The sequence below is a fragment of the Halomonas bluephagenesis genome, from assembly GCF_054790765.1.
In genome coordinates, this window is the sequence record NZ_CP133631.1 from 1,440,672 (window position 1) to 1,556,014 (window position 115,343).

At 52.1% G+C, this 115,343-nt stretch carries 99 protein-coding genes, 2 pseudogenes and 1 riboswitch (1 of these 102 only partly in view); of the genes and pseudogenes, 41 read left to right on the plus strand and 60 right to left on the minus strand.

The window, feature by feature from the left end:
* The 18 genes from ileS to fliD (REH51_RS06430) all read right to left on the minus strand — a co-directional run.
* Positions 1-551: the start of an isoleucine--tRNA ligase gene (gene ileS / locus REH51_RS06345; RefSeq protein WP_498937221.1), read on the minus strand. It extends 2,281 nt beyond the left edge of the window; only the first 551 of its 2,832 coding nucleotides appear in the window; it begins with the start codon at positions 549-551; its stop codon lies off the left edge, out of view.
* Between the two features lie 7 nt (positions 552-558).
* Positions 559-1,596, minus strand: coding sequence for a bifunctional riboflavin kinase/FAD synthetase (gene ribF / locus REH51_RS06350; RefSeq protein ID WP_009722793.1), 1,038 nt, complete (start codon positions 1,594-1,596; stop codon positions 559-561).
* A gap of 128 nt (positions 1,597-1,724) precedes the next feature.
* Entirely contained in the window at positions 1,725-3,302 is a 1,578-nt protein-coding gene (gene murJ, locus REH51_RS06355) for a murein biosynthesis integral membrane protein MurJ (RefSeq protein ID WP_009722794.1), read from the minus strand.
* Between the two features lie 109 nt (positions 3,303-3,411).
* Positions 3,412-3,678, minus strand: a complete 267-nt coding sequence (rpsT, locus tag REH51_RS06360; RefSeq protein ID WP_009722795.1) for a 30S ribosomal protein S20 — start codon at positions 3,676-3,678, stop codon at positions 3,412-3,414.
* 278 nt (positions 3,679-3,956) lie between these two features.
* Positions 3,957-4,712, minus strand: a complete 756-nt coding sequence (locus REH51_RS06365; RefSeq protein WP_009722796.1) for an amino acid ABC transporter ATP-binding protein — start codon at positions 4,710-4,712, stop codon at positions 3,957-3,959.
* A complete protein-coding gene (locus tag REH51_RS06370; protein WP_009722797.1) occupies positions 4,709-5,377 on the minus strand; it encodes an amino acid ABC transporter permease in 669 nt (222 codons plus the stop codon). The genes REH51_RS06365 and REH51_RS06370 overlap by 4 nt, the downstream gene beginning before the upstream one ends.
* Positions 5,378-5,473: 96 nt before the next feature.
* Positions 5,474-6,244, minus strand: coding sequence for an amino acid ABC transporter substrate-binding protein (locus REH51_RS06375; RefSeq protein WP_498937223.1), 771 nt, complete (start codon positions 6,242-6,244; stop codon positions 5,474-5,476).
* 671 nt (positions 6,245-6,915) lie between these two features.
* Complete coding sequence (locus REH51_RS06380; protein ID WP_039868808.1) at positions 6,916-7,710, minus strand: cephalosporin hydroxylase family protein; 795 nt, start codon at positions 7,708-7,710, stop codon at positions 6,916-6,918.
* 131 nt (positions 7,711-7,841) lie between these two features.
* Positions 7,842-8,489, minus strand: coding sequence for a GNAT family N-acetyltransferase (locus tag REH51_RS06385; protein WP_009722800.1), 648 nt, complete (start codon positions 8,487-8,489; stop codon positions 7,842-7,844).
* Positions 8,490-8,491: 2 nt separating this feature from the next.
* On the minus strand, positions 8,492-9,682 hold the full coding sequence (locus REH51_RS06390; RefSeq protein WP_498937225.1) for a DegT/DnrJ/EryC1/StrS family aminotransferase: 1,191 nt from the start codon (positions 9,680-9,682) through the stop codon (positions 8,492-8,494).
* On the minus strand, positions 9,645-10,871 hold the full coding sequence (locus tag REH51_RS06395; protein ID WP_498937227.1) for a methyltransferase domain-containing protein: 1,227 nt from the start codon (positions 10,869-10,871) through the stop codon (positions 9,645-9,647). The genes REH51_RS06390 and REH51_RS06395 overlap by 38 nt, the downstream gene beginning before the upstream one ends.
* A complete protein-coding gene (locus tag REH51_RS06400) occupies positions 10,868-11,428 on the minus strand; it encodes a dTDP-4-dehydrorhamnose 3,5-epimerase family protein (protein WP_009722803.1) in 561 nt (186 codons plus the stop codon). Before REH51_RS06400 ends, REH51_RS06395 begins: the two co-directional genes overlap by 4 nt.
* 11 nt (positions 11,429-11,439) lie before the next feature.
* Complete coding sequence (gene rfbG, locus REH51_RS06405) at positions 11,440-12,498, minus strand: CDP-glucose 4,6-dehydratase (protein ID WP_009722804.1); 1,059 nt, start codon at positions 12,496-12,498, stop codon at positions 11,440-11,442.
* Positions 12,495-13,268, minus strand: a complete 774-nt coding sequence (gene rfbF / locus REH51_RS06410; protein ID WP_498937229.1) for a glucose-1-phosphate cytidylyltransferase — start codon at positions 13,266-13,268, stop codon at positions 12,495-12,497. Before rfbF ends, rfbG begins: the two co-directional genes overlap by 4 nt.
* Before the next feature lie 14 nt (positions 13,269-13,282).
* Entirely contained in the window at positions 13,283-16,999 is a 3,717-nt protein-coding gene (locus tag REH51_RS06415) for an O-linked N-acetylglucosamine transferase family protein (RefSeq protein ID WP_498937231.1), read from the minus strand.
* Between the two features lie 118 nt (positions 17,000-17,117).
* Positions 17,118-18,041, minus strand: a complete 924-nt coding sequence (locus REH51_RS06420; protein ID WP_009722807.1) for a flagellin N-terminal helical domain-containing protein — start codon at positions 18,039-18,041, stop codon at positions 17,118-17,120.
* 435 nt (positions 18,042-18,476) lie between these two features.
* A complete protein-coding gene (locus REH51_RS06425; protein ID WP_498937233.1) occupies positions 18,477-19,373 on the minus strand; it encodes a flagellin N-terminal helical domain-containing protein in 897 nt (298 codons plus the stop codon).
* A 264-nt stretch (positions 19,374-19,637) separates the two neighbouring features.
* Positions 19,638-21,044 carry a flagellar filament capping protein FliD gene (fliD, locus tag REH51_RS06430; protein WP_498937235.1) on the minus strand — a complete coding sequence of 469 codons (1,407 nt, stop codon included), beginning with the start codon at positions 21,042-21,044 and terminating at the stop codon, positions 19,638-19,640.
* A gap of 138 nt (positions 21,045-21,182) precedes the next feature.
* Between fliD (REH51_RS06430) and REH51_RS06435 the strand changes: the two genes are divergently transcribed.
* On the plus strand, positions 21,183-22,199 hold the full coding sequence (locus REH51_RS06435; RefSeq protein WP_234667734.1) for an IS30 family transposase: 1,017 nt from the start codon (positions 21,183-21,185) through the stop codon (positions 22,197-22,199).
* Between the two features lie 112 nt (positions 22,200-22,311).
* On the opposite strand, the gene fliD (REH51_RS06440) is transcribed toward REH51_RS06435, so the two are convergent.
* A complete protein-coding gene (fliD, locus tag REH51_RS06440; RefSeq protein ID WP_498937237.1) occupies positions 22,312-23,670 on the minus strand; it encodes a flagellar filament capping protein FliD in 1,359 nt (452 codons plus the stop codon).
* A gap of 447 nt (positions 23,671-24,117) precedes the next feature.
* Here fliD (REH51_RS06440) and REH51_RS06445 point away from each other — a divergent pair, with 447 nt between their 5' ends.
* Both REH51_RS06445 and REH51_RS06450 read left to right on the plus strand, forming a co-directional pair.
* Positions 24,118-24,447 (plus strand): hypothetical protein, encoded by a 330-nt coding sequence (locus REH51_RS06445; protein ID WP_498937239.1) that lies wholly within the window; start codon positions 24,118-24,120, stop codon positions 24,445-24,447.
* A 450-nt stretch (positions 24,448-24,897) separates the two neighbouring features.
* Positions 24,898-25,899 (plus strand): serine hydrolase domain-containing protein, encoded by a 1,002-nt coding sequence (locus REH51_RS06450; protein ID WP_498937241.1) that lies wholly within the window; start codon positions 24,898-24,900, stop codon positions 25,897-25,899.
* Between the two features lie 53 nt (positions 25,900-25,952).
* On the opposite strand, the gene REH51_RS06455 is transcribed toward REH51_RS06450, so the two are convergent.
* From REH51_RS06455 to REH51_RS06500, 10 genes are all read right to left on the minus strand, one after another.
* Positions 25,953-26,588, minus strand: a complete 636-nt coding sequence (locus REH51_RS06455) for a YqhA family protein (RefSeq protein ID WP_083817051.1) — start codon at positions 26,586-26,588, stop codon at positions 25,953-25,955.
* A 64-nt stretch (positions 26,589-26,652) separates the two neighbouring features.
* Positions 26,653-27,246: an exopolysaccharide biosynthesis protein gene (locus tag REH51_RS06460; RefSeq protein WP_498937243.1), complete on the minus strand. Its 594-nt coding sequence runs from the start codon at positions 27,244-27,246 to the stop codon at positions 26,653-26,655.
* Between the two features lie 101 nt (positions 27,247-27,347).
* The gene (locus tag REH51_RS06465; RefSeq protein ID WP_498937245.1) at positions 27,348-27,800 is read right to left on the minus strand and encodes a tellurite resistance TerB family protein; all 453 of its coding nucleotides are present in this window, start codon (positions 27,798-27,800) and stop codon (positions 27,348-27,350) included.
* Between the two features lie 109 nt (positions 27,801-27,909).
* The gene (yejK, locus tag REH51_RS06470; RefSeq protein ID WP_009722818.1) at positions 27,910-28,923 is read right to left on the minus strand and encodes a nucleoid-associated protein YejK; all 1,014 of its coding nucleotides are present in this window, start codon (positions 28,921-28,923) and stop codon (positions 27,910-27,912) included.
* 113 nt (positions 28,924-29,036) lie between these two features.
* The gene (locus tag REH51_RS06475; protein WP_009722819.1) at positions 29,037-29,798 is read right to left on the minus strand and encodes an ABC transporter permease; all 762 of its coding nucleotides are present in this window, start codon (positions 29,796-29,798) and stop codon (positions 29,037-29,039) included.
* A complete protein-coding gene (locus tag REH51_RS06480; protein WP_009722820.1) occupies positions 29,795-30,730 on the minus strand; it encodes an ABC transporter ATP-binding protein in 936 nt (311 codons plus the stop codon). The genes REH51_RS06475 and REH51_RS06480 overlap by 4 nt, the downstream gene beginning before the upstream one ends.
* A gap of 58 nt (positions 30,731-30,788) precedes the next feature.
* Complete coding sequence (locus REH51_RS06485; protein ID WP_498937247.1) at positions 30,789-31,067, minus strand: peptidylprolyl isomerase; 279 nt, start codon at positions 31,065-31,067, stop codon at positions 30,789-30,791.
* Positions 31,068-31,347: 280 nt separating this feature from the next.
* Positions 31,348-32,412 (minus strand): serine hydrolase, encoded by a 1,065-nt coding sequence (locus REH51_RS06490; RefSeq protein WP_039868822.1) that lies wholly within the window; start codon positions 32,410-32,412, stop codon positions 31,348-31,350.
* Positions 32,413-32,473: 61 nt separating this feature from the next.
* Entirely contained in the window at positions 32,474-33,580 is a 1,107-nt protein-coding gene (locus REH51_RS06495) for a heparan-alpha-glucosaminide N-acetyltransferase domain-containing protein (RefSeq protein WP_498937249.1), read from the minus strand.
* A 169-nt stretch (positions 33,581-33,749) separates the two neighbouring features.
* Complete coding sequence (locus tag REH51_RS06500) at positions 33,750-34,064, minus strand: hypothetical protein (protein WP_009722824.1); 315 nt, start codon at positions 34,062-34,064, stop codon at positions 33,750-33,752.
* 381 nt (positions 34,065-34,445) lie between these two features.
* On the opposite strand from REH51_RS06500, the gene REH51_RS06505 reads away from it, so the two are divergent.
* Positions 34,446-35,651, plus strand: coding sequence for a CaiB/BaiF CoA transferase family protein (locus tag REH51_RS06505; RefSeq protein WP_009722825.1), 1,206 nt, complete (start codon positions 34,446-34,448; stop codon positions 35,649-35,651).
* 2 nt (positions 35,652-35,653) lie between these two features.
* On the opposite strand, the gene REH51_RS06510 is transcribed toward REH51_RS06505, so the two are convergent.
* The 4 genes and pseudogenes from REH51_RS06510 to speB form a co-directional block, all read right to left on the minus strand.
* Positions 35,654-37,114, minus strand: a complete 1,461-nt coding sequence (locus tag REH51_RS06510; protein WP_498937251.1) for an aldehyde dehydrogenase family protein — start codon at positions 37,112-37,114, stop codon at positions 35,654-35,656.
* Positions 37,115-38,767 (minus strand): annotated as a pseudogene (locus tag REH51_RS06515) (5-guanidino-2-oxopentanoate decarboxylase).
* 11 nt (positions 38,768-38,778) lie between these two features.
* Complete coding sequence (locus REH51_RS06520) at positions 38,779-40,161, minus strand: YjiH family protein (protein ID WP_009722828.1); 1,383 nt, start codon at positions 40,159-40,161, stop codon at positions 38,779-38,781.
* 133 nt (positions 40,162-40,294) lie between these two features.
* A complete protein-coding gene (speB, locus tag REH51_RS06525) occupies positions 40,295-41,245 on the minus strand; it encodes an agmatinase (RefSeq protein WP_009722829.1) in 951 nt (316 codons plus the stop codon).
* Positions 41,246-41,456: 211 nt separating this feature from the next.
* Here speB and REH51_RS06530 point away from each other — a divergent pair, with 211 nt between their 5' ends.
* From REH51_RS06530 to REH51_RS06550, 5 genes are all read left to right on the plus strand, one after another.
* Positions 41,457-42,875, plus strand: a complete 1,419-nt coding sequence (locus REH51_RS06530; RefSeq protein ID WP_009722830.1) for a sigma-54 interaction domain-containing protein — start codon at positions 41,457-41,459, stop codon at positions 42,873-42,875.
* A gap of 98 nt (positions 42,876-42,973) precedes the next feature.
* Positions 42,974-44,101, plus strand: coding sequence for an ABC transporter ATP-binding protein (locus REH51_RS06535; protein ID WP_009722831.1), 1,128 nt, complete (start codon positions 42,974-42,976; stop codon positions 44,099-44,101).
* Positions 44,102-44,118: 17 nt separating this feature from the next.
* Positions 44,119-45,399, plus strand: a complete 1,281-nt coding sequence (locus REH51_RS06540; RefSeq protein WP_498937253.1) for an ABC transporter substrate-binding protein — start codon at positions 44,119-44,121, stop codon at positions 45,397-45,399.
* Between the two features lie 77 nt (positions 45,400-45,476).
* A complete protein-coding gene (locus REH51_RS06545) occupies positions 45,477-46,361 on the plus strand; it encodes a carbohydrate ABC transporter permease (protein WP_009722833.1) in 885 nt (294 codons plus the stop codon).
* The gene (locus tag REH51_RS06550; protein WP_498937255.1) at positions 46,358-47,215 is read left to right on the plus strand and encodes a carbohydrate ABC transporter permease; all 858 of its coding nucleotides are present in this window, start codon (positions 46,358-46,360) and stop codon (positions 47,213-47,215) included. The genes REH51_RS06545 and REH51_RS06550 overlap by 4 nt, the downstream gene beginning before the upstream one ends.
* 102 nt (positions 47,216-47,317) lie before the next feature.
* Here the strand turns inward: REH51_RS06550 and REH51_RS06555 are convergent, their stop codons facing one another.
* The 6 genes from REH51_RS06555 to mtnA all read right to left on the minus strand — a co-directional run bounded on the left by REH51_RS06555 (position 47,318) and on the right by mtnA (position 53,690).
* On the minus strand, positions 47,318-48,742 hold the full coding sequence (locus REH51_RS06555; RefSeq protein WP_498937257.1) for a glycosyltransferase family 2 protein: 1,425 nt from the start codon (positions 48,740-48,742) through the stop codon (positions 47,318-47,320).
* Positions 48,742-49,875 carry a HEAT repeat domain-containing protein gene (locus tag REH51_RS06560; protein WP_498937259.1) on the minus strand — a complete coding sequence of 378 codons (1,134 nt, stop codon included), beginning with the start codon at positions 49,873-49,875 and terminating at the stop codon, positions 48,742-48,744. Before REH51_RS06560 ends, REH51_RS06555 begins: the two co-directional genes overlap by 1 nt.
* A complete protein-coding gene (locus REH51_RS06565; RefSeq protein ID WP_498937261.1) occupies positions 49,865-50,662 on the minus strand; it encodes a YaiO family outer membrane beta-barrel protein in 798 nt (265 codons plus the stop codon). Before REH51_RS06565 ends, REH51_RS06560 begins: the two co-directional genes overlap by 11 nt.
* 12 nt (positions 50,663-50,674) lie before the next feature.
* Complete coding sequence (locus tag REH51_RS06570; RefSeq protein WP_009722838.1) at positions 50,675-51,070, minus strand: response regulator; 396 nt, start codon at positions 51,068-51,070, stop codon at positions 50,675-50,677.
* Positions 51,071-51,120: 50 nt separating this feature from the next.
* Complete coding sequence (locus REH51_RS06575; RefSeq protein ID WP_498937263.1) at positions 51,121-52,518, minus strand: sensor histidine kinase; 1,398 nt, start codon at positions 52,516-52,518, stop codon at positions 51,121-51,123.
* Between the two features lie 143 nt (positions 52,519-52,661).
* Positions 52,662-53,690: an S-methyl-5-thioribose-1-phosphate isomerase gene (mtnA, locus tag REH51_RS06580; protein WP_009722840.1), complete on the minus strand. Its 1,029-nt coding sequence runs from the start codon at positions 53,688-53,690 to the stop codon at positions 52,662-52,664.
* Between the two features lie 75 nt (positions 53,691-53,765).
* Between mtnA and mtnB the strand changes: the two genes are divergently transcribed.
* From mtnB to REH51_RS06595, 3 genes are read left to right on the plus strand one after another with little or no spacing between them, the layout of a single operon-like run.
* A complete protein-coding gene (mtnB, locus tag REH51_RS06585) occupies positions 53,766-54,356 on the plus strand; it encodes a methylthioribulose 1-phosphate dehydratase (protein WP_009722841.1) in 591 nt (196 codons plus the stop codon).
* Positions 54,353-55,039, plus strand: a complete 687-nt coding sequence (mtnC, locus tag REH51_RS06590) for an acireductone synthase (protein WP_009722842.1) — start codon at positions 54,353-54,355, stop codon at positions 55,037-55,039. The genes mtnB and mtnC overlap by 4 nt, the downstream gene beginning before the upstream one ends.
* A 35-nt stretch (positions 55,040-55,074) precedes the next feature.
* Positions 55,075-55,623: a 1,2-dihydroxy-3-keto-5-methylthiopentene dioxygenase gene (locus tag REH51_RS06595; protein WP_009722843.1), complete on the plus strand. Its 549-nt coding sequence runs from the start codon at positions 55,075-55,077 to the stop codon at positions 55,621-55,623.
* Positions 55,624-55,990: 367 nt separating this feature from the next.
* Here REH51_RS06595 and mtnK read toward each other — a convergent pair whose 3' ends face one another.
* From mtnK to REH51_RS06610, 3 genes are all read right to left on the minus strand, one after another.
* On the minus strand, positions 55,991-57,253 hold the full coding sequence (mtnK, locus tag REH51_RS06600; protein WP_498937265.1) for an S-methyl-5-thioribose kinase: 1,263 nt from the start codon (positions 57,251-57,253) through the stop codon (positions 55,991-55,993).
* A gap of 94 nt (positions 57,254-57,347) precedes the next feature.
* Complete coding sequence (locus REH51_RS06605) at positions 57,348-58,544, minus strand: GGDEF domain-containing protein (RefSeq protein WP_009722845.1); 1,197 nt, start codon at positions 58,542-58,544, stop codon at positions 57,348-57,350.
* 274 nt (positions 58,545-58,818) lie between these two features.
* Positions 58,819-59,571 carry a DeoR/GlpR family DNA-binding transcription regulator gene (locus REH51_RS06610; protein ID WP_009722846.1) on the minus strand — a complete coding sequence of 251 codons (753 nt, stop codon included), beginning with the start codon at positions 59,569-59,571 and terminating at the stop codon, positions 58,819-58,821.
* A gap of 148 nt (positions 59,572-59,719) precedes the next feature.
* Between REH51_RS06610 and REH51_RS06615 the strand changes: the two genes are divergently transcribed.
* The 5 genes from REH51_RS06615 to REH51_RS06635 are packed head-to-tail and all read left to right on the plus strand — an operon-like array spanning position 59,720 to position 64,985.
* Positions 59,720-60,700: an ABC transporter substrate-binding protein gene (locus tag REH51_RS06615; RefSeq protein WP_498937267.1), complete on the plus strand. Its 981-nt coding sequence runs from the start codon at positions 59,720-59,722 to the stop codon at positions 60,698-60,700.
* Positions 60,701-60,702: 2 nt separating this feature from the next.
* Positions 60,703-62,403, plus strand: a complete 1,701-nt coding sequence (locus tag REH51_RS06620) for an ABC transporter permease (protein ID WP_498937269.1) — start codon at positions 60,703-60,705, stop codon at positions 62,401-62,403.
* The gene (locus REH51_RS06625) at positions 62,391-63,449 is read left to right on the plus strand and encodes an ABC transporter ATP-binding protein (RefSeq protein WP_009722849.1); all 1,059 of its coding nucleotides are present in this window, start codon (positions 62,391-62,393) and stop codon (positions 63,447-63,449) included. Before REH51_RS06620 ends, REH51_RS06625 begins: the two co-directional genes overlap by 13 nt.
* Positions 63,446-64,528 carry an MBL fold metallo-hydrolase gene (locus REH51_RS06630; protein WP_498937271.1) on the plus strand — a complete coding sequence of 361 codons (1,083 nt, stop codon included), beginning with the start codon at positions 63,446-63,448 and terminating at the stop codon, positions 64,526-64,528. The genes REH51_RS06625 and REH51_RS06630 overlap by 4 nt, the downstream gene beginning before the upstream one ends.
* Before the next feature lie 10 nt (positions 64,529-64,538).
* On the plus strand, positions 64,539-64,985 hold the full coding sequence (locus tag REH51_RS06635) for a phosphatase domain-containing protein (protein WP_009722851.1): 447 nt from the start codon (positions 64,539-64,541) through the stop codon (positions 64,983-64,985).
* Here REH51_RS06635 and REH51_RS06640 read toward each other — a convergent pair.
* Positions 64,951-65,520: a PadR family transcriptional regulator gene (locus REH51_RS06640; protein ID WP_009722852.1), complete on the minus strand. Its 570-nt coding sequence runs from the start codon at positions 65,518-65,520 to the stop codon at positions 64,951-64,953. The two genes, REH51_RS06635 and REH51_RS06640, sit on opposite strands and share 35 nt — an antisense overlap.
* A gap of 120 nt (positions 65,521-65,640) precedes the next feature.
* Between REH51_RS06640 and REH51_RS06645 the strand changes: the two genes are divergently transcribed.
* Positions 65,641-66,009, plus strand: a complete 369-nt coding sequence (locus REH51_RS06645) for a DUF2306 domain-containing protein (RefSeq protein WP_009722853.1) — start codon at positions 65,641-65,643, stop codon at positions 66,007-66,009.
* A gap of 70 nt (positions 66,010-66,079) precedes the next feature.
* Here REH51_RS06645 and REH51_RS06650 read toward each other — a convergent pair whose 3' ends face one another.
* Positions 66,080-67,675, minus strand: coding sequence for a solute:sodium symporter family transporter (locus tag REH51_RS06650; protein WP_009722854.1), 1,596 nt, complete (start codon positions 67,673-67,675; stop codon positions 66,080-66,082).
* 480 nt (positions 67,676-68,155) lie between these two features.
* Here REH51_RS06650 and REH51_RS06655 point away from each other — a divergent pair, with 480 nt between their 5' ends.
* Genes REH51_RS06655 through REH51_RS06690 form a run of 8 tightly spaced genes read left to right on the plus strand, consistent with a single transcriptional unit; the run spans position 68,156 to position 77,962 of the window.
* On the plus strand, positions 68,156-70,183 hold the full coding sequence (locus tag REH51_RS06655) for a methyl-accepting chemotaxis protein (RefSeq protein WP_498937273.1): 2,028 nt from the start codon (positions 68,156-68,158) through the stop codon (positions 70,181-70,183).
* Positions 70,184-70,193: 10 nt separating this feature from the next.
* A complete protein-coding gene (cheB, locus tag REH51_RS06660; protein ID WP_498937275.1) occupies positions 70,194-71,261 on the plus strand; it encodes a chemotaxis-specific protein-glutamate methyltransferase CheB in 1,068 nt (355 codons plus the stop codon).
* The gene (locus tag REH51_RS06665; protein WP_498937277.1) at positions 71,258-72,610 is read left to right on the plus strand and encodes a CheR family methyltransferase; all 1,353 of its coding nucleotides are present in this window, start codon (positions 71,258-71,260) and stop codon (positions 72,608-72,610) included. Before cheB ends, REH51_RS06665 begins: the two co-directional genes overlap by 4 nt.
* Positions 72,610-74,751 carry a hybrid sensor histidine kinase/response regulator gene (locus REH51_RS06670; RefSeq protein WP_009722858.1) on the plus strand — a complete coding sequence of 714 codons (2,142 nt, stop codon included), beginning with the start codon at positions 72,610-72,612 and terminating at the stop codon, positions 74,749-74,751. The genes REH51_RS06665 and REH51_RS06670 overlap by 1 nt, the downstream gene beginning before the upstream one ends.
* Positions 74,752-74,776: 25 nt before the next feature.
* Positions 74,777-75,133, plus strand: coding sequence for a response regulator (locus REH51_RS06675; RefSeq protein ID WP_009722859.1), 357 nt, complete (start codon positions 74,777-74,779; stop codon positions 75,131-75,133).
* A 54-nt stretch (positions 75,134-75,187) separates the two neighbouring features.
* Positions 75,188-76,957 carry a diguanylate cyclase gene (locus tag REH51_RS06680; RefSeq protein ID WP_498937279.1) on the plus strand — a complete coding sequence of 590 codons (1,770 nt, stop codon included), beginning with the start codon at positions 75,188-75,190 and terminating at the stop codon, positions 76,955-76,957.
* On the plus strand, positions 76,954-77,541 hold the full coding sequence (locus tag REH51_RS06685; protein WP_009722861.1) for a chemotaxis protein CheW: 588 nt from the start codon (positions 76,954-76,956) through the stop codon (positions 77,539-77,541). The genes REH51_RS06680 and REH51_RS06685 overlap by 4 nt, the downstream gene beginning before the upstream one ends.
* 4 nt (positions 77,542-77,545) lie before the next feature.
* On the plus strand, positions 77,546-77,962 hold the full coding sequence (locus tag REH51_RS06690; protein WP_498937281.1) for a hypothetical protein: 417 nt from the start codon (positions 77,546-77,548) through the stop codon (positions 77,960-77,962).
* Here REH51_RS06690 and REH51_RS06695 read toward each other — a convergent pair.
* The 11 genes from REH51_RS06695 to REH51_RS06745 all read right to left on the minus strand — a co-directional run bounded on the left by REH51_RS06695 (position 77,945) and on the right by REH51_RS06745 (position 88,674).
* Positions 77,945-79,150: a molybdopterin molybdotransferase MoeA gene (locus REH51_RS06695; RefSeq protein WP_234668008.1), complete on the minus strand. Its 1,206-nt coding sequence runs from the start codon at positions 79,148-79,150 to the stop codon at positions 77,945-77,947. The two genes, REH51_RS06690 and REH51_RS06695, sit on opposite strands and share 18 nt — an antisense overlap.
* A complete protein-coding gene (gene moaB, locus REH51_RS06700; protein WP_009722864.1) occupies positions 79,143-79,664 on the minus strand; it encodes a molybdenum cofactor biosynthesis protein B in 522 nt (173 codons plus the stop codon). The genes REH51_RS06695 and moaB overlap by 8 nt, the downstream gene beginning before the upstream one ends.
* An 11-nt stretch (positions 79,665-79,675) precedes the next feature.
* Positions 79,676-80,002, minus strand: coding sequence for a DUF1244 domain-containing protein (locus REH51_RS06705; RefSeq protein WP_009722865.1), 327 nt, complete (start codon positions 80,000-80,002; stop codon positions 79,676-79,678).
* A gap of 87 nt (positions 80,003-80,089) precedes the next feature.
* Complete coding sequence (locus tag REH51_RS06710) at positions 80,090-81,202, minus strand: formate dehydrogenase subunit gamma (RefSeq protein ID WP_009722866.1); 1,113 nt, start codon at positions 81,200-81,202, stop codon at positions 80,090-80,092.
* 11 nt (positions 81,203-81,213) lie between these two features.
* Positions 81,214-81,828 (minus strand): formate dehydrogenase FDH3 subunit beta, encoded by a 615-nt coding sequence (gene fdh3B, locus REH51_RS06715; protein ID WP_498937283.1) that lies wholly within the window; start codon positions 81,826-81,828, stop codon positions 81,214-81,216.
* Between the two features lie 73 nt (positions 81,829-81,901).
* Complete coding sequence (locus REH51_RS06720) at positions 81,902-84,754, minus strand: molybdopterin-dependent oxidoreductase (RefSeq protein WP_498937285.1); 2,853 nt, start codon at positions 84,752-84,754, stop codon at positions 81,902-81,904.
* 24 nt (positions 84,755-84,778) lie between these two features.
* On the minus strand, positions 84,779-84,982 hold the full coding sequence (locus REH51_RS06725; protein WP_498937287.1) for a twin-arginine translocation signal domain-containing protein: 204 nt from the start codon (positions 84,980-84,982) through the stop codon (positions 84,779-84,781).
* Positions 84,983-85,061: 79 nt separating this feature from the next.
* On the minus strand, positions 85,062-85,715 hold the full coding sequence (locus tag REH51_RS06730; protein ID WP_009722870.1) for a TorD/DmsD family molecular chaperone: 654 nt from the start codon (positions 85,713-85,715) through the stop codon (positions 85,062-85,064).
* A 4-nt stretch (positions 85,716-85,719) separates the two neighbouring features.
* Entirely contained in the window at positions 85,720-87,438 is a 1,719-nt protein-coding gene (locus REH51_RS06735; RefSeq protein WP_498937289.1) for a 4Fe-4S binding protein, read from the minus strand.
* 187 nt (positions 87,439-87,625) lie between these two features.
* Positions 87,626-88,237 carry a DUF3306 domain-containing protein gene (locus tag REH51_RS06740; protein WP_498937291.1) on the minus strand — a complete coding sequence of 204 codons (612 nt, stop codon included), beginning with the start codon at positions 88,235-88,237 and terminating at the stop codon, positions 87,626-87,628.
* The gene (locus REH51_RS06745; protein WP_009722873.1) at positions 88,234-88,674 is read right to left on the minus strand and encodes a DUF3305 domain-containing protein; all 441 of its coding nucleotides are present in this window, start codon (positions 88,672-88,674) and stop codon (positions 88,234-88,236) included. Before REH51_RS06745 ends, REH51_RS06740 begins: the two co-directional genes overlap by 4 nt.
* A gap of 146 nt (positions 88,675-88,820) precedes the next feature.
* Between REH51_RS06745 and REH51_RS06750 the strand changes: the two genes are divergently transcribed.
* From REH51_RS06750 to REH51_RS06770, 5 genes are read left to right on the plus strand one after another with little or no spacing between them, the layout of a single operon-like run.
* The gene (locus tag REH51_RS06750; protein WP_009722874.1) at positions 88,821-89,678 is read left to right on the plus strand and encodes a formate dehydrogenase accessory sulfurtransferase FdhD; all 858 of its coding nucleotides are present in this window, start codon (positions 88,821-88,823) and stop codon (positions 89,676-89,678) included.
* Positions 89,675-90,310: a molybdenum cofactor guanylyltransferase MobA gene (gene mobA / locus REH51_RS06755; protein ID WP_009722875.1), complete on the plus strand. Its 636-nt coding sequence runs from the start codon at positions 89,675-89,677 to the stop codon at positions 90,308-90,310. Before REH51_RS06750 ends, mobA begins: the two co-directional genes overlap by 4 nt.
* Positions 90,307-91,560 (plus strand): molybdopterin molybdotransferase MoeA, encoded by a 1,254-nt coding sequence (moeA, locus tag REH51_RS06760; protein ID WP_498937293.1) that lies wholly within the window; start codon positions 90,307-90,309, stop codon positions 91,558-91,560. Before mobA ends, moeA begins: the two co-directional genes overlap by 4 nt.
* The gene (moaA, locus tag REH51_RS06765) at positions 91,557-92,564 is read left to right on the plus strand and encodes a GTP 3',8-cyclase MoaA (protein WP_009722877.1); all 1,008 of its coding nucleotides are present in this window, start codon (positions 91,557-91,559) and stop codon (positions 92,562-92,564) included. The genes moeA and moaA overlap by 4 nt, the downstream gene beginning before the upstream one ends.
* Before the next feature lie 3 nt (positions 92,565-92,567).
* The gene (locus tag REH51_RS06770; RefSeq protein WP_498937295.1) at positions 92,568-93,587 is read left to right on the plus strand and encodes a CobW family GTP-binding protein; all 1,020 of its coding nucleotides are present in this window, start codon (positions 92,568-92,570) and stop codon (positions 93,585-93,587) included.
* A 13-nt stretch (positions 93,588-93,600) separates the two neighbouring features.
* Here the strand turns inward: REH51_RS06770 and REH51_RS06775 are convergent, their stop codons facing one another.
* A complete protein-coding gene (locus REH51_RS06775; protein WP_498937297.1) occupies positions 93,601-96,711 on the minus strand; it encodes a bifunctional diguanylate cyclase/phosphodiesterase in 3,111 nt (1,036 codons plus the stop codon).
* Positions 96,712-96,896: 185 nt separating this feature from the next.
* Between REH51_RS06775 and REH51_RS06780 the strand changes: the two genes are divergently transcribed.
* On the plus strand, positions 96,897-97,802 hold the full coding sequence (locus REH51_RS06780) for a LysR family transcriptional regulator (RefSeq protein WP_498937299.1): 906 nt from the start codon (positions 96,897-96,899) through the stop codon (positions 97,800-97,802).
* An 85-nt stretch (positions 97,803-97,887) separates the two neighbouring features.
* Here REH51_RS06780 and REH51_RS06785 read toward each other — a convergent pair whose 3' ends face one another.
* Complete coding sequence (locus REH51_RS06785; RefSeq protein ID WP_009722881.1) at positions 97,888-99,405, minus strand: NCS1 family nucleobase:cation symporter-1; 1,518 nt, start codon at positions 99,403-99,405, stop codon at positions 97,888-97,890.
* A gap of 659 nt (positions 99,406-100,064) precedes the next feature.
* On the opposite strand from REH51_RS06785, the gene REH51_RS06790 reads away from it, so the two are divergent.
* Genes REH51_RS06790 through preA form a run of 4 tightly spaced genes read left to right on the plus strand, consistent with a single transcriptional unit; the run spans position 100,065 to position 105,156 of the window.
* The gene (locus tag REH51_RS06790) at positions 100,065-100,931 is read left to right on the plus strand and encodes a nitrilase-related carbon-nitrogen hydrolase (RefSeq protein ID WP_498937301.1); all 867 of its coding nucleotides are present in this window, start codon (positions 100,065-100,067) and stop codon (positions 100,929-100,931) included.
* 31 nt (positions 100,932-100,962) lie between these two features.
* The gene (hydA, locus tag REH51_RS06795) at positions 100,963-102,402 is read left to right on the plus strand and encodes a dihydropyrimidinase (RefSeq protein WP_498937303.1); all 1,440 of its coding nucleotides are present in this window, start codon (positions 100,963-100,965) and stop codon (positions 102,400-102,402) included.
* A gap of 37 nt (positions 102,403-102,439) precedes the next feature.
* Positions 102,440-103,825 carry an NAD(P)-dependent oxidoreductase gene (locus REH51_RS06800; protein ID WP_009722884.1) on the plus strand — a complete coding sequence of 462 codons (1,386 nt, stop codon included), beginning with the start codon at positions 102,440-102,442 and terminating at the stop codon, positions 103,823-103,825.
* Entirely contained in the window at positions 103,822-105,156 is a 1,335-nt protein-coding gene (preA, locus tag REH51_RS06805; protein ID WP_009722885.1) for an NAD-dependent dihydropyrimidine dehydrogenase subunit PreA, read from the plus strand. Before REH51_RS06800 ends, preA begins: the two co-directional genes overlap by 4 nt.
* 95 nt (positions 105,157-105,251) lie before the next feature.
* Here the strand turns inward: preA and REH51_RS06810 are convergent, their stop codons facing one another.
* Both REH51_RS06810 and REH51_RS06815 read right to left on the minus strand, forming a co-directional pair.
* A complete protein-coding gene (locus REH51_RS06810; RefSeq protein ID WP_498937305.1) occupies positions 105,252-108,296 on the minus strand; it encodes an efflux RND transporter permease subunit in 3,045 nt (1,014 codons plus the stop codon).
* 1 nt (position 108,297) lies between these two features.
* Positions 108,298-109,395 carry an efflux RND transporter periplasmic adaptor subunit gene (locus REH51_RS06815; protein WP_009722887.1) on the minus strand — a complete coding sequence of 366 codons (1,098 nt, stop codon included), beginning with the start codon at positions 109,393-109,395 and terminating at the stop codon, positions 108,298-108,300.
* Positions 109,396-109,544: 149 nt separating this feature from the next.
* Here REH51_RS06815 and REH51_RS06820 point away from each other — a divergent pair, with 149 nt between their 5' ends.
* The 3 genes from REH51_RS06820 (at position 109,545) to REH51_RS06830 (ending at position 112,312) form a co-directional block, all read left to right on the plus strand.
* Positions 109,545-110,168 carry a TetR family transcriptional regulator gene (locus tag REH51_RS06820; protein ID WP_009722888.1) on the plus strand — a complete coding sequence of 208 codons (624 nt, stop codon included), beginning with the start codon at positions 109,545-109,547 and terminating at the stop codon, positions 110,166-110,168.
* Positions 110,169-110,251: 83 nt separating this feature from the next.
* Positions 110,252-111,508, plus strand: a complete 1,257-nt coding sequence (gene codA / locus REH51_RS06825) for a cytosine deaminase (protein ID WP_498937307.1) — start codon at positions 110,252-110,254, stop codon at positions 111,506-111,508.
* A 32-nt stretch (positions 111,509-111,540) separates the two neighbouring features.
* Positions 111,541-111,709: riboswitch (FMN riboswitch) on the plus strand.
* Positions 111,710-111,814: 105 nt separating this feature from the next.
* The gene (locus REH51_RS06830) at positions 111,815-112,312 is read left to right on the plus strand and encodes a 6,7-dimethyl-8-ribityllumazine synthase (RefSeq protein ID WP_009722890.1); all 498 of its coding nucleotides are present in this window, start codon (positions 111,815-111,817) and stop codon (positions 112,310-112,312) included.
* 234 nt (positions 112,313-112,546) lie between these two features.
* Here the strand turns inward: REH51_RS06830 and REH51_RS06835 are convergent, their stop codons facing one another.
* Positions 112,547-112,996: a GNAT family N-acetyltransferase gene (locus REH51_RS06835; RefSeq protein WP_009722891.1), complete on the minus strand. Its 450-nt coding sequence runs from the start codon at positions 112,994-112,996 to the stop codon at positions 112,547-112,549.
* Between the two features lie 92 nt (positions 112,997-113,088).
* Between REH51_RS06835 and pdxR the strand changes: the two genes are divergently transcribed.
* Positions 113,089-114,561 carry a MocR-like pyridoxine biosynthesis transcription factor PdxR gene (gene pdxR / locus REH51_RS06840; RefSeq protein ID WP_498937309.1) on the plus strand — a complete coding sequence of 491 codons (1,473 nt, stop codon included), beginning with the start codon at positions 113,089-113,091 and terminating at the stop codon, positions 114,559-114,561.
* Between the two features lie 24 nt (positions 114,562-114,585).
* Positions 114,586-115,184, plus strand: a pseudogene (locus REH51_RS06845) (DNA-3-methyladenine glycosylase I).
* Positions 115,185-115,343: the final 159 nt, after the last annotated feature.

The following is a 115,343-nucleotide window of genomic DNA, read 5'->3' on the forward strand; positions in this document are numbered from 1 at the left end:
CACCAGTTAACCGGCTTTAAGCCTTTGAACACGTAACCCGCATCCACCATTTCCGCCAAGGCACGGATTTCGCCTGCTTCATTGGCATAATCCATTGTGCGGTAAGGGTGGTCCCAATCACCGATGATCCCCAGGCGAACAAAGTCAGCTAGCTGCGTTTCAATCTGCGCGCCAGCATATTCACGGCAAAGCTCGCGGGCTTTATCCGCGGCCAAATGTTTGCCGTGGGTGGTTTCTACCTTGTGCTCAATAGGCAGACCGTGGCAATCCCAGCCTGGCACGTAAGGGGCATCAAAGCCCGCCAGGTTCTTCGCCTTAACAATAATGTCTTTAAGGATTTTATTGAGAGCGTGACCGATATGGATACTGCCGTTGGCGTAGGGAGGGCCATCGTGCAGAACAAACAGCGGTGCCCCCGCGCGGGCATCGCGCAGGCGCTGGTATAGGTTCATATCCTGCCATTTAGAAACGCGCCCTGGCTCCTGCTTCGGCAGCATGCCGCGCATGGGAAAGTCGGTTTCTGGCAAGTTTAGCGTGTGCTTATAATCCATAGTCCGGTCAGCCGTCGTTAGCATCGGCGGCGTTATCCGCCGAAGAGAAATCAGAAGAAGCGGTCTCACGCCCAAGCGGGGCCGAGGCCAGCGGAAGAGAATTCATGCAGCCAGCGCCCGCTGCTGCAAAGTAGCGGCGCGCTCTGGCTTGATCGTGTTCAATTTGCGTTTTTAGCGCATCAAAGTCGTCAAATTTCACTTCCCCACGCAGACGCGCGCAGGGGTAAACCGTCAGCCGCTGACCATATAGGTCGCCTGAGAAATCCAACAGATGAACTTCTAGCGTGGGGCGTTTAGAGCCCACCGTTGGCCGAAAGCCAACATTCGCCACTGCGGGGTAACGCTGCCCGTTAGCCAACTCGGCCACCACAGCAAAAACGCCGCGCAGCGTTAATGGTTGAGGCAACAGCGGCAGATTAGCAGTGGGCACACCAATGGTGCGCCCTAGCTGCTGGTCACGTACCACACGGCCATGCAGTGAATATGACCTGCCAAGCAGGCGTGCAGCCACGTCAAAGTTACCGCTCGCCAGCAAAGTACGCACCCGCGTACTGGATACCCGTTCATCATCAACTTTAAAGGTGCGTGTGTGCTCTACACCAAACCCTTCCACCTGCCCGACAGTTTCAAGCAAGGTGAAGTCGCCACGGCGGTCGCAACCAAAGCGGAAGTCGTCGCCCACCACCAGATGCTTCACCCCCAAGCCCTTAATTAGCACTTGATCGATAAACTCGCGCCCGGTCAGGCTACGCAGCGCATCATTGAAAGGTAGGCACAGTACCTGTTCGGCACCATGATCGCGCAGCAGACGCACTTTTTCGCGCAGGCGAGTAAGTCGCGGCGGCGCTTGATCACCGGCAAAAAACTCCCGCGGCTGAGGCTCAAACACCACCACGGTCAACGGCACATTCAAGCGTGCCGAATGCTCACGGCATTGCTGCAAGATCGCCTGATGGCCGCGATGCACACCATCAAAATTACCGATGGTGGCAACGCAGCCACGATGAGCCGCTGTCAGGTTGTGCAGACCTCGAATGACGTGCATGGCACCTCTTTTTTAAAAGCCTTTTTTAAAAGCGTTTGATTATAACGAACGCGCTGATCAGGTGCAGGGGAAGATTACTTTCGCCCTGACCTCACCTTTTTTTCACCCTAACGCTGCATTTTTGCGCATTAGCTATTCATCTTAAAGTGACGCAGCCGCAGGCCAAGCGCGGTCAGCCAGACAAAATAAAGCCCGCCACCCAGCACCACTAACCCTGCTACCCAGCGAATGCGCTGCCACAGCTCAAAATCAAGCCATGCCTGCCAGTCGGGAGCAGCCAGATAAAGCGCAATACTCATCAACGCGCTGCCACCCACCAGCTGAACTGCGAAGCGCCCCCACCCTGGCTGAAAGATCAACACCTTCTGGCGGTAAAGCAAGTAACCCAGCAGCCCGGCATTTAAAAATGCCGACAGCGCGGTCGCCAGCGCCAATCCTGCGTGAGCCAGCGGCCAAATTAACAACAGGTTGAGCACCATGTTAGCCACCATGGCGATAATGCCCACTTTCACCGGCGTTTTGGTATCCTGCCGGGCAAAGAAGCCCGGTGCCAATACTTTGATCAGCATAAAGGCTACCAGCCCAAATGCGTAAGCACGTAGGCTCATGGCCGCCATTTGAATGTCAGTATCGGTCATCGCCCCGTAGTGGAACAAAGTAATCAAAAACGGTTCCGCCAGCACTGCCAGTGCCAGCGCGGCGGGCACACCTAACAACAGCACCACGCGAATGGCCCAGTCTAGCATCGCTGAAAAGTGTTCGGTGGACTGCTCCGCATGGCGTTTGGAAAGCGCAGGCAAGATAATCGTGCCAATCGCCACACCAAACACCCCAAGCGGCAGTTCGACCAACCTATCCGAATAGTACAGCCAAGACACGCTACCCGCCGTCAACAACGAGGCCAACACCGTATCCAGTAGCAAGTTAATTTGCGATACCGACACCCCAAACAGCGCGGGGGCCATTAGCTTCAGGATGCGCTTCACCCCTTCGTGGGCAAAATTTGGCCACGGGGTCGGCAGCAACCCAAGACGCAGCAAAAACGGCACCTGAAACGCTAACTGGGCAGCACCAGCAATCAGCACCCCCCAGGCCAGCGCCATGGCGGGTTCTTCCATTAACGGCATTAGCAGTAGCGCCGCGCCAATCAGCGAAATGTTCAGCAGCACAGGGGTAAACGCGGGCACCGCAAAGCGGTTCCAAGTATTCAGTATGCTACCCGAAAAGGCGGTTAACGAGATCAGCAGCAAATAGGGAAACGTCAGGCGCAGCATATCAGCGGTCATGGCCAGCTTTTCGGGGTCTCGCCCAAAACCGGGGGCAAATATCCACACCAACCAAGGAGCCCCTAGCATGGCAAATGCCGTAATTAACGCCAAAATGGCCGTCAGGCTGCCCGCTACCGCATTCAGTAGCTCGCGAATCTCCTGCTTACTGCGCTGGGTTGAGTACTCTGAAAGCACCGGCACAAAGGCTTGGTTAAACGCCCCTTCGGCAAACAAACGGCGCAGAAAGTTAGGGATTTTAAACGCAACGAAGAACGCATCCGAGCCGTTACCTGCCCCCAAGAAGGTGGCCACCACCACATCGCGTACCAACCCCATCACACGCGACAACATGGTCATGGCACTGACCACTAACCCAGAGCGCATCAGCCCGCGGCGCGGGGGCGACATGTTTGCTTGCGGTGGCGTGTTGGTGGTCATCACTCAATCCATAGCGACTAAAACAAGAGATCCAACGTCGCCGCGGGCAACGCGACGTATAGACACAAAAAAACCGGCCGCAGCCGGTTTTTTTATGGCGCCTGCCGGCTTACGCCGCCAGAGCCTTAATGCGCTTGTTCAAGCGGCTTTTCAGACGAGCAGCTTTCTTCTTAGAAAGAACGTCTTTATCAGCGATGCGGTCGACAACCGGCTGCATTGCCCGGAACTCTTCCATCGCTTTGCCATGATCGCCGGTGCTGATCGCTTTGATCACACGCTTGATGTAGGTGCGGACCATGCTGCGCTGGCTGGCTTTCAGGACGCGACGAGTCTCGGCCTGGCGGGCGCGCTTGCGTGCTTGCTTGCTGTTCGCCACAGGTATCTCCTTGGAGAATAAAGGTTGCCAATAAACGGCAACGGATTAACTATGTGTTTGTCGGTTTGCGTAGGCAATAACACGACATTTCCGTCAGAATCTTTCCACAACAACCAATTGATTTGGAAGCAATTAAAATGCTGCCAAATGGTGAAACGAGCAGTTCAAAACCTGCCCGTCCACGGGTCTTGTCTGAGAGGATGGCGTAGTCTATCACGCGTTAAGCGGGCTTGCCAGCGCTTGTCAATGCTTTTCCCGCGCGGATCACCACTCAACCGTTAAGGCAATGCCTGTCCCGTTGGCGCAAGAATTTTGCGCAGAAAATGCCGTGTCCGTTCATCCTGAGGATTGGTGAACAGCTGTTCTGGCGGGGCCTGCTCGACAATCTGCCCTTCATCCATAAACACCACACGGTCGGCGACGTCTCTGGCGAACTGCATTTCATGGGTCACCACAATCATGGTTTGCTGCTCGGCGGCGAGCTGCTTCATTAAGCTCAGCACCTCTTCCACCCATTGCGGGTCCAGCGATGAGGTTGGCTCGTCGAATAGAATTACATCGGCATTCGCGGCCATCGCACGCCCAATGCCTACCCGCTGTTGTTGGCCACCGGAAAGCGATGCAGGGTAAGCATCCGCCTTATCGGCCAAGCCAATGCGCTCTAAAATTTCCCTTGCCCGAGCGTGCGCCTGAGCCTTAGGCAGTTTATCAACAACAATCATGCCCTCGCTGATGTTCTCTAACGCCGTTTTGTTGGCAAACAGCCCATAGTTCTGAAACACGAAAGCGGTTCGTCGGCGTAGTGCCAGAATATCGGCACGGCTGGCACGCCGGGCATCTACTCTTAAATCGCCTACCGTGATGTGTCCCGCCTCTGGGCGTTCCAAAAAATTAATACAGCGCAACAGGGTTGATTTACCGGTACCCGATGGACCAATAATGACGATGATTTCACCCTGCTCCAGGTGCAAATCAACGTCGGTAAATACCGGCTGCTGGCCAAAACGCTTGCTGACGGATTCGAGGGTGATCATCGCTGGTACGCCTTATTCAGATACGTTTCCAGACGGCGCTGGCCCCAGGAAAGCGCTTCCACCACCACCCAGTAAATAATCGCCACCAGCAAAAATGCTTCCAGATAGAGAAAGCTGCCCGAGGCTTCTTTTTGGGTAGCGCCCATCATTTCGGTCACCCCCAGGGTAAACGCCAGGGAGGTCGCTTTAATCATATCGATGAAGTAGTTCATCAGCGTCGGCGTTGCCACGCGGGTTGCTTGAGGCAGAATAATCCGCCGCATCAATTGAGACTGGGTCATGCCGATGGACAGGGCAGCTTCGGTCTGGCTACGGTCAATACCCACAATCGCCGCGCGAATGGATTCCGCCATATACGCCGAAAAGTGCAGCGTCAGGCCAAGCACCGCGGCGGTCACCCCGTTGATGGAAATGAGCGCGTTAATCAGTTGGGGCAAACCGTAATAGAACAAAAATAGCTGCACCAATAGCGGCGTTCCGCGAAAAAACGAGATAAACAGCAGCGCCGCGCCGTTCAATACTGGCACCCGCGACACCCGAATGACCGCCAAGAGGCAGGCAATGATCAGCGCAAACACCATGGCGATACTCGCCATCTGTAGCGTTAACGGTAAATAGCTCAGTAGGACCGGCAACAGGCCCCACATATACTCCACATTCAGCATGGTTATTCCAACATTAGCTTAATCGCAATAAGCAAAACGGCCGTGGCATTGCCACGGCCGCAATCTAAAGATAGCCGTCACGAGGTAAAGCCGCGATTATGGCTGAGTGATATCAGTATCGAACCATTTTTGCGATATTTCACCTAACGTGCCGTTTTCACGCAGCTCTTCCAGAGCGGCGCCTACGCGGTCACGCTGAGCACGGCCCTCTTCATCATCACGGAACGGCAGCGCGTTTTCGATGGTTGTGAACGGCTGCCCAGCCAATGAAAGCGGCAAACCGCGCTCGCTGATCACTTGGCTTGCGCTAACGCGATCCATCACAAACGCATCGATACGGCCAAGCGCCACATCCTGCTCGACGTTAGATTCGTAGGTACGAATATCGATCTCATCGGCATTAGGCTGCTCACGCAGCAACTGCTCGTAGTTAGAACCGAGATTCACCGCAACGCTTTTGCCGGATAAATCTTCACCCCCCTGAATAGTGTCATTACCTGCCCGCACAACAACCTGGGCACCATCGTAAACATACGGCGCGGTGAAGGCGTACTTCGCTTTGCGCTCATCGGTAATGGTGATTTGGTTAGCAATGGTATCAATGCGCCCCGATTCCAGCATGCCCGCCAAGCCAGAGAAGCTTGCTGTCACGAACTCAATTTCATCGCCAGTTACATTACCAACGGCGTTCATTACATCCACTTCAAAGCCTTTCAGCTCATCACGCTCAACGTATGTAAAGGGGAAATCCCCCCCAGACATGCCGACTCGCAGCGTATCCGCATAAGCAGCGGCAGACAGCACACCACCCACAACACTAAGCGAAAGAACGGCAACGGCTTTTTTCCAACGGCTCACATTCGCCATATTTTTTTTCCTCTTTGGGGCACTTAAGCACCCTGCTTTAAACGTGGGCGCCGGTTGCGACGTTCGTCGAACATTTACCAGCGCAATAGAGCCAAGATACCAGCAAAAAAGAAATAATAAACAGCTTTCTTAGTGTTTTTTGGAATTTAGGATCAATCGGCGGTGCTATGGGGTGCTTGTCTTCACACCTCAAGAGTTTCTATCTCCCGACACCATCTGGTGCTGCCCCTAGGAGAACCCGACGTCCACCAAGTAACCTGCTTGTTACCTAGCGCTTATAATGTGCCAGGTAAAACCTTTAGGAATGCGGAAAATCAATGTCACTTTTAAGACAGCATCCCCTTCGTATACTTCCGTTACTGCTTAATGGCATCAGCCAGAATACTCAGCTGCTTGTTATAATTATCGGCCATCCATATATCTATGCCTTCATTCTAAAACGGGCAAGCATGATCTAATGTGTCGTCAATTCGCAATTGAAACTGTCAACAATGAGGTGGTATTGGCTATTACTGCCGCTTTCTCTCTTGCCCATAATAATTGGCCGTCAGCTTAATCCTGACGGCCATATAAAACCATTTAGCACTGACCACAAAACCACTCACTGCAGCCAAAAATTCACTCTACCGCCCACTTCACTTTGCATCTTTTCTCTGGCGAGTAAATCTTTATCAACTAACTCTTTTTAAGTAACCATCTGGCGCAACTGTAATCAAAAGTTTATTGTGAATATTCTTGTCAATTTCAAATTCGCTGTGCATTCCTAAGTACTTCCATACAGCCGTTTTTGGATTGTTTCCCGGCCCCCAGGGACGATCAGGAAACATATCAGCTGGCATGTCTTCTACAATGGTGTCGAATACTACACAATAGCTTCCAACACTCGTCAACGGCGCATAGGCTTCCAGCTCGGCCAGTACGTGGTCGTGGGTATGGTTAGAATCCAGACAGACCAGCACGCGTTCGTAACCCTCGGCTATTTGTTGAACCTGCTCAATTACTTCAGGCGCAATGCTGGAGCCTTGAATCATTTCGATACGTGAGGCCATAGGGTGAGCTTCAATAGCCTCCCTGTTGTGTGCGCGAATATCAATATCGATACCCAGTACTTTTCGTTTAGACTGTTTGGGATCAAGCACTGCGCCTGTCTCGATGGCTTCGCACATATCTAACAACGCGAGCATAGATGCACTTAGCATCAGTGAACCACCGTGAGCGATGCCTGTTTCGATGATCAAATCCGGCTTTATTTGCCAGATCAGCTCCTGAATGGCTGCCATGTCAACTGGCGTTTGGATAATCGGCCTACCCATCCACTGAAAATTGTACATGTATCGTTTGTCAAAGGCTCTCACTAACCACTCATTTGACTGACGATTCCATTCAGTTTCAGAAGAATAACTGCTTATTGAATCATGACTTTCTCGTAAAAACTGTGCAAATGGATTGTCGTCACTACTTTTCATATTTATCTCCAAAATCATAGCAGAAATTTCTTTCACCCTATAAACGAAACTATTTTTGACCTCCCTGTCCATAACTAATTAACTCAATAATCTTTCAGTAAATTAGCCTAAGCAAGCTTTTCCCATCAACTTTAACAGTGGTACTTCATATGGAAAAGTGAATCAGCTGATACTATAGCATGGTCTTTTAGAGGGGTTTCGCTAAGCTCCTCAAGCTCACCGCGAGATCCGTTTACTTCATACAGCGGCGCATCAAACTCTACTGAAAAACCACACTGATTATAAAACGTAACAGCTGGATTACTTGATCGAACCCTAACCCACACTTCCTTGATACCTATATCGACCATTACCCACTCAACTAAGCTGAGAAATGCCGCACGCATCAAGCCAGGACGACCTGTGTCGCTGAAACGAACAATCGCATCCCCTTCAATACGGGTTCCTCTAGCATCACCATAGGCTAGTCCCATGTAGCCATAAAGCTCTTTTGTTCCAATATCCCTAAGTGCAAACAAGATTCTCGTACTATCCTTGGCAACGGAACTTACAATCCACTGGAATGTCCGTTCAGGAGTAGCTTCGAAATATGTTAAAAATGAATCACGATTTCTATTTCGAGCCTCTGTCAACATACTAACAACAACTTTATCGACACAACCAGGATTACAGTTAATCGGATATAATGCGAAGCCTGTTTCAGCCACAGGTAACACTAGGGAAGATAAGTCTATATCACCAACCCCTTTAAGCGCTTGAAAGATATCTTGATATTTCATTTTCAACCACGGAAAGATGCTATAGATTGAATGATTCGATTTTGGTCCTTCTCGCTCATATAACTATGAAGGGGGAGCGATAAAATTTGATCGACAATTTTTTCAGTTACATCCAGATCACCTTTTCGGCAACCCTTAAAATATGTAAATTTATGCCCTGCCTGCCAATGAATGCCTGTATCGACGCCCTGTGACTTCATATGCTCACGAAGCTCATCACGATTACCATTAAGAACCCTAATATAGTAAAGGAAAGGACTAACTTCCTCAAAGTCACCCTTAGGGGCTTCTAACCACGTAATTGAAGAGAGTTCATCATAATATTTTTTACATGCTATTTGTCGAGTACTCCGTATCTTATCAAGCTTTGAGATTTGGGAAAGGCCTATTGCAGCATGCAAGTTAGCCATGTGATACCTAAACCCTAGCCCTTCAATATCATATGTCCATGCTCTTGAATTTGTATACATCTGTTCCGCAGACTGCGTCATACCAATCAAACGCATTGCCTGTAGTCGCTTTACATTTTCCGCCCCTTTAACGACAACAGCCCCACCATCAATACAAGTTACTGTCTTAACAGGATCAAAACTAAACATAGTGTATTCATGCTGATTTCCAGTTGGTCGCCCCTTATAATAAGAGCCAAAAGAGTGCGCAGCATCATGGAGAATTGGTATGTTGTATTTTTTTGATATTTTTCGCAATGCATTATGATCGCAAAGAAAAATATCATAATCCATACAGATAATACATTTGGTCTTATCTGTTATCAGGCTCTCCACCTTATCAACATCAATGCAAAGTGTTTCTTCTTTTATATCAACAAAAACAGGCTCGGCTCCCCAAGCACGAATTGCTTGAAAATCAGCAGCATTATTAAATGATGGTGTAATAACCTCATCGCCAGAACCCACACCTATCATCAACAACGAGAGATGAAGTGCTGCATGCCCTGTACTCACAGCAACAACATGGCGGTCTTCGCCGGAGGCAAAATCACAGACCCGGGTTAATTCAGCTTCAAAATCTTTTACGTAGCTACCCATACCAAGCCAACCCAACTCCAGCGACTCAACTGCTGCAGCGATTTCGCTCTCTTCAATCAGGGGCTTGAAAACAGGTATCTGTGGCTTAATTATATTTTCCATTTTTTCACTCAAAAATACGAAGTTCTGGAACAGCAATAACAAATGCCGTTCCTCTTTCTTGGATCTCACTATTTTGCTGCTGCACTTCCTCTAAAATATTCCAGGGCAAGACCAGTAAATAGTCTAGCTGGCTACCCACAAGCTGATCTGGTGAAAAGATGGGTATGTGGCTTCCTGGCATAAATTTTCCCTGTTTGGCAGGCGCTGCATCACATACAAATGGAAGTAAATCTGGCTTTATTCCAGCGTAGTTAAGCAAGGTATTGCCTTTAGCAGCAGCTCCATAGGCAGCAATTTTTTTTTCTGCACGCTTTTGCTTAATAAGAAAATATAGCAGATCATCCTTTATTTTATTTGCGCGGGACTGAAAGTCGAGATAGGTTCCCAATCGTTGCAGGCCGCGGCTATACTCCACATGCAGCATTGCCGCAACTGATTCATAATTTTCCCTATCATCCTCATCATGACAGCAAAATATACGCAAACTTCCTCCATGTGTATTCAGCTCTTCCACTTGCCAAATGCGCAGGCCTACAGACTGGAAGATACGACTTACCGCGGAGAGCGATAAATAAGAGTAGTGCTCATGATAGATAGTGTCGAACTGGAAGTGCTCAAGCAAACGCATCAGGTGGGGAAATTCTAGAGTAATCGTGCCACTTGGCTTAAGTACCGCCTTAAGCCCGCGGGTAAAGTCGTTAATATTAGGCACATGGGCGTAAACATTATTACCGATAATTAGATCTGCTTTTTTACCCTCGCGGGCTAGTTGCTTACCCAACGCTTCGCCAAAGAACTCACGTAGAACAGGAACCCCTTTCGCTTCCGCGGCCGTCGCGGTGCTGTCGGTTGGCTCAATACCAAGGCATGGGATCCCCATGGCAACAAAGTTTTTAAGCAAATACCCATCATTAGATGCCACTTCAATAACTAGGCTATCTGAATTAAGACTCAGCTCACTAGATACCTGTTCAACATAATGTTTAGCGTGGGCCACCCAGCCACTAGACGTGCTCGAAAAGTAAGCATAGTCAGGGCTGAAGAGTTCATTTGCCTGAGCATAATCCTCCGTCTGCACTAACCAACATTGATCGCAGACTTTAACTCTTAGCGGGTAATGCTTTTCCGGTTTAGCGAGTTCAGCAGCCGTAAGATACGCGTTAGAAGGGGGGGCAAAACCTAAGTCAAGAAACGTATGACTTAACGGTGTTGCACAATGCCGACAGTTCAAAGCACGACTCCTGCAAAGTTATTATCAATCAGCTTATGAGAAGCATCTCGATCCGACAATGTATTGATGGGGAGTGGCCAAGTAATCGCTAGGCTGGGGTCTTGCGGGTGCAATCCTCCTTCCATAGTCGGTTCGTAGCTTTGAGAATGACAATAGAGCATTTCAACGTCATCACTTAAGGCTTGGAAACCATGTGCAAACCCTTCAGGTATCAGCAAAGATCGCTGATTCTCTGCGCTCAGCTCTTCCGCGTACCAGTGGAGAAACGTAGGGGTACCGGGACGTAAATCTACTGCCAAATCCCATACCGCACCTTTCAAACAAGTCACCAGCTTCATTTCTGCATAAGGCGCATGTTGAAAATGAAGACCACGCACAGTGCCTCTGTGCCGTGTAAAAGTATGATTGATTTGCGCAATAGGAGTATGCCAACCAGCTTGCTTTAAAAAATCAGCACAAAAAAGTCGCTGAAGAAAACCACGGTGATCTCCAACTTGCTCTCTTTGCACAAGCATCAGTCCATTTAACGGGGTATCGCTCACGGTCAGTAGGCCCATTATTATGCTTCCTATAGTGACTCGTAGGCTGTGATATCTTCTAAACACAGCGCTTGAGCTGATTCCCCTGCAAGCTGACGTCGATACCAATTCATTGTGCGAGATACAGATTGCACCAACTGCCAATGCGGCTCAACGCCCAATACAGTCCGCGCCTTGGCAGTCTCTAACGCCAACCAATTTGCTTCATGTGGCCCTGCATGACCACCGCCCCACTCAATCTCACCACTCCCGAATGATTTGCACGCCTGTGTAATAACATCTTCCACTGTGGCTGCATCATGAGGGCGAGGACCAAAGTTATAGGCTCCTGCTTTTTTGGGGTTCTCATATAGCTGTTCTGCCAAGCACAGATAAGCAAAAAGAGGTTCTAGCACATGTTGCCAAGGGCGTACTGCTCCCGGGTGTCGAATATACACAGACTGTTCAGTACTCCAGGCGCGCACAGCGTCAGGCAATAAGCGATCTTCAGCCCAGTCTCCGCCGCCAATAACGTTACCAGCTCGAGCAGTCGCCACAGCAACCCCTTGCTCCGCCAAGAAAGCATCACGGTAACTGGCAACCACCAACTCAGCGGCTGCTTTACTGGCACTGTAGGGATCATGCCCACCAAGATGATCGGTCTCGCGATACGGATATGGCTGTTCGAGATTTCGGTATACCTTATCGGTTGTAATCGCCACAACTACACGCGCGTGTTCCAACCCTCGCAGGCTCTCCAACACATTGGCCGTACCTTGAACATTAGTAGCATAGGTAGCCAAAGGATCTCGATAGCTGGCACGCACCAAAGATTGAGCAGCCAAGTGAAACACTATTTCTGGTTTAGCTTCGTGTATGGTACGCGAAACTTTATATGTATCGCGGATATCACACTCATAGCTCTTCAAGCTGTTATCTACCTTGGCAAGCATAAACAAGCTGGGGTGTGTATTGGGCGCCAAAGCAACTCCTGTTACTTCCGCCCCCAAGCGCTGTAACCACAGGGACAACCAACACCCCTTAAAACCTGTGTGGCCGGTCACCAATACTCGCTTACCCTGCCAAAACGATAGCGAAGCTTTATTCATGACCATAACTTCCAAGGGGCTTGTCCTGAATCCCAAAGATGCTCTAGATGATTTTTTTCACGCAGGTTATCCATAGGTTGCCAGAATCCAAGATGCTCAAAAGCTTCTAGCTGTCCATTATTGGCGATGCTCTCCAATGGACGGCCTTCCCATGAACTTTGATCCCCATCAATAAAGTCCAGAACTTGCGGGTTTAGGACAAAAAAGCCACCATTGATCCATGCGCCATCGCCAGGTGGCTTTTCCTGGAAACCACTTACGGCAGTTCCGTCACGAAGCAGTGCCCCATATCGACCTGGAGGCTGTACTGCCGTTACAGTAGCGAGCTTTCCATGCTGCTGATGAAAAGCAAGCTGAGCACCGATATCTATATCGGCCACTCCATCACCGTAGGTAAAGCAGAAAGATGACTCATCGCGGACATAGTTAGCGACTCGCTTGAGACGCCCACCTGTCAGAGTTTCTTCCCCAGTATCGACCAATGTAACTCGCCATGGCTCTGCATGCTTTTCATGTACCTGCATCGAATTGCTTGACATATCAAAAGTCACATCAGACATATGCAAGAAGTAGTTAGCAAAATATTCTTTAATCACATAGCCTTTGTAACCGCAACAAATAATAAAGTCATTTACACCATAAAAAGAGTAAAGCTTCATTATATGCCAGAGTATTGGTTTACCTCCGATCTCAATCATCGGCTTTGGCTTCAGGTGAGTTTCTTCAGAAATTCTAGTACCCAGACCGCCCGCCAGTATGACGCATTTCATATAACTTATCCTATCTAGAAAAACCTAGCATTGAGAATTTCATTTGTTTTTTTAATAATTCTTTCAGACTTAGAAGAACTTAAGCTAACTAAAAGCTCTTTTAAATCATCGAGGTAATACTCAATAAAACCATTCCTATCCAATCTAACATTATTACCAGCAATTCTTTCCTCTTGACTCTCAGTCCTTGTATGAAAGTATCGCCTAAAATAGCTTTCACCATCTATATTTCTTAGCACCCCAAACCACAATAGATGACTTATCAAAACATGATCAGCAGAAATAGTAGCTCTGAATTCAAATTTATCTAGAGCTTTTCGAAGGAAGACCGAGTGTAACACGGTACAGTTTGAAAGCTCTGCAACCGATTTCAGATAACGCGCTTCTTTTTTATCATGTGAAAAGTCATAAATAGCGTTCTCCAAAAAGCCTTTCACATTAGATTCTTCATCAATGGCCACCGGCGTCCCCATTACCATCGAAGTGTCAGAATGTTTCTTTATTTCATCAACAGCAAGTGATAAATAAGATTTTGACAAAACATCATGAGCCCCTAACCACATAAAATATTTTGATCTACTATTCTTAAAAACAAATTCAAAATTTTTCGACGCGCCGATATTTGCAGGCTGTTTAAATACTTCAAAACGCTCATCACCTGCCGTTTCTTCGCAAATAATATCCAGCGTTCTATCCGTTGAGCAGTTATCAGAAATCAGGAACTTAACATCTTTGAAATCTTGATCTTTCAATGACCTAATAGTTTCTAGAATATATTTCTCTTCATTATAAACAGGCACACCAACACACAAGGTAAATTCACGCTGGTTGCTCTCAAGCTGACAAGTAGAGTGAATCACTTCTCGCTTTAACGGTACTCTCAATTTTTTTTCATTCAAAACTTCTTTATCTAAATATTTATTTGCCTTTTCACTATCCACTGCCTTCAATAACGCATATGTCATGTCTTTAATGTCGTACATTGAATGCAACAAATATGCGAGTTTAGTGCATTGACTCTCACTCAACTCAACCACCCGCTTATAGGTGGGCAGAAAAATTGCATTAACATTGACTAGCTCTGTGGCTTGAAGCCGGTTCACTGGCACGCTTTCCGAGAAATGACTTTGGTATTCCTCGTTATTGAAACAGTAAAAACGAAAACCATGGCGAGCCATCCAGTGCTGTAATTCAGCTAAATTCGGCTGGGGCTCATAGCTTGGCTGAAAAGCCACTCTAACCTGAATTAATAGCGTATTTTTTAGCGATCTCTCGCCATTTTCTAGCACTTTCATAGCATCATGCAGGTCATCTAACACCAGCATATCTACGCTGGGTAAGCCTTCGATGCTATCTAGTGCTACTGTAGTAATCGGCAGTTCAGCTAACACTTTAAGCTTTTCACGCAAGTGTTTCAGTTGTTGAGCTTCTTTTAGAGGCTTCAGCGTACTCCCTTTTTCTGCATCTAAAGTGGCGTAAAGAGTAGTAGGTTGGCCATCACCTAATAAGGCGTGAGGATAATGATGAAACTCTCCGTATTCTTTAAGCTTTTCCACTTTTTTAGTAAGCAAACTAGCTGGGTCAAAACTAATAATCGCTAGGTGTCCGCTCGACATCCACTTTGCATAATCAGGGTTTCGAGGTAGGACAGCAGCGTTATCTATGATGGTGATAGGTTTATCAATTTGCCATTCAAAAAAATCAACGTCAGATATTTCTTCACCTGAGCACTCGGGCAACTCTACTAACGCGTCTTCATCAGCAAACCACATTTCACCTTCTTTGTTGAAAGTTAGCGCTTCGGGCGCTTTACCTTCGCAATAGCGTACCCAAATAGCGCGTAAGGCGTTATTAAAATGATTCGCAAACCTTGGTGCATCACACACAGGAGAGTAATGCAAAATGGTGCGCAGCCCCGCACGAATAACCGCAAGGTTAGGTAAATCATTTGCAAGCTCTATCACACGCTGGCGGTACTCACCCCAGCTATTGGCGACCAACTCCTGCAAACCTGCATTAATTAAGTGAGTGGCACTGTGGCGACCGGCAAAAGTTGGCCCCGGCAGGGTAACAACAGGCACCCCCATTAATAAAGCTTCACAGGTAGTTAAACCACCAGAATAGGGCCAAGTATCTAACGCAATATCGATACGCTGGTAGGTGCCTATAAAGTCCTTATGATTGATAGGACCTTCTAATAAAATGCGCTCCTGCTCTATGCCGTGCTGGGCCATTTCATTCCATATACGCTGGCAATAGTCTTGGCTCTCGTACAAAGGTCCTCGCAAAAGTAGGCGGCTTTTCGGCAGTTGGTGCATTAAAATAGCCCACTCTCCGAGAAGCTGTGCACTAATTTTTGCAGCATTATTTAAACAGCCCAACGTAATATAGCGATTTTTAAGTGCAGGTAGTGACGTTGTGTTCGGTGCATACTCACAGGGAGAGTAACAAATATAGTCATCCGGCAATCGAATCAATTTCTCTGTGTATTGATCGTCGACACCTTCGGGCGTTTCGATACTATCTGACAGTAGATAGTCAATAGACTCTAGACCCATCGTATTTACCAGCCCACCTACCCACTTAATGCATAAAGGTGCTGGCCGCATGGAGATAGCTTGCAAGCAGCTACCATCACCATGCCCCGAAAGGTCAATAAGGATATCTATTTCATCATTCCGAATTTGCTCAGCTATCGCCTTTTGGCTCAAATGACGAACTTGCCGCCACTGCTTGCAAACATTACTAATTTTTTTTGTAAACTGATCATTAATATCACTGGTAGAGTAAGCATAAAAATTTATATCAGACCGACTTCGCTCCAGGGCGGCAGTAATCATTTGACCAACTGGGTGTGTTCTAAACCCGGAGGATATCAAGCCTACTTTTAGTGACTTATCTAATTTCTTAACATTCTCAGGAGAACTAAGCTTAAATAAAGAAAATCTTTCATCCCAACCTTTCGCAAAATCGATTATTTCTTCTTGAGTAACAGATGGATCATAGTGTTTAGAAAAGAAAATATTTGAATAAGCCATTACAAAATCAGGCCTTTTAGCCAAAGCTTTCTGATAGTAGCTTTCGGCTCTTTTGTACTCCCCCATATCTTTGTATAAATTACCTAAATTATTATAAACAGAATGATTTCCGGGAAATTCATTTTCCAACAGCAGATAATTTTCAAGGGCTCTACTAAAGTACTTGGTCTGGTACTGCAAAGAACCTATAAGTAAGCGTGCTTTTAATTCATCATAACCTAGCTCCAGAGATTTTTGGGCATATTCAAGCGCTGCAGCATGCTGCCCAGAACTCTGTAGCATTTCTGCCAGCCGGTACTGCGCAGGAGCGTATTGGGGTTGAAGTGCTACGGCTTTCATTTGATGCTTAATTGCTTGCTGTGCTTCTCCTTGTCGGTAGTAGACAGCTGCCAGGCTAGTGAGCATTAATGCGTCCTCAGCATTAAACTCGTAGGATCTCAATAGAGGAGCCAAAGCGGCCGAAAAATCACCTGCCTCTAACAACGTCGTACCGAGCGCTTTCCATGCAAATGCACTATCAGGGTAGTTCTCAGTCATTCGCTGTGCCGCCTGTTGAGCTTGTGACAGCTGCTTGGCGTTATAGAGCGCCATAAAAGCACCCACCTCTTTTTTAGGCACACCTAAATCAAGGCTGTTGTTTTTTATTGACTGAGGAGAAATAGTTTTTTTCTGACGTGTTTTTTTCTTAGCCATGGTGCGCTTTGCCCGAACGAAATTTATGAGTAGTTGCGTACTACTATACTCACTTCATGCTTTCTACAAACGATAAAAACCCGAGCCTAAGCTCGGGTTCTTTAGGTTTAAAACTGACTTACTGAAGCAAAGAAAGAACGCTCTGAGGGCTCTGGTTCGCCTGGGCCAGGATAGAGGTCCCCGCCTGTTCAAGAATCTGCGCGCGAGTCAGGTTGGAGACTTCAACGGCATAGTCAGCATCCTCGATCCGCGAACGGGCAGCCTGCAAGTTCGTAGAAGTCGTCTGAATATTATCAAGGGCGGTTTCAAAACGGTTCTGCACGGCACCTAAGTTACTACGCTGCTTATCAACTTCTGACAAACGTGCATCCAAAATTGCCAGCGCGTCGCTATCTCCACCGGCATCGGTGGACATCACGTCAAAACCATTCGCATCAACCGAACGTGCTACGCCACCAACGCTTGCAAGTGTTCCTGCCGCAACAAAACCACCGCCAGCAGTCGCTTGCATATTCCAACCACCGCCCGTCGCAATGCTACCATCTGCTTCAGCACTGCCGATCGTAATGGAAATAGTTTCGCCGTCTTTAGCGCCCACCTGAATACTGAATGTAGTATCTGCATCCGCATCAAACAAATTTCGTCCGTTAAACTGAGTCTGCTCGGTTACCCGATCAATTTCAGCTAGGCGCTCGTTGACCTCCTCCTGAATGGAGTCGATGTCCTGCGCGGTGTTGGTATCATTTTGTGCTTGAACGGTCAGCTCACGAATACGCTGTAAGTTATCGTTGATTTGGTCCAGTGAACCTTCAGCGGTTTGCGCCAGTGAAATACCGTCGTTAGAGTTACGAGCAGCTTGGTTCAGGCCAGTTACAGTGCTGGTCATCCGATTGGCAATGGCCTGGCCAGCGGCATCGTCAGCAGCGCTGTTGATACGCAGGCCTGAAGAAAGACGCTCTTGTGCTTGCTGTAGCGAGCTTTGCGCACCCTTCAAGTTGTTTTGGCCAATCAACGCTGTAATGTTGGTATTAATAACAGACATGTGCTTCTCCTACATATGATTACTGGCCTAATCGGCCTGCCTTACGGCTTGCTGCCGTTGTATTAATTAACGGCAGACTGAGGAGATACTTAAATTTTTACGCTCTTTATTTGTAGAAATAATGTACCAGCCTTAATTTTCAACCTAGATCTCATTTCCTTGCATGACAGACCGAACATAGACCAACCCTCATCTCCCTTCTGTGAACTATGTGTATCCAAGGAGTAAACCTACCCTCGACATGTATATCAGCTGCAGGAAACCTAAATTTATAGATTAATTGCGGCCTTTTAGATCAGACGACAGCATCCCCAACAACTTGATTGTCCAATAAAAATTCCGGCATCAGTGGGCACTGATGCCGGAACATTGGCTTACCGGATAATCGACGTAAATATTAATTATCGGGCGTTATGACATTAACCTAAATTTGGCTTACTGGAGCAGAGAAAGAACGCTCTGCGGGCTCTGGTTCGCCTGGGCAAGGATAGAGGTCCCTGCCTGTTCGAGAATCTGCGCGCGAGTCAGGTTGGAACCCTCAACCGCGTAGTCAGCATCTTCAATACGTGAACGAGCTGCCTGTAAGTTCGTAGAAGTCGTCTGGATGTTGTCTAGCGCAGTTTCAAAGCGGTTCTGCATGGCACCCAAATTGCTACGTTCTTTATCAACAGTTGATAAGCGCTCGTCCAGAATCGCCAAAGAATTGGCTTGCAGAACATCAAAACCAGCAGCGCTAACGCCGCGGGTATCGCCAGTTGCGAGATTACCCTGCGTGCCTGCGGCCAACGCGGAGAGCATGTTCCAGCCACCAGCAGCAGTAGAATCGCCGGCACCACTCGCTCCGCCAATGCTAATTGAAATAGTTTCGCCGTCTTTAGCGCCAACTTGAATAGAAAAGCTAGTACCTGAGGCAGATGCATCAAACAAATCGCGCCCGTTAAACTGAGTTTGTTCAGTAACACGATCAATTTCAGCTAGACGCTCGTTAACTTCTTCCTGGATAGAGTCGATGTCTTGGGCAGTGTTGGTGTCATTCTGCGCCTGAACCGTCAACTCACGAATACGCTGCAAGTTGTCGTTAACTTGATCCAGCGCGCCTTCAGCTGTCTGTGCCAGCGAAATACCGTCGTTAGCATTACGTGATGCTTGGTTCAGACCAGTCACTGTGCTGGTCATGCGGTTAGCAATAGCCTGGCCAGCGGCATCGTCAGCAGCACTGTTGATACGCAGACCTGAAGAAAGGCGCTCTTGTGCTTGCTGTAGCGAGCTTTGTGCGCCTTTCAGGTTGTTTTGGCCAATCAACGCGGTGATGTTGGTATTGATAACAGACATGTGCTTCTCCTACATATAGTTACTGGCCTGATCGGCCTGCCTTACGGCTTTCTGCCGTTATATTAATTAACGGCAGCTAGGGGAAATACTTGAATTTTTTACGCTCTTTTTTGTAAAAAAGTATCAACCACTAACGTCTGCCACTACTTGCCCCTTTCAATAGCACAGCCTGTCGCTAATTTCATTCATACTGGCCACTTCGGCGCCATTAAAAAACCCCAACCTTTCGGGCTGGGGCTAAAAGAAAACTGAACTCGAAAGACGCTATCTACGATTTGCCATTTGCGAATTCATCATATCCAGCTGCTGGAACAAATAGCCGCTGGGGGAGTTCATTTGCGACATCATCATATCTAACTGAGTAAACTGCTTACGATAGCGCTCAACCGTGCGCTCAATAGACGTTTCCATTCGCTCAAAGCGGCTATCCAACGACTCCACTCGCCCCTCCGCACTACGCTGGGCACTGCCCAATGCGCCATTTTCGCTTAGCACCCTATCCAATACCGCACTTACCTGCCCCCCCATACCAGCGTCATCACTGTCGCTGGCAAAAAATGCCGCCACGGCATCTTGATTGTTCGCCACAGCATCACTCATTTTGGTTGAATCAAGCTCAAGGGTGCCATCTTTTTTAAGCTCAATACCGATGTCGGATAGGCGAGAGATATCACCGCCGGGCACATTACCTACCAGCGCAGAGCGCAACTGGGATTCAATAGAACGCACTGCACGATCACCAATCAAATCGCCTGCTGCATCGCCACCGCCATTGAAAGCCGTTAGCTCACCGATTTTGGCTTTCAGATCATTATAACCTTTTACAAAGCCTTCGACGGCTTCACGCACAGCCAACGTGTTTCGCGCGACGACTACGGTATTCGGGCTATCCGCTTCGGTCACCTTTTCTACATTTAGTGTCACACCAGCGATGGCACCTTGGACGCTATTAGTTTCACTGGTAATTGCAATCCCGTTTACTTTCAAATTGGCGTTACGACCTTCGTAAGCTGTGTTCGCATCAGAGGCAAGTACGACTCCACCCGCCAGCCCCGAGAAGGCCATACCATTGATAGACCCTTCTTCTCCGGTCTTCGCGGAGTTAAGCGCCAGCCGATACCCGCTACCATCGTTGACGATAGAAGCATTAACTTTTGGACCCTCTTCAAAATCAAAATCGTTAATCTGGTCGCGGATATCTTCGAGAGAACTACCTTCCGTCAGCGCGATAGTTCGCGTAATGTCATTATTATCAGCATCTTTTCCGAAGGTTAATGTCAGGCTTGCACCGGCCTCTGTTAGGCCCTGAGTAAGCGCATCATCCCCTTGAATGCTATTAGTGGCTAAGCTACCTGCACGGGCAAGCTGTGTTACCTCCACATCATAACGCCCTGCAGTTGCCTCACTACTAGCTGTTGCCTTTATAGCGGTGCCGCCACGTATTTCGGTAGACAAACTTTGATAAAGCTTGGGATCGTTCAGCTTGTTGACCGAGGTCTGAAACTGAGACATCGCACTTTTCAACTGACCGTACCCGGATATCTTTGCTTCTTGCTGCGTTTTTTGCTGAGTGATTGGTACCAACTTTTGGCGCTCTGCGCCGCGTAGCTGTTCCAATAGGCCAGTAAGATCCAGCCCTGATCCAACGCCAAGAGAGGTGATCTTAGCCATTGGCTCAGTTCCTTGTATATTTAGTTAATGATGCTTGTATTGAGCATATCGGCAAAAAAGGCAGCAACTTTAGCGCTTATTCTCCTTGGCCGCAGAAACTGAGTGCAACACCTGAGCATTTCGCTAAGGTGTTGTCCCATGTCTTACCTCGAACTCAGTATTGAAGAACGTGCCAGCATCCAAGTGGGTCAAGCCCAAGGGATGAGCCTTCGGCATATTGCCCAGCTCCTGGGGCGAGCTCCTTCAACCATCTCTCGTGAAATACGCCGTAACCAAATGGCCCAGAACGGTTACTGCGCCCGGTACGCCCAACGTCAGCGAGAAAAGCGTCGAGAGGTCTGTCGTCCTGCGCGTAAGCTTTTGCCAGGCACCGAGCGGTTTGATCTCATCGTGCATATGTTGCGGCGACGCTTGTCTCCCGAACAAATTAGCGGCAAGCTCAAGACGATGAAACTACCTGATTTGCGCGATGCCTACGTCTGCCGAGAGACCATCTACACGGCCATTTATGCCTTGCCTGTTGGCCACCTTCGCAAGGAACTGATTCACTGCTTGCGACAAGGTAAAACCACACGCAAGCCTCGCCGTGGCGAAGTGGATCGACGTGGCCAGATCCCTGACATGGTCAGCATTCACTTACGTCCGCCCGAGGTCAGTAAGCGTGAAATGCCCGGCCACTGGGAAGGCGATCTGATCAAAGGTAAGAATAACGCGTCCGCGGTAGGCACCTTGGTAGAGCTTAGTAGTGGCTATCTGATCCTCGCAAAAATGGACGACGCCACCGCCACCTCCGCCGTAGCAGGCTTTAGTGCTGCTCTGAATCGAATGCCGACCACCGCTCGAAAAAGCATGACCTATGATCAGGGGCGTGAAATGGCACAACATGCAAAAATCACTCAAGAAACCGGCGTTGCGATTTACTTTTGCGATCCCCATAGCCCCTGGCAACGTGGGGCCAATGAGAATATCAATGGCCTTATCCGTCAATATTTACCGAAAGGAACGGACCTTTCAGTACATAGCCAGGAAGAGCTGGACGCCATTGCCTTTGAGCTGAATATGCGACCTCGAAAACGCTTTGGATTTAAATGTCCGATAGAAGTGATGAGCGAGCTGATGGCCAAGTACCATGAAAGCCCATCAACCATCCAATGAGTGTGTTGCACTCAGAGTCTGCATCCGCCCTCCCTATCAGACATAAAAAAAGCCAAGTTAGTGAAACTTGGCTTCTTTTAAACGCTAAGCCAACTGTATGGTTTTGTTTTTATTAGCTTTGTGTTTGCTGCTGATTCAAGCCTGCCAGCTGCTGTGTCAAATAATTACTGGTGGAGTTCATTTGGGACATCATCGTATCCAATTGAGCGAACTGAGTACGATACCGCTCCACCGTCTCTTCAATACGAACCTCAGTGCGGGAGAGTCGATCATCAAAAGACTCAACTCGACGCTCTGACCCACTGATAGCGTTTTGCACGGCTCCTGAATCATTCAACATCTGTCCAATAGCCTCATTAACCTGCCCCGCCATACCGCTTTTGCTATCAGGCCCTGCAAAGAAATTCGCCAAAGCATCAGGCTGATTGGCAATTGCGCTGTTTAACACGCTTTCATCAAGTTCCAAAGTCCCATCTACTTGTAGAGAAATACCCACATCAGAGAGAACTCGTAAACCCTCCCCATCCACCATGCCGCTAAGTACACTACGTAGCGTAGATTCAACAGCACGAGTAGCACTATCGCCATTAAGTTGGCCCGCTTGGCCACTTGCGGCATCAAAGGCTGTCAAATCACCGATGGTGCCTTTCAGCGTATTAAACGCCTCAACAAAAGCCTTCACTTCTTCATTAATGGCCTGGCTGTCCTGGGCGACGGTAATGGTATTGGATGTATTCGCTTCATTTAGATTTAATGTTACTCCTTGGATGGCTTCTTCTATCTGGTTCGACGAGCTGACAATATCGATACCATTCACGTTAACGAGCGCATCTAAGCCTTCTTGCACTACCTGAGAATCACTGGTGGCAACATCATCGGCTAAAATATCGCTAAAATTGGTGCTTTGAATACTGGCATTCGCCCCTGTTTCTGTTGCATTAACCGACAACCGATACCCTTCGCCATCGTTGATAATAGAGGCATTCAAGCGACCATCACTTTCAGTGTTAATCGCATCACGAATATTTTCGAGAGAACTCCCATCTGCAATAGTGATGAGGCTCATATCACTATCTGAAAATGCAAATGCCAGTTCAGTATCACCGTCGATAATCGCTTCATCTGGCGCTGCTAAGCGTTCAGTTGCAAGGCTGCCTGCTGTGGCTAGCTGCTCTACGGCAACCTCATATTGGCCAGGCTGGGCATCATCACTGGTAACCGCACGAACTCCATCTCCCTCAACAGAGGTGGTTAAGCTTTCATAAAGATCAGCGTTATTAAGTGCTAAAGCCGCTGTTTGCAACTGCGATAGTCCACCTTTCAATTGCCCAAATGCAGATATTTTTGCTTGCTCAGATTCAACCTGCTGTCGAATTGGCACTAGCTTTTGCTGCTCTGCTTCACGAAGTTTATCTAACAAGCCGGTGAGATCCAATCCAGAGCCAATACCAAGTGATGTAATCAAAGCCATAAAACACATGCCTTTTCTAAAATGCTGCTACGCTTACTACCTACTATAAATACCGTTTGTGTATGAATTATTGCGTAGCACTATTTGTTGATTTCTTCACCCTGAAGTCTCGACAAGGTTAGCTATAGCTTGAACATAACACTCTTTGCTCACCATTTACGTAACGCAAAGTAACAATTGGTAGCGAAAATATTTTAACCGAATAAATTCAATTAATTAAACTCAACTATTAATCAAACACCACCCTTAACTTTATTCATCTTTACCTTCTGAATAGGCATTGGCATAAGAGTTCACTAATAAACCGTAGTATCTACTACCATGTAGCACCCTAATAGGGACAGAGGAACTACAACCCTCTAAATATAGACCTTGGTCTAACATCTGTATTGCTTTATAATGCACTGCAACAAGCCCATTTTAGGGCCGTTTGCAGGAGAACGACTTATGCCTTCCGAGGTGTCACACCCCGCATCCACCGTAGCGTCTGCCGCTTATCATGTGCAGCGCAGCCTACGCCACTGTCTTTCTACCGTTGCTGAGCTTCTTTACGATAACGGCCATGTGCTCGAAACTATTACCTTGCCGCAGCGCGGTCTTTCCCGGCGCGAGCTGGCTCATTTGAATGGTCATTGCGCTAGTTGGAAAACATGCCAACGGGTACTTGAAGAAAGCGGTGCCGCTGAATTTAATGATTATGACCGCTTCGTGCTGACCACGATGGGCCGTGAACTGATGTTTGATATGTTTGGTCAGGGTGCTGCCGACTGCGCTTAATCGCGCTCGTTTTGCTCTGAAAGCCACGGCATTGAGAACTGATCAGTACTGCTCTATAAACCAAAGCGCCCGCAAGACCTGCAGAAGGGGCCGCGGGCGCTTTTTTATTGGCGTGGTGTGCTTAGCGCAGTCCGAGCAACGATAAAATAAACAGCACAACAACGATTAGACCAATAATGTAGATAATGTTACGCATAACGGCACTCCTTGCTTTTTGCGTTTTGGGATTTGCTTTTCGTTTCAAAAAAGGCAGCCGGGTGCTTACCTTTGAAATAACACCCCAAGCCTAGCAGTGATTGGTTATGTTTGCGTAATTTACTCTTGATGGGGTTAACCTGCCTTTTATTGAACCTCCTGTCGCTTATCGCCTCGAACCTTGTACGATACTTATTTATCAAGACCCCCAGTTCGTATAATGATGAGTTAACTTTTATCTTAGAAGGTCCATTAATGCGCAGCCCTGCTCTCCCTCTACTGCTTACACTCACCGTGTCGTGGTTTCTTCCTACGTTTGCCTTAGCAAGCCAACCTTCGGCTGAGGCGCTGCAAACGCTTGATAAAAAAGCAGGAGCGCTCAGCCGTGTGCATACGGTGGTGGTCGCTTACCGAGGCGATATTGTTCACGAACGTCATCAAGGCGGCCCTGGACCGGCTAAACCCGCCAACATCAAGTCGCTTTCTAAAACCGTGCTAGCCGCTATTACTGGTGCGGCCATTGAAGACGGCATTATTGCGTCTACCGAGCAGCCCTTAGCAGACCTGTTAGGCCAACTACCTAGCGGCATAGACCCACGGGTAAACGATATTACTGTGGCGCATCTGCTTTCCTTACAGGCAGGCCTAGAACGTACATCGGGTAGCAACTATGGCGCCTGGGTCGCCAGCAGCAACTGGGTGAACGATGCGCTTACCCGCCCGTTTGTCGATGAACCCGGTGGTCGCATGCTCTACTCCACTGGCACTAGCCATTTACTCTCTGCGGCGCTAACCCAGGCAAGTGGTGAAAGTACTCATGCCCTTGCCCAGCGCCTGCTTGGCGAACCACTGGACATTACGATTCCTGCCTGGCCGCAAGACCCCCCAGGTATTTACTTTGGGGGCAACGATATGCAGCTTTCCCCAAGAGCGCTTGTGGAAGTAGGCGAACTTTATCGCAATGACGGCATGGTCGATGGCAAGCGAGTATTACCAGAAGGCTGGGTAGAGGCGTCGTGGACGCCGAGAGGTCAATCGCCCTGGACAGGCGATGGTTACGGCTACGGATGGTTTATCACCACTTTGGCGCAGGAGCCTGTTATGTACGGGCGTGGATACGGCGGCCAAGCACTTTATGTGATTCCCGAGCGGGAGATGACCCTGGTGATCACCTCCGACCCAACACCGCCTTCGCCCGGCGGTCAGTTTCAGCAGCAGCTAAACCAGTTAGTGGTTGGCTTGCTAGAAGATGAATAGCCAAAAAGTGAGTAGCGGCTCGTTTCTACCCATTCTTATTTACTTATCCTTATTTACTCATCTTTATGGCCAAGACTCATAAGATAAAGCGCTGCGGCAAGCGCCAGCACCGAAAGCGCGAGGTAGATGGCTTCCAGTGGCGTCGTGAAACGGATATCCACCACAGCGCGGAAAAACTCAATAATTACCGCAAGAATCACCACACGGGCAATTTTGTCCTTGAGCTGATCCAGCGAGCCTACGTTAAACGGGTGCTTGGGATAGCTCACTTCCGCCTGATCGATACGGGAAACAAACAGTCGATAGATACCTAGCCCGAAGATTAGCAGCACTATCGCAATCAAATAAACATCAACGGCGATAATAATGTCTGGCACCAAGGTGTCGTGAATATCTTGAGAGCTATCAATCAAGTAGTAACGCAGTACGTCACCCACCACAGTTAAGATATCTAGCGTTCCAACAATAAACAGCATCAGTGAGCCTAATAGGCTTGGCACTACCGCCAGCATTACCAGAAAGCGCGAATTCCAAAGCGCTGTTTCAATTCGCCGCTCCCAAGGCGATTGTTCGTGCGGCGTCTTGGGTGCGGGTGGCGGCGCTGAATGTGTCTGGGATGAATGTGGCGATGATGAGCTTGGTGACGACGAGCTTGATGATAACGAACTAGGCGGTACTGGATCAGACATGGTGCGAATTTTCTCCTTTAAAAAGTCGCCGATTTTGGCGGCGCTAGGATGATCGTACGCGGGTTTATAGCACGTTAATCAGCACAACGGTAAAGGTGACCCCGGTGAGTAGAAAACCCAGCGAGAGCATTATGCCGTCTCTGGCAACTAATCCTAAACCGAACAGTGTCAGCGCTAAACCCGCGCCGTTGGCGCTAAACGGAATAAACTCCATCGGCGGCATGGCTAACGCGATGAGTAAGCACATCACGGCAGTGACGCGTATCCCGATATAGCCGGTCATCCACGCTAGGCGCACCCCTAGCAAACCATCGACCCACTTGGCGGGCTTCTTCATATACTGGATGGCTTTATCGAATTTGGTTCGGGAGATCGAGCGTTTTCCCAGCCATTTAGGTAACCAGAAAGTTTCCCTGCCGATTAATAACTGAACGGACGTGAGCACTACCAGCATCGCCATTAGAGTTGGCATACCGGGAATATCACCAATGATGGGCGCGAGCGTAATTAGCCCGGCGACCAGCAACAGTGGCCCAAACGAACGCCTGCCTACCGCGTGAACCACGTCGTCTACGCTTACCTTGGCTTTTTCACGCTCCATTCGTTCCATGGTGTTAATCAGTTCGGTTAAGTTCGATGCATCCTGCATATCACTCATTGGCGTTTTGGCGCTCCATGTCCTGTTTCAATAGCTATAACAATGGCTATGTCGACGGCTCGGGGTTACTGCTTAGGTTTACTGTTTGTTGGAGCTTGCTGTTAAACCTGCGGCGTATTAGCAAGCTTGCTGCGAATAAAGTCGCTATGGCTGACGTGCAGGAGGTCTGCCAGCCGCCGGATACGGTGCTCTTCAAGCGGGTCGATGCTGCCGTCTGCCCAGGCAAGCTGCCACATTAATGCCACTAACTCGCAGCGCTGCTCATAAACGTAGTGCTCTTTTATCAGGCTGACAAACTGGTAATGATCGACGGCGTCATCCACTTCTGCTTCCGCCAACGTCATTAACTCGTTAACGTCGCTTTCACTTAGGTGGTAGCGATTGATTAACATCTGCTTCAGTGCGGCGCGTTCAGCATCGCTTTTATCGTAATCGGCGCGCATGACTTCACAAAGCACCGCCGCCGTTGCGAGTTCTAGCGTCAGGGTTTGATTATCGCGCTGTTCAGGTTCTGCCAGCGCGCGTTGGAAAAAATTGCTAATGGCATCCAGCACGTTAAGCTCTCCTGTTATTGAATCTTGCTATTCGACTGCAGTTACCGTACTAAGTGCCTAGACACTGCCTGAAAACTGGAAGCACACCTTACACCTCACAGTTGCTCCCTCACTCCTTGCGCTTCGCCAACTGCTCTTTTAGCTGTTTGGGCACTTGCTTGATAATCAGACGATCCTGGTTTTCATCGTACTCAATGCTGGACCCAAGCAGGTGAGAGTCAAAACTAATCGATACGCCCCCAGCGCGCCCGGTAAATCGGCGAAACTGACTGATGGTGCGCTTGTCCGGCGGGATCTCTGGAGAAAGACCGTAGTCAGCATTACGGATATGGTCGTAAAACGCTTTGGGCTGCTTTTCGTCCACCAGCCCCGAAAGTTCTTCTAACGTCATTGGCTCGCCACGGCGCAGCTGTTCATTGGCGTAGTCGACCAAAGTGTCGGTTTTTTCTCGGCTGGCTTCGTCGTCGTAGTCCTCTTTTTCGACGTAATCACTGAAGGCTTTCAGCAGCGTGCGGGTCTCGGCGGGAGCATCAATGCCCTCCTCCATTCCCAACAGCGCTACCAAACCATCGGCGAGCTTTTTGCCGCCGCGATCTTTTAAAAATGACACATATTGTGCGCTTTCAGAATCGCTCTGCCACTGGGTAAGGTTTACCCGTGCTGCCAGGGTGAGCTGGCTGGTATTAAGCTGCGCAGCGGGCACCGCTTGGTGTTCTGCGTTAATGCCAATACCTTCCCGTTGATGGACTAAGCCTAGAAACAGCGTCTCGGTATCGCCCTGTCGCAGATGTGCGAACACTAAGTAGCCGCTAACAGAGAGCTGCTCTTGCAGTGTTTGCGCCAAGCGTTCTGCAATAGCAATAGAAAGCTGGGTGAAATCCTGCTCTTCTGCCATATATGCCCGCAGCCAGGCGACCAGCGGCCCAGCCTGCTCGCCCTGCTCAGCAAATCGCCCCCACCCTTTGGCTTTGGTGTTGTAGGTGTCATTTAGCGAATTCACCAAGCTTGCCATCACTGGGTCGTCGTTGGCCGCGAGTGTTGACGCGGGTGCCGCCGTGACGGTCAAGCGTTCACCATCTAGCGATGGGTCAAGGCGGTGCACAATACTTTGCAGTAGCGGCATAAGCGGGAGTTACCTTTTATTTAAGAGCGGTTTAGCTAAGAACGATTGATTAAAAAACAAGTCATCATAAGAGCGGTGTTGGCAAAGAACCGCTCAACAGGCAATCAGCGCGTTTAGGGCTTTAAGCGATAACCGGTGCGGAAAATCCAGGCAATGGTGGCAAGGCTAGCGGCCAGGAAGAGCAGAATCATCGCCACGCTGGCCGCTAGGCTGACATCGCTAATGCCGTAGAAGCTCCAACGGAACCCACTGACCAAGTAGACCACAGGGTTGGCCAGAGTGACGGTTTGCCAAAACGGCGGCAGCATATCAATGGAATAGAAGCTGCCCCCCAAAAACGTTAGCGGCGTGATTACCAGCAAAGGCACCAACTGCAGCTTGTCGAAACCATCCGCCCAAATGCCGATAATAAAGCCCAGCAGGCTGAAAGTGACGGCGGTCAGCACCAGGAAGGTCAGCATCCAAATCGGATGAGCAATTTCCAGTGGCACAAATAAGCTGGACGTTGCCAGGATAATCAGCCCCAGAATAATCGATTTCGAGGCAGCAGCGCCTACGTAGCCAACCACCACTTCTAAATAAGAGATGGGCGCTGAGAGAATTTCATAAATGCTGCCGGAGAACTTCGGGAAGAAAATTCCAAACGAGGCATTAGAGACACTCTGGGTAAGTAGCATCAGCATAATCAGCCCAGGCACAATAAAGGCACCGTAGCTGACCCCGTTAATCTCGCTGATGCGTGAACCAATCGCCGCGCCAAACACCACAAAGTAAAGCGAGGTTGAAATCACTGGCGACACAATGCTTTGCAGCAACGTGCGGCGAGTACGCGCCATTTCCGCCATATAAATGGCACGAACGGGGTAGAGATTCATGGGCGCTCCTTTACCAAGTCGACGAAAATATCTTCCAACGAGCTTTGCCGGGTGTGCAGGTCTTTAAAGCCAATGCCCGCCTTTTCCAACTGCGTGAGCAGCGCAGAAATACCGCGGCCTTCCTCTTCCTGACGGCCATCGTAGGTGTACACCAATTCATAGCCATCTGCTGCCAGGCTCAGCTCGTCTTGATCAAGGGACGCAGGCAACGCAGAAAGTGGCGCGTGCAGCTGAAGCGTCAGTTGCTTGCTGCCAAGCTTGTTCATTAGCGCTGCTTTCTCTTCCACCAATACAATCTCACCGCGATTGATAACGCCAATGCGATCGGCCATTTCTTCGGCTTCTTCAATATAATGGGTGGTGAGAATGATCGTGACACCATTATCCCGCAGCCCGCGTACCACTTCCCACATATCACGGCGTAACTCGACGTCTACCCCGGCGGTGGGTTCATCTAGAAATAGAATGCGCGGTTCATGGGAGAGCGCTTTGGCGATCAATACGCGGCGCTTCATGCCACCCGAAAGAGTCATCAAACGATTGTTGCGTTTGTCCCACAAGGCCAGCGACTTAAGCACCTTCTCGATATGCGCTGGATTGGGCGGCTTTCCAAACAAGCCACGGCTAAAACTGACCGTGTTCCATACCGTTTCAAAGGCTTCGTTGGTCAGTTCTTGAGGCACAAGACCAATACGTTCGCGGGCCTGACGATAGTGGCTAACGCTATCATAGCCATCCACTAACACGTGGCCCTGGGTTGGGTTCACCAGCCCACACACCACGCTGATTAGCGTTGTTTTGCCCGCCCCATTGGGGCCAAGCAAGGCAAAAATCTCGCCGCGCTGAATGGTTAAATCCACACGGCTAAGGGCTTGAAAGCCACCTTCATAGGTTTTGTTCAAGCCTTCAATAGTAATAATGGGATCGTTCAAGGCGTGCTCCTCACACCGCGACAGCATTGCCGCGGTGCTTGACGGATGTTCGGCGCCATTAACTGCGGCTGGTGATTTCCAACAGGTGGTAGCCAAACTGGGTTTTGACCGGGCCGTGTACCTTGTTCAGGTCACCGCTGAAAACGACTTTGTCGAATTCCGGTACCATTTGGCCGGGGCCAAAGCTACCCAGATCACCGCCTTGACGGCCAGAAGGGCAGCTAGAGTGCTGCTTAGCCACTTCTGCGAAATCACGACCGTTTTCGATCTCTTGTTTCAGTGTGTTGCACTGCTCTTCACTGCTTACCAAAATATGACGGGGGCTGGCGCGTGCCATAACAAACTCCTAAGTAATAAAAAAAGAACCTACATAACCTGTTGCTGTTTCATTTTGCCATAACCGTCATCGCGGGTGCGCTTCGCTTACCACGCGCTACAAAACCTATGGCACCTACCGTAGCGCGGTGTAACGAATCTCGCGAGGTACGAGCGAATGAGGCACCCGCGTCGTTAGCCACCAAGCGCTACAACTTTCCAACGGCAGGCCGTGAAACATCAACAGAGCATTGGCTCAGTTTATCATGCTGGTACGGCGTTAGGTGCTAGCGTTAGCTGGATTAAAGGTCAGCTAACGCACCACTAAAACGTAGCGCATCACCAACACTTGCCAAGGCGCGTTCGTGGGCGCTTACCGGAAGCGGGCCTCGGCTACAGGCGACAATTACCCACGGCCCCTGCGCTGAAGAAATACGCGAGGCAATACCTGCATCGCAACTGCGACGGTGCTGGGTACCGGTTTTATGGGCAAAATGGATGTCACTGCCCAACCCTTGTTTCAAGCGGCGCTCGCCAGAGGAGGTGCGGCTCATTACCGCCAGCAGCATTTGGCGTTGTTCCGCCTTTAAGTCCGTCATGCCCCCATGGTGAAGCGAGGCCAGCACATCCCCGTAGGCACGCAGCGTGCCTACGTTCTCACCCGTGGCTTCATAGGCATCAAAGGCGCGGTCGTAGTCAGGTTGTTCGAAGGCATCTTGGCGCACGCTAAGGGCGTGGGCTAGCGCTACCGGCCGCTGGCTAACACCATGCTTGCGCAGTGCCATAAAATCTAAACCACCTAAGCCTTGAGCATCTGCATGAAGCTGGCCATAAACGCCTTGGCGAACTCCAACGAGCTTGCTAATCGGCCCTATATCGCCGGGCCTTCCACCGCTCGCTGTCACCATGGCCTTTGCTCGTTCATTCACTGCCTCAAGCCCTACACGGTCAATCAGCATATCTGAGGCGGTGTTATCGCTAACGGTGATCATCTGTTCCAACAAATAACGAATAGAAATAGGCGTGCCTGGATCATGCCAGTTTACCGGGCCTGCGCCATCCACATAGTCACTTCGCGCCAGGGTAATCCGCTCATCAAGCGATAGCCTGCCAGCTTGGCGTTCGGCCAACACCTGAGCAGCCACCGGCACTTTTATCAGCGATGCCAAATACCACGGTTCATCAGCTTGCCAGGAATAGGCTTCACCACTAGCCAAATTCTGCACATACACGCCCAACTGTCCGCTAAACTCCTCTTCAATGGCGGCCATGCGGGCATTTAAATCGCCCTGCCAGCGGCTCTGTTTATCGACTTCATAGTACCAATCTGCATGAACGGGCAGTGCTATTAAAAGCGCTACTACCATCAGCCCGCGCTGTATCCAGTGTCGCAAATCGTGAACTCCCGTCAGTTTAATCGCGCTTATTTTAACGATGAGCCGCCATCCAGCGGGTCAACCAAATCCACAGCGCGGCACCGAGTATTAATAAGCCACCAACGCCAAGCGCCTGCGGATAGCTGTAGGATCCTTCACCTTCCAATAAAAAACGCAATACCAGAAAAATCATCACGATATGGAAAATAAAGGCTTTGAGCGCATCACTGCCAACGAGGGTGATCGGCAACAGTACTTTCGCAGCGGCTGCTCCACCCGCTAAGGCAAGCCCAAGCAGCACCAACGCGCCACCCACGCTAAACAGCATAAAGTTTATCCCTGGCGGGTGTTTTCCCACATTACGAGCCACCGCCATCATCGCACCATGAACATCGCCCCCGGCGATGGCTATGCCATAAAAGGCAGCTACCATCAGCACCCCCGCCACTACCAGCCAACGAATTAAGCGGCGGCGTAAAGTGGCATCGAAATAGCAACGTAACAGCGCTTCGCCGATCAATAATCCAGACAATATTAGCGGGGCGCGGCTAAGCTGCCCCCAGGCATAGTGCTCTTCATGGTCTACCAGAAACGCTTTTAAGAGCTCGTAGCCCCCAAAGGAAAAGCCTTGTAACCACGCTGAAAGCGCCGTTAACCCTGCAATGGTCGCCAAACGCCCCCACAGTGGCGTTCGCGCCCACAGCGGCAATATTAACGGCACCCATAGCAAGGCAATGGCATAAAAACCTAGAATCTCTACCCAGATAGCAAATCGCCCGTAGAGCAGCGTATCAACGATATCGCCAGGCGAACTAAAGGGGAGCATTTCTATAATAATCAGTGCTTTATACCAAAACCAAACCTCAATGGCCCTTACCCACAGCTTTACCCGCCGCTTGGGCCAATCGTCACCTTGCGTGTGAGACAAGAAGGCCACCGCCAACGCGATGCCAAATACTAAAATAAACAGCGAGGACGAGAATTTAGTCAACAAGTGGATAGGCACCATGCCCCAGTCGGGTACATGACGTATGCCAACTAAACCGCTAACGGCATGGCTGATAATCATCAGCCCAATGGCGATACCGCGAGCGAGATCAATCGCCTCAATACGGCCTTGCGCTTTAGGAAGCTGTGGTACCTCCTTCCAATTCAACACGTCGGCAACGTCCTTGTGGCTGATAGTAATAATAGGACTCTAACCATAGCCTATTCACTCCCTGCGCCCTACTTAACATCTTTTAACGCAAAAATGCCCCGCAACTGGCGGGGCATTTCATGGTTCATCCGTGAACCGGAATAGAAGTTAATCCTTTAGCAGTCATGGATTACCAACCGGAGTCATCTTCCTCTTCAGTTTCCCATGTGTCTTGCTCTTCTTCTTCCTCTTCATAAGTGAATTCTTGCTCTTCCTCTTCGTACTCGGTCGTTACACCTTCATTAGTAGCGCCTTCAGTGGTGGCACCTTGCTCTTGATCAGAGTCGAAAGAGTTGTAAGCGCCTTGCTCATCCTGAGTCGTTTCTTCCTGCGGAGCAGGCTCGTAATCATCGTTGCCTTCCATGCCGGCAAAGGCCAGCGGGCTAGCGATTAAACCAAACGATACGCCTAAAATGCCAAGTTTCTTGAGAGCTTCCTTTTTCATAGTCATGCCTCCTGATATGGCTTTGCTTTCACTTCAGTTTTCGGTAATCAAAAAATTCGATAGCTTGAAAACGTTGGTTAGTGGCAAGAACGTCGTGTCTTCCTAACACTGCGCTCTTGCCCAACACATTGCAGCCGCCATACCAGGAAATGCCAAAAAAATAAAAAACACTATAAATACAATTACTTGAATAAAAATCGTGCATGCCAATCTAATGCCGCAGCGATCTTTAATTAGTGATTTATTGTTTATCAATGACACATGAGCCCCGCTGCAGCATGACAGCAAGGCCATAAACTTGCTTTCAACTACTAGACAATATCGGCCATGCGCCTTAAACGTAATGAACATAATATTAACGACACGACCAGGAGGGCCTTAATGCATGCTCCCGAAGCGCGCCAGCTTCCTTTAAAAGGCGTGAAAGTTCTTGAACTTGGCCAGCTCATTGCAGGCCCTTTTGCGACCAAGCTACTAGGTGAGTTTGGCGCCGATGTGATTAAAGTTGAGCCGCCTGGCACCGGCGACCCCCTTCGCAAATGGCGAATGCTTGAGGAAGGCACCTCGCTTTGGTGGCACGTACAGAGCCGCAACAAGCGATCCGTGGCGCTGGACTTGCGCAGTGAAGAGGGCCAAGCGCTGGTGCGCAAGCTCGCTGCCGAGGCTGATGTGGTGGTGGAAAACTTCCGCCCAGGCACATTAGATAACTGGGGGCTAGGCTGGGAGGCGCTATCAAAACTCAACCCAAAGCTGATCATGGTGCATATTTCCGGCTACGGACAAACGGGGCCTTACCGTGACAAGCCCGGCTTTGGTGTGGTGGGCGAAGCCATGGGAGGGCTGCGTTATCTCACCGGCCAGCCAGGAGAGCCCTCTGTGCGCGTGGGTGTGAGCATTGGTGATTCGCTTTCCGCGCTTTACGCTGTCATTGGTACCTTGCTGGCACTGCAAGAACGCAATCGCAGCGGCCTGGGGCAAGAAATCGACGTGGCGCTGTATGAATCAGTATTTGCCATGATGGAGAGCTTGCTGCCGGAATTCGATGCCAGCGGCCAAGTGCGCGAACCTAGCGGCAGTGCTCTCCCCGGCATTACGCCGTCTAACGCCTACCGCTGCCAGGGCGGCGATTACGTACTCATTGCCGGTAACGGCGACAGCATTTTCAAACGTTTGATGGGCGTCATTGGCCGTGATGATCTGGCCAACGACCCCACGCTGGCCCACAACGATGGCCGTAGCCAGCAGGCTGAAAAGATCGACGCTGCTATACAAGCGTGGTCTGAAGAGCGCCCAAAAGAGGCGATTCTTAAAGCGCTGGATGAGGCACGCGTGCCAGCAGGCTATCCGTACACCGCTGAAGATATTGCCTTTGACCCCCATTACTTGGCGCGGGAAATGATTCAGACCTTCACCCGCCCCAACGGAAAACCCTTAAAAGTCCCTGGAGTACTGCCCAAACTGAGCGCTACGCCAGGGCGACTCGGCGATGGCGGCCCTGCGCTTGGCCAGCATACCGATGACGTGCTGGATGAGCTGGGTATTGACCAAGAAACCCGTGCCAAGCTGCGTCAAGCGGGCATTATTTAGAGCTATTTAGGCCCAATCACATGCTTCACTTCCAGGTAGGCACTTAGCCCCCAGGGGCCGAGTTCACGCCCAATGCCGCTGCGCTTGAAGCCGCCCCAGGCGGTTTCAGGCAGCACCAGCTGCTCACTGTTGTACCAAATGCTACCGGCTTTTAGCTGGCGACCAATGCGCTTTGCCCGCTCAGGGTCACCGCTAATCACCGTCGCAGCTAATCCATAAGCGCTATCGTTGGCGAGTTTAATCGCCTCTTCTTCGCTGGTAATGCTGCGTGCGCAGAGCACTGGGCCGAAAATCTCCTCTTGCCACAAGCGGCTTTCCAGCGGAACATCGCGGTAAAGCGTCGGCGCTAAAAAGTAGCCCTGCGTGGGTAACGTGCGATGGGTAATATCGCGCACTGCCGTTAGGCCTTCTTGTTCTGCCAAGTCTAAATAGCGCTGTACCGCATCGCGCTGCTTAGCGCTGGTCAACGGCCCTAAGTCGGTACCTTCGGCGAGTGGGTCACCTAAGGTTAGCGCATCCATCCGCTCAGCTAGGGCGAGATAGAGTGCTTCTGCCACGCTTTCATGCACCAGTAAACGCGAAGTCGCTGAACAGATTTGCCCGGCATTGAAGTAGATACCCGCCATTACCCAGTCGGCGGCTTGAGATGGGTCGGCGTCTTCCATTACCAGGATCGGCGATTTTCCACCTAGCTCTAGGGAGACACTGGCAGTGCGAACGGCAGCAGCTTGCATGACGGCTTCGCCGACTCGGTTACTGCCCGTAAAAGAGATTTTATCTACACCTGGGTGATTGGTTAGCGGTGCGCCAATGCCCTCGCCATCGCCGTTAAGCAGGTTCAGTACACCGGCTGGCAGACCAATTTCCAGGGCAATTTCTGCCAGTGCCAACTCGGGGAGCGGCGTCACCTCTGACGGTTTGAGCACTGCGGTACAGCCTGCCGCCAACGCGGGCGCCAGTTTCCAGGCGCTTGTCACCAGCGGGAAGTTCCAGGGCGCAATCAGCCCAACGACACCCACCGGGTCATGATACGTACGTGCCTCAACGCCCTCCATTTCCACACTAATCAACTCGCCTTGGCGGCCATCCAGTGCTTTGGCCTGCTTAGCGTAATAGCGATAACAGGCAATCGCATCGTCCAGGTCTATGCCTGCTTCAGCTAGCGGTTTGCCGTTATTAGTGGCTGGCAGAGTGATTAGCGCTTCTCGGCGAGCCTCCAACGCATCGGCAAAACTATCTAGGTACTTTGCACGCGCAGCTCCACCCAGCGCTTGCCAAGCAGGTTGTGCTTGCTGAGCGGCTTTAACGGCAGCGTCGACATCTGCCGCGTCCCCCGCCGTGACCTGAGCAATGCGCTCTTCGCGATAAGGGTTCATCACATCGAGCATGCGCGTGCCTGCTGAGGCAACCCATTGATTGCTGATGAACTGCTGATTGATAAATTGCTGGTTGATTAACGGCATCTACGTATCCTGGTCAGAAATTCTGCACGCACGCTGCCAAGCAGCCGCGCCTATTTCAATGAGTAACGGGCCATTTGAAACGCGCTTAGCGAGTGAGTTTGCAAGCTCCTCAGGGCTTTCAACCCGCACGCTTGGGCAACCAAACCCTTCGGCCAAAGTAAGAAAGTTGGGGGCTTGAATATCCACGCCCAAACGCGCCACACCGTTGGCATCCATATAGCGGCGAATTTCTTCATAGCCTGCGTTGTGCCACAGCACAATCACCACCGGCAGGCGTTCCTCCACCGCGGTAGCAAGCTCAGAAAGGGTGAACATCACCCCGCCATCACCAACAAGCGCCACCACGGGTAGATCAGCGCGAGCTAACTGCGCACCTAACGCTGCTGGCAGTCCATAGCCCAAAGTGCCTTAGCCAGTAGAAGCATTGAAGTAGCGTCTTGGCGCTGGCTGGCTGACTAGGTGGTTGCCCGCATACACCGGCGCGGTGGAGTCGCCTACTAAAATCGCCTCGGGCAAGTAGTCTGCTAGGGTTTTATAAAGCGGTACAAAGTCGCTAAAAGCCGGATCGTTAACCAGATTCAGTGCGCCCAACGTCGTGGTAGTTCGTTCACTACCTTGGCGCTGCAAGGGGTCGGGGAAATGAGCGAGTAAAAGTTCTAGGCTACGCCCGGCATCGCCAACTAACCCTAGCGTTACACGCTGGTTGCGCACCAATTGTTCGGGGTCGAGATCAATACGAATCAGCGTGCCATTAAGGTGAAACCCACCGTCAAACACGACGTCGTAGTCGGTCTCGCCGAGTTCGGTGCCCACCGCCAAAATCACATCGGCATTGGCCGCCAGTTCGCGCACCGCTGGCAGCGCGGCATTCGCGCCCAAATCCAGCGGGTGTTCGCGGCCTAGTAGCCCTTTAGCGTTGATGGTCGTCACCGTGGGGGCATCAAGCTTCTCCACCAATGCCCGAGCAGCGACTGGCGCTGCCACGCAGCCCCCTCCCAGAAGCACCAACGGCTGGTTGGCCGCTTTTAATAAACGAGCCGCTTCAGCAAGCCCCTGCGGGTCAGGCGCTGCTCGGTAAAGCGTTGGCGCTTGCCAACTGGTCGGCACCTTCACCGGCGCATTGAACAGGTCAATCGGAATTTCAATATGCACTGGGCCTGGGCGCGCACCATTGAAGATCGCAAAGGCGCGGGCCAGCACATCTGGTAGCGTATTGGCATCCAATAGCGTATGGCTAAACCGCGCTACGCCGCTAATCATCTGCTGTTGGCTGGGCAGCTCATGCAGCCGACCTTGGCCTAGCCCCAACGTATCTCGACGACTCACACTAGAGATCACCAGCATGGGGATAGAGTCTGCTAATGCTTGGCCCATGGCAGTGGCAATATTGGTCATCCCTGGGCCAGTGATAATCAGGCATACCCCAGGCTGGCCGCTAGCGCGGGCATAGCCGTCAGCCATAAACCCTGCGCCCTGCTCATGGCGCGGGGTTATATGCTTCACGTCGCTGCCTTCCAGCCCACGGTAAAGCTCTACCGTGTGCACGCCTGGAATGCCAAACAGAGTTCGAACCCCATAGGTTTCGCGCAGCAGGCGGATCAACAGCTCGGCACAGGTCATGGTTGAGTGATTGCGCGTTGCGTCAGCGTTCATAACAGGCCCTCTCAGAAGAAAAATGTGTGGGCCATAAAGGCAATAATCGGCAGTGTAATCGCGGTACGCAGTAAGAAAACCACTGCCAGTTCCCAAAACTTGATGGGAATTTTCGATTTGAGTAGCAGCGCACCGATTTCAGACATGTACACAAGCTGCGTCATGGAGAGACAGGCAATGACAAAACGGGTCAGCTCACTTTCAATATTCGTCGCTAGCACCGCTGGCAAGAACATATCGGCAAACCCGACCAGCGTGGCAGGGGCCGCCGCTTGTGCTTCAGGGATACGCAGCAATTCAAGCACCGGCACCATTGGGTAAGAGAGCCAGGTAAACAGCGGAGTAAACTCGGCTAAGATCAGCGCGACAGTGCCGATCGCAAACACCAGCGGCAGCAGTGTCAGGAAGATATCAATCACGTTGAGTAGCGCTATGCGTCCCAACTCGCGCGGCCCCGGCGCACTGCCTGCTCGACGAGTGGCCTGTAAAAGGCTGTAGCGAAACAGTCCCACTTTTTCAGTGCGCTCTTCGCTAAGCTGGCATCCGACGGGCTCATAGTAGTCATCAGATTTGCGCGAAAGTGGCGGAATCCGCGACACGATGACCGCAGCGATCAAACCAGACACCACTACCGTGAAGTAGAACTGCACGAAGAGATGGTTAATATCAACAAAGTTAGTAACCAATAGACTGAAAGCAATGGAGGCAACAGAGAAGTTGGTCGCAATGACTGACGCTTCACGGCCGTTGTAGTAACCCTGTTCGTACTGCTGGGCGGTGATCAAAACCCCCACGGTGCCCGACCCCATCCACGAGGCGGTGGCATCGATAGCGCTGCGTCCCGGTAGGTTAAAAATCACCCGAAACGGTTTACGCACCATGGTGCCGATAAACTCCATAAAGCCGAACTCGACCAGAAACGGTAGCAGAATCGCCGCAAAGAAGAAGAACGTTAGCAGTACCGGGGCCAAATCATTCAACATGACGCCACCGGTAAACGAGGCGGTGACGAACTCAGGGCCGAATTGAAAAAAGGTCATGAGGACAAAAATCGCACCTAATATGCGCATGACAACCCAAATAGCGCTTACATCAAACATATCGTGAAAGGGGCCATTTTTTGCCCAATCAGGTTTGGCAAGCTTGGCGTATAGTGTTACCACCACCGAAAGACAAAGAATGACTACCGCAATGGCGGGTAGTGCTGCCCCCAATAGCGTTTGCAAGCCGTCCGCCATCAGGCCCATGCCAATGTTAATGGAGTCGCCTACTTGAAAAGGCACTAGAAACAGCAGCACCCCGATCAACGATGGAATAAGAAACTTCAATAAATGCGCGCGGGGGATCTCCGCCGGAGACGTCGGTTCTTCCGACTTTACTTGAGAGTAAGACATACGTTTCACCTATTGGAAGTGATTATTAGAGGTGGGTTGGCGGCATCCTGGCAGGCAATAAGCAGCCTGCCATTTCTTTGTTCATTAGCGCCTTGTCAGGTAAGCGCTTTTATTTGTTCTATTTCAGGACTGGTTAATCACCGTGCTTCACGCCCGGCAGCACGCAGAGCATTTCGTACAGCAGTGTGGCGCCCATTAATGCGGTGTTACCGCTAGGGTCGTAAGGAGGCGACACTTCTACCAGATCACAGCCGACAATGTTTAACCCTGCCGCACCGCGCACAATTTCCAGCCCTTGCGCTGAGGTCAGCCCGCCCATCTCAACCGTTCCCGTTCCTGGCGCAACGGAAGGGTCCAAGCCATCGATATCGAAGCTGATATAGACAGGCACATCGCCCATCTGCTCGCGCACTTCTTCCATCAAGGGGGCAAGCGAGCGATACCAGCACTCTTCAGCGGGAACGACGCGGAAACCCTGGCCTCGGCACCAATCAAAATCCTCGGCTGCGTAACCGGTACCACGAAGGCCGATTTGAACCACTTTGCCGTGGGCTAACAGGCCTTCTTCCTGGGCACGGCGAAACGGCGTGCCATGGGCAATCGGCTCACCGAACATGTGCTCGTTTACATCGGCATGGGCATCAATATGGATCAGCCCCACTGGCCCATGTTTTTTGGCAATGGCACGTAAAATGGGCAGTGTCAGGGTGTGTTCGCCACCCAGCGTTAACGGAATGCAGTCGTGCTTAAGCACGTCATCATAAAAGGCCGTGATGATGTCAACGCTTTTGGGCAGATGAAACGTGTTGATGGGCACGTCACCTATATCGGCCACTTGTAAACTTTCAAACGGCGCGGCGCGGGTCGCCATGTTATAGGGTCGAAGCATGCGAGATTCATCACGAATCTGACGTGGGCCAAGACGCGTACCAGGTCGATTAGACGTACCAATATCCATTGGAATACCGATAAAAGCAGCATCTAAGCCAGCTGCGCTTTCTTGGGTGGGTAAACGCATCATAGTGGCAGGCCCACCAAAGCGCGGCATGATATTGCCACCGAGCGGCTGGTTAAAATCAGACATACAGATCTCCTTGGCGTTGTTTATGTTGTAGCGCTGTATTGCGTACTAATAGCGAAATACATTGCACAGAACATGCCAAGTCTCTGAACGCCCTGATAATAGGGCTTCCAGCCATCACCGATGCAATAATGCATCAAAATGACGTACACTTAAGTCAAATATGCATCGTTGATGCAAAAATGAATCAGAGATTATTCAAGAGACAATCGCTGTGAGTGAAATCGATAAGTGCGTGCTAAAAACCATTGTGGAAACCGCCAACGACCACTTCTTTATCGTCAGCGGCGAAGGTCGAGTGCTTGATATTAGTCCTGGCGCTGAGGCTGTTTATGGCGCGCCCCGGGAAGAGTTGCTAGGCAGTAGCGTTTACCAGCTTCAGCAAGCAGGCATCTTGAAGCCATCCATCACCTTAGAAGTGATGCGCACCCACCAACCAGCACAACTTATGCAGGTAACAGGCACCGGACGCCGTGTTATTGCTGACGCTTACCCCGTCTTTGTTAATGGAAAATTGGAACGTGTTATTAGCCGTTCCAGAGACTTAACCGATTTACAGTTACTACAAGACGAATATGCACTACTCCAGAAGCGCTTTAGTGAGCATTTAAAGCGCAGCCAAGCAGCCCCCGATGCAGAAGAGCAAGCGCTGGACGATGCGTTGGATAACCTGCAGGCAAGAAGCCACGTTATGCGTGAAGTCGCCTTGCTTCTCAAGCGGGTCGCCCCCTCGGACGCCAATGTATTGATGCTAGGGGAGTCAGGCGTGGGGAAAACCGCGTTTGCCAAGCAGCTTCACCGCTGGAGCCAGCGTCAGGACCACCCCTTTATTGAGGTTAACTGTGCGGCCATTCCCGAAAACTTATTTGAGTCTGAGATGTTTGGCTATCAACCAGGCGCGTTTAGCGGCGCTGCCCGTCAAGGAAAAGCAGGCTTATTAGAGCAGGCGGAAGGCGGCACACTGTTTCTCGATGAAATCGGTGAGCTTCCGCTATTAATGCAAACCAAACTGCTAAAAGTCATCCAGGACGGGAGCCTTACCCGGTTAGGTGATACACGACCGCGCAAAGTGGACTTTCGCTTAGTTGTCGCCACGAATCAGAATCTAGCTAAACAAGTAGAAGCGGGCCTATTTCGCCTGGATCTTTACTACCGTCTCAACGTCATACCGGTCACGCTTCCTCCTTTACGCGACCGCCGAGAGGATATTCCTGATCTCGTGGAAGCCTGTTTGAAGCGCCTTAACCAACGCTATGGGCGACAAAAAATCCTGGGCAACCAAGTATGGTCAACCTTAATGGGAAGCGACTGGCCAGGTAACGTCCGCGAGCTTGAAAACTGGCTAGAAAGAGCTTGGTTATCCAGCCCAACGGATCAAATTGAAGCACCTAGCCCTCACCCCTTTACGGAGCAGCCCCCTGCTAATCTAGCGCAAACTTCAACCTCTTCGTTAGTCGCCGCCTTAGCACCAGAGGAAACCCTAAAGCAGTACCTCGCCAGGCTGGAGCGCGACACACTGGAAGCGCTGAGCAAAACGCTACCCAGCACGTATGCCATCGCTGAACGGCTGGGTATCAGCCAATCCAGCGTGGTGCGCAGGCTGCAGCGTTATGGCATTAAAATCACTGTCTAACGCTTAGGCTGACATATCCTCGCCACATAAGCGTCACACAACCGAAACACCTTCATCGCACTCTGAAACATCGTTGTTTATTGCTGGTGAAGGGGTTTATGAGCCAATCGCGTATCCGCCTGGAGCGCGTCTCCAAATGTTGGGGCGCGACAACCGCTGTCGATGACATCTCGTTTGATGTCACGCCTGGGCAGTTCGTTATTTTGCTGGGGCCATCTGGCTGCGGCAAATCTACCACGCTGCGTATGGTGGCGGGTTTGGAAGGGGCCAGTAGCGGGAAAATCCATATTGGCGAGCGCGATGTCACCCTTCTTCCCCCCGGCGACCGCGGGCTGAGCATGGTGTTTCAGTCCTATGCGCTGTTCCCGCACTTGAGCGTTGCCGACAATATCGTTTTTGGCCTACGCAGCCGCAACGTACCCAAAGCCGAACAGCGCCAACGGTTAGCCCACGTCGCTGAACTGGTTGATCTTACTGACTACTTAAACCGCAAGCCTGCCCAGCTTTCCGGCGGCCAGCGCCAGCGGGTGGCGTTGGCCCGCGCGATTATTTCTGAACACCCGATCTGCTTGATGGATGAGCCACTTTCCAACCTGGATGCACGGCTGCGAAGTGATATGCGTCGGGAAATTAAAGCGCTGCAAAGCCGCTTAAACATGACGGTGATTTACGTTACTCACGACCAAGTGGAGGCCATGAGCATGGGCGATCGTGTGATTTTGATGCAGCAAGGAAAAATCGTTCAAGACGGCACACCTGACGAGCTCTATAACCGCCCGGCCAGTGCCTTCGCCGCTAGTTTCATTGGTAGCCCCGCCATGAATCTCCTGCCACTGGTAGCAGGTGAAAAGGGAGCCGTTATAGAAGGCGAACCAACGACGCCGGTCGCTCCTTTAGAAGCCGCGGGCGGGCAACTGGGTGTGCGCCCAGAAGATATCGAGCTACGCCCCGAATCTGAACCCGGCGTTCCCGCAATGGTGTTGAGCGAAGAGTACCTAGGCGCGGACACCATTGCTCATGTGGTAGTGGGCGCACATACCTTACGCGTTCGAATTAGCGGCAAACACTCTGTACCCAACTCGACCTGCCGTCTGTACTGGCCAGCAGAAAGCGCTCACTTTTTCGATCCTCACGGTACACGGCGAGACGACCTCATGATGGGCGCGCTTACGCCAACATACCGAACCGTTCCTCGTCCACCCGCGGTGGGCTCTTTCCAGCACTGACACTCGTGGAGCCGTTTATGCGTTTACGTATTCCTTTCGCTATGACTACCCTGGCAGCTGGCCTATTAAGTGTTGCTCACGCTAATGCGAATAGCGTTGACCTCACTATGTACTACCCCGTTTCGGTGGGCGGTGCGCTAACCGACGTGGTGGATAATTTAGTAGCTGAGTTTGAAAGCGAGCATCCGGATATCAACGTAGCTGCGATTTATGCTGGCAACTACGATGACACCCGCGTGCGGGCAATGTCTGCCATCGAAGCAGGCGATACACCGCAACTATCGGTGCTGTTTTCTATCGACCTATACGAGTTAATTGAGCAAAACGCCATTGTCGCCTTCGACGACCTGGTCGAAACCGATGAAGAGCGTGAGTGGCTCCATAGCTTCTACCCAGGCCTGATGGAAAACGGCCAGTTGGATGGCAAAACTTACGGCATCCCCTTCCAACGCTCGACCATTGTGCTGTTCTGGAACAAAGACGTCTTTGAAGCGGCAGGGCTTGACCCCGAAACGCCCCCTGAAAACTGGCAAGAGATGGCCGACATGGCCGCTACCGTGCGCGAAACCTCTAATGGTGAGCAGTGGGGTGTGATGGTTCCTTCTACCGGCTACCCCTACTGGATGTTCCAGGCATTCGCTTTTCAAAATGGCCACCGGCTAATGAGCGAAGATGGCACCGAAGTCTACTTCGATGACCCCGCAGCGGTTGAAGCGCTGGAGTATTGGGTATCGCTAGCCACCGAGCACAATGCCATGCCTGACGGCACCATTGAGTGGGGCACCCTACGCCAGAACTTTCTCGAACAGTCTACCGCGATGATGTGGCACACCACCGGCAACCTAACCGCTGTGCGGAGTGACGCAACGTTTGATTTTGGCGTCGCCATGCTGCCGATGAAAACCCAGCGCGGCAGTCCTACTGGCGGTGGCAACTTCTACATTTTTGAAGATACGACGGAAGAAGAGCAACGCGCGGCGATGACCTTTATTCGCTGGATGACCGACCCTGAGCGCGCCGCTGCTTGGTCAATTGAGACCGGCTATATGGGCGTTAGCCCCGCCGCCTACGAAACCGACGCGCTGCAAGACTATGTGGAAGAGTTCCCACCTGCCGCGGTCGCCCGCGACCAGCTTGAACACGGCACGGCAGAGCTTTCCACTTACCAGGGTGGCCGCATTCGCCGCGCCTTGGATAACGCCGTGCAAGCGGCGCTGACCGGTCAAATGACACCACGAGAAGCGCTTAACCAAGCGCAGCAAGAGGCCGATAGCGTGCTGCGTCGCTACGCCCGCTAAGGCTCTTCGTTCAAAGGTAATTTATAGACCTGTTCGCCGGGGTTCGCTCCGGCGCTTCCAACGTGCGGTATTCAATTATGTCCTTCACCGACCACCGCAAAATGCAGCTTTACGGCGCCCTGTTGCTGTTGCCTGCCGCCATACTGTTAGCCACCTTTGCTTACCTTCCAACCATCGCCACTGTGGTCAACAGCTTGTTTTTACCCGGCTTTCGCGGTGCGCCTACGCAATTTGTAGGGCTAGAAAACTACCACGTGTTGTTTGCAGACCCGACGTTTTGGAAGGTAGCCCGTAACAACCTGATCTATGCGCTAGGTACGATTCCTACGTCTATCGCTCTGGCCTTGGCGATGGCGCTGTTTGTAAATGGCAAATTGCGCGGGCGTGGCTTTGTGCGGATGGCTTATTTTACCCCTACTATTTTGCCAATGATCGCAGCCGCCAATATCTGGATGTTCTTCTACGCGCCGCAGATCGGCCTGTTTAACAAGTTGCTCGGCGCGCTAGGATTTTCCGGCGTGAACTGGCTTGGCGATCCAAGCGTGGCGCTTGGCTCTGTGATTGTGATGTCGATATGGAAGGAAGCCGGCTTTTTCATGATTTTTTATCTGGCAGCGCTGCAGGGGATTCCGCCAGAACTGAAGGAGGCTTCTGAGCTTGAGGGCACCAGTCGCTGGAGCTTCTTCAGGCGGGTGACCTTCCCACTGCTGATGCCCACCACGCTATTTGTGCTGATCAACGCGCTAATTAATGCAGTACGGGTCGTCGATCACCTGTTCATTTTGACCAAGGGCGGTCCGAACAACGCCACTAACCTGCTGCTTTATTACGTTTATGAGAACGCGTTCTCCTTCTTTGACCGCACCATGGCGGCCACCATCACCGTGGTCATTTTGCTAGTGCTTGCGGTGGTGGCCACGCTGAAGTTCACGGTTCTCGATCGCAGGACACACTACCAATGAGCTCAACCTCATCACTGCCTTCAAAAACATACTCGCCACGCGCGCGCTTTTTTTCAGTGCCATCGCTTGAAACCATTGCTGCTTGGCTGCTGGCGCTTATCTGGATTTTTCCGCTGCTGTACGCATTTTGGGCAGCGTTCCACCCCAGCGAATTTATGGTCAGTTTTACGCTGTTTGCGCCATTAACACTGGAGAACTTCGCTGTCGCCTGGGGGCAAGCCCCCTTTGCTCGCTATTATCTAAACACCTTTATGCTGGTAACGGGGGTGGTACTCGCCCAGTTCATTGTGTGCACCTTGGCGGCGTTTGCCTTTGCGCGCTTTCCAATTCCTGGCAAGAACATACTGTTTATGCTGGTGCTTATTCAGCTCTTCGTATTTCCCGAAGTACTGATTGTCGAAAACTACCGCATCGCTAGCGAGCTGGGGCTGATCAACACTATCACCGGTATTGGCCTGCCCTACGTAGCCAGTGCCTTCGGCATTTTTTTGCTGCGCCAAACCTTTAAGACGATTCCCCGAGAACTAGAAGATGCAGCCCGCATTGAAGGCTGCAACTGGCTCGAAATTCTTTGGAAAGTATATGTTCCCCTGGCCAAGCCCACTTATCTTGCTTACGGGTTGGTCTCCATCAGCCACCACTGGAACAATTTCCTGTGGCCACTGGTTGTGACCAATTCAGTAGAAAGCCGCCCATTAACCGTCGGCTTAGGGGTCTTCTCTCCCCCGGAAACCGGCGTAAACTGGGCCACGGTGAGTGCCGCCACGCTATTAAGTATCGCCCCACTGCTAATCGCCTTCCTGCTCTTTCAGCGTCAATTCGTGCAGTCGTTTTTAAGGGCAGGGATTCGCTAGATATTTTAGTCGCAAAGCCCGCAAAACAGGTGTATCAAACTAGGACTTATCGGTAACCCCTGCGGGAGTCGCGACTGACTACCGCTGATTTTCAGATAGCATTTAATGTTTTCCCCATTCGCCACTCCGCTTCATAGCCCCCCACTGATGCTTACGACGTGAAAACCATTGCCATAAACCACGACAGCGCCAGAGAGTATTTAATTGTCGATAACCAAAGTTCTCTATCACTGCCACAAGAAATAGCCGCCACATATCCCCCCGTTTTGCGTATACGCGAAACGATAGCGTTTCCAGTAACAACCCATTAACCGACAGCAGGATGCCCATACCAATGGCAACCAACATAAAGACGGTCAACGCTACAGGAGAAATAACCCCCAAACTGAAACCGACCAACATAAACAGGTAGCCACCTAGTTCAATTAATGCCCCCAGCCACTCAAACAATGCCATAAATGGCCATGCCAGCCTTCCCGGCGCTCCACCTCGACGACTCACCGCCATTTTGGCATGACGCGATAGACTTTCGGCCAGCCCACGCTGCCAACGACTACGCTGCTTGCCTAACGTGGCAATATCTTCGGGCGCTTCTGTCCAGCAAATAGGGTCTGGCAAATATTGGATACGATACGGAAGGGTCTTTTCACGGTGATAGCGGTGCAACCGCACCACTAGCTCCATATCTTCCCCTACAGTGGTAGTGCTATAGCCACCGATATCAATCACTCGCTCACGATTAAATAGGCCAAATGCTCCTGAAATAATCAACACCGCATTCATCGGCGTCCAGCCTAAACGGCCTAATAAGAACGCGCGCAAATACTCAACAATTTGAAAACGTGCTAGCAAATTGCGAGGAAGTCCTGCCTCAAGCAAATACCCCCCTTGAACTTTGGAGCCATTGGCAATACGCACCGTACCACCAGCCGCTATCGTGCGCTCATCCTCTAAAAAAGGTTGAACAACCCGTAACAGGCTATCTCGCTGCAAAATGGAATCGGCATCTACTGCGCAAAAAAGCTCGTGCCTAGCCGCGTTAATCCCAGCATTTAAAGCGTCTGCCTTACCCCCATTCGCTTTATCAATCACTTTTAGATGGCTATAGCGACGCGAGCGATAAACACCTAACACTTCTTTATGGGAAACACTGAGGCGCAGTGGTTCAGGATACTCCTCTAGATCAAAGGCTTCTTTCAGTTCTGCCAGGGTGTTGTCCTTTGAACCATCGTTAATAACCACAATTTCAAACTCAGGATACTGAAGCTGCATCAGCGATAGAAGCGACGTGCGAATGGTAGCCTCTTCGTTAAACGCTGGCACCAGAATGGATACAGCTGGCTCCACACCAAGGTATGGCACTGTTTCACCAAGCTCAGCACGCTGGCGCATATAGCGACGGAGGCTAATCATGGACAATACATTCAGAGCTAAGTAACCGCCATTCAGCAGTACAAAGTAACTAATAAATCCAACTTGTAACCACCAAATCCAATCAAATCCGAGCACTGCTTGCCAGCTTTCCATCACTGCTTCTCCGTCATCGCGCGACGCAACGCATCACGGCCATAACGATCCTGTAGCCCTTCGTATAGGGCGCTAAGATGGTGAGCCTCGATACCCGGAAGCGCAACTAAAGCGTCAGCCGCCGCTTGACGCACCCACCAATTAGAATCACTTAACACACGAATAAATTGCGCCTCATCATCACTGTTTGCCTGGCGCTTGAACGCAACAACAGCTTCAGCCCGCACCTGTGGCAGCGGGTGGTCGAGCGCATTTATTAACAACTCCCGGTCTTGCCGATCATGCAACTCTGCCAAACAACGTAACGACGCACACACGGCATCGCACTGCTCTTTACTCATTTCCACAGAGACAGGCGTTTGGTGAAGGCAACGCCTAGCCCATCCTGCTGCTTTAGCCGGTAACACCCACTCAAGCAACGCCACAATTCGCATGGGAGAGCCTTGCTGCAACGCCGTAAGAAGCGGCGGCCCTGCTGCTGTCCGTCCCGCCTGCTTACAGAGCGACTTAAAGCGGAGATACGCCCAATCTCGTCGTTGCATATAAAAAGGAACTAAAAACTGCATGGCACGGGCTGGGTTCATCGCAACCAGCACCTGCGCGGCCGCCAAGCTTTCTATCGCGTTTGATGACATTACCAGCGGCGCTACAGACACCCAATGACGCTCTTCACCTACATAGCGTAAGCAGGTAAGTGCTAAAAGCCGCCGGTGTACTTTTCTACTGCCTAGAAGAGCTACTACATAGTCATCCATCACTAAGTGGTTAAAAAACGCATTTAACTTTTCTTTCGTGCTGCCTCGTAGCTGGCGCTGCAAACTCACCCACATCAGCAGTAGCCAAAGGCGCTCTTCCTGGCGTTTCTGAGTTAATGGCGGGAACTTCTCATACTCGCCAATACTCCAAGCAGTGAGCACTGGGCGCCATAGCTGCGTAAAGGCAGCTCGCCTTCGCTCGCGCCTAGTAGCTAACTCAGAGAGCACCAGTACATTTAACATCATTAACAGCGTAACCGAGGCAAGCGCCATAACGCTGTAAACGGCTATCCTAAGAACAGGATCACCTAGCATAACGGTGAGCTCTTGAAGGGCCGCTAACAATAGGTCAACTAACGTTTGTAGTTCAGAAAGCACGGCGTACGCCCACCTGAACACCATAGCGGTTATAAATATCCCCCTGGCTGACCCAGCCGAGATCCCAGGCAATGGCCCAGTTCGCATCTAGCCAATGCCTGCCACGCACTCCTAGTCCTGAAACGGAACTAGTTAATACATTGCCATTCGGCAGCCCCTCTTCCTCACGCCCGGCGTTGGCACGAAGGCCAATAAAGCTTGTGTCGTTATAGTAGCGTTCAAGTGCCACTGCGTGCCCAACTGGCGTACTTGCCCCCTCAACATCACTAATGTTCAAGGTATAAGCGCCACGCCAACTTCCCCAATAGCGCTCAACCCCTAGTGCTAAACGGTCAACCTGGGAGTCCTCATATTGCGTACGGCGTATACTAGCGTTACCCAACCATCCATCAGGAAATAAGCGCTGTATGCGAAGGTCAGCGTACCAGTTAGGCAGAAAATCAGCGTCAAACGATCTACCTACTTCTGGCTGTACAAACCAGTTCTGTCCTATTGGTACAGCAGTACCTGCTTCAATGCCTTCATCCCAACTTCCATAACGACGCTCCCGCAGCACAGTGCCATACCACGTTACCCCCTCAGCAGTGTGATGCTGGGCATCAAAGCGCTGGGCCTGCCAGGAGGAGAATCCGCTGTCTAGGTGCTCATAACGCTGCGATACTTCAATTTCAGTCCGGCCTTCATCGGCCGTCACAAAGGGGGCAATACCCAAGGCTAGGACCATTAGTACTAGATGCCGCTTGCTTGCCGCATTTCCTTTACCATTAGCACGATCAACGTGAACCATCAGTTTTCCCCTTTAACGTTTACGCAAAAAACGGCGTAAGCGCGCCAATAGCTCATCTGGTTGGAACGGCTTAGTGACATAGTCGTCCGCTCCCAACTCCAGCGCACGGACAATGTCCGCTTCCCGTGCCTTGGCGGTTAGCATTAATACGGGCACATCCTCCCACGCAGGTAACGCACGCAATCGAGCAAGCACTTCTAAACCATCATGGTAAGGGAGCATAATATCTAGCAGAACAAGATCGGGCACTTGGCTATTGTTCGTCCCAATGGCAATTCGTTCTAGCGCTTGCTTGCCATCCTCGGCATGCTCTACTTGGTAGCCGTTCCGCTCCAATATAAAGCGCAATAGAAAAGCGATATCCTCTTCATCCTCGACCATTAAAATGGTGGCAGTCGCTGATGGCATAAACATTCCTTACATTAGTTATGTCATATTATTAATTATTGATGCGTAAACTAAGTATTGCTAATTATAGGTAACCGAAACCAAAAACAGCTTCCTTTGGACGGCTCTGAGTCAAAACCAATGGTTCCTCTCATCTCCTCTACAAGGGCCTTAGTAATTGCCAATCCTAGCCCAGCCCCCCCTGTACGTCGCCGATCTGAGCCATCTGCCTGGGCAAAACGATCAAATACGCGGGGCTGAAATTGCAGCGGAATGCCATTACCATTATCGCTAACGCTTACTTCAAACCAACGGCTATCCACTCGCCTTGCATTAACTTGCACATCCCCACCTTGAGGAGAGTGTTTGCACGCATTTGAAATCAGGTTAGCCATTACCTGGGCAAACCGCTCTGGATCTACTTCAACGAGATCACTATCCTCGATTGGCTCTGCCAACGCGTTGCTAAAAGGAGGGGTTAACACCGAGGAGCCAAAAATCAAGGAAACGCCAAAATTGGCTGCATAAGGCTGATTAATAGCCACAGCCAGTTCTACTAATGACTTAAGTGACACTAACTGCCATTGAAAGGTCAGCTGTCCGCTTTCAAGCTTTTCGATATCTAAGATATCATCAATTAAACGCTTTAAGCGCTGACCATTACTGTTCGCCACGGCGACCAAACGCTGCGCATCATTATTTAGCGAACCATCAATACCACTATGCAACATATCTAAGGCGCCCAAAATCACGGTTAGTGGCGTACGTAACTCATGGCTCACTGTAGAAACGAATGTCTGTTGCATCGTCATGATTCGCTGGCGATGACGCCACTGACTGATAATAGACATACTAGTAATCATTAAAAGCAGCGCCACAAAGGCAGCTCCAGCCCCCCACAGCCATCGCGATTGGTGAGCTTGGCGGGGAGCCTTCTGGGTCTGTGTATTTAAGTACTCGCGCTCGCGCTGCTCAAGGACATTGAGATGGCCACGCAGATGATCCATCGTCTGTCTACCGCCTGCCGCTAACAACCTCAATGCTGCTGCCTCCATACCATCACTTTCTCGCACAGCAATGTTATCCTCAGCAATCTGAATACGACGAGCCACTAAAACATCGAAACTTTCCAAGCGCCCAATATTTATCTCAGTCAATGCCGTTAACTGCATCAATCGGTTGAGCTTATCTTCTATCTTTGCTCGAGCTTGCTGGTAAGGCAGCAAATAGGCAGGCTGACCAGTAATTACATAGCCACGCTCACCCGTCTCTAGGTCTAGTAACGTTGTTTGGAACGCTTGGATCAGAGTGATGGTTTCAAGGTGTTTATGAACAGCAGCATTGGACGTTAAAAGCGCTTCTTGTACACGCACGCCCTGCCACCCCAACGCTATTAAAATAAAAGCCGCCAATATCAGAGCAAGCAACTGAAAGCGGCGTAGTAATAGGTGGGCAATATGCTTTGTCAATGTAACTCCAGAGAAAGACTATTTAATCAATGGGAACCCTCATATTTATAGCAGTACCATTCTTTATTATCACTGACTAACACCGCCCTTTTTGAGCTCAGACAATTGGGGCGCCACTTCGCCTGTAATGACAGGGATGGCGATTATCTTTCTCCCCGCCCTTGGCAGTGTTCGCCACGCGCTATCGCGGCGGCATCGAAGATGCCGGTGTCCAGTACCCAGGCGGTGACAAGCGTAGCGGGTGTCACGTCAAAGGCAGGGTTCCACACGGGGGCATTTTCGGGAGCCCAGACGACATCACCAAAAGCGCCGGAAGCACCACGGATTTCTGCCGCATCGCGCTGTTCAATCGGAATATCACTGCCGGATGCGCAGGCAGGATCCACCGTGGTGTAAGGCGCAACCACGTAAAACGGCACGTTATGGTAGTGGGCGGCAACGGCGAGCATGTAGGTGCCCACTTTGTTGGCGAAGTCGCCGTTGGCGCAAATTCTGTCGGCACCGACCATGACTTTATCGACTTTCCCTGCGGCCATCAGGCTGGCAGCCATGCTGTCAGCAATCAGTTGGTAGGGAATATCTAGGTCAGCCATTTCCCAAGCGGTTAAACGGCCACCCTGGAGCAGCGGACGTGTTTCATCCACATACACATGCAGCGCCACACCGCGTTGCTTGGCGATTGCCAACGCGCCAATGGCGGTGCCAACGCCTGCGGTAGCAAGCGCCCCGGTATTACAGTGGGTCAGGACGCGGTCACCTGATTGCAAAAGGTCAGCTCCCCGCTCGGCCATACGCTGACAAAGCGCGCGGTCTTCTGCAAACAATTCAGCGGCACGCTCAGCCAAGGCGGCAACCCCTTGCTCAAAGCAGGCTTCCATGGCATCCAGGCAGTACATCAGGTTCACCGCGGTGGGACGCGTGGCACGTAAGCGATCACTGACAGACTGCCAATCACCGTTTGGATGGCGCGCGGCAGTCTGCGCCAGCACAAAGGCAGCGCTCAAGCCAATCAGCGGCGCGCCACGAATCGCCAGGTTTTTAACCGCACTCTGCCACGCGTCGGGCGTGTCGCAACGCTGCCACTGCTCAGCCTGGGGCAACCGAGTTTGATCCAAGTACTCAAGGTTATCGGCATAGACCCGTAAACTGCGTGATTGAAGAAGTGGGGGCATCGTTGGGCTCCTTAATATCAGGCGCGAAGCTTATCATATAGAATGACGGCCATTAGAAGAGGCGACGCAGACCCTATGATGACGCTACAAACTGAATTGCTGAATGCCATTTCATGGGCGGCGCAGCAAGGCTGGACGCCAGCCACCGGCGGTAACTTTTCCGCCCGTACCGAGTCAGGCTATTGGGTCACCGCTTCCGGGCGCGATAAGACTCGTATTCAAGCCGAAGACCTGCTGCTGTGCGACCTGGATGGCCGGGTGCTATCAGGCGATGGTAAGCCGAGCGCGGAAAGTGATCTTCACGCTGCGCTTTATCGGCTAGACCCGACCATCAACTGCGTGCTGCACACCCATACGTTAGCCAGCACTGTGCTGTCACGGCGCTTTCCAAACGGCATTGAGCTAAGTGGCTTTGAAATGCAAAAAGCCTTAGCGGGCAACGTGACTCATGATGCCTCGGTTCTTTTACCTGTGGTACCAAATTCCCAAGATATGGACGAGCTAGCGGAGCATGTACGCCTCGGCTGGCCGATGCCCTGGGGCTTTTTGGTGGCGGGGCACGGTATTTATGCCGTGGGCGATAGCATCGCTAGTTGCCGTCGGCACTTGGAAGCCATTGAATTTTTACTGTCCTGTGTACTTGAAGAGAGCCGGTGGTCTAAATGAATAACCCAGCTGTTCGCGCCGTTGTAACCGATATCGAAGGCACCACCACGGATATTAACTTTGTGCATAAGGTGCTGTTTCCCTACGCCCAGGCCAAGCTGCCCGACTTTCTACGCGCGAATGCAGACACACCTGCGGTTGCCGAGCAAATTAGCGCCGTGCGCAGTGAAATGGGTGACCCTGATGCCACGCTGGATGCTGTCATTGCGCAGTTGCTGCATTGGATCGAGACCGACCAAAAAGCCACGCCGCTGAAAGCACTGCAAGGCATGGTGTGGGCGGACGGCTATCAGCGTGGCGATTTTAAAGGCCACCTGTATAGCGACGTCGCCCCGGCGCTGCGCCAGTGGCAGCAGGCAGGCAAGGCGCTGTACGTCTACTCATCAGGTTCCGTGCAGGCGCAGAAGCTGCTGTTTGGCTACAGCGATGAAGGCGACTTAACCCCCCTGTTTAGCGGCTACTTCGACACTCATATTGGCCATAAGCGCGAAGCCACGGCCTACCAGCGAATTATCGCTGAGCTTGACCTACCGCCGGAAGCGGTGCTGTTCTTGTCGGACGTGGTCGAAGAGTTGGACGCCGCCAAGCAGGCGGGCATGCAAACCCTGCAGTTAGTTCGCGAAGGCACCCAGGCGGGCAACACCCACGCGTGCGTTACCCGCTTTGATGAAATTGCCCTTTAGCCTTTATGGCCCATCACCTTTAAGGAGAGCCTACGATGTCGCAACTGAAAGTATTTGCTGATCAGAACCCTAACGATGCCCTGCTAGACATCACTGACGGCGAGCAGATAACTGCTGAGCTGAACAAGGTGGGTGTGCTGTTTGAGCGCTGGGCAACGCTGGGCGAGATCGCCGACGATGCCACCCAGGAAGACATTTTGGCGCTCTACCAAGACGATATCGACCGGGTGAAAGCCATGGGCGGCTACCAAACCGTTGATGTGCTGCACATGGTGCCCACACACCCAGACAAAGACGCCATGCGCCAGAAGTTCTTAAACGAGCACCGCCATCACGAAGACGAAGTGCGCTTCTTCGTTAAAGGCCAGGGGCTTTTCTGCCTGCATATTGAAGACAAGGTGTATCAGGTACTGTGTACCCGCAATGACCTGATCAGCGTACCCGCGAACACGCCCCATTGGTTTGATATGGGCCCAGCGCCAGAATTCACTGCGCTGCGCTTCTTCGATAACGTTGAAGGCTGGGTGCCTCACTGGACAGAGAGCGATATCGCCGGGAAATTTGATCGCTTGGATCAGCTTTGATTAGTGAATAGTAAATCGTAAGTAGTGAATCGTGGGAGGCAGTTGTAGCGCGGCGTAAGCGTCAGCGCACCCGCGGAAGCAGCGCGCTAGCGGTGCCGAAGGTGGCACCGAGGCCGGATCAGGCGCGGAGGCATTATCCAGGCGGCTGGCGCCGCCGTCGCGGGTGCCTCATACGCTCGTCCCTCGCGAGATTCGTTACACTGCGCTACTGGGCTTAACAATAGTTGAGTTGGGCTCATTATGTAGCGCGGCGTAAGCGTCAGCGCACCCGCGAAGCAACGCGCCAGCGTTACCGAGGTTGGCACCGAGGCGGGATCAGCCACAGTGCCATTATCGAGAAGCCCATTATATCGAGAGGGGTAAGAGTTTATAACACCTCTTGCTGGTTATACGCCCTGGCTAAATCCGCCAGCGCGGTAAGGTCACTATAGGCTTCTGGCTCCCTAATTAACGCTTGGCCCATCAGCACATTGCGTGCCTCCAGCTTGGCGCGAAGGGCAGTATCTTCAATCTCTTCAAAGTCAGCATTGTGAGCCAGCGATAAAACGCGACGATGCATTTCAATGCCGCAGTAAGCCAGCGCATCCAAACGAATCTCTTCCAGCAATGCATCACAGGCGTCATCGGCGCTGTTACCCTGGGCTTCAAACAGCGCTTTCGGAAACAGTATACCGGTGCGCTCGGTTTGCCACAGGTGGCGGAACTCAGCATCAAAGCGGGTAAAGCACGCCTCTATCACCTCAAGAATCCACGCTTGGTACGGCTCAAGTTCATCGGCTTGGCGATGGGCGGGCTGACTGAAGTAGGCCATCAAGAAGTTGGCGACGGCCATTCCTAGGTCAAAAGCCATAGGGCCATACTGGGAAAACTCGGGATCAATCACCCGCACATCGGACTCGGTGGCCATAATTGACCCAGAGTGCAAATCACCGTGCAGCATGGTTTCGGTATTCGCGGTGAACTTCATCAACAACCGCTGCACCTTGGCTTTTAAGCGCGTATTACGACGCAGCTCATCCACTACCGGCGAAAGCTCCGGCGTATGGCGGTTCATTTCGGCGCCGTAATAGGGGTCGGTAAATACCAGTGATTCCGTTATCGCAGGGATCGCAACGTTGCCTGAAAACAGTCCCACGTCGACTTTTTTCTCAGGGCTGCTTAAGGAGAGTTCCGAGCCACGAAACGCCATCCGAGCGCAGAACTCACCGATGGTTTCGCCAAGCTGAGCAACCCGCTCACCGCTGATCAGCTTGCGGCGCAGAATCGTGTGGGGGTATAGATACTCCATGACGATCAGCGCTTGGGGCTTGTCGAAATAAAACACTTCTGGCGCTATGCCCGGCGCACGTTGAGCCTGACGCACTAAGGCGTAATATTCAAAGTGGGCACGGTAAAGCGGCAGCGGCCAGCTCTCGCCTACCATACGAACATAAGGCAGCGCTTGTTTTACCACCACGCTTCCTGCACTTCCCGATACAATGAATACCAGGTTGAGATTGCCATCCCCCACTTCGCGAATCTGCCACTGCCCAGGGTTGCCGCCCACTCGGCTTGCCACTTCCTCTACATCACCTAGCCGCTGTGCCAATGTATCGACATTCAATGCCTGATAGGGCTGCTCGTGTGCCACTATTTGATTCCTCACGAAAAATGATGCTTGTTTGTCATACCCCAGCAGGGTTGTCAAATGGGCGGCTTCTTAGCCGTATTAATACTGTTATTAGTCACTCGACATTCGCCATCCAAACGCAGTTACGGCCTCGCCGTTTAGCTTCATACAGTGCTGCATCAGAATGGGCCAAAAAATCGTCTGGCGTGAAACGCTTTGTCGGGCGTAGCAGTGCCGCACCTATGCTGACAGTTACAAGACGCTGCTCATGACAACCCTCATTAGGGATATATAACGCTTCAATGCTATGCCGGATGCGCTCCGCCGCTTGCCTGACTGCTTGTAGCGTTGCATTAGGCATCAGCACCACAAATTCCTCGCCCCCAAAGCGCACTACCAAATCGGAATCACGGCTATTGGCCTGTATGGTGGTCGCCACTTGGCGTAGGCACTGATCACCTTGTAGGTGACCATAATAATCGTTGTAGGCTTTAAAGAAATCGATATCGATTACCATAAGGCCCAAAAAATTATGTTTATCAATAGCTTCCTGCCATCTTAACGGAAAAAGCGTATCAAACTGACGCCGATTGGCGATATTGGTTAATGGGTCTGTAACCGACAGTCGAGATAGCTTCCGATTGTCTTCTAAATAATAGCCAGACCATATTTTTTCTTTTAAAACAAGAAGGTATGCCGTCCTCTCGCTTCGCTCAAGACGGTAATTAGCAAATAGTGTAAACAGCGCTTTAGCAACGATAGAAAACATCGCCAATCGCTTTGCTTCTTGTGGCATGGGGTCATAGTCCACAATAAACACCAGCATTATCAAAACACCAATGCCGGATGACACACAGGCATAGCTAAAACGAAGCGGATAAATAATATTTCCCACTACCAAAATAAGACCAAAAGAAAAAACATCTAAATAAGAATAAGGCTCTGTTGAGGTTGAAAAAATCAAACATGAAACCAACATGGCAACCACAATTGTCGTCGCCATTAATGTTTCACGTATGGCTGGGGCAACACCACGATAAACCCACCACAGAATCGTCAAACCAATAGGCAGCATCACGCCTATTCTTAACTGCACCGCCGTAACAAAAGAGTCAGGCCGAAAGCTATAATCATTGATGAGAAACAAACTATAAATAGAGGCGGCTATCAGCCCTGCCACAACCATGTTGCGGCTACGGTGTTGCTGAGTATCAGCTTCGAAACGCGACTCAACCTCATCTGTAAACTTCAATCGCCAAGGGCTTTTTTCCAGCTCTTCATCCACGGCCGTAAGCAGCGCATCATTAATCATCCCTTGCCCCTCTACCGCTTGAGAGATTTTCTTTTGATTGCATCACCATGAAAAATCGAGGTTACCACCTCCACGCTTAAACAGTGTGCCACACTACCGTTTAGTTAATAGCAAACTTCTTTCAGTTTTAAACAAAACCCTATGTTACTGATACTTCAAGAACAATGACTAATGGATCTGATACCGCTAATAACTTATATAACAATTCGCTTCCATTTATATGTCTACTTTAACCAGCTAAAAAACCGGTCATGATATTTAAGAGGCATCATCATTAGCTTAAAAATCTCACCCCGCGGGCTGCCAAAGGGCTGCGCAGCCTATCGGGGAGCGGGCTATCAGTAATCACCGCATGGTAATCAGCAAGCTGACCGGCGGCACAGCGCAGCGGCAGGTCGAATTTGGTTTTATCCAGCACCAGGATACGGTATGCAGCGTGTGATAGCAGCGCTTCGCGAGCCATGACCTCGTCATCATTGTAGTCATATAAATGGCCATGACTGTCCATACCGCCCACTGAGACGATGCCGACATCCACTCGATAGCGCTGAAAGAAGCGCCAGGCATCGCCGCCAATCACATCTTGATCTCGGCGTCGTACCCGCCCCCCTGCCACCACCAGCTCACACTCCAAGGTGCACAATTTGATGAGTGCATGCAGGTTATTGGTCATAATCTGCAAACCTTGTTTGTCACGCAAGGCATCAGCCAACTGTTCTACCGTGGTACCCGTGCCTAAAAATAGCGATTGGTGATGCTGAATCAGTGAAGCGGCTTGGCGGGCAATCTGGCGCTTACCCGCTTGATTAACGATTTGGCGCTGATCGTAGCCAATATTTTCCTGATCAGGAAATGGCAACACTTCCCCGTGGCGCCGCAATACCAGCCCTTGCTCCGCTAAAACACGAACATCCCCACGCAATGTTTGTACCGACACATCAAACTGGCTAGCCAGCGACTCCAGAGGCTGGCGACCTTGCTGACGAACCTGCGCCAACACGGCACGACGGCGCTCGTTTAAGCCCATTATTTTCTTCACGTTGACGACCAATTAAGTAACGAAAGCTATTTTTTGACAGGCGAAAGCCTATCGCCATCAAACGAAAGCGTAGTGTCACGATGTTGTAAGCCGATGACAGTAGTGTGATCAGTGTTCACCTACTGGAGGTTTTATCATGTTGAAGCGCTCACTCTGCACTGCCGTTACACTTGCAAGCTTTGCTCTATCGTCGTCGCTGCTGGCTGATGACAAATTGGTGCTCTATCCCAGCCAGCCCAATAGCGACGCCCAGCAAACCGTGGATGCCTTTCAGGCTGCCTATCCCGAGATTGATGTGGAGTGGGTTCGCGATGGCACTACTCGTCTGATGACTCGCCTACGCTCAGAGCTTTCCGCTGGTGTCAGTAACCCAGACGTACTGTTAATTGCTGACAGCATGACCATGACCTCGCTCAAGCAAGAGGGCCATTTGCAGGCTTACCTCAGCCCAGAGCGGGAGGCTTATGACGAGGCGCTATACGATCCGGAAGGCTACTTCTACGGCACCAAACTGATCACCACGGGGATTGTGTATAACACCGCTGCCGAGCATCAGCCGCAGCGTTGGCAAGATCTGACGGGGCCTGACTATGAAGACCTTGTAACAATGCCAAGCCCGCTCTATTCAGGCGCAGCGCTTATTCATATGGCAGCGCTGAGCGACCACCCCGATCTTGGAATGGGCTACTACGAGGCACTGCAAGCTAATCGTGCAGAAGCTCAGGGCGGTAATGGCGGCGTGTTCAATGCCGTTGCCTCAGGCACGAAGCCCTACGGCATCGTGGTGGATTTCCTACCGATTCGCGAGGCAGCCAAAGGCTCTCCGGTTGAGTTTGTCTTCCCCGAAGAGGGCGTTAGCGCGGTCACTGAGCCCGTCGCAATTATGCAGGGCGCCAACAACCTGGACGCAGCACAGAAGTTTGTTGATTTCGTGCTTTCCCAACAAGGCCAAGAACTCGTTAGTCAGCAAGGTTACCTACCCGCCCACCCTGCCGCTACGCCGCCTGAAGGCTTTCCCGCCCGTGATGCTATCCAGCTAATGCCGATCAATATTGAGCAAGCATTGGAGCAGGAAGAAACGTTGAAGCAGCGCTTTAGCGACCTGTTTGGCGGCTAACCATGACACCGTCGCTTAACGTTGGCAGCCAGCACCGCTGGCTGCTCAGCCTAATCACACTCACGGTGGTGTTGTTAAGCCTTGCACCCAGCATACGGCTACTGGTAGAGGCACTTAGTGACCTTGGCCAAGGAAGTGAATCACCGCTGTGGAAAGTGCTCAACGCGGCGAGTACTTGGCGAGCGTTGTGGCACAGTGTGTATACCTCAGGACTTGGCATGCTGATTGCCTTGATGCTGGTTAGCCTGTTCGCCTTCGTGATTACCCTGACCGATATCCGTGGCAAAGCGTGGTTAGTGTTCTGCTTTATGCTACCGATGATGATTCCCCCCCAAGTGACGGCGCTGAGCTGGCTACAGCTGTTCGGCCCCGCCAGCCCGTTGCTGAAAAGCATTGGTATGGCTCCGCCGCTGGGTAGCCCTCAGCCGCTCTACTCGGCGGAAGGCATTGCTCTGTTGTTGGGGATTCAAAGCGCACCGCTGGTCTTTTTAGCGCTGCGCACCTCTCTGATCTCGCTACCCCGCGAGCTTATCGAAGCTGCCCGCATCAGCGGCGCGCGCCAGGCCCAAGTCTGGGGGCAGATTATTTTGCCAGTCACTCGGCACGGTTTAATTGCCGGGGCGGCGATGGCGTTTATTTCTAGCCTGGGCAACTTCGGCATTCCTGCCATGCTGGGGATTCCAACGGGCTACTACGTCTTACCTACTTTGATTTACCAGCGCATGGCTAGCTTTGGCACCGGCGTGCTGGCAGAAATGGCGGCGCTCTCGTTATTGATTGGTGTACTGGCTCTGGCGGGGGTTGCCCTTCAACAATACTGGATGAATCGTAGCCGCTTTGGCTTAGGCGGCCATAGTGGTCGCTCTCATGACTTTACCCTAGGCCGCTTTCGGCCAGCGGTGACGACCGTGCTAGTCAGCGTTTTACTGGTGATTCTCGTCGCACCACTTGCGGCGCTGGTGGTCAGCTCGTTGGTGCCCGCCATGGGGGTTCCCCTTAGCTTCGATAGCGTGACATTAAACGCCTATCACGAAGTGATTGGCCGCCAAGGCGCCACTTGGCGCGCTGTGCGCAATAGCCTATGGCTGGCAGGCGGTGCCGCGCTGGTGCTTATGCTGTGCACCCTGCCGCTGGCGTATCGCTTGCAGCGGCTGCCTCCGCGCCTCCAACAGCTCACGCTCAGCGCTATTGAACTGCCCTACGCACTACCTGGTGTGGTGCTGGCGATCGCCTGCATTTTGCTGTTCGTACGCCCTTTGCCGCTGATCAACGTAGCGCTCTACGGCACGCTCGGGCTGATCTTTGTGGCCTATCTGGCGCGCTTTTTAGTGGTATGCCTCAAACCCGTTAGCGCCAGCCTGGCCCAGCTTGCCCCCTCCTTAGAAGAAGCCGCACAACTGGCGGGGGCAGGCCCATGGCGACGGCTAACCACGATCGTACTGCCGCTGATTGCACCATCGCTATTTGCCGGGGGACTATTGGTCTTCCTGCTGGCGGTGAACGAGCTGACGGTATCGGCACTGCTTTGGAGCGCTGGCAACGAAACGCTGGGCGTATTGATTTTTAACCTTGATGAGGGCGGTGAAAGCGTGCTGGCATCGGCGGTATCGGTACTGGTGGTCCTAATGGTCGCCACACTGATGCTGTCGCTCAGCCTGCTCGCCCCTCGTTTACCCAAAGGAGTCGTGCCATGGCAGGGCTAACGATTCAACAGGTTACCAAACAGTTTGGCGACCACCGCGCGGTCAATGACCTCTCGCTAGAGATTGAACCGGGGGAGTTTGTGGCACTACTGGGCCCCAGCGGCTGCGGTAAAACCACCATGCTGCGCATGCTGGCGGGATTCGAGAACGTCAGTGGCGGCGAAATACGCCTGAACGATACGCTGCTAGCCAGCTGCCAGCACCATGTGCCACCAGAACAGCGCAACATGGCCATGGTCTTTCAGTCGTACGCGCTCTGGCCGCATATGAACGTGGCCGATAACGTCGGTTACCCACTCAAACTGCGCCGCATTCAGGGCAGTGAGTACCAGCGCCGAGTTGACCATGCCCTGGCACAAGTAGCCCTAGAGCCCTATGCACAGCGTTCGCCCCAGGAGCTTAGCGGTGGCCAACGCCAACGGGTCGCGCTAGCCCGCTGCCTAGTGACTGACCCTGCAGTTGTGTTGTTGGATGAACCGCTGGCCAATCTAGACCGTAACCTGCGTGCGTCCATGGAACACAGCTTTGTAGATTTCCACCGCCGCACCCGAGCGACGATGGTGTACGTTACCCACGATCAAAGCGAAGCCATGGCGATGGCTGACCGTATTGCCGTGATGCGCGACGGCAAACTGGTGCAGTGGGCAACTCCCGAAATGCTTTATCGCGAACCGCGCAGCGAATGGGTGGCAAGCTTTATCGGCCAAGGTAGCCAGTTGGCTATTGCCAACGGCGCACCGGGACAGCGGTTGACAGAAAGTGTCCTAATGCAAGGGATGGCAGCAGCGCAAAACACCCGCTCTCAGTCCACACTTCAGCCCGTATTGGTGCGCCCTGAGCATATTCGCGTAGATGCCCAAGCCCCCAACGAACACGATCTCACCGGGCGCGTCGAGCGGCTGACGTTTCGTGGTGAACGCTATGAGTTGCACCTGCGCTTACCCAACGGCGAAGCGTTGCTGGCTTACCATCACCGCGCGCTTGAGGAAGGTCAGCAAGTCGCTCTGCGGTTATTGGAAGGCTGGTGCCTGGAGCCCGACCAATGAGCGCCCATATTCAAATCTTAAGCGGGCTGGGCGATAAAGGCCCCGCGGCTATCGTGGTCGAAACTAACGGCAAGCGACTACTGCTGGACGCAGGTGGTGCACTGCACCCTGGAGAGTCCATTACTTGGGCAGGCGATTTAGACGTAGATGCGATTCTGGTTAGCCACGACCATATTGACCATATCGGCGGCATTTCAGAACTGCCCGATACCATCCCGCTCTACTGCACGCCCTTAGTCGCGAACGCATTGCCTAAACACCGCGCTTGGCAGCCTTTGCCAGCACGCGGATGCCTAACGGTAGAAGGTATCAAGGTGACCACCGGCCAGGCAGGGCACTCGCTGGGTGGCGTTTGGCTGCATCTGGATGTGGGTGGCGGCATTTTCTACAGCGGTGATGCCTGTTTTGAATCCTGTTTGTTTCCCTTTGATACGCCGCCAACTGCCCGCACCGCGCTATTGGATGCCTCCTACGGCAACTACGACCAGCCCCAGGAAAGCTGTTTGCAGGCTATTCGTCTGCAGCTTGACCAGCCGTTAGTATTACCGGTGCCTGAAACGGGGCGCGCCCTGGAAATGGCGCTGTGGCTGGCGGAAGAGGCCGCCCGCCGTCAGCTCCCTTTCGCCATTGACCCGATTATTCGCGATAACCTCGCCGCACTGCTAGCACTGCCAAGCGACTTACGCCGCCCAGGTCTCGACAGTGCGATTAACGCACTACTAGAACGGCAGAATGCTTCGCAGCCAGTGCTGCAGTTGGTCAGTGATCGCAATGATACGCCCGACCAATGGCCCAATTACCAACTACTGCACACCGGTTACTTAACGCCTGAACGTCAAGCCCAGCTTGCCGCATGCGAGGTGCGTTGTCAGCGCTGGAACGTGCACCTGCGTGCATCCCATCTGGTAGCGCTTGCCGACCAGCTAGGCGCCACTCAGGTAGTCCCGCTATTTACCCCACTCACTGGACACTGCTTAAGCGAATGGCATCAACGCCTGGGGCAGCGGCTGTGTACCCACCGCACCCTAGAGGCTCTTCCGCATCAGGCCACGCGCCCCACCGCCCATTTAACTTTTTAGGAAATTAACGATGTCCGCAGTGATTGTTGATGTTGACGGCACGCTTGCCGAATTCCACCCCACCGATGTACACGAATGGGTTCTTGGCCCCGCCAAGCAGTGGGATCCTTTTTTTGCCCATATGGCCGAAGCGCCGGTGATCGACGCGGTGGCCAAGCTGGTTAAGATCCTAAAGGCCCAAGGCCAGCAGATCGTGATTTGCAGCGGCCGCCCGGATAGCCACCGTGCGCATACCCAGCGCTGGTTAGAGCGTCACACCATTCCCTTCGATGCCATGTATCTGCGCCCGCAAGGCGATGATCATGTAGATGATGAAGAGGTGAAGGCCGCGCTACTCAACCAAATGCGTAGTGACGGCTTTGTGCCTTGGCTGGTGCTGGATGACCGTGACGCGGTAGTCGCCCAATGGCGCGCGCTCGGACTTACTTGCCTACAGTGCGCGCCGGGAGACTTTTAACTAACTTGTGAGGCGTGTTCAGACGCTCTTCCACCCAGACAAGCCAAGTGTGAGTCAAGCGCTGACCTAGCTGCAACGTATACAGCGGCGCACGCTCAGCGTCAGTTAATTGTTCTGGCGCTGAGAACCACATCGTTTCAATGGTCTTATACATAGCTAGCCGTTGTTCAAGCTCCTGCTTTAAAGTCTGAAACTCTTTTTCACGCGCTTCTTCCGGCCATACTTCCCACGCAAAAAATTTCGCAAAAAGAGGTGAACGGACAGGTGCGTGATCGAGCGGCTCCGACAGCCAAGCATGAAGCTCATTAATACCCAGCTCGGTAATCGAGTAGATCTTTTTATCAGGCCGATCTTGCTGCGCGATTGACTCGCATCTCACTAAATCAGCGTTCCGCATCTTGTCTAGCTCTCTGTAGACCTGCTGATGGCTGGCATGCCATACATGGGCCATGCCTGCCTTGAAACGCTGGAGCACGTCATAACCACTGCCCGGCTCACGCCTAAGTGTTACCAGCAACACTCCCCGAAGTGACATATCGCCCTCTCCTTTTTATATGCACATAGTTGCATAATAAATGACCTTTTGACTAAACTATACCTATGCATCTAGTTGCATATAAGCCGCTATTCACAACCTATAAGAAAGAGATTTGGCATGCTTACCCTACACATCACCTCTTCGTTTCTCGCCCTCGCGTTAGGCGCAGGCATACTGTTGCTAGCCAAAGGAACCCGCCAACATAAATACGCTGGCCGTGTTTGGGTTCTAGCCATGGTAAGTTCAGCCATCAGCTCCTTTTGGCTAGGAGGAGGCGTTCTGCCCGTATTTGGTCAACTAGGCCCTATTCACTTGCTATCGGTATGGATACTGTGGGCAGTATGCCAAGCGATTCGCACCGCACGCCGACAGGAAATCACTCACCACCGTGAATGGATTCGCGGGGCTTACATAGGTCTCGTGGTGGCATTTGTAGGAACATTGCTACCTGGTCGTTGGGTTTCAACGCAGCTAGGATTGTGGTGAAAATGCGCTGTAAACACTGACGCCCCGCTAAGCGGGGCGTCAGGCAATATCTGCGTTGTGTTAGCAGTGGTCAGCCTGCGAACGAGGCGTACATAATCACCACCAATACCACGAGTACAATCCCGGTCGGTACGGCGCCTTTCCAAGGGGTGAGATCGACATCACCCGAGTCTTCTTGCACCCAGGCGGTGGCGCGGGGGCGCAGCTTACCAATGATCAGCATTACGGCAACCAACAGTACGAACACAGCGGCGACAAAGTGGAACTCATGCATCACCATCGGCAGCTTGTTAAACGGCGGAACGAAATAGCCTGCGGCGATCAGCAAACAGCCACCTACCAGCGCTACTTTAGCTGCCATTGGAGGCACGCGCTTAGTCAAAAGCCCCACCAGGACAACCGCTAAAATAGGGATAAAGTAAATCGCGTTCATCTTCTGCAGGTAGCCAAACAGGCTGTCTTGACCTGCTAACAGTGGCGCAATAATCATGGTCGTTACGGCCATGATCCAGCCAAATACTTTGCCGGATTTTACGACCTCTTCTTCAGTGGCGTCTTTTTTAAGCACGCCTTTATAAATACCCAAGCTGAAAATCGTGGTAGTGCTATTTAGCGCCGAGTTAAATGAGGAGAGAATCGCCCCCACCATCACCGCAGCAAAAAAGCCTGTTAGGTACGGCGGCAACACGTTGAATACCAAGTGGCCATACGCTTCGTCCGCGCGAACACCTTGATCGGCGTAAAGGTGGTAAGCAATGATCCCCGGCAACACCAGATAGAGCGGGCCTAAAAGTTTAAAGAAACCGGTCAACAATACGCCTTTCTGGCCTTCTGCGAGGTTCTTAGCTGCAAAGGTACGCTGAATAATCTGCTGGTTCGTCGTCCAGTAAAATAAATGCAGCAACAGAACGCCAGTGAAAATAGTTGAGAATGGCACCTGCTGATCAGGGCCACCCATTGAGTTAAATTTACTCGGGTCGCTCTCTTTCAGAATGCTCCAGCCTTCCATGACACCACTGCCATTGCTCACTGCCTGAAGACCGAAATAAACAATAACAAAACCGCCGATTAGTAGTCCCACCCCATTCAACGTGTCCGATACCGCTACTGTGCGCAGGCCGCCAAATAGCGCGTACACTGCGCCAATTAAACCGACTGCCCATACCGTGGCCCACAGCAGCACCGTGCTCGACTCAATGCCGGTCAGACCCTGGAGGTCTAACATGCCCTGTAAACCGATAGCCCCTGAATAGAGGATAATGGGCAACAGCACGACGGCATAAGCAATCAAGAAAATAACGTTGGCAATCAGTTGAGTGCCGTTATCAAAACGTATTGCTAACAGCTGTGGGAGCGTCGCGATACCGCTTTTAAGAAAGCGCGGTAGGAAAAACAGTGCCAATGCAACCAAGGCAATAACCGCGATCACCTCCCAGGCCATGACACTTAGGCCATCGGTAAACGCTGAACCGTTTAGCCCTACCATCTGCTCGGTAGAGAGGTTAGTCATCAGCATTGAGGCTGCAATCAGCGGAAAGGTTAACGTCCTGCCGGCTAGAAAATAGCCACTTGTACTGCGGTGATCATCTCTGCGCGTAATGCGCCACGTAACAAAGGCCACTAGGCCGGTAAAAAAGATAAACGATGCCAGCGTTAGGGCATGCATGGGAAGGTCCTTGGGAATAGTCGCTTATCGACAGGCGACGCAGTGAATGTAGGTAAAATTACCAATATGCGCGGGCATTCTAAGGAGATGAAACGATTCAACTATTATTCTTTAGTAGCAACAAAGAATAAAAGAGGCGTTTTTTTACTACTTTAGCGCTCTTTTTACAAGGCACTAATGAAGTTGGTCACTACAGTAGGCAAGGCTAAGCCACACAGGCGACGCTACACAGTCAGTGCCACAGTGGCATTGCTTCGGCGACCGCTCTTAACGATTGAAATCATCGAATAGCGCAGCACCTTCGCCACATTATTTGCCTATCGTAGGGTATAGCGTTAATGAGAAAACTGGACAGCCTTCATAAAAGCCGCTGAAATCGTCCTATGATATGTGACTAGTAACGTTTTTTAACGCTAAGCAGCCAGCGTTAACACTTCCCTACTTACTAGCGTCAACGGTTAATTTGGAGCGGAAACGATAATGATAGCGCGTTGGAAATCCTTGCCATTACGGTTACGACTGTTTATCTCGTTTGGAACGGTATTGGCACTGGCTATGTTGCTAGCGCTCTATCTACAGGCCCGCTCACATAGTCAGGCGCGCCTGGAAAACTTGCTTAACGAAGAGCTGCCTACTCAAGTAGAGGGCCTTGCCACCCGGCTAACGCTTAGGTTGAGCCCAGCGCTAGCATTGTCGGAAAGCCTAGCCGACAGCTATTTCATTGAGCAGTGGGTGCGCGACGGGCTGCCAGATACCGATCAGCCGGACATAATGCGCTACTTGTCTCGTTTGATGGCACAGCTCGACACCGAACTGTTGTTTATCGCTGCTCAATATCAAGGACGCGGTTACTACTTTCAGTACCGCGATGGAGAGTTCCTGGAGCGTACGCTGCAAGCCCCTGGCGGCGATGATGACTGGTACTATCAATTTACCGATAGCGATGCTGCTTATAACCTAAACCTAGACAGCGATACGTTTTCACCAGAAGAAGCGTTTGTCTTTTTAAATTTCCGTAGCAGTGAACAAGCACTCAATGGCCGCCCACTTATTGTTGCTGGCGCGGGGTTAGATCTTTCTCGACTAGCGCAGCTAATTGAAGACTTCCGACTAGGCGAAACCGGCCGCGCCGCGTTACTAAATGCGGAAGGTGAGCTGCTTATCCGCAGCGATGAAACATCACTTGCAGCACTGCAGAGCAAAGAGACAAGCGGCCTGCCGCAAGGCGAGCATGAACTTCATGTGCGCGAGATCCAACGCGATAACCAAACCCTTTTAGTCTCTACCCGTTGGTTACCCGAATTGCAGCGTTATTTGATGATTGAAGTCTCCAAAGAGGAATATTTAAGCTCTATCAGAGAGCGCTTCTTGGCATCTACCGGCATCGGGCTGCTGATTCTTTTGGTTGGGCTCATTATTTTATATCCACTTACCGGCAGCTTGATTCGTCCACTGACCCGTCTTCAACGCCAGCTCAAAGAGATCACCAACAGCCTTGATCTGTCACGCCGTGTAGCCACCGATGATCAGGCCGAAATTGGCGATTTAGCGAATCAGACCAACGAACTGTTAGCGCGCTTGTCTCGTACCATTATGGCGGTTTCCAACAATGCACTGGCACTGACTCAAGTGGCAGATCGCTTAGCGCAAACGGCGGGGTTATCGGGCATTCAAGGCGGTGACATCAGTCATGAAGCGAACCAGACAATGGCCGCCGCCGTAGAAGAAATGGCCTCGTCAGTGGCTGAAATCACCTCAACCATGGAGGAGCTTTCAACTTCATCTACACAAATCGCTGACCACTCGCAATCCGTGGTAGAAGTCGCTAATCAAACGCTGGAGCGCAGCCGTAAAGGCAGCACAGCGATGCAGCTGCTACAGTCAAAAATGCAGGATATTCGCAGCGACAGCGAGCAGAGCTTGGCAGAAATCATGGCTCTGGGCGCTAAGTCTAAACAAATCAGCAAGGTCATGGAGCTGATTAACACCCTCGCTGCACAAACCAAACTGATTGCTTTTAACGCGGCACTAGAAGCATCAAGTGCGGGCGAGTCAGGGCGCCGTTTTTCCGTTGTTGCAAACGAAATACGTCGTTTGGCGGATAGCGTTACTGACTCAACCCAAGAGATAGAAGGTCACACGGAAGATATTCAAAACGCGATTAACCGTTTAGTTGTCGCCTCTGAAAAGGGGGCGTCTTCGATAGAGAAAGGCGTTGAGGTCAGTATTAATACTGCCCAAGACCTGGATGCACTACTCAAAGCGGCTAGCCAAACCAGTAGCGCAGCACAGCAAATATCACTTTCGACCCAGCAACAGAAAACTGCCAGCAATCAGGTAGTTATTGCTCTACGGGATATCGATACGGCCAGCTCGCGCAATGCACAGTCAGTGCGTAGTATTACCGAGATCAGCCAGGATATGATCAACATGTCAGCAGAGTTAAATGCACTGGTGCAGGAATTTACTCTGGCTCAACAGGATGCAAACCACCAACGCCCTTCGTGAGGATGCCGCGATGAGTGCAATTCGGGTAGTGATGGCGGACGACAGCCAACTAGCACGCGATGTGCTGCGCGACATCCTCACCCGCGATGGTGACATTGAGATTGTTGGTGAAGCCAGCAACGGGCGCGAAGCGGTGGAACTTGCCCGCCGCTTATCGCCGCAGTTGATCACGATGGATCTGAATATGCCGGTAATGGACGGTCTCAGCGCCATTGAAGAAATCATGCATACCAAAGGGGTTCCGATCCTGGTGGTAAGCGACCGTTCTGACGCCGAAACAGCCTACCGTGCACTCGATGTTGGCGCGCTAGAGGTGATGCAGAAACCGACCATTGATGATGAAGACGCACAACGACTACTCGAGCGTGTTCGACTTCTTTCAGGAGTGGCCGTTATTACCCGCCTACGGCGCCGATCAACCTCCGCCATGCCTGTAGCGTCGGTAAACGCACCACCTGTTTATCACCACACTATGCCGAAAGCTTTCCAGCGCATCATCGCTATTGCTTGTTCAACCGGTGGGCCGCAGGCGCTCGCCCATTTACTCAGCAAGCTGCCGGCCAACTTTCCTGCCCCCGTGGTGATTGCTCAGCATATCAGCCATGGCTTCATCGAAGGCATGGCGCACTGGTTGACATCGCTATGTTCGATGCCGGTTCGCGTTGCTCAACATGGCGAGCCGCTCAAGCCGAGCTGTATTTATCTATCGCCATCGGAAAGCAATCTACATGTCACGCCATACCACCGCCTCCAGCTACAGCAAAGCCCAGATAATTCACTTTATCACCCCAGTTGTGATGCGCTGTTAACGAGCGTTGCTGATGTTTATGGCCCGGAGGCTATTGGGGGCATTTTAACGGGCATGGGCCGTGACGGCGTTAATGGCATGCGCGCTATTCACTTATCAGGAGGCAATACCTTTGCCCAAAACGAAGCCAGCTCGGTTATTTATGGCATGAACCAGGAAGCGGTTAGTGCCGGTGTTATCCAGCATGTTATTTCCCTTGATGAGCTACCTGAAAGACTCATTCGTGAGACCAGTGGGCAGCAGTTGTCTAGCTGGACGAAACCGCTATGAGTTCGCTGACTCCGTTCAAGAACTTGGTGCATCGCCGCTGCGGTTTGCACTTAGAGGGGCTCGCTGAAGCCCGCCTCGTAAAAGCAATTGAGGCACTTCAAACAGAAACCAACGTGACCAACACGCCGTCACTCATTGCGCAATTAGAGCAAAACGAAGCGATGTTTGATCGCTTTATTAGTCAGTTAACGGTGAACGAAACCTACTTTTACCGGGAGCCTGAGGCACTCCATTGGTTAGCCGATACGCACCTTCCCCAGCGGTTAGCTGAAAAAGGGGCGCCACTGACTATTTTCAGCGCAGGGTGTTCTTCGGGTGAAGAACCTTACAGTGTCGCTATTGCGCTGTTTGAGCGCTATGGTGAGCGTGCCAAGCAACTCTTTCATATTACCGGTGGAGACGTTGATCAGCAGGTACTTAGTAAAGCCCAAAAAGGCATTTACAGCGGCATGTCGTTTCGAGCACTCAACCCTGCGCTTAAACGCCGCTATTTTCACCCAGAGGGTCGACGCTTCAAGATAGATGATGCGCTTCGCCACTGGGTATCCTTTTGCTCGTTCAACGTATTACAGCCAGAAGCTGACAAAATTGGCCCCTTTGACGTTATCCTATTTCGTAACGTATCGATCTATTTTGACGAAACGCCCCGCCGCGATATACAGCGCCACCTGAAACAACTACTAGTGCCACACGGAGTTTTAATGTGTGGTGTCACGGAAACATTAGGCAACGACCTGGGCGTTTTGGAACTACAGCAGGCTCAGGGGGTGTTCTTCTTCCAAGAAAGCACGCTGCCCAGTGCCTTACCTGCCAATGATGAGCCACCTTATCGCAACGATCCGTTGCCAGACCCAACGGTGTTGTCAGAGACGCCTCCACAACCACCTGAAAACGACCCCGAGCATAAGCCGATGGCATTCTTTAATGAGGCTTTGCAGGAGGCACATCATTTACTGAACCAGAATGCATTTTCAGAAGCAGCCGCGTTACTTTCTAACCTTTTAGCACAGCAGCCCTGGAGTGTGGATGCCTTACTACTGGCTGGTTTAGTCGCTCGTTGGCAGCAGAACTTTGCTGACGCCTACGACTACTTTAAGCGAGCTATTTATGTTGCCCCAGAGTGCTGGCCAGCTCATTTTTTTCAAGCAGAGCTTTTCCGACTAGGCGAACTCAACGATGCCCCCACACAACGACAGCGCGGCTACGCGGCGGTTATTCGCCTACTGGGCGCCTCCAAACAGGCCAATGGTGGGTTGAGTGTCATTGCGCCGCCTATTCCACGGGGGGATGCCTACTTCCTGGCAACTCGCTACCTTAGTGCGCAAGCAACGACACAGGGAGTGGGTTAATGGCACTGGATATTAAACGCTTTATTCAGCGCTTTATTGAAGAAGCGTCAGACCACTTGCCACGGCTGAGGGAGGGTATTGAGGCGCTCGAGCAAGGCGATGCTCATCAAGAACGTATCAATGAGTTATTCCGTACTGCCCATACGCTAAAAGGCTCTTCGCGTATGTTGAAGCTGGCGCCTATTACGGCGATCGCCCACAGCACAGAAGAACTGCTAAGCGCACTACGCGATGGGACACAAACCGCCTCGCCTGACGTCACGAGCCTTCTTAATCAGGCTACGGACGCGCTGTCTGATCTGGTTAGCCGACTTACCCAGGGCGTTTCTCCTGCAGAGCTACCCGAGGCCGACAACCAGCTTTGCCAAGCCTTGGAAAACGCCGCTGCAGGAAAGCTGTCACCCATTTCCTCCACTACTCCTGAAACAGCATCACCCGAAAACGATAACACCGATAACGTAACCCCAGACATTTCACCGCTTGCAGCGAAAAGCCCTGCTCTTCCGGCGCAAGAACTGCGCTTAACCGACACGGTACGAGTGCGCCTTGATCGCTTGGATGACGTTATTCGCCTGATGGGGGAGGTGCTATCGGGGCATCACCATCTGCACTCCCTGGTAGAGCAGGCTCGGAGTCTCGGCGTATCGTTACCCAAAGATCAGCAGGCGCCCTTTAACGCCTTTAGCCGCGAGTTGAAGGACAGCGTTCTTTCCCACGACGGTCTAATGAGTGATCTTCATGACCGAGCTCTGCAGATGCGTATGCTGCCGTTGAGCGTGGTGTTTGATCCCTTATCCCAAATGGCCAGAGACCTTGCCCATTCGCTAGGCAAACAGGTCAATTGCCGTGTTCACGGCAGTGAGATTGAGCTTGACCGACAGATGATAGATCGCCTGTCGGATCCGCTAATACATTTACTGCGAAATGCGTTAGATCACGGCCTGGAAACACCCGATGAACGTGAGGCGGCAGGCAAGCCTACGCGAGGGCAGTTATCGTTAGAGGCATGGCAAGACGGCAGCTGGGTCGTCATTGAAATGCGCGATGACGGCGCGGGTATTTCCCTAGAAGCGGTACGGAACAAGGCGCGCTCCAAGCAACTGCTCAGCGAAGAGCAGTTGCTTACCCTAACCGAACAGGAAACCTTAGAGCTTATTTTCCTGCCCGGCTTCTCAACCAAACCCCTGATTACCGACTTTTCCGGCCGAGGCGTGGGGATGGATGTCGTCAAACGAACGGTCATTGACGAGCTCAACGGTGATTTACGTCTCACCAGTCAACCAGGCCAAGGCACCAACTTTACCTTGCGGCTACCTTTATCGCTGGCCATGATGCGCGTTTTGTTGGTTAACGTGGGCGCTGTCACGCTAGGTGTAACAGCGCCTTATGTGTCGGAACTTGTCGAGCACCCATCAACGAATTTTATCGATGCTGCTGGGCAAAAAACACTGATCCTACGTAACGAGTTTGTGCCGGTCGTTTCACTAGCGGAATTATTGGGTCTTCCCTATACGCCCTCTGATTCTGATAATTTATTGTTACTTGTCGTACATCAACGCCATCAAAAACTTGCGCTAATTATTGATACCTTGGTGGATGAACGCGATATGGTGATTAAGCCATTGCCCGCGCACTTACGCCATTTGTCGCTGGTTTCTGGCATGGTCACCCTGGGGCGCAATACGTTGGTGAGCCTATTGCACGTGCCGACGCTGCTGGAGTATTCGCGCCGCTATGCACCAAGAGTGCTAGCTAAAACGGATCAACCGCTCCAAGCGCATCGTATACTCGTTGTCGATGACTCACTGAACACCCGGGAAATTGAGAAGGATGTTTTAGAAGCTTGGGGATATCAGGTCACACTGGCAGAAAATGGCCGTGATGGCCTTAACAAGGCCCTAGCTGATTCGTTTGATGCAGTGCTCACTGACGTTGAAATGCCTGTCATGGATGGCTTTGCGCTCACCGCAAGTCTGCGAGAAAATGAGATTTATCGTTATAAGCCTATTATCATTATCACATCACGAGAAAAAGAAGCGGATCGCCGACGCGGCATTGAAGTAGGCGCTGATGCGTATATTGTCAAAGGTAGCTTTGATCAGAATAATTTGGTGGACACGCTAAAAGCTCTACTCGGCTAAGCACGCGCCATGACGGAGGTTAATCATGCAAATACTGGTCGTAGATGACGACCCGTTGGCCTGTGAAATGACAGCAACGCTGCTAGAGTTCCAGGGCTATACAACGGTCATGGCCAATGATGCCATGGAGGCTACGCAGCAGTTAGATAGCCTGGACAGCATCGGGCTTATTGTCAGCGACATGCATATGCCGCTCATCAATGGGATAGAGTTCCTAGAAATGTTGCGTGAACAAGGCGTTACCCTGCCTTTTATCTTGCTCACTGGCGACTCCCCTGACTCAACCATTATGCAGACGCCAGGCTTGAACGCCTGCCTGCAAAAAGATGCGGAGCTAGAGTCCACGTTAGGCAATGCCGTGACTCAAGCGCTCAACGGTTGAACGTGTGCCATTTGCTTTACAGCACATTGTTCGCCCACATGAACAGGTAGCCTGATGTCACCATCTGCCCCGACACTGCACGAAAAGCTGAACCTGCTGCGCCAACGCTTTATTGAACAGCTACCAGCGCGTTTACAGCAAACCGCGACAAAGTGGCAACAAAGCCGCCTGTCAGCGGAGGCAGAGTCACGCTTAGCTCCCGAATTTCATCGTTTTTTCCATAGTTTAAAAGGTACTGGTCGCTCGTTGGGTTTTGAACGAATTGCCATGTTGGCAGATCAAGGCGAAGAACTACTTAAGGCAACGCCTACTTTTGATGACCAGGTTCTTGATGACCATGCTCTTGGTGACCATGCTCTTGATGACCATGCTCTTGATGACATAGACAGCCTGATCCCTCAGCTTTTTCAGCAGCTCAAAGAAGAGATTGAGTACTTACAGTCCCAGCATGGCCAACAAACAGTGCTGGCATCACTCAACAGCGTCGAATTTTCATCAGCACCACCACAGGCACGCAGCAAACGTCAGCGGCTTATTTATCTATGTGACGATGAGCCCGACCAAGTAGGCCAGTTGCTGCATCATCTTCGCTGTTTCGGGCACGAAGTGGTCCATTTTGAAGACACCGAGTCGTTTTTTAATGCGGTTATTACCCGCCGCCCCAACGCTATCATCATGGATGTGCAGTTTCCCCAAGGTAACACCGCGGGTACTGAAACGCTGACCAGCCTGAATAAATTAACCGGTGAGCGGCTAACCTCCATCGTACTGTCGTCCTATGGCGACTTTTATTCACGGCTGAGCGCAGTTCGAGCTGGCTGCAGTGGGTACTTTACCAAGCCCATTAAGCCACTGGATTTGATGTTAGCTATCGATGAACTCACGACCCCCTTGAATGAAGAACCACTGCGCGTGTTGGTAGTCGATGATGAACCCGATGCAGCAACCTACCACTCTTTGATACTTGAAGAGGCCGGTATGATCGTTCAGCAGGTTAACCACCCTGCGGACGCGCTAAGCGCCTTAGATCGCTTTAGCCCTGATTTACTGTTGATTGATGTGTATATGCCGGTATGTTCTGGAGAAGAGTTGGCAACGATTATCCGCCAGCAATCCGCGCATATTGGCCTGCCCATTATTTACCTATCCAGCGAAACAGACAGCCAAAAGCAGCTCTCGGCCATGACGGTAGGCGTGGAAGCCTTTATTACCAAGCCGGTTACCCCTGACGAACTTGTGTCTGCGGTACGACTTCGCGCCGAGCGACTACATCTACTGCGCGCGCTGATGACCCAGGACAGCATGACAGGGCTTTATAACCATAGCACCACGACTGACCTTATCGGCAAAACACTCGCTCAGGCATACCGTGAAGGCAGCCAACATGCCATGGCTATGCTCGACATTGATCATTTTAAAACCGTCAATGATACCTACGGCCATCTGGCAGGTGATCAGGTCATTATCACGCTGGCACGGTTGCTAAAAACCCGCTTGCGCATATCCGATATCATTGGGCGCTATGGCGGGGAAGAGTTTGTAGTATTGCTAAAAGGGGTCACCGCAAAGCGCGCAGCTGAACTTATTGACGAACTGCGCCACGATTTCGAACAGGTAGATTTTCATGCTGGCGGAGAGCGTTTTCGCTGTACCTTCAGTGCGGGCATTAGCAGTTTCCCCAGCCAGCCTTCCACTGAAGCGCTACGCATAAGCGCGGACCAAGCACTTTACCTAGCTAAGCGGCATGGACGCAATCAAGTGGTGATCAGTAACGACAACGGCGCAGAACACGCTGAACCAAAACACAGTGTGAAAAAACAATGACTGATACCCATCAACAGCGTGACGCTCAGCCTATCTCTCTCGAAGAGGCATTAGCGCGCCACAGTAACGATGACACAATTATCGACGTGGACGAGCCTTGCCAGCAGTTGGTGCTATTTCGTCTCGCGGGGCAACGTTTCGCCTTGCCAGGCAGTGCGGTCAATGAAATTTTGAGCGGTGATCAACCTGTTTATTTCGTACCTGGCTTGCCCGCTTCTACGGAAGGGGTGATCCATTTACGCGGCAATATTGAGTCGGTGGTGACCCTACAAGCACTTCTCGGCCTCCCCCCTGGGGAACAAACGGGCATGCTACTAGTGGTGACCGCCGCGGGCATTCGTAGTGCCGTTCGTATCGATGTTTTAGACGACGTTTGTGACCTCCCAGTCAGCGCACTAAAACCGGCACCGGACACCCTCTCCAGCCAGTTGATGCCTTATGTAAGCGCACTCTGGCAACCTGATGTAACGCCGGAAACGCGCCACGAAGAAGAGACTAAAGGCGAATTTGTAGAAGGCAGCGCGGCCATTGCCCTGCTGGATCCAGATGCTTTATTCAACGCCTATCAACAAGGCCTAGGGTAAGCCCATGGCAATTGGCGCGCCGAATCACTCCTTAGACGCAGCGTCCCACGTTGCTTTAGTATTATTTAGTGCTGGCCATACACTCGCCGCCATCGAAGCACGCCACATCGCTGGGTTAGCGAAATCGGCCCACCTACCGCGATGCGCGAATGCAGAGTGCCTGTTACTTAACGCGCCATTGTTGAGCGTAGCACCTACCCACTGGCTCACCCTTCAGGATGCCAAAGGCGCTTGGCAGTTAGGTGTTACTGGCGACGTCGTCTTAGCTCACACACCAATAACGGAACTGTTTCCGTTACCTTCTTTAGTTGCCTCACGACACGTAAGCCCCGCCCTGCGAGGCTTGACGTTGGCCAACCAAACGGTGCGCTTGTTATTTGATGGAGCAGCGCTTACCCCAGCGCTAGCGCTGCAACCATAGACAGCGAACCAGTGCACCTTTCTCTACCTGCTGGTGTGGATCAATCACCGCTAACGCGTCTGCATTAATACAGGATGACAGCACACCAGAATTTTGGTCTTCAAACGCATCAGCAATAATGCCCGCTTCGCTAAAACGTAGCGCAACACGCATGTAGTGCTGGCGTGGGCCAGTCTGAGTAGTGAAGTTAGCGGAGGCCGTCAACGTAGGTAAGGCGTTCAACGCCGGACAACCCAGTAACGCGCCCATTAACGGTCGTAAAAACAACCAAGCACCCACAAAGCCAGAAACGGGGTTACCCGGCAGTCCTACAAAACGCGCCTCGCTGCCATCTTCGCGCGGCAAACGGCCCAGCGCTAGCGGCTTACCTGGGCGAATAGCCAGCTTCCACATATCTAATTGGCCTAGCGATTCCAGCGCGGCTTTGACGTGGTCTTCTTCGCCCACGCTAACGCCACCGGTACTGACAACGACATCAGCGTCGGATGCGGCTTGGGTTAATAGCCTAACCGTTTGGGCATAATCGTCAGGCACACTGACCCGTTGCACCACCTCAGCGCCAAAGTTTTCCAGCAGCCGCTTGAGCATCGGCCGGTTCGAGTTATAGAGCTGGCCGGGCTTTAACGGCGTACCTGGATCAATGATCTCATCGCCAGTCGACAGTAGCGCTATCCGAGGGCGACGGCGCACGCTAACGTGGGTAACCCCTTGACCGGCCAAATGCCCTAACGCAGCTGCTTCCAAGCATTCACCAGCCGCTAAAAGTAAATCTCCACGGCATACATCACGCCCCTGGCGGCGCACATTGTCACCCACTGGAATGTCCGCAGGTATCAACGCACGCTCACCACTGGCCTCAACGCGCTCCTGCATCACGACGCAATCAGCCCCCTTAGGGATCTCACCGCCGGTAAAAATACGCGCGCAGCAGCCTTCCTCCAACGGCACTGCAGGGCTACCTGCCGCAATACGTTGGCTGATAGGCAGCCACTTGCCCGCATCACTGGCACGCAGGGCATAGCCATCCATCGCGCTATTATCAAACGGCGGGACGTCCAGCTGTGCGGTAACGGCTTCGGCCAGCACACGCCCAGCAGCAGCCTCAAGCGGTATACACTCTGCACCGAGATGAGTGACGTCTGCCAGTAGTGCTTCAAGCGCGGTACTTATCGGCTGCAGCTCAGCCATGCTGCCCCCGGCCTGGGATGACCAGGTTGGCGAAATTACAAGGCTTATGACGGCTATCCAACTGCTCAGCTAAAATGCCGTCCCACCCCGTGCGGCAGGCACCGGTTGAACCCGGCAGGCAGAACACCACGGTGGCATTGGCAAAGCCACCTAACGCACGGCTTTGTATGGTCGAGCTACCAATCTCATCGCCGCTCAGTTGGCGAAAGCGCTCGCCAAACCCTTCAATGCGCTTATCCAGCAGCACCGAGATAGCCTCTGGTGTTGAGTCACGCCCGGTAAAGCCGGTACCGCCCGTGGTAATCACCACCTGTACGTTTGTGTCGGCAATCCACTGGGCAACTACCGCACGAATTTGATAGACGTCATCCGGCACGATGCGTTTCTCTCCCAGGGTGTGTCCTGCTTCGGTTAAACGCTCCACCAGCGCTTGACCGGAGCGGTCGGTCTCATCCGTGCGTGTATCAGAGACCGTAAGCACAGCAACTTTAAGAGGTACCATTGGCTCACTCATCAACGTCATCCCTATTTTGCTGCATTCTTTTTAGCATGGTGCGCTTCCCAGGCAGCCTTCTGCTCGGCAGTCGCAGGCGGCTGATAGAGCTCCTTCCATTCACTATAGGGCATGCCGTAGACATACTCTCGGGCTTCTTCGTAGCTAAGAGTTTCATTCCGCGATTCAGCGGCCGACACCAACCATTTCGATAAACAGTTGCGGCAAAAATCCGCCAAAATCATCAGATCGATGTTCTGCACATCCTTATTGTCGTCTAAATGTTGTAACAAACGCCGAAACGCAGCGGCTTCTAGCTCCGTACGCGTGGTTTGGTCTAATTCATTAAACGATGACATTGGCGATCCTCTTATCACGTGGCTTTAGCGCAGCATAACAAAAGACACCGCCCGAAGGCGGTGTCGAGTGGCAATTAAACGAGTGGGCTAGCTAGGTTTGGTGGCAGAAACATCGCCACTACTACTGCCCGTTTTTTGTGCCGCGATTTCCTCTTCGCTCATGGCTGTATCCTTGACCTCCTCGTACCACAAATTGTGGTGCTCTTTGGCCCAGGTTTCATCGACATAGCCAGTGGTCATACCTTCCAATGAGCCTTCCGTGCCGACAGTCCCAATATAGATATGGCCCAGCGCGACAGCCGTCAAACCAAGCGCGCCCACCGCATGGATGATGTTTGCCCACTGCATGGTATCGCGGCCTTGGCCATAGTTAGGGAAGTCGAGTACAAAGCCGCTCGCCACCACCACCAACCCGGCGGTTGCCAACAGCCAGTACCACGCTTTCTCGCCACCGTTGGCAAAGCCAGCGTCAGGATGATGCTTACCCGTTAACCCACCGGCCTTTTTAAACCACACCCAGTCATGTTTCTTAGGAATGTTGTCTTTCAGCAAGCTGATTAACAGCACAACGAGTAACACACCAAATATCGGGCCGAGATAGTTATGCAGCACTTTGGAAGCTGAAATCATCCACGCCCAGACGGCGTCGCCAAACAGCGAGCGGAAGACGAACTTACCAAACAGTAGGTTCAGCCCTGTTAACGCCAAGGTGATAAACAGGGTGGCAACTGTCCAGTGAAGCGAACGCATTAGCAGCGACCAGCGAAAGAGCTTTCGACCTGTGCGCGGCTCATCAAGATGTTTGCGCCCAACCATAAAGTAGAACAGCGCAATCACCACGATCATCCCGCCAATCGCAATCAAACCAAACGGCGACACCCAACGGTTACGGATCTGCCGCCAGGTTTCGCCACTTGAATTGATCAGATTGTAGTTACTATCAAAGCGCGAGTCGCGGTAGTTAGGCCCCGTTTCTCCACTGCGCACCTGACGCCACTGGTCCGCACTGATACCAGGAGCAGCAGTCACCATTTCACGGTCGGTATCAGCTTGAGCAACCGCTAGTTGGGAAATGCCAAGACTTGCAACCACCAGCAGTAACAGGATCCCGACACGCCAACAGCGCTGGAAAAACGCCCCCAACCAAGGTGCCTGTGCAGGCACCCGAGAGGTCGTTGTTGTTATGGTCATTGATGTCATGACACACCTCCTTACCCTTTACGGGCAGCATCATAGGCAAGGTTGTCAGTACTGGCCTGGGGGTTATTCGACCAAGCACCATCTTTATGGCCTCGATGGACGACACGCTGACGGAAAATATCGGCAACATCCTGCGCATCACCTGCTAGAAGGGCTTTGGTAGAGCACATTTCCGCACATAGCGGCAACTTGCCTTCCGCGATGCGATTAGAGCCGTACTTCTCGTACTCCTCCTCTTTGCTCTCTGCTGGGCCGCCTGCACAAAAAGTGCACTTGTCCATCTTGCCGCGCTCGCCAAATGCATTCTGTTGTGGGAACTGCGGTGCGCCGAAGGGGCACGCATAAAGGCAGTAGCCCCAGCCAATGCACAGGTCTTTATCGTGTAGCACGATGCCATCATCGGTTTTATAGAAGCAGTCAGTCGGGCATACCGCCATGCATGGCGCATCGTCGCAGTGCATACAAGCCACTGAAATCGACATTTCATCCGCTTCGCCGTCGTTGAGTGTGACCACCCGACGGCGCTGGATACCCCACTCCACATCATTGGCATTTTTACAGGCGGTGACACAGCCGTTGCACTCGATGCAGCGCTCGGCGTCACACATAAATTTCATTTGAGCCATGGTGTTCTCCTCTCACCAGCGCGGGCATTCGCCCCCACTGGGTTCTGTCAGGTCGGTCGAGACGTTAATTGGCTTAAGCGCGCTCAATTCGGCAGATGGTGCACTTGGTTTCCTGCATCAGTGTCACCGGATCATAGCCATAGGTGGTGGCTGTGTTAGCCGCTTCGCCAATGATGTACGGGGCAGACCCGTCCGGATAACGGTCACGCAGGCTCTCGCCTTGGAACATGCCGCCAAAGTGGAACGGCATAAAGGCTACTTTGCGATCAACCCGAGGTGTGACTAGTGCTTTCACCTTCACTCGACCACCCTCAGCCCCTTCTACCCAGACGTCGTCACCATCGCGGACGCCAATATCGTTGGCATCCGCGGGGTTCATCTCGACAAACATTTCTTGCTGCAGCTCGGCCAGCCACGACATCGAGCGCGTTTCTTCACCGCCCCCTTCGTACTCGACCAATCGGCCCGACGTGAGAATAATCGGATAATCAGCGCTGTTATCGCGATCCTGAATGGTTTTATACAGCGTGGGCAGACGCATAATCGAGTCAAAGTCATCCCAGGTGGGGAAGCGTTCAACCAAATCACGACGCGTGGTGTATAGCGGCTCGCGGTGTTTCGGCACTGCATCTGGGAAGGTCCATACCACGGCGCGCGCTTTAGCGTTGCCATAAGGCGCACAACCACGACCAATCGCCACCCGCTGGATACCGCCAGAGAGGTCGGTTTTCCAGTTTTTCCCTTCAGCAGCCATTTTCTCAACGTCGGTCAGGTCATCCCACCAACCAAGGTCTTTAAGCAGTTGGTCGGTAAACTCGGGGTAACCGTCATCAATCTCGCCGCCTACCGGTGCTGAGCCTTCAGCCAGCAAATTAACGCCGTCACGCTCAATACCAAAGCGGGCGCGGAAACCCATACCGCCTTCCATGACCGGCACGCTGGTGTCATACAGATTGGGCGAACCTGGGTGGTTAAACTCTGGTGTGCCCCAGCACGGCCATGGCAGGCCATAGTAGTCACCGTCGGCAGGACCACCTTGGGCGCGCAGGTTCTCGAAGCTAAAGGTATGCCAGTTCTTCTGGTGCGCTTTTAGACGTTCAGGGCTCTGGCCGGTGTAACCAACGGTCCACATACCACGGTTGATTTCGCGCAACACGTCTTCGATCAGAGGCTCCTTGCCGTTCATCTCAAAGTTCTTCACGAACTCGTTGCCAAAGCCAAGCTTGTTGGCAAACAGGTACATGATTTCGTGATCAGGCTTTGATTCAAACAGCGGTTCAATAACTTTGTCGCGCCACTGAATAGAGCGGTTGGTAGCAGTCACACTGCCTGTGGTTTCAAACTGGGTTGTCGCTGGCAGAAGGTAAACGCCGTCAGAGCGATCATGCATAACAGCAGCAACCGTGGGATAAGGGTCAACGATGACCATCATCTCAAGCTTCTGCATGGCCTGCTGCATTTCCACCCCGCGAGTTTGCGAGTTAACCGCGTGCCCCCAGTAGAACATCGCCTTTAGCGCAGTACGCTGGGAGATGTTTTCATCTTCTTCCAGTACACCGTCTACCCAGCGAGAGACTGTAATACCACTGGAATACATCGGTTTTCCATCGGCATATTCGGTATCGTCAAAGCGCTCTTTTAGCCACTCATAGTCGACATCCCATACCTGGGACCAATGCTGCCACGCACCTTCCGCCAAACCGTAATAGCCCGGCAGAGAGTCACAGCCAAGGCCAAGGTCGGTGGCACCCTGCACGTTATCGTGGCCACGCAAAATGTTGGCACCACCGCCGGATTTACCAATGTTGCCCAGCGCGAGCTCTAAAATGCAGTACGCGCGAGTGTTGTTGTTACCGGTGGTGTGCTGGGTACCCCCCATACACCACACCACGCAGCCCGGACGATTGTCAGCTAGGCGCTTGGCCACATCAAACATCTCGGCTTCCGGTACACCGGTAATGTCTTCCACGACACTCGGCGTGAATTGAGCAACCTCTGCTCGCACATCATCCATGCCGTAAACACGCTGGCTGATATACTCACTGTCTTCCCAGCCGTTTTCGAAGATGTGCCACAACAAGCCCCAAATATAGGCAACGTCCGAGCCAGGGCGGATACGTACGAACTTATTGGCTTTCGCTGCGGTACGCGTAAAGCGCGGATCTGCGACGATGATGTCGCAGTTATTACGCTCTTTAGCAATGAGAATATGCTGCATCGCTACCGGGTGAGCTTCACTCGGGTTGGAGCCGATGAACAGAATCGCCTTGCTGTTCTGCATATCATTGAGCGAGTTGGTCATCGCACCGTAACCCCAGGTGTTAGCAACACCTGCAACGGTGGTTGAGTGACAAATACGCGCTTGGTGATCCGTGTTATTGGTGCCCCACATGGAGGCCAGCTTGCGCATCAAGTACGCCTGCTCGTTATTAAACTTGGCCGAGCCAAGCCAGTAGACGCTGTCTGGGCCGTAGGCATCACGCAGTTCAAGCAGCTTGTCACCAATTTCATTCACCGCGTCGTCCCAGCTCAGCCGTTGCCATTCACCAGCCACTAGCTTCATCGGGTATTTTAGGCGACGGGTGGAGTGACCGTGCTGGCGTAGTGAGGCCCCTTTGGCACAGTGAGCACCGCGGTTAATCGGGTGGTCAAAAGCAGGCTCCTGTTTTGTCCAGATACCTTCTTGAATTTCTGCATACACACCACAGCCTACCGAACAGTGGGAGCAAATGGTGCGTTTGGTCTCAACTGGGGAGTCTAATACGGGGGTTTTAGTCGCCGACTCGGCGCGCTGCATCATCGGCGCGCCCATAAAGCCTGCAGCCGCCACACCACCAGTGGCGACGCCACTACGCTTTAAAAATTGACGACGGGAGATTCCAAGCCCTGAAGCGTTGGGAGTATTGGTTTTGCGAGTTAGACGCATGGCAGTTCTCCTGGCATTTTGCCGTCAATCACGCAGCGACGCATAGTAAGCGCGAATATGGTCGGTTTCGTGGTAATTCGTTGTTGGTTTTTTAGGCTCAACCGACGTGGTGTTATCGGCTTTAGCTAGCGTGACGTGACCTACTGCGGCGGCCGCACCAGCGGCAGCGGTACCTAGACCAACGGTTTTCATAAACCGGCGGCGCTCAGGGTTGTGTGACGTGTGCATGGGTTTCTCCTCTATCATGCCCTTTTTCTTATGCATGGCCCGCAGGCCCTATTATTCGCTTACCACTGCGCACTGCCACTCACGGTGTGACGTCGCGCGCCGCGCCGGTTGCGTTTGTCGTTGGCTCCACAATACGCACCGATTGGTAGGCCGCTCTTTCGCTCAACGTTGCCTGCTCGCTTTCCATAAACGCACCGCCCAACTGGCCAAGCGATGCGTAAAAAACGGTGTCTACTTTGGTGAGATCGTCAAAACAGCGCTTTGACCAAGGAGCAATGTGTTGCTGGAAAAAGTAACTCTGCTCGCTGCTTTGTGCCGCAATAAGCATCGCCATGACCTCACACACAGCAGCCAAATGATCTTCTGGTTCGCGGGTATGCTCGCTTCGCTCAAACCCTAGTGCCCGAAGATCCTGACGCAGGGCAACTAATGCTGCCTCCATTAATTCCCCGTTGCGGTACCAAGACGCGTAAGGCACTACCTCGCCCTGAATGACGCCAACAAGAAGGCGAAAATGGGCACGCTGAAGGCTATCTAAACTGCTTTGGCTAGCGGCACTCGAGAGCGATGCCCAACACTCAGCCAGTCGGCTGCCGTCTTGTTCAATGTCTAGGCTGGCTAGCCACGTCAACAACTCACTGTCGGGTGCTTGCCTAAGCAGGCTGGCTAAAAGCTGATAAATATCGGCCCGCAGTGCGTCGGTATCGCTAAGTGTGGGCATTGCATCACTCATTGCTTTACACCTTTAGTTGCGCATCAGGGTCGCGGATCATGGTTTTCCAGACATCTTTGACACGACAGTCCTCGCACATTTCTAGCCGCGCTAGCGCATCACCCGCAAAATAGGGGTGGTCAGCTAGCTTCGCTTTGATCGTTGCTATCGTACTGGCGGTGGCAAACGGCTTACCGCAGCCAATGCACTCAAAGGCTGCCTCTTCGTGGCAGATATGCCGTGTGTCGCGATCAGGTGCAGCTAAAAAGCCAGGAAGCAACGTAATCGCGTTTTCAGGACACGCTTGTTCACATAGCCCGCACTGCACACAGTCCGCTTCAAGGAAGCTCAGTGCTGGCGTATCGCCTCCTGCTTTCAACGCCGGGGTCGGACAATTACTAACGCAGGCATGGCAAAGCGTGCAGGCTTCACGGTCTACTTGGATGCCACCATAAGCCGCCCCTTCAGGCATGGCATGTCGATCATTGCTAGGCGATCCCAGTGCCGTGAGTGTGGCTAGCACTTGATTAAAGCGGGCGCGCTTATGAGGTTCGGTAAACGTCAGCGCAGCGTCGGTTAACGGGGTAAGACTAGGAAGTGCATCGCGCTCTTCAATCTGCTCCGGCTGCAGCAGCTTAACCCGCGCGGTGTCGTGCCCCAGCGCTTCAAGCAGCCCGTGGGCTTGGGCGACTTGATGAGCGATGAACGCAGTTAAACGAGGCGGCATCTCAGCGTGTAACTGAATACGCACTTCAGCAGCCCCGTTCGCTAACGCAGTAAGCCACTGATCGTGACCAGCAGCCCCCAGCTCTTCAAGCGGGACATCAAGCAGATGGCCTGGCGTAACAGCATCAGCTTTGCGCTCAGCATCGAGGGAGTCATGGGTGATAAAGCGCATCACCGGCGCTTGGCCACCCGCCTCACGGTAAGCGGCAAGCCAAGTCGCTAAGGTATCTTGCTGACGACGAGTTTCCGGCAGGCGAAATTCAATCGCACCGGTTGGGCAAGCACTGGTACAACTGCCCACCCCTTGACAAAGGAATGGGTCAATCTCAATACGCGATTCAATGCGTCCCTGAATGCTGGAAATAGCATCTGCGGGGCAAACATCCAAACAGCGCGTACAGCCAACATTGCCACTCGCGGAATGTGCACAGAGATCACTATTAACCTGAAAATAACGTGGCTTATCGAACTCACCGACGAGTTCAACAACGCTTTCCAACACCTCGCGGCGCTGAGCCTCTTGGGCCAACCAGTCCAGGCGGACATAGCCTGGCGGTGGGATTTCCCATGACTGAGTTCCGTTCGGCCCGCCTGCTGCCGTTAAGTCGAGCACCACGTCAAAAACATCACGCTCAATCAGTGCTTGGGCTAGGTTGAGCGTGGCATCATCCACGGGCACTACTTCGACCTGAAAGGCACCTAGATAGCCGGTGATGCGCAGCTGAGATTGCTGGGTATCGGTTAGCGTTTGGCAGATGAGTGGTTCGCTGGCGGCTGGTAAATCGAGTGCAGTATCAGTTGTCAGCAGCGTCAACGATGCTAAGCCTTGGCCCTGTAACGCTCGGGCGGCTTGGCTAACGTCGTGTGCATTACCCATCAACAGCGCATGGCCACGACTGTGATAGGTCACGTTAGCAGGCGTTAAGTTAACCGGCCACGAGATACGCTGACGCACCGCTTCGCGGGCAGTGACATTGATCTGGTCATCTATCGATGCCAGTTGGATTCGTTGGTTCATGCATTCTCACGGTCAGAAAGTCGTTTTTCTTATAATTAAAAGTCATTGTTTTCTACTTTAAGAGTATATCTTAGCGCTTTCTCTACCTTGAGCGTATGGTGCCTACGCTTTTTTTGCCACTTTAAAGCGCATTAGCGTCTCAACGCTTCATCACTAAAACCAAATCAACCTGTTGTTTATAATAGAATTATTTCTTTTTTATACATTCGTCTACATCGTCATCAGATGAATCAGACTGGTCGTCTAGTGGCGCTTTTTGTACAACACTGCCATCGCTTGTACAGGTACTAACATCTTTCGATGGGGTAGAAATACTTTCATCCATGCTGCCCTCATCATCTGTTTCTGCTGGTCGTTCTAACGCCTCTTCTGCTTTATTTGCCCAGCGGCGCAGTTTGCCTGCCAGTTCAGTGGTCATAGGCTTTAGCTGCTGACGATAATCAGCATCGTAGTCATCCAAGCCATCGCGTACGTTGTAGTTACCGGTGGCCCATAGCCGTTTCAGGGCACGTCGGCGTAGTGCAGCGCTAACACCTGGCGCCATGAAAGCGCTGAAATCACTGCCTGCTGGTAGGTAGTCGGGGTCAGGTAAGGTGTGATCCAAACTACCAGGAAGGGGTGGCAGGTCCTCAACGGTAGCCTCTACATCCAACGACTCCTCATCACTGGCAGTAGCGCTCAACGCGCCGGCCTCTATCTCTGACTCTGCATTGCCGATGGGGGGGGGATCTAACCCTGCGTCTGCCTCATCGCTTTCAACGCCACGTTTTTTACGTGACCAGCGTTCAAGTCGGCTCACTGGGGCTGCTCCTTGGTCGGGGTTTCTTTAGCGCGACCAGCTCCCTTATGTTTCTTTTTACGCCTTTCTGGCGGTGCTTCACCATGGCGTGCCAAATAGCTTTCCAGCCATACTTGAATCGCCATTGGCATTGGCGCTTCAAGCACCTGCTGCTCACCATCAAGCCAGCCCGCCGCAACATCTTGGCTTGCGGTGATAGCGTCAGGCTTAGGTGCTTGGCCGGTAAAACCAGCGCGAACAAACAAACGGGGCGTTGCCGAGGTGAGGTTAAAGCGGTAGGCAGCACGCTCAGTCATATAAAGCTGAAGGCTAAGCACATAGTCACCCTGCTCACCTGGTGTAAGCTCAGCGATACGCCATTGCGTTAAGGTGAAGCCTCTCACCTGCTTGGGTTCTGCCACCAAGGTAATGCTCAAAGAGCGCAGATTATCACTCATACGGATAGACCACCTTAGACCTTGAACGGGTAGACAAGTAAGCCTTTTGAGCGCCATCATCGTCAACTCAGAGTGTTTTACTCAACTATTATAAGTTACATGTATGCGTTACATGGTTCTTCATTAGGTTCCAACGAGGATTGCGGATGCCCGCCCTTCAGCTAAGCCGAGCCCACTTACCGGCCACGACGACAATCGATGTGATGGATGCTTACGGTGACACTCGCCACCAGGCCATCGCCGCAGAGCGCGCGCTAACGGTTTATCTCAATAAGCGCGAAATTGTCACGCTAATGACGCTGGGCGACGACCCTGAAGCGCTTGTCGTGGGCTACCTACGTAACCAAGGATTACTGCGTCGTGCAGAAGACCTATTGGTGGTACAAGTGGACTGGGAGGTGGAAGCCGCCGCTGTTGTCACCGACTATTTACCCGACGATTTAGATAATAGACTGAGTACCCGCACCGTCACCACGGGTTGCGGTCAAGGCACCGTATTTGGCAAATTACTCGAACAAACATCGCTCTCTGAATTACCTGAGACACCGCTTGCCCAGTCGACGCTCTATCAGTTGCTAACCAATTTGAATACCTATAACGAAACCTACCGCAGCGCGGGAGCAGTGCACGGTTGTGCACTGTGCCATCAGAGCCGCGTGCTCGACTTTGTTGAAGATGTCGGACGTCACAATGCGGTGGATACATTGGCAGGCCACCAGTGGCTCAATCAGGCCGAGAGCAGCAGTGCTGATATTTTCTATACTACTGGCCGCCTGACCTCCGAAATGGTGTTGAAAGTGGCGCAAATGGGTATCAGCGTGCTGGTTTCACGTTCCGGGGTGACCCAAAAAGGCGTAGAGCTGGCAGAACGCTTCGGCGTGATGCTGATTGCTCGGGCGAAAGGCAAAAGCTTCCAGGCGATTAATACGGCTAACCGCCTAACGTTAGATGCCATTCCAGCCAAACCACCCAGCGCGCGTACGTCTAAGGAGGCCGGTATATGATCACACCTCAAACCCTCACTGGCATGATTCTCGCGGGTGGTGAAGGCCGCCGCATGGGAGGACGGGACAAAGGCCTTGAACCATTCGCTGGGCTACCACTGGTTGCCCATGTGGCTAAACGTCTTGATGGCCATGTGGCCGAACTATTGATCAACGCCAATCGCAACACTGATGCCTATGCGATGTTTGCAACACGAGTTATTGAGGATGCTGAAGGCGGTTTTAAAGGCCCGCTGATGGGCATTTACAGTGGGCTACGCGCCGCTAAAACGCCCTGGCTACTGGTTGCTCCCTGCGATTCTCCTGCCCTCCCCAATGACCTAGTGGCGCGAATGGTAACGGGCATCACCACACAGAGTGGCGAGCACGATATCGCGGTTGCGTTTGACGGCGAGCGCTTGCACCCAGTCGTCGCGCTGCTGCGCACTTCGCTTGCCGACGACCTGGCGAACGCGTTGGCTGAGGGCGAGCGTAAAATCGACCGTTGGTACGCCCGCCATTCGTGGTGCAAAGTAGATATGTCGGATTGTCCGGAAACGTTTGCCAATCTCAATACCGAGGAAGAAAAATCCCGCTTGGAGCTAGCCCTAAGCGCTGTTTCTAAGGGCCCTACCTCGAAGGAAGCGACATGAGCCTGTCATGCTTCGAACTTGGTGAGCAAATGCTCAGCGTTGACGCCGCACGGGAAGCGCTGTTGACCTTGGTTGAGCAGCCCGTTGCGGTAGAATCCGCACCACTTAGCCAAGCCTATGGCAGACGGCTAGCCACTGATATCACCGCGCCAATTAACGTGCCACAGAACACCAATTCAGCCATGGATGGTATTGCCCTGGCGTGGCCGGATCAGCAACCTCATCAAACCAAATGGACGATTGTAGGCGAAGCCTTTGCCGGACAGGCGTTTGAGGGCGCCGTGCCTCTCGGCCAATGTGTGCGTATTACCACCGGTGCCCCCTTACCGTCGGGCACCGACACCGTCATCATGCGTGAGCAGCTTATCGAGCATGGCGGTAATGCCACCATCGATACCCCCGACCGAGTTAGCCATGGCCAGCATGTGCGCCAAGCGGGAGAAGATATTGCGATAGGCGAGGTAGCTCTGGTAGCCGGCACACGGCTAGATGCCGCCTGTTTGGGGTTAATAGCATCATTGGGCTATGGTGAGGTCTGCGTTTTCAAGCGCCCGAAGGTGGCTATTTTCTCCACTGGAAATGAGGTCACGCCTCCTGGCGAAGCGCTGCCCAGTGCGGGCGTTTACGATACCAACCGTTTTACATTGATGGGCTTGCTCAACGAACAGGGTGCCGAAGTGGCTGGTTTAGGCATTTTGCCTGATGACCCCAGCATCATTCAAAACGCCCTAGCTAGCGCGGCTAGGCAGTGTGATTTAGTCATTACCAGTGGCGGCGTTTCTGTCGGCCACGCCGATTACACAAAGGAAGCGTTGGAAACATTAGGCCAATTAGCTTTTTGGCGTGTGGCTCTGCGCCCAGGACGCCCCATGGCCTGCGGCTGGCTGGGTGAATCGCGCAAACCATTTGTAGGCTTACCCGGCAACCCCGTCGCGGTCATGGTAACCTTTAGTCAATTCGTGGTGCCATTATTGGAACGTTTACAAAAACAACCCCCCGTCCCACCGAGGCGTTTACCAGCCATTACCCAAACGCCGCTAAAAAGTCGCCTAAAGCGCACCGATTTTATACGTGGCATTTATTCAAGCGATGCTCACGGCGTGTTACAGGTACGTAGCACTGGAGCGCAGGGGTCTGGGATTTTAACCTCGATGGTAGCTGCTAACTGTCTGATTGAACTAGGTGATGATCAAGCAGGCGCCCAGCCAGGCGACGCAGTCTGCATCCAACCACTGACGAGGTGGCAATGACCAAACAACCAATTGCTGAAAAACTCATTGATGATTTCGGCCGCCGTGTCAGTTATGTACGCATTTCCGTGACGGATCGCTGTGACTTTCGCTGCGTTTACTGCATGAGCGAAGAGATGACCTTCCTGCCAAGAGCTCAGGTGCTTACGCTGGAAGAACTTGCCATGGTGGCTCAGGCGTTTACCGAACTAGGCGTTGAGAAAATCCGCTTAACCGGTGGCGAACCGCTAGTGCGTAAAGGCATTGAGCAGCTCGTGGACGACATTGGCGCGCTGCCGGGGCTCAACGACTTCACCATGACCACGAACGGCGCGAGCCTACGTAAACACGCTGAACGACTCTATCAAGGGGGGCTGCGCAGGCTCAATATCAGTCTCGACTCCCTTGATCCCGAACGCTTCAAACAGCTGACTCGGACAGGTGAGTTAGCGAAAGTGATTGACGGCATTCACGCCGCTAAAGAAGCGGGCTTTAAACGCATCAAGCTTAACGCTGTGATTTTAAAGGGGCGCAATGATGATGAAGTGCTGGACCTCGTCGCTTTCGCTCGCGATGAAGGGCTGGATATCAGCTTTATCGAAGAGATGCCGCTGGGCGATGTGTCTGATCACTCCCGGGCCGAAACCTTTTACTCTAGTGACGACGTTCAAGCGCTGATCGAGACACGTTACCCACTCATGCCGTCAACGGAAACCACACCTGGGCCTTCGCGCTATTTTAAAATGGCTGACAGCGACAGTCGTGTCGGTTTTATTTCGCCCCACAGCCACAACTTTTGCGATAGCTGCAACCGCGTGCGGGTAACCGTTGAAGGCCGTCTGCTGCTCTGCTTGGGCAATGAACACTCCGTCGATTTACGTGCCGTATTACGTCGGCATCCCGGCAATATGCAGGCATTGAAAACGGCCATTATTAACGCCTTACCGCTCAAACCCGAGCGCCATCACTTCACTACCGACGGCGATGTCCAGGTGGTGCGTTTTATGAATATGACAGGGGGTTAAACGTTGTCAGCCACTCGCGTGCCTGTGCATATCATTACTGGCTTTCTCGGCAGCGGTAAAACCACGCTTATCCACAGCCTAATTGAGCAAAAGCCTGTGGATGAAAAATGGGCCATTTTAGTCAATGAGTTTGGCCAGATTGGCATTGACCAAGCGATGTTTGAACAGCGCAACGATGTCGTCGTCAAAGGGCTACCTGGTGGCTGTTTATGTTGCCAGCTGGCCTTTGTGCTACAGGCTGCGTTGGTCAACTTACTCGCCCGCAACAAGCCAGACCGCGTCATTATTGAACCATCAGGGCTAGGCCATCCCGCTGGCTTACTCGACTTGCTACGCGGCGAAGCCTTTCAAGATGTGGTGGCCGTGCACGATATTATTGCCACCCTAGATCCGCGCCGTCTAGATGAGCCCAGAGTCCGTAAACACGAGACCTTTCAAGACCAGTTGGCGATGGCCGATGCCATCGCCATCACTATGGGTGAGCAGGCAAGCGTCGAACAACACGAACAAGCACAGCAGTTTGTGACGAAGCTCTGGCCACCACGAAAGTGGGTTCACCGCATTGAACATGGCACGATGCCACTATCACTGCTGATGGACAGCGGCCAAACCAGCGCCCACGACGATGCGACCATTCCTGATACACATCGTCAAATAACAGCACCCCTCACGTTGGAAGGCGCTTTTTTTGATGTTGCTCCTCCGCTTGGCCAACCTCAACAAAAGACCGCCAGCTCCCTTGGATACACCAGCACAGGCCTTCGCTGGCACCCCAGTGAACGCTTTGATCTTGATTATTTGGCCGCCCACTTAGGTGAGCTTCCCTCATCTGCACGAGTAAAAGGCGTCTTTCATACCGAGCAGGGCTGGAAGCAGCTTAATCGAGCCGATGGAGCACTTAGTGTCGGAAGCAGCGCTTGGCGACAGGATTCGCGGCTTGAGGGGATTACCGCTGACAATGACGCCGATACCCACACGAATTTACTGACAGAACTGCAATCATCAGGAGCGCTGCTGGGCTAATGTTTTCCCAGAGCTAAGAGGGCTGAGCCAAGAACGCTTCCTCAATAGCGTCTACTGGCATAGGGCGACCAAATAAATAGCCTTGGAAAGCATGGCAGCCATGAGCCAACAACCATGCTTTTTGGTCCTCTGTTTCTACCCCTTCGGCAATAACATCAAGATTTAAGCTTTTCGCCAGAGCGATCGTACTTTCCACAATGGCCGCATTGGCACTGCTCTCTAACACTTGATGGACAAATGACTGGTCAATCTTTAGCTGATCAAGCGGCAACTGCGCAAGATACGCCAGCGATGAATAGCCGGTTCCAAAATCATCCAGAGAAAAACGTACACCTTGGGCTTTCAGGCTAAGCATTTTGTCACGAGCATCGTCTCGCGCTTCCACAAACAGCGACTCAGTAACTTCTAACTTGAGGCGTTCGAGCGGTGCTTTTGTACGAATAAAAATCTGCTGTAAGCGAGATAAAAAATCGCTATCGCGAAACTGCAGTGGGCTAATATTCACAGAAATCGTCAGTTCACGCAGATGTGGCATTGCGGCCCAACAGGCTAACTGGCGACACGCATCTTCAATGACCCACTCACCGACCTCATTAATTAGCCCGGTACTTTCTAATAACGGAATAAACTCCCCAGGTGAGACCATTCCACGCTCTGGATGCTGCCAGCGCAGCAGTGCCTCAACCCCCGTAAAGTGGCCGAAGCGATTAACCTGAGGCTGGTAATAGAGGCGCCAATGATGACTCTCCAATGCCTGACGCAAATCGGCTTCAAGCTTAACCCGTGCAAGCAGCGTTGCCTGCATCGAAGGATCAAAAAAGCGTATGGCACGACGCCCACTCGCTTTCGCTTGTAATAAAGCCATGTCGACCTGCTGAAGGTAGTCCTCGGCGCTTCGCTGACTATCGGATACGATAGTAATCCCAATGCATGCGGTCACCATGACGTGCTCTTCAGCAAAACTAATCGGCTCATCAAGCGCGACGAGAAGTTTCTGGGCAATATGTTCTGCTAAGCGCCGCGTCTGACGAGGACTTCCATCGACGCCCTCAACAAGCACTGCGAATTCGTCACTACCCAGGCGAGCCAATGTATCGGTATCGCGCAACATTTGGCCAAATCGCTGGGCAACCCGTTGCAGCAACTGATCGCCGGCGAGGTGCCCCAAGGTATCGTTAATATGGTTGAAACGGTCAATATCGACCACCAATAACGCCCCGCAGCGCTGGTGGCGGGTTAGCTCTTTTAAGGCGGCCTCCATCCTGTCCATAAACAGGCGCCGATTTGCAAAGCCCGTTAATGGATCGTAAAACGCTAGCTGATGGATCTCTTGCTCAGCGGCTTTGCGCTCACTGATATCACTCATAGTAGCAACGTAGTTAGTGAGCATGCCGTCAGCATCGTAGACAGCGCTGATTGTCAGCCACTCAGGGAACAGCTCACCGTTTTTACGCTGATTCCAGATTTCTCCTTCCCAACTTCCTGTGGTTATTACCCGTTTCCACAAACGGCGATAAAACGCTGCGTTATGGTGACCCGAGCTAAACATGCGAGGGTTCTTACCGATCACCTCGGCATCGCTATAGCCCGTTATGCGCTTAAACGTATCATTAACTTTTAAAATATTTCCCCGCGCATCCGCCACCATGATACCTAGGTGCGCCTGGAAAGCGGCCGCAGCAATCTGTAGTTCTACTTCTGCGCGCTTCGCTTCGGTAATATCACGATTCACCGATAACACTCCCTCAAATTGTCCGGCACTACTTATTAGCGGGCTTACGGTGGCATGAAAATGGTGTGGCTGTGCGTCAATGGTCAGTGGATATTCAAACCTTTCTACTTGATGAAACTGCTGCACTCTTTCAAAAACGGCGGCAAATGCGCGGGCTAAGGGAACAGGTAGGACATGTGAAAAGTGCTTTCCCAGCGCATCTTGGCTATTAATAAGTAACTGCTCAGGGGCAACTGCATGGATATAGCTAAAGCGCCCTTCCACATCAAATACAAAAATCAAATCCTGGATCGAGTGGACTAAGGCATCCATACGTGCCCCACGCGCTTGCGCTTCCGCCCGTGCTAGCTCTCGTTCTTTTATTCGCTCATGCAGCTGATAAGCTAACGTGAGACGGTTTAGGTAGTGGCGAACGCCCCAGGCCCCCAACAGCGTAATCAAACCAACGACCAACAATAATACCAGCAAGCGCTGACGCCATCCCGTCATCAGCGTGTGAAGGTCAACGCCCACCACAACAAACACCGGATATTCGCTAATCCGTTGCATGTGGAATAAGCGGTTACTCCCGTCAAGAGGTGAGATCGTGGTTAGCGTCCGAGAAAGGTTTTCGCTGTCTAACCACTGCTGCGTGTCAGGTGCATTAATTTGGCTACCAATGGTTACTCCTTCATGGGGAGGTGGGTGCCGAGCAACCACTTTTAGATGTTCATCTATCAGTGCCATGCTTTCACCTTCGTACACACGCATTTGCTTCAGCGCATCGTCCAGGATATGCGGCATGATGCGAGACATAATCACACCAGCGAAATCACCTCGGTCATTCACTAAACGCTGGCCATGATAAAGAAAGAAACGCTGCTTGCTCGCCGACCAAATAAGCGGCGTCATCATTTCGTCTTGGCCACCTTGCTTAAAGGTACGGAAAAAAGCGCTGTTGCCAAACTCCTCCCCAACATGACGATTATCGTCACTGCTTAAACGTAGACGCCCTTGGGCGTCCAACACTCCGACACTATCGATCAGCGGTACGTACTCAGTAAGATTGTCTAGCGCTCTCTGAACGGCACTCGCACGATCAGCCTCTAAGCTGTCTAGCCCTGAAGAGCCTGTTTGGTGAATATCTAGCAGCTCGGCCAGACTAAACAAGCCTTGGCTGCTTTGCCCGAACATGCCTTTTACCCATTCTGACACCACATTCGCACGGGCAATCACACGGGATTCAGCCGCATTGACTTCCTGGTGATACTGGCCTTTAAGCAACCAGCCAAACAGCGTAATCATCATACATAACGACAAAATATAGATCGTAATAACTCGCCGCTTTTGACGCCGAAAGTCAGGTAATACCTGACTTTTTTTAGTTACTCGATCACTGCGAGGTAGCAGCATTATACGTAGGCCTTATTCAGGTATCCCGCAGCACACCTGATACAGTATAAAAAGAACGTTGAAAGATACACCACAGCGGCTCCTCGTAAGCGGCTCTAGATAGTGGCTTGGCTTGTGTTTGATGTATATCAATTTTCAGCAAAAATGCTCATAAAAGTCGTTATTTTACTTAACAAGAGGCTGCCATGGCATCTTTAGGCCAAATGAGTGACTACGAAGTGCGCTTAGTGCGTATTTTTAAAACGGTGGTGGAATGTGGTGGTTTCCCCGCCGCAGAAACCGCTCTAGGCATCAGTCGCTCAGCCATTAGCCAGCACATGAATGATTTAGAAGGCAGGCTAGGCTTTTCGCTATGCCAGCGTGGCCGAGGCGGGGTTAGTTTAACCGAAGAAGGCAAAGAGATTTACCAAGCGGGGTTAACGCTACTGACCGCGCTAGAAGCCTTTAAAAGCGATGTAAATGCACTGCATCATACCATCAAGGGCGAACTGAATATCGGCATCACCGATAACTTGGTCACCTTGCCCGCTATGCATGTTACCCATGCGCTCGCCGAGCTGACAGCGCCAAGCCATGAAGTCACCGTTAATATTCACATGGAGCCTTCGGATGCCGTTATTCGGAGCGTGATGGATGGACACTTGCATGTCGGTGTGGTGCCCGCGGTTAATTTACCTACCAGCTTAGAAACGCACTTATTGTACGATGAGCCTTCGTTTCTTTACTGTGCTGCCGGCCACCCCTTGTTTAGTGAAATCGATGAAGCGCTGACGGCTGAGCAGATAGCTGCTTACCCAGCGATAACACCTCGCTACCCACTCCCTAGCGATGCACGTAAAGCGCATGATGGGTTAAATCTACAAGCATCGGCTTCTGATCGGGAAGGTGCCGCGTTTTTGATTCTCACTGGACGCTTTATCGGCTTTCTTCCAGAACACGTAGCCGCTCAATGGGTTAACGCAGAAAAGATGCGCGTCATTCACCCGGCCACCCAGCGCTACCGGATTCCGTTTGTTCTAATCACTCGCCATGACCGCCGCCCCAACCGGGTGGTGGATGCATTTTTAGGATTTGTGAAAGGCACAAAATAAATCACCAGTTTATGCCAAGCAAAAAATATCAAAGCTCGGCACTTGGCCGAGCTTCGATCATTGGCGATGTTTATATGTAGTGAGTTTATGGCTGTTTTGCCGTCTCACTGGCCAAGTGAGGCGCGGGTCCTACCTGGGAAGACGATGTTAAAACGTGGCTTGCGACATAATAAACAATCGCACCGAGCGCGGACCCTGTAAACCAGCCATAGTCATAGAACCAGTTCATGGTGCCGGTTAGTAGCGATATTAGCGTAAGCGCCACCGGCACGCCGAACGCGATAAAGCCCGCTATATTCACCGCAGGATAAGCATGGTTATCCATATATAGACTAGGCACATCTAAACGCTGCTTTTTAATTAGAAAATAGTCCACAGCCATGATCCCTGCGATGGGGCCAAGCAGGCTGGAGTACCCTAGCAGCCAGTTTGAATACATCTGTTCAAGAGATACGCCTTGAGCGATGAGTCCCGCCTTTTGCAAAAGATCATAGCCCATCAGTAAAACACCCACGGCCCCTGTCATAAGGACGCCGCGGGTTTGGTTAATCAGCTTCGGGGCAATATTCTGGAAGTCATTCGTGGGAGAAACAATATTCGAGGCGGTATTAGTAGAAATCGTGGCAATAATGATTAGCAACATGGCAAGCACTACCCAGAAAGGGCTTTCGATATAGCCAATCAAACGCACCGGGTCAGCAACCGTTTGCCCCACCAGCGACTCTGACGCCGCGGTTAATACAACGCCCAACGCTGCAAAGAAGAACATTGTCAGCGGCAACCCAATCACTTGGCCAACAATTTGATCTTTTTGGCTTTTAGCGAACCGGCTGAAATCGGGAATGTTCAGCGACAACGTCGCCCAAAAACCCACCATAGCGGTTAAGCCCGCAAAGAAGTAGCCATATACCGAAGCTCCTTCTGGGCGCGAGGGCGGTTGCGCTAATAGCTCAGTCATCGACATGTGCGGCCACGCCCACGTCATTAACCCAATCCCCACGGCGAGCAACAATGGCGCCGCTAAGGTTTCCAGCCACTTAATCGACTCTGCCCCACGAATGACCACTAGGAGATTCGTTGCGCCGAATACAAAAAAGCCAATCACCTCACCTACTCCCCCCAGCGCAGCCCAAGCGGGAACCAGTTCGGATAACAGAAGATGAATAGCCAAGCCACCAAACATAGTTTGAATACCAAACCAGCCGCAGCCAACTAGAGCACGCACCAAGCAAGGCACGTTAGAACCTAAAATACCGAACGATGATCGCAGTACAACAGGAAAGGGAATCCCAAATTTAGTGCCTGGAAAGGCGTTTAGGGTGAGCGGGATCAATACGATCACGTTGGCTAACAAAATGGCAAAAAGCGCCTCACCAACACTAAGGCCAAAGTAGGCGGTTAACACCCCCCCCAGCGTGTAGGTAGGTACACAAATCGACATACCCACCCAAAGTGCAGCAATGTTCCATTTGCTCCAAGTTCGCTCAATCGCCTGAGTGGGTGCAATATCTTTATTAAAACGAGGGCTATCACCTACGTCTGTGCCTACGTCGAGTTCAATTAACCCCTCTCTGTCCACCATTCGGGATGTTGAGCCAGTCATATAGTCTCCTCAGCAGTGCTGTTGCCCATTATATTCACGATTCCAGTCTTCTAAGAGCAATAAGCGTGCCTAAACCAAAAGCACAAACACTAACCCATTGATCAAAAAGCTGACTTACTAGGCAGACATACACTTACTTTTAGCGTGATTGTTGTTATTCGCCTTGTAGCTCTTCAAAGCCATTAATAAGCGTAGCTATTTAAAGAAAATACGCACCAAAAAGATGCGAAAAAAAGTTTTATATTCAAATTAAACTAATACAACGCTATGTTTTAAAAGAAAAAATTAAAAATCACTAACATCGTGCAGTACTTCACCAACTTAGCAAAAACAGCACTATAAGAAATAAAAATACTAAAAAATCAAAGAGTTAAGCCAACAAAATAAAATTATCAAAAAACGCTTGAAACAACACCTAATAACGGACTATGTTCAAAAAGCTGTCAAACATGACAACTTTACAAACAACAATAAGACGCTCGCTTAACCTCGCTTGCATCACTCTATTATCAATGCAAGTTTCACAAGCAAGGCTAAGCGAAAAAGGCACGGTAAGACGCCGCTGCACGCCACGTGACCACAAACTTGTTACTTGACCAGTAACGTACCGACATGCGTCCGCATGCGGTTGGCACGTATGACTTGAGAGGGCATGTTCCATGCAGAAAATGAAAATCGGCTTAATTCAAATGGGCCTCAAAACCAGTACCGACTTAGACCCTGCGGCGATCCGCGACGCGATGAATGAAGCACCCCTGCCAATGATTCAGCAGGCCGCCGAACAGGGTGTGCAAGTACTGTGTTTTCAAGAAGTATTTAACCAGCCGTACTTCTGTCCAAGCCAAGATGGAAAATGGTATGCCGCCGCAGAGCGTGTTCCAGAAGGCCCGACGTGTCAGATGATGCAAAAACTGGCTGCCGAACACCACATGGTAATCATCGTGCCCGTCTACGAAGAAACAGAGACCGGCGTTTACTACAACACCGCCGCCGTGTTTGATGCCGATGGCAGCTACCTCGGCAAATATCATAAAACTCATATTCCTCAAGTTGCTGGTTTTTGGGAGAAGTTCTTCTTCAAACCAGGAAAATCAAACTGGCCGGTCTTCGACACTGCCTACGGCAAAATTGGTGTGTATATCTGCTATGCCCGCCATTTCCCTGAAGGTTGGCGTGCGCTGGCGCTCAATGGTGCTGAGGTGATCTTCACCCCCTCCGCTACCGTGGCAGGACTCTCCCAATACTTATGGGAGCTTGAGCAACCTGCTTCCGCCGCGGCTAACGGTTGCTTCATTGCCGCTATCAACCGCGTGGGCACTGAAGCGCCCTGGAATATCGGTGACTTCTACGGCTCCAGCTACATCGTTAACCCACGCGGCAAAATCGAAGCCCAGGCCAGCGAAACTGAAGACGAGCTACTGGTGCATGAAATTGATTTAGATATGGTGCGCGAGGTACGCAATAACTGGCAGTTCTTCCGTGATCGTCGCCCAGATGCCTACCCCCGCCTCACTGATGGTGAGTAGCCCTGTTGATGAATCACACGAGGATTTCATAATGAGTTTATTGATCAAAGGCGGCACCGTCGTTACCCATGCCGACACTTACCGCGCTGACGTACTGTGCATCGACGGAAAAATACACGCCATCGGCACCAACTTGGACCTCCCCGACAACTGCGAAATCGTTGATGCCAGCAACCAGTTAGTAATGCCCGGCGGTATTGATCCTCATACCCATATGCAAATGCCGTTTATGGGCGCGGTGGCTAGCGAAGATTTTTACACCGGCACCGCCGCCGCTATGGCGGGTGGTACCACGACGATTATCGACTTTGTCATTCCAAGCCCAGGCCAATCACTTTTAGAAGCCTTTGAGACGTGGCAAGGGGGGGCGAAAAAAGCCGCCACTGATTTCGCTTTCCACGTGGCAATCACCTGGTGGGATGAAAGCGTCAAAGAGGAAATGGGTACCCTGGTGCGCGAACATGGGGTGAATAGCTTCAAGCACTTTATGGCCTACAAGGGCGCGATTATGGCCACTGATGACATATTGGTGGAAAGCTTTTCACGCTGCCTTGAACTGGGCGCAGTGCCTACGGTACACGCCGAAAACGGCGAACTGGTTTACCACATGCAGCAGAAATTACTGGCCCAGGGCATTACCGGGCCGGAAGCTCACCCACTTTCCCGCCCGCCACAGGTAGAAGGTGAAGCCGCCAGCCGAGCGATTCGAATTGCCAGCACGCTAGGGGCGCCGGTCTATCTGGTACATGTATCCACCAAAGACGCCGTCGATGAAATTGCCTATGCCCGCCAGCAAGGCCACCCAGTATTCGGCGAGTGCCTGGCAGGACACTTACTCATTGATGACAGCGTTTACCAACATCCCGACTGGGCAACCGCCGCCGCCCACGTAATGAGCCCACCGTTCCGCCCCAAAGGGCATCAAGAAGCGCTGTGGCATGGCCTGCAATCTGGCAATTTGCAAACCACTGCCACTGACCACTGCTGCTTCTGTGAAGATCAAAAAGCCGCAGGCAAAGATGACTTTACCAAGATTCCTAACGGCACTGCCGGGGTAGAAGATCGCCTTGCAGTGCTATGGGATGAAGGCGTTAACAGCGGCAAACTCTCGCCTCAGGAGTTTGTCGCCGTGACCTCCACCAATACCGCCAAAATTTTCAATCTTTATCCTCGTAAAGGTGCCATCCAAGTGGGCGCCGATGCCGATATTGTGGTTTGGGATCCCAATGGCACACGTACGATCTCCGCCAAAACTCACCATCAAAATGTCGACTTCAACATCTTTGAGGGCAAAACGGTGCGCGGCATTGCCCGTCACACGATTAGCCAAGGTAAATGGGTATGGCGAGACGGTGAACTGCACGCCGAGCGTGGTGCTGGGCGCTACTTAAAACGCCCCGCTTACCCAGGTGTTTTCGAGCTACTGGCTAAGCGTGCTGAATTAAATGCCCCGGTAGCCGTAAAGCGCTGAACAACTCCTCAAGAAAAGAAAAAAGCCAATAGGAGAGATGACCGTGAACCACTCACTTGACCACCTGCCCAGCGCACAAGAGGTCGGCACCTACGACCCACCCTCGCTGGCAAACAATTTTAGCGACCTTCATCCGCCGTTAACCCACCGCCAAGCAATGATCGAAAGCCAGCGCTGCTTGTACTGTTTCGACGCCCCCTGCGTTGAGGCGTGCCCATCGGATATTGATATTCCAAGCTTTATTCGCCAAATCAGCGAAAACAACATTAATGGCGCAGCAGAAACCATTCTGGAAGCCAACATTCTTGGCGGCAGTTGCGCCCGAGTGTGCCCAACTGAAATCCTCTGCGAGCGTAGCTGTGTACGCAACCATGATGCAGAGTGCCAGCCCGTATTAATTGGCCTGTTGCAGCGCCACGCTACTGACCATATGCAGTTCGAAAGCCACCCGTTTAAGCGGGCGGCTAACAGCGGCCGACATATCGCCGTGGTAGGCGCGGGCCCCGCTGGCCTTTCTTGTGCTCACCGCTTGGCAATGCTGGGCCATCAGGTGACCATTTTCGAGGCCGAACAAAAACCAGGCGGACTGAATGAGTACGGTATCGCCCGCTATAAGATGACCGATGATTTCGCACGTAAAGAAGTGGAGTTTTTACTCGAAATCGGCGGCATTGATATCCAGCACGGCCAGCGTCTGGGCGATAACTTAGAACTTGCCACGCTGCATCAGCAGTTTGATAGCGTTTTCCTTGGCTTAGGTCTTGGTGCCAGCCGTGCCTTAGGGCTCACTGGGGATAATGCTCCCGGCTTAATGCCAGCCGTTGACTACATTAAAACCCTGCGCCAAACCAAAGACCTTGGCAGCTTACCTGTCGCCAAGCGCTGCATTGTGATCGGTGCAGGTAATACCGCCATTGATATGGCGACTCAAATGGCTCGCCTAGGCGCGACAGAGGTAACGCTAGTCTACCGCCGTGGCACAGAGGCGATGTCCGCTACCGATCATGAGCAAGAAATTGCCAAAGCTAACGGCGTGCGCATGGTGACGTGGGCCCAGCCAGACGAAATTTTATTGGATGACCAAGGGCGCGTGGCCGGTATGCGTTTTGCCAAGACCCACGACCAAGCTGGCCAGTTAACCCCCACAGGAGAAACATTCGACCTTGCTGCCGATGCCATCTTCAAGGCGATTGGCCAAGGCTTTGATAGCGCTAGCCTGACGGATGAAACCGCCAGAGAGCTTGCCCGGGACGGCGAACGTATCCAAGTTGATGCGTTCTTCCGCACCTCAATGCCCAATGTTTACGCGGGTGGCGACTGCGTGAAACCTGGACAAGATCTCACCGTTCAAGCCGTTCAACACGGCAAACTGGCTGCCCATGCCATTCACCAAGCGCTTGCCGCTAAGCAGGAGGCCGCATGAATACACTTCCTTTCACACCACCGGGCAAGAAAAACAGCGGTGACAGCGTGGTGAACGGCGTTGACCTGTCGGTGAACTTTGCTGGCATCAAAGCTCCAAATCCTTTCTGGCTAGCCTCCGCACCACCCACCGATAAAGCCTATAACGTGGTGCGGGCCTATGAAGCGGGTTGGGGCGGCGTCGTCTGGAAAACCCTTGGCGAAGAGCCACCTGCGGTGAATGTCTCTTCACGTTACTCCGCTCACTATGGTAAAAACCGCGAGGTGATTGGATTCAACAATATCGAACTCATTACCGACCGCTCGCTGGAGATCAACCTTCAAGAAATCACCCAGGTGAAAAAAGATTGGCCCGACCGTGCACTGATTGTCTCCATTATGGTGCCCTGTAACGAAGAAGCCTGGGCACATATTTTGCCACTGGTGGAAGCAACTGGCGCAGATGGCATTGAGCTAAACCTGGGCTGTCCCCATGGCATGCCGGAACGCGGCATGGGGGCGGCAGTCGGCCAAAACCCCGACCTCATCGAAAAAGTCGCTTACTGGTGTAAGAAGCACTATTCCAAACCGGTGATTGTAAAACTCACACCCAATATCACCGACATTCGGGTAGGTGCCCAAGCGGCACTACGGGGTGGCGCCGATGCGGTATCGCTGATTAACACCATCAACTCCATCACTAGCATCGACCTGGACAATATGGTCGCAAAACCCACGGTAGGCCATCAAAGCACCCACGGCGGCTACTGCGGCAGCGCCGTAAAACCTATCGCACTGAATATGGTGGCGGAAATCGCCCGCGACCCAGCCACGGCCGAACTACCACTGTCTGGCATCGGGGGAATTTCCAACTGGCGGGACGCTGCAGAGTTCGTTGCTCTGGGCGCAGGTAGCGTGCAGGTATGTACCGCTGCAATGCTCAACGGCTTTCGCATTGTGGAAGAGATGAAGGATGGTCTTTCACGCTGGATGGCAGAAAAAGGCTACGACTCCATTGAATCGTTCTCTCGCAAAGCCGTGCCACAAACCACTGACTGGAAGCACCTGGACATCAACTTCAAAACCATTGCGAAGATTGATCAGGACCTGTGCATTGAGTGCGGCCGCTGTTATATCGCTTGCGAGGACACCTCCCACCAATCGATTGCCAAGCTCACCGAGCAAGACGGCGCACGCCGTTACGAGGTAATTGAAGACGAGTGCGTTGGCTGCAACTTATGCCAAATTACCTGTCCAGTGGAAAACTGCATCACCATGGTGCCCCAAGAAACGGGGAAACCGTTCCTAGCCTGGGACAACGACCCACGCAACCCCTTCCGCGTCGCTTCTTGAAACATTCACCACGCTTCAATGTTAGTAATGGCACCGCCCTCTTTAGTGAGGGCGGTCGTACATTATGTCTTCGTTGGAGGACGACAAATGCTCTCTTAGTCCTTATGAATCTTGATCTGGTAAAGCACGCAATAGATCACCGGCAGTACGATTAGGGTGAGCAGCGTGGCGACACCGAGCCCACCAATCAGCGCGCCCGCCATGCTGGCGAAGAATGCATCACTAATCAGCGGGATAAGCCCCAGCATGGTGGTCAGCGCAGCCATGGAAACGGGCCGAACACGGCTAATGGCAGCGCGCACAACGGCGTGATAGCGATCTTTGTGTAGTGGCAGTTGAACATTGATTTCTTCCACCAGAACAATGGCATTTTTAATCACCATCCCAATCAAACTCAGCGTGCCCAGCAGCGCCATAAACGAGAAGGGCATCCCCGTTAACAGTAGCGCAGCGACTACCCCGACAATGGTCAGCGGCACCAAAAACCAGATCGCCAACGGCTGACGGAAGTTATTAAACAACACCACCGTGATAATGAACATCATCACCAACCCAAGTGGCAGCGACGCAAATAAGCCGCTCTGGGCTTCACCGGCGGTCTCAAATTCACCGCCCCACTCAAGCCGATAACCGGGCGGCAATTCCAGCGCCTCTACCTGGGGCCGAACCTGGGCCAATACGCTAGCCGCCGTCACACCACTGAGCGGGTCTGGTTCACCATACACCGCCAGCATGCGCTCTCGGTCGCGGCGCATGATTAGTGGATCTGCTACCTGGGTCGTCACATCGCGCATCACTTGATCCGCGGTGATGTAACGCCCCTGTTCGGCGCTCCATACGTTTAGCGACCCTATGTTGTCGATATCGTTGCGCTGCTCAGGTATCGCTCTGGCAACGATCGGGATCAGGTCGCTGCCGTCACGGTAGATGCCCACCTGGCTACCACTGGTACTCAGCGCCAGTGTGGCCGCCAGATTTTCACGTGTGACGCCCAGGCGTCGTGCCGTGTCTTCGGCAAAAATAGGCACTACGGCCTGAACACGGTTACGCCAGTTGGTACGTACACTGACCATATTGGACGTATCACTAAACAGCGCCGCGACCTGATCACCTAGTTGGCGTAATACGGCGGGATCGCTGCCGTATAGCCTTGCTTCGATCTTAGCTTTCGGAGCAGGGCCGACTTCCAGCGGGGCAATTTTATAGTCGATATCGCTGTGATCTCGCTGTAGTACCGCTTCGACATCCGCCATGTGCGCTTGCTGCGCGGCTTTGTCATCAGTTTCAATAATTAGCTGTGCATAGCTGGCGTAGCGGTCTTCCGGCGCATAGGTCAGGGTAAAGCGCTGGGCACCGCCGCCTACAACGGTGGTGAGGTGGCGGACGCCTTCCATGTCCATGACCACCTCTTCCAACTCAGCCACCCGCCGCTGGGTTTCCAGAATATCGGTGCCTTCTGGCGTGCGGTAATCGACAAAGAAGATGGGCGTATTGGAGGCCGGAAAAAAGGCATTTTTGACCGAGCCAAAGCCAACAACTGCGCCTGCCAGAATGGCTATCACCAGACCAAGTGTTAGCCAACGCAGCCGGATACCCGCCACAATCACGCGGCTAAATACGCGGTACACCACGCCGTTATACGGATCTTCGTCTCCGCTGCTGGGGGCTACATTGCGAAACAGCAGTTTGAAATAGAAAGGCGTGAGCGTCAGCGCTGTCAGCCAACTTAGCAGCAATGAATACAGCAACACATAGAACAGCGAGCCGATAAATTCACCGGTGGTATCCGGCGACAACCCAATTGGAGCAAAGGCGGCAACCGCAATCAACGTTGCTGCCAGCAGCGGCCAGGCATTTTGTTTAACCACCTGATGCGCCGACTCACGAATACTTTGGCCACGCTTTAGGCCAACCAGCATGCCTTCAGTGACCACAATGGCGTTATCGACCAACATGCCCAACGCTATTATCAGTGCCCCCAGCGAGATCTTTTCCAACTGCAAGCCGTGGATGCGCATCAGCATAAAGGTGCCAATAATGGTAATCAGCAGAATAAAGCCCATCAGCAGGCCGCTGCGCCAGCCCATAAACAGCATTAGCACCACTATCACAATGGCAACCGCCTGAATCAGGCTGATTAGGAAACCAGATACAGCATCGTCCACCACACTCGGCTGGTCATAGACCACGTTGAGTTCCATCCCCAACGGTGTGCGTGCTTCTAGTTCGTCTAGCCGCTGCTCAAGGCGCTCTCCTACTTCGACCACGTTAACGCCGCTTTCAAATGAGATGCCCAGGGAAATAGCTGGCCGCCCCATATCGCGGTAAAGCTGCTGTGGTTGCTCGGTTAAGCCACGGGAACCCTCCGCGATATCACTCAGCCTCACCAACTCGCCGTTACCTTCACTAACGATTAACGCGCGTAAGTCATCAATGTTGGCAGAACTACCCGAAGGCGTTACTCGGAAACGCTGGCCTCCCTGTTTCAAGTGCCCCGAGTCCACCACCGCATTTTGAGTGTCAAGCAGTTGCTGGAGTGAACTTAACGGGATGTTCAGCGCGCGCAGCCGCTCACGGTCGACCTCAATGAAAATGCGCTCTTGTCTTACGCCCGCCAGCGACACCTTTTCAACACCATCGACCAAAGCAAGCTCACGCTTAAGAAACTCGGCATGGCCTTTTAAGTCCGGCATGGCGTAGCCGTCACCAGTCAGGTTAATCATCAGACCGAACACATCGCCAAAATCATCGTTACCCCGTGACTGACTAGCGCCTGGCGGCAAAGCGGCCTGAGCATCGCCCACTTTACGGCGTAGTGAATCCCATAGCTGCTGAAGCTCATCGTTTTGCACCGTGCTTTGCAGCTCGACGGTGATTTGAGAAAACCCATCAGAACTTACTGAGCTGATGCGTTTAATCGAAGGCATTTCTTGAATGGCTTCTTCTAGCGTCGAAGTGACTTCCTGCTCTACCTCTTCTGGCGTAGCACCAGGATACTGGGTGGTGACCAGTGCATTACGAATGGTGAATTCAGGAAACTCCAGCTGCCCCATGCTGGTGAAAGCGAGCGATCCACCAATAAGCAGTACCACGGTCATTAAATAGCTCGCGGCCCGGTGGCGTAAGAAGTAATCAACCATCTTATAGCCCCTGTTCCTTTTCCCACGGAGTTACACGCATATCGGCGCTGACACGATGGGCTCCCGCTGCCACCACACGATCATTCGCGGCTAGTTCGCCACTCACTTCCAACCCCTTAGAGGTTAAACGCCCCACCTCGACCGGTACCGCCTCTAGACGGTCAGGTGCCTGAAAACGCCACACTACCGCCTGCTCTGAGTTCTCACCGAGGTAGCCAATCGCATCGGGCGGCAAACGCCAGACAAGACGTTCGGACGCTGGTAACAGTTGGCCTAGATCAAGCCGCACGGTGGCACTCATACCATCGAGCAGCGTGATATCGTCGGGCTGCGGCAACCGAAGTGTTACCTCATAGGCAAGGCTTTGGGCGCTGGCCTGAGTGGTATAAGAAGCTAGTTGGGCAAGGTAAGGTTTTTCGCTATTGCCAAACCGGACTTCAAAGGCCATCGCCGTTTCAAATGGTGTCACCTCATCATTGCGCGGTATCTGCTGAACGATTTGCTGCGGTAAATGAAAGACCACATCAAGCTGCCCTGGCTGCTGAATCACCGCCACGGTCTCCTGCACCTGAACAATCTGACGGTTGTCTACCGGCACCTGGGCAATCACGCCATCGTAAGGGGCGCGCAGCTGAGTATTTCCCAGCTGCTCTTCGGCCTGTTCAAAGGTCGCCCGAGCGGCACGCAACTCGGCCTCCGACTCATCAAACCGCGCCTGGCTGATCGCACCGCGCTCCAAGGTGTAGCGCATGCGCTCGTGAGTTGCCCGCGCCAGCTCTAACCGCGAACGGGCACTATCCAATTCACTGCGCACATTACGATCATCAATACGAGCGATTAATGTGCCTTCCGTTACCCGCTGGCCTGGGCTCACATTAAGTTCTAAAAGCTCACCCGCCATGCGAAACGACAGGTTGCTGCGCGTGGTGGCTTCAACTCGCGCCGGGAACTGGCGCTTCAGTGCGGAGCCAGACGCTTCAAGTGCGATTAACTTCACCGGCCGGGGAGGATGTTCATTCTGGCTTTCAGCATAGGCATCACCTGCTACCAGCAGCATGGCCAGCAGTGCTGGAAGCAATCGAATCACAGTGTTACGCACAGCAGACTCCTCGGCGGTGTTATTAATACGCAGTTATCAGAATTTCACTGACATTCATGAATGTCAGTGAACGTGTATACTAATAGCCTACTGGCGACTTTGCCATTCAGTAATGCCAATATATGGGCACTTTTTTGTTAGGAGCTGCTATGTCACGCCGCAAAGCTGAGGCTGAACGCACCCGCGAGGCCATTCTTGATGCTGCAGAAACTCAGTTTCTCACTCAGGGCGTGTCGCGCACCACCTTGGCTCATATTGCCGCAGCGGCTGGCGTGACCCGCGGTGCGATTTACTGGCATTTTGAGGATAAAGCCGCGGTATTCGATGCCCTACTAGAACGTGTTCGCGTGCCGCTTGATGAAATTGTCGATGATGCAGTGCTCCGTTTAGGCCACTCGCCCACCCAGTGTTTGCAAGGGATCGCCCACAGCGCGCTCAGCGCTATCTGCTATAACTTACCCCTGCAACGCGCCGCGACCATCGTGCTACATCGCTGCGAAAAGTTAGAAGATGACCACCCGCGTATCAGCATGATTACTCAGCTGTCAGAGCATTCAAAAGCGCGAGTAGAACAGCTATTCGAGCAGGTTAAGTTAAGCGGCCAATTACGCCAGGGCCTTAGCCCTGCGAGTGCTCGTCTTCAGTTTCATAGCTTTTTAATCGGCATTTGCTTTGACTGGCTACAAGACCCGCAGCAATTTTCATTAGCAGACGAGTACGAGAGCATGATCGAAACGTTAATGCGGGGATTATTAGTGGAGAGCGCACTCTAAACGCTTTGAGAAGATAAGCTTGGCATGCAGGTTGCTTCCATCACTAGAAAATTTCCATTCACTTGATGAGAGAGAGCTTACCTATGCACATGCAGATCATTAACGCCCGCCTACGCCAGCGCCCTGAGCTTTACCGGCTTGAGGTTGAGAACGGCATGTTCACAGCGATCACCGCTCAAGACGCACCGCAAACGGTGGGAGAAGGGCACATTGATGCGGGCGGCAAGCTGCTTTGCGCGCCGTTCATTGAGCCGCATATACACTTGGATGCCGCGTTAACGGCAGGCGAGCCAAGTTGGAACCAAAGCGGCACGCTGTTTGAAGGCATCGAGCGCTGGGGTGAGCGTAAGCCCATGCTCACCGAAGCGGATATTCGCGAGCGCGCGCTTAAAACCCTGAATCTGTTGATAGGCAACGGCGTCCAGTTTGTGCGCACACACGCTGATACCAGCGACCCAAGCCTGATTGGCATTAAAACCCTATGTGCCTTGCGCGATGAACTGAAAGATAAAATCGATATACAAGTGGTCGCTTTTCCGCAGGATGGTCTTCTCTCCTACCCCGGCGGCGACCGCCTGATGGAAGAGGCACTGGAGATCGGTGCGGACGTTGTCGGCGGCATTCCCCACTTTGAATACACCCGAGAGCTAGGTGTCGCTTCCATGAAGCGAGTGATAGAGCTAGCGATCAAGTATGACCGCTTGGTGGATGTGCACTGTGATGAAATCGATGACCCTAACTCGCGCTTTCTTGAAGTGCTGGCCTGCGAAGCGTTGTTTAACGACTTAGGTACCCGCGTGACCGCTAGCCACACTACGGCAATGCACTCCTACGATAACGCTTACTGCTCCAAGTTGTTTCTGCTGCTCAAGCGATCGGGCATCAACTTTGTCTCCTGCCCCACTGAAAGCATTCACCTGCAGGGGCGCTTTGATACTTACCCAAAACGGCGCGGCGTTACCCGAGTGAAGGAGTTAAACGCAGCGGGCATTAATGTCTGCTTTGCCGAGGACTCCATCTTCGACCCCTGGTATTCCTTAGGTAATGGCAAGCTACTACGAACGCTCGATTTTGGCCTGCATATCTGCCAGATGATGGGCTATCAGGATTTCAGCCAGGCGCTGTCGCTTATCACTGACAACAGCGCTCGCACACTCAATATTGAAGCGCGTTACGGCATAGAGGTCGGCAAACCCGCTAGTTTCAACCTGCTAGAAGGTGAAGATGACTACAGCGTGCTGCGCACCCAGGGCGAGGTGCTACTTTCTGTTCGCCACGGCGAGATCATCATGCAGCGCGCCCCCGCTAAGATCACCACGCCCCCGTGGCTTGGTATTTAGAAAAAGCGTAATATAGCCGGGCTGATAGTCAGCAAAGTTCTCAGGGCGGGGTGAAAGTCCCCACCGGCGGTGATGATGACTGAATAAATTTTTGTCATCTAAGCCCGCGAGCGCTCAAGGTGATTTTTTTATTTCTTGAGGTCAGCAGATTCGGTGAAAAGCCGAAGCCGACGGTGATAGTCCGGATGAAAGAGAACGGCACCTTAGACACGCAACTTAAAAAGTGGCTTCAGCCACCTTTTGCGGTTGCCTGACGACCGGTTCCGCATGCCCTGATTCTGGTACAACTTATCCAAGAGAATGACCATGAATCAGACATTCCCGCTAACGCTTTCAACCCACACCACGGCTCAGCGCATTGCCTTTATTCAAGGCCACTGGCATCAGGATATCGTTGAGAAAGCTTATGAAGCGTTTATCACTGAAGTAGAACGTTGCGGTCTTAACGCCGAGCAAGTGGACATCTTCACGGTGTCGGGTGCTTACGAAATCCCCCTCCAGGCAAAGGTACTCGCCGAAAGTGGCCGCTATGGCGCCATTGTCGGGGCAGGCTTTGTGGTAGACGGCGGCATTTATCGCCACGACTTTGTTGCCCATGCGGTCATTGATGGCTTAATGCGCGTGCAGTTAGATACGCAAGTACCGATTATCTCGGTCGTCTTAACACCACACCATTTCCATGAGCACAGCACTCACCACGACTTCTACACCCAGCACTTTGTTACTAAAGGGAAAGAGGCCGCCCAAGCGTGTCTGAATACAATGGAAAACCTGCACCGAGCGCGCAAACTAAGCAACGCTTAAGCCTATGTTGCAGCTGCAATTAAACCTATATTGCAATTAGGTCTCTGTCGTTTGAGTCCGGCTAAACGCCGGGCTCGGCACGCTTCGTCGATATATGAGTGCTAATAAGTGCTTATGCATAAGTTTGCGAGGATTCAAGCCCCATTAAATCAGTGGTTGCCTATGATCAGTGCCCGCTTAATTTTGTGCAGGCACTTACTTCAGAAGATGACTGCTCATTAGTCATCATTTCCGTTATTTGATATCCAGCAAATACCCATAAAACGCTGTGTTGCGCTGCCAGCCTAATGATTCATATAGCTGTTGGGCACGCTCGTTCTCTACCTGAGTCATGAGTATCAAGCGCGCGACACCATGCTCACGAGCCAGCTGGGTGACGGCTTCCATCAACGCCCTCCCCGTCCCCTTATCACGACACTCCGGCAACACAAAAAGATCATTTAGCGTCCAACGGGCATTCAAGCCCACCGTGGAAACTCCAGGATAAAGTTGCACGAAACCAGTGAGGTTACCGTCACTATTTTCACTAACTAATATACGAGAGTCCGCCTGCCCAAAGCGCTGACGCAAGAAATCACGCGCCGCACCGATATCACTTGGCTGATTATAGAACTGCCGATAGCCGTCGAGTAATCCACTAAGTGCCTCTAAGTCAGCCAGTACCGCTGAACGAATATTAATCATTGCAACTACTCCATTAAGATGGTGAACAAACTCAGCTTGCCGCTATAGTGGTCTATAACAAAGAGCCACTTATCGCTAAATTGAGGGAACCAGTGAAACGACGTAACGCTGCTAGCGATTGGATTACGGAGGCACTAGCGATAAGGCTAACAGCGAATGAAGCAGCCACGCTGGTTCAACAGCTCTACCGCTCGCTTAAAGAATGGATTCAACATGGCGAACTGACGGCCGGTGATGCGCTTCCCTCTTCCCGCTATTTATCCCGCGCTTTAGGTATTAGTCGCAATACGGTGCTGGCCGCTATGGATCGGCTGCTGGCGGAAGGATTACTGATCGCTCGCCAGGGAGCGGGGCTCTATGTAGCAAAACTACCCACACGATTAAACAGAACCGAACGTCCCCCTCCTGTGCCTGCTCGCTATTCAAACCGAGGCAACATACTATTAATGCTAAGTGGAGCGTTAAGCCACGGCCATCGAGCGTTTGCACCTGGCGTCCCGGCACTCGACCTGTTTCCCCGCGAACTATGGCAACGCCTTTTGCGTCGCCACTATTATCACGCAGAGACATCATGGATGGATTATCAAGCCAGCGGCGGGCTGCCTGAGCTTAAAGCTGCTCTCTGTGACTATCTAAGGCTCTCTCGAGCGGTGCGCTGCCAGCCAGAACAGATTGTGATTACCCAAGGAGCACAGCAGGCATTTGAGCTAACTACCCAGCTACTCACCGATAACGGTGATTCGGTTTGGATGGAAGAACCTGGTTACCGCGGTGCGCAGGCATGCTTCCTCGCCTCAGGCTTAACGACAACGCTCATACCCGTAGATAAAGAAGGACTAACCCCTTCACTAGCGCCTGCGGGCACCCCCGCACCCCGGCTAATCTATGTGACACCTTCTCACCAATATCCCAGTGGCGTTACCATGCCAATACCGCGCCGACTAGCATTGCTAGAGTATGCTTCTCGTACTGGCAGTTGGATCATAGAAGATGATTACGACAGTGAATTTCGGTACGACACGCCGCCTACTCCCTCTCTACAAGGACTCGCCGAACAGGCGTCGGTGATTTATGTGGGCACCTTTAGTAAAGTGCTTTACCCCGGCTTGCGCTTAGGCTATCTGGTATTACCCAATACGCTTGCCGAAGACTTTAAGCGCGCCCAGGCGCGACTGCACCGCGAAGGTAACTACCCCATACAATCAGCGCTTGCTGAACTTATTGCCAACGGCCACTTTACTCGTCACATCGCTCGTATGCGGGCTGCTTATCGCCAACGCCAAGCCTGCCTGCGTACTGCGTTAGCGCCCGCGGTGGCCAAAGGGCTCCGGCTTTCTGATGGCCATGCAGGCATGCACTTACTGGCTGAGCTCGATAATTTTGAAAAAGAAGAGATACTCGTAAGACGTGCTAATGAAGCAGGTATTACGCTTTCTCCGCTTTCCCGCTATTACCTTGGTGAGAATAAGCGCCCTGGTTTAGTTCTCGGCTATGCAGGTTCAACGGAGAGCGAACTTATAAAAGCAGGTACTTGGCTTAGCCGCACATGGTTAAGCTTATGCTAAGGAATACACGCTAAGGAGCGCTCAATGACCGACTTTATCGCCCCCGATGGACATCCCCGCTGCCAGTGGTGCGGCGGTGCGCCAGAGTTTCTGCCCTATCATGACAACGAGTGGGGATTTCCAGTGGCGGACGACCAGCGGCTATTTGAAAGCTCTGCCTGGAAAGTTTTCAGTCAGGCTTGAGCTGGCGCACCATTCTCAACAAGCGCGAGAACTTTCGCGCTGCCTTCCATTATTTCGACTTCCATCACGTTGCCCGCTTTGGCGAAGAGGATGTTCAGCGCTTGCTCCAGGACGCAGGCATTATTCGCCATCGCGGAAAAATCGAAGCGGTGATTAATAATGCTCAGCGGGCACTGGAAATGGTCGCGCAGGAAGGTTCGCTAGCTGCGTTCTTCTGGCGCTATGAACCTACCGAATTAGCACTACCACAATCCCAAACCACCTCACCTGAATCCATCGCACTTGCTAAAGAGTTGAAAAAGCGCGGCTGGAAATTCGTTGGCCCTACCACCGCGTTTGCGTTTATGCAGGCCATGGGGCTACTCAATGATCACTCGCTAACATGCATCTCTCGTGAGCAGGTGGAACAAGCGCGGCAGCAATTTCAGAGGCCCGTGTAACAACAAAGGCGCAAGGCACTATACTTCTTGGATCACTAGCAAACGAGCGCGCCAGATGACTCGCCTGCGTATTCGCTGGGTGTCTTCTTGTAGTAGGGTATGATTTTTACACACTTATCAATACACCGAACAGCACGGGGACAACACGTTCCCAATGGG

Bases quoted from the DNA above. Each gene is read 5' to 3' on its own strand.
- ribF (WP_009722793.1), bottom strand. From the start codon at position 1,596: ATGCACGTCATTCGAGGTCTGCACAACCTGACAGCGGCTCATCGTGGC.
- murJ (WP_009722794.1), bottom strand. From the start codon at position 3,302: ATGACCACCAACACGCCACCGCAAGCAAACATGTCGCCCCCGCGCCGC.
- REH51_RS06365 (WP_009722796.1), bottom strand. From the start codon at position 4,712: ATGATCACCCTCGAATCCGTCAGCAAGCGTTTTGGCCAGCAGCCGGTA.
- REH51_RS06370 (WP_009722797.1), bottom strand. From the start codon at position 5,377: ATGCTGAATGTGGAGTATATGTGGGGCCTGTTGCCGGTCCTACTGAGC.
- REH51_RS06375 (WP_498937223.1), bottom strand. From the start codon at position 6,244: ATGGCGAATGTGAGCCGTTGGAAAAAAGCCGTTGCCGTTCTTTCGCTT.
- REH51_RS06380 (WP_039868808.1), bottom strand. From the start codon at position 7,710: ATGAAAAGTAGTGACGACAATCCATTTGCACAGTTTTTACGAGAAAGT.
- REH51_RS06385 (WP_009722800.1), bottom strand. From the start codon at position 8,489: ATGAAATATCAAGATATCTTTCAAGCGCTTAAAGGGGTTGGTGATATA.
- REH51_RS06400 (WP_009722803.1), bottom strand. From the start codon at position 11,428: ATGGGCCTACTGACCGTGAGCGATACCCCGTTAAATGGACTGATGCTT.
- rfbG (WP_009722804.1), bottom strand. From the start codon at position 12,498: ATGAATAAAGCTTCGCTATCGTTTTGGCAGGGTAAGCGAGTATTGGTG.
- rfbF (WP_498937229.1), bottom strand. From the start codon at position 13,268: ATGAAATGCGTCATACTGGCGGGCGGTCTGGGTACTAGAATTTCTGAA.
- REH51_RS06415 (WP_498937231.1), bottom strand. From the start codon at position 16,999: ATGGCTAAGAAAAAAACACGTCAGAAAAAAACTATTTCTCCTCAGTCA.
- REH51_RS06420 (WP_009722807.1), bottom strand. From the start codon at position 18,041: ATGTCTGTTATTAATACCAACATTACAGCGTTGATTGGCCAAAACAAC.
- REH51_RS06425 (WP_498937233.1), bottom strand. From the start codon at position 19,373: ATGTCTGTTATCAATACCAACATCACCGCGTTGATTGGCCAAAACAAC.
- fliD (WP_498937235.1), bottom strand. From the start codon at position 21,044: ATGGCTAAGATCACCTCTCTTGGCGTTGGATCAGGGCTGGATCTTACT.
- REH51_RS06435 (WP_234667734.1), top strand. From the start codon at position 21,183: ATGTCTTACCTCGAACTCAGTATTGAAGAACGTGCCAGCATCCAAGTG.
- fliD (WP_498937237.1), bottom strand. From the start codon at position 23,670: ATGGCTTTGATTACATCACTTGGTATTGGCTCTGGATTGGATCTCACC.
- REH51_RS06445 (WP_498937239.1), top strand. From the start codon at position 24,118: ATGCCTTCCGAGGTGTCACACCCCGCATCCACCGTAGCGTCTGCCGCT.
- REH51_RS06450 (WP_498937241.1), top strand. From the start codon at position 24,898: ATGCGCAGCCCTGCTCTCCCTCTACTGCTTACACTCACCGTGTCGTGG.
- REH51_RS06455 (WP_083817051.1), bottom strand. From the start codon at position 26,588: ATGTCTGATCCAGTACCGCCTAGTTCGTTATCATCAAGCTCGTCGTCA.
- REH51_RS06460 (WP_498937243.1), bottom strand. From the start codon at position 27,246: ATGAGTGATATGCAGGATGCATCGAACTTAACCGAACTGATTAACACC.
- yejK (WP_009722818.1), bottom strand. From the start codon at position 28,923: ATGCCGCTACTGCAAAGTATTGTGCACCGCCTTGACCCATCGCTAGAT.
- REH51_RS06475 (WP_009722819.1), bottom strand. From the start codon at position 29,798: ATGAATCTCTACCCCGTTCGTGCCATTTATATGGCGGAAATGGCGCGT.
- REH51_RS06485 (WP_498937247.1), bottom strand. From the start codon at position 31,067: ATGGCACGCGCCAGCCCCCGTCATATTTTGGTAAGCAGTGAAGAGCAG.
- REH51_RS06490 (WP_039868822.1), bottom strand. From the start codon at position 32,412: ATGGTAGTAGCGCTTTTAATAGCACTGCCCGTTCATGCAGATTGGTAC.
- REH51_RS06500 (WP_009722824.1), bottom strand. From the start codon at position 34,064: ATGAAAAAGGAAGCTCTCAAGAAACTTGGCATTTTAGGCGTATCGTTT.
- REH51_RS06505 (WP_009722825.1), top strand. From the start codon at position 34,446: ATGCATGCTCCCGAAGCGCGCCAGCTTCCTTTAAAAGGCGTGAAAGTT.
- REH51_RS06510 (WP_498937251.1), bottom strand. From the start codon at position 37,114: ATGCCGTTAATCAACCAGCAATTTATCAATCAGCAGTTCATCAGCAAT.
- REH51_RS06520 (WP_009722828.1), bottom strand. From the start codon at position 40,161: ATGTCTTACTCTCAAGTAAAGTCGGAAGAACCGACGTCTCCGGCGGAG.
- speB (WP_009722829.1), bottom strand. From the start codon at position 41,245: ATGTCTGATTTTAACCAGCCGCTCGGTGGCAATATCATGCCGCGCTTT.
- REH51_RS06535 (WP_009722831.1), top strand. From the start codon at position 42,974: ATGAGCCAATCGCGTATCCGCCTGGAGCGCGTCTCCAAATGTTGGGGC.
- REH51_RS06540 (WP_498937253.1), top strand. From the start codon at position 44,119: ATGCGTTTACGTATTCCTTTCGCTATGACTACCCTGGCAGCTGGCCTA.
- REH51_RS06545 (WP_009722833.1), top strand. From the start codon at position 45,477: ATGTCCTTCACCGACCACCGCAAAATGCAGCTTTACGGCGCCCTGTTG.
- REH51_RS06550 (WP_498937255.1), top strand. From the start codon at position 46,358: ATGAGCTCAACCTCATCACTGCCTTCAAAAACATACTCGCCACGCGCG.
- REH51_RS06555 (WP_498937257.1), bottom strand. From the start codon at position 48,742: ATGGAAAGCTGGCAAGCAGTGCTCGGATTTGATTGGATTTGGTGGTTA.
- REH51_RS06565 (WP_498937261.1), bottom strand. From the start codon at position 50,662: ATGGTTCACGTTGATCGTGCTAATGGTAAAGGAAATGCGGCAAGCAAG.
- REH51_RS06570 (WP_009722838.1), bottom strand. From the start codon at position 51,070: ATGCCATCAGCGACTGCCACCATTTTAATGGTCGAGGATGAAGAGGAT.
- mtnA (WP_009722840.1), bottom strand. From the start codon at position 53,690: ATGCCCCCACTTCTTCAATCACGCAGTTTACGGGTCTATGCCGATAAC.
- mtnB (WP_009722841.1), top strand. From the start codon at position 53,766: ATGATGACGCTACAAACTGAATTGCTGAATGCCATTTCATGGGCGGCG.
- mtnC (WP_009722842.1), top strand. From the start codon at position 54,353: ATGAATAACCCAGCTGTTCGCGCCGTTGTAACCGATATCGAAGGCACC.
- REH51_RS06595 (WP_009722843.1), top strand. From the start codon at position 55,075: ATGTCGCAACTGAAAGTATTTGCTGATCAGAACCCTAACGATGCCCTG.
- REH51_RS06605 (WP_009722845.1), bottom strand. From the start codon at position 58,544: ATGATTAATGATGCGCTGCTTACGGCCGTGGATGAAGAGCTGGAAAAA.
- REH51_RS06610 (WP_009722846.1), bottom strand. From the start codon at position 59,571: ATGGGCTTAAACGAGCGCCGTCGTGCCGTGTTGGCGCAGGTTCGTCAG.
- REH51_RS06615 (WP_498937267.1), top strand. From the start codon at position 59,720: ATGTTGAAGCGCTCACTCTGCACTGCCGTTACACTTGCAAGCTTTGCT.
- REH51_RS06620 (WP_498937269.1), top strand. From the start codon at position 60,703: ATGACACCGTCGCTTAACGTTGGCAGCCAGCACCGCTGGCTGCTCAGC.
- REH51_RS06625 (WP_009722849.1), top strand. From the start codon at position 62,391: ATGGCAGGGCTAACGATTCAACAGGTTACCAAACAGTTTGGCGACCAC.
- REH51_RS06630 (WP_498937271.1), top strand. From the start codon at position 63,446: ATGAGCGCCCATATTCAAATCTTAAGCGGGCTGGGCGATAAAGGCCCC.
- REH51_RS06635 (WP_009722851.1), top strand. From the start codon at position 64,539: ATGTCCGCAGTGATTGTTGATGTTGACGGCACGCTTGCCGAATTCCAC.
- REH51_RS06640 (WP_009722852.1), bottom strand. From the start codon at position 65,520: ATGTCACTTCGGGGAGTGTTGCTGGTAACACTTAGGCGTGAGCCGGGC.
- REH51_RS06645 (WP_009722853.1), top strand. From the start codon at position 65,641: ATGCTTACCCTACACATCACCTCTTCGTTTCTCGCCCTCGCGTTAGGC.
- REH51_RS06650 (WP_009722854.1), bottom strand. From the start codon at position 67,675: ATGCATGCCCTAACGCTGGCATCGTTTATCTTTTTTACCGGCCTAGTG.
- REH51_RS06655 (WP_498937273.1), top strand. From the start codon at position 68,156: ATGATAGCGCGTTGGAAATCCTTGCCATTACGGTTACGACTGTTTATC.
- cheB (WP_498937275.1), top strand. From the start codon at position 70,194: ATGAGTGCAATTCGGGTAGTGATGGCGGACGACAGCCAACTAGCACGC.
- REH51_RS06665 (WP_498937277.1), top strand. From the start codon at position 71,258: ATGAGTTCGCTGACTCCGTTCAAGAACTTGGTGCATCGCCGCTGCGGT.
- REH51_RS06670 (WP_009722858.1), top strand. From the start codon at position 72,610: ATGGCACTGGATATTAAACGCTTTATTCAGCGCTTTATTGAAGAAGCG.
- REH51_RS06675 (WP_009722859.1), top strand. From the start codon at position 74,777: ATGCAAATACTGGTCGTAGATGACGACCCGTTGGCCTGTGAAATGACA.
- REH51_RS06680 (WP_498937279.1), top strand. From the start codon at position 75,188: ATGTCACCATCTGCCCCGACACTGCACGAAAAGCTGAACCTGCTGCGC.
- REH51_RS06685 (WP_009722861.1), top strand. From the start codon at position 76,954: ATGACTGATACCCATCAACAGCGTGACGCTCAGCCTATCTCTCTCGAA.
- REH51_RS06690 (WP_498937281.1), top strand. From the start codon at position 77,546: ATGGCAATTGGCGCGCCGAATCACTCCTTAGACGCAGCGTCCCACGTT.
- REH51_RS06695 (WP_234668008.1), bottom strand. From the start codon at position 79,150: ATGGCTGAGCTGCAGCCGATAAGTACCGCGCTTGAAGCACTACTGGCA.
- moaB (WP_009722864.1), bottom strand. From the start codon at position 79,664: ATGAGTGAGCCAATGGTACCTCTTAAAGTTGCTGTGCTTACGGTCTCT.
- REH51_RS06705 (WP_009722865.1), bottom strand. From the start codon at position 80,002: ATGTCATCGTTTAATGAATTAGACCAAACCACGCGTACGGAGCTAGAA.
- REH51_RS06710 (WP_009722866.1), bottom strand. From the start codon at position 81,202: ATGACATCAATGACCATAACAACAACGACCTCTCGGGTGCCTGCACAG.
- fdh3B (WP_498937283.1), bottom strand. From the start codon at position 81,828: ATGGCTCAAATGAAATTTATGTGTGACGCCGAGCGCTGCATCGAGTGC.
- REH51_RS06720 (WP_498937285.1), bottom strand. From the start codon at position 84,754: ATGCGTCTAACTCGCAAAACCAATACTCCCAACGCTTCAGGGCTTGGA.
- REH51_RS06725 (WP_498937287.1), bottom strand. From the start codon at position 84,982: ATGCACACGTCACACAACCCTGAGCGCCGCCGGTTTATGAAAACCGTT.
- REH51_RS06730 (WP_009722870.1), bottom strand. From the start codon at position 85,715: ATGAGTGATGCAATGCCCACACTTAGCGATACCGACGCACTGCGGGCC.
- REH51_RS06735 (WP_498937289.1), bottom strand. From the start codon at position 87,438: ATGAACCAACGAATCCAACTGGCATCGATAGATGACCAGATCAATGTC.
- REH51_RS06745 (WP_009722873.1), bottom strand. From the start codon at position 88,674: ATGAGTGATAATCTGCGCTCTTTGAGCATTACCTTGGTGGCAGAACCC.
- REH51_RS06750 (WP_009722874.1), top strand. From the start codon at position 88,821: ATGCCCGCCCTTCAGCTAAGCCGAGCCCACTTACCGGCCACGACGACA.
- mobA (WP_009722875.1), top strand. From the start codon at position 89,675: ATGATCACACCTCAAACCCTCACTGGCATGATTCTCGCGGGTGGTGAA.
- moeA (WP_498937293.1), top strand. From the start codon at position 90,307: ATGAGCCTGTCATGCTTCGAACTTGGTGAGCAAATGCTCAGCGTTGAC.
- moaA (WP_009722877.1), top strand. From the start codon at position 91,557: ATGACCAAACAACCAATTGCTGAAAAACTCATTGATGATTTCGGCCGC.
- REH51_RS06775 (WP_498937297.1), bottom strand. From the start codon at position 96,711: ATGCTGCTACCTCGCAGTGATCGAGTAACTAAAAAAAGTCAGGTATTA.
- REH51_RS06780 (WP_498937299.1), top strand. From the start codon at position 96,897: ATGGCATCTTTAGGCCAAATGAGTGACTACGAAGTGCGCTTAGTGCGT.
- REH51_RS06785 (WP_009722881.1), bottom strand. From the start codon at position 99,405: ATGACTGGCTCAACATCCCGAATGGTGGACAGAGAGGGGTTAATTGAA.
- REH51_RS06790 (WP_498937301.1), top strand. From the start codon at position 100,065: ATGCAGAAAATGAAAATCGGCTTAATTCAAATGGGCCTCAAAACCAGT.
- hydA (WP_498937303.1), top strand. From the start codon at position 100,963: ATGAGTTTATTGATCAAAGGCGGCACCGTCGTTACCCATGCCGACACT.
- REH51_RS06800 (WP_009722884.1), top strand. From the start codon at position 102,440: ATGACCGTGAACCACTCACTTGACCACCTGCCCAGCGCACAAGAGGTC.
- preA (WP_009722885.1), top strand. From the start codon at position 103,822: ATGAATACACTTCCTTTCACACCACCGGGCAAGAAAAACAGCGGTGAC.
- REH51_RS06810 (WP_498937305.1), bottom strand. From the start codon at position 108,296: ATGGTTGATTACTTCTTACGCCACCGGGCCGCGAGCTATTTAATGACC.
- REH51_RS06820 (WP_009722888.1), top strand. From the start codon at position 109,545: ATGTCACGCCGCAAAGCTGAGGCTGAACGCACCCGCGAGGCCATTCTT.
- codA (WP_498937307.1), top strand. From the start codon at position 110,252: ATGCACATGCAGATCATTAACGCCCGCCTACGCCAGCGCCCTGAGCTT.
- REH51_RS06830 (WP_009722890.1), top strand. From the start codon at position 111,815: ATGAATCAGACATTCCCGCTAACGCTTTCAACCCACACCACGGCTCAG.
- REH51_RS06835 (WP_009722891.1), bottom strand. From the start codon at position 112,996: ATGATTAATATTCGTTCAGCGGTACTGGCTGACTTAGAGGCACTTAGT.